This is a genomic window from Citrobacter sp. Cb031 (assembly GCF_030336725.1).
GTDB lineage: Bacteria > Pseudomonadota > Gammaproteobacteria > Enterobacterales > Enterobacteriaceae > Citrobacter > Citrobacter braakii.
Genome location: NZ_JAOWDA010000033.1, coordinates 41208 through 156550, shown reverse-complemented (window position 1 = coordinate 156550; position 115343 = coordinate 41208). Strand labels below are relative to the sequence as shown.

The 115343-nt window shown below is 53.0% G+C and carries 100 protein-coding genes and 2 pseudogenes (1 of these 102 only partly in view); 59 read left to right on the top strand and 43 right to left on the bottom strand.

Going from position 1 to position 115343, the window contains the following annotated elements; translation table 11 throughout:
• The 5 genes from ftsZ to mutT form a co-directional block, all read left to right on the top strand.
• Positions 1-1051, top strand: the 3' portion of a protein-coding gene (ftsZ, locus tag OGV93_RS14450) for a cell division protein FtsZ (RefSeq protein WP_003018753.1). It extends 101 nt beyond the left edge of the window; 1051 of the gene's 1152 nt are visible here — the last part of the coding sequence; its start codon lies beyond the left edge, outside the window; it ends in the stop codon at positions 1049-1051.
• Positions 1052-1151: 100 nt separating this feature from the next.
• Complete coding sequence (lpxC, locus tag OGV93_RS14445; RefSeq protein WP_006686706.1) at positions 1152-2069, top strand: UDP-3-O-acyl-N-acetylglucosamine deacetylase; 918 nt, start codon at positions 1152-1154, stop codon at positions 2067-2069.
• 285 nt (positions 2070-2354) lie between these two features.
• Positions 2355-2861, top strand: a complete 507-nt coding sequence (gene secM, locus OGV93_RS14440; RefSeq protein ID WP_029139762.1) for a secA translation cis-regulator SecM — start codon at positions 2355-2357, stop codon at positions 2859-2861.
• A gap of 60 nt (positions 2862-2921) precedes the next feature.
• Positions 2922-5627 (top strand): preprotein translocase subunit SecA, encoded by a 2706-nt coding sequence (secA, locus tag OGV93_RS14435; RefSeq protein WP_016151702.1) that lies wholly within the window; start codon positions 2922-2924, stop codon positions 5625-5627.
• 56 nt (positions 5628-5683) lie between these two features.
• The gene (gene mutT, locus OGV93_RS14430; RefSeq protein ID WP_046275370.1) at positions 5684-6073 is read left to right on the top strand and encodes an 8-oxo-dGTP diphosphatase MutT; all 390 of its coding nucleotides are present in this window, start codon (positions 5684-5686) and stop codon (positions 6071-6073) included.
• A gap of 88 nt (positions 6074-6161) precedes the next feature.
• Here mutT and yacG read toward each other — a convergent pair whose 3' ends face one another.
• From yacG to coaE, 3 genes are read right to left on the bottom strand one after another with little or no spacing between them, the layout of a single operon-like run.
• Positions 6162-6356, bottom strand: coding sequence for a DNA gyrase inhibitor YacG (yacG, locus tag OGV93_RS14425; protein ID WP_016151704.1), 195 nt, complete (start codon positions 6354-6356; stop codon positions 6162-6164).
• A gap of 9 nt (positions 6357-6365) precedes the next feature.
• A complete protein-coding gene (gene zapD / locus OGV93_RS14420; RefSeq protein WP_016151705.1) occupies positions 6366-7109 on the bottom strand; it encodes a cell division protein ZapD in 744 nt (247 codons plus the stop codon).
• Positions 7109-7729: a dephospho-CoA kinase gene (gene coaE, locus OGV93_RS14415; RefSeq protein ID WP_269519367.1), complete on the bottom strand. Its 621-nt coding sequence runs from the start codon at positions 7727-7729 to the stop codon at positions 7109-7111. The genes zapD and coaE overlap by 1 nt, the downstream gene beginning before the upstream one ends.
• 225 nt (positions 7730-7954) lie before the next feature.
• Between coaE and OGV93_RS14410 the strand changes: the two genes are divergently transcribed.
• Positions 7955-8998 carry a GMP reductase gene (locus tag OGV93_RS14410; RefSeq protein WP_019078378.1) on the top strand — a complete coding sequence of 348 codons (1044 nt, stop codon included), beginning with the start codon at positions 7955-7957 and terminating at the stop codon, positions 8996-8998.
• A gap of 55 nt (positions 8999-9053) precedes the next feature.
• Here OGV93_RS14410 and hofC read toward each other — a convergent pair whose 3' ends face one another.
• From hofC to nadC, 4 genes are all read right to left on the bottom strand, one after another.
• Entirely contained in the window at positions 9054-10256 is a 1203-nt protein-coding gene (gene hofC / locus OGV93_RS14405) for a protein transport protein HofC (RefSeq protein WP_287109633.1), read from the bottom strand.
• Entirely contained in the window at positions 10246-11631 is a 1386-nt protein-coding gene (gene gspE, locus OGV93_RS14400) for a type II secretion system protein GspE (protein WP_047358328.1), read from the bottom strand. Before gspE ends, hofC begins: the two co-directional genes overlap by 11 nt.
• Before the next feature lie 9 nt (positions 11632-11640).
• Positions 11641-12078: a prepilin peptidase-dependent pilin gene (gene ppdD / locus OGV93_RS14395; RefSeq protein WP_016151710.1), complete on the bottom strand. Its 438-nt coding sequence runs from the start codon at positions 12076-12078 to the stop codon at positions 11641-11643.
• Between the two features lie 242 nt (positions 12079-12320).
• Positions 12321-13214 carry a carboxylating nicotinate-nucleotide diphosphorylase gene (nadC, locus tag OGV93_RS14390; RefSeq protein WP_103928925.1) on the bottom strand — a complete coding sequence of 298 codons (894 nt, stop codon included), beginning with the start codon at positions 13212-13214 and terminating at the stop codon, positions 12321-12323.
• A gap of 87 nt (positions 13215-13301) precedes the next feature.
• On the opposite strand from nadC, the gene ampD reads away from it, so the two are divergent.
• Together ampD and ampE are read left to right on the top strand one after the other, a co-directional pair.
• Entirely contained in the window at positions 13302-13865 is a 564-nt protein-coding gene (ampD, locus tag OGV93_RS14385) for a 1,6-anhydro-N-acetylmuramyl-L-alanine amidase AmpD (protein ID WP_016151712.1), read from the top strand.
• On the top strand, positions 13862-14716 hold the full coding sequence (ampE, locus tag OGV93_RS14380; protein WP_016155697.1) for a beta-lactamase regulator AmpE: 855 nt from the start codon (positions 13862-13864) through the stop codon (positions 14714-14716). Before ampD ends, ampE begins: the two co-directional genes overlap by 4 nt.
• A gap of 81 nt (positions 14717-14797) precedes the next feature.
• Here ampE and OGV93_RS14375 read toward each other — a convergent pair whose 3' ends face one another.
• The 3 genes from OGV93_RS14375 to aroP form a co-directional block, all read right to left on the bottom strand.
• Positions 14798-15748: a glycoside hydrolase family 43 protein gene (locus tag OGV93_RS14375; RefSeq protein WP_287109632.1), complete on the bottom strand. Its 951-nt coding sequence runs from the start codon at positions 15746-15748 to the stop codon at positions 14798-14800.
• The gene (locus OGV93_RS14370; protein ID WP_016151715.1) at positions 15748-17154 is read right to left on the bottom strand and encodes a glycoside-pentoside-hexuronide (GPH):cation symporter; all 1407 of its coding nucleotides are present in this window, start codon (positions 17152-17154) and stop codon (positions 15748-15750) included. Before OGV93_RS14370 ends, OGV93_RS14375 begins: the two co-directional genes overlap by 1 nt.
• A 157-nt stretch (positions 17155-17311) precedes the next feature.
• Positions 17312-18685 (bottom strand): aromatic amino acid transporter AroP, encoded by a 1374-nt coding sequence (gene aroP / locus OGV93_RS14365; RefSeq protein WP_085951098.1) that lies wholly within the window; start codon positions 18683-18685, stop codon positions 17312-17314.
• A gap of 564 nt (positions 18686-19249) precedes the next feature.
• Here aroP and pdhR point away from each other — a divergent pair.
• From pdhR to traT, 5 genes and pseudogenes are all read left to right on the top strand, one after another.
• Positions 19250-20014 (top strand): pyruvate dehydrogenase complex transcriptional repressor PdhR, encoded by a 765-nt coding sequence (gene pdhR / locus OGV93_RS14360; RefSeq protein WP_003018699.1) that lies wholly within the window; start codon positions 19250-19252, stop codon positions 20012-20014.
• A 162-nt stretch (positions 20015-20176) separates the two neighbouring features.
• Positions 20177-22840, top strand: coding sequence for a pyruvate dehydrogenase (acetyl-transferring), homodimeric type (gene aceE, locus OGV93_RS14355; protein WP_016151717.1), 2664 nt, complete (start codon positions 20177-20179; stop codon positions 22838-22840).
• A 14-nt stretch (positions 22841-22854) separates the two neighbouring features.
• Positions 22855-24747 (top strand): pyruvate dehydrogenase complex dihydrolipoyllysine-residue acetyltransferase, encoded by a 1893-nt coding sequence (gene aceF, locus OGV93_RS14350; protein ID WP_287109631.1) that lies wholly within the window; start codon positions 22855-22857, stop codon positions 24745-24747.
• A 175-nt stretch (positions 24748-24922) separates the two neighbouring features.
• Positions 24923-26347 carry a dihydrolipoyl dehydrogenase gene (gene lpdA, locus OGV93_RS14345; RefSeq protein ID WP_016155701.1) on the top strand — a complete coding sequence of 475 codons (1425 nt, stop codon included), beginning with the start codon at positions 24923-24925 and terminating at the stop codon, positions 26345-26347.
• A gap of 67 nt (positions 26348-26414) precedes the next feature.
• Positions 26415-26597, top strand: a pseudogene (gene traT, locus OGV93_RS14340) (complement resistance protein TraT); the annotation flags it as partial.
• A gap of 61 nt (positions 26598-26658) precedes the next feature.
• On the opposite strand, the gene OGV93_RS14335 reads toward traT, so the two are convergent.
• Positions 26659-27453 carry a DUF2950 family protein gene (locus OGV93_RS14335; RefSeq protein WP_287109630.1) on the bottom strand — a complete coding sequence of 265 codons (795 nt, stop codon included), beginning with the start codon at positions 27451-27453 and terminating at the stop codon, positions 26659-26661.
• A gap of 10 nt (positions 27454-27463) precedes the next feature.
• Complete coding sequence (locus OGV93_RS14330; protein ID WP_287109629.1) at positions 27464-29065, bottom strand: DUF3300 domain-containing protein; 1602 nt, start codon at positions 29063-29065, stop codon at positions 27464-27466.
• Positions 29066-29512: 447 nt separating this feature from the next.
• On the opposite strand from OGV93_RS14330, the gene acnB reads away from it, so the two are divergent.
• Positions 29513-32110, top strand: coding sequence for a bifunctional aconitate hydratase 2/2-methylisocitrate dehydratase (gene acnB, locus OGV93_RS14325; protein WP_287109628.1), 2598 nt, complete (start codon positions 29513-29515; stop codon positions 32108-32110).
• Between the two features lie 174 nt (positions 32111-32284).
• Entirely contained in the window at positions 32285-32647 is a 363-nt protein-coding gene (gene yacL / locus OGV93_RS14320) for a protein YacL (RefSeq protein WP_075847966.1), read from the top strand.
• Between the two features lie 83 nt (positions 32648-32730).
• Here yacL and OGV93_RS14315 read toward each other — a convergent pair whose 3' ends face one another.
• Entirely contained in the window at positions 32731-34794 is a 2064-nt protein-coding gene (locus OGV93_RS14315; RefSeq protein WP_287109627.1) for a glycoside hydrolase family 36 protein, read from the bottom strand.
• Between the two features lie 17 nt (positions 34795-34811).
• A complete protein-coding gene (locus tag OGV93_RS14310; protein ID WP_181546585.1) occupies positions 34812-36215 on the bottom strand; it encodes a sugar porter family MFS transporter in 1404 nt (467 codons plus the stop codon).
• Positions 36216-36453: 238 nt separating this feature from the next.
• Here OGV93_RS14310 and OGV93_RS14305 point away from each other — a divergent pair, with 238 nt between their 5' ends.
• Entirely contained in the window at positions 36454-37449 is a 996-nt protein-coding gene (locus OGV93_RS14305; protein ID WP_131380640.1) for a LacI family DNA-binding transcriptional regulator, read from the top strand.
• 27 nt (positions 37450-37476) lie between these two features.
• Here OGV93_RS14305 and OGV93_RS14300 read toward each other — a convergent pair whose 3' ends face one another.
• Positions 37477-37824: a YacC family pilotin-like protein gene (locus OGV93_RS14300; RefSeq protein WP_131380642.1), complete on the bottom strand. Its 348-nt coding sequence runs from the start codon at positions 37822-37824 to the stop codon at positions 37477-37479.
• A gap of 153 nt (positions 37825-37977) precedes the next feature.
• Between OGV93_RS14300 and cueO the strand changes: the two genes are divergently transcribed.
• Positions 37978-39531 carry a multicopper oxidase CueO gene (gene cueO / locus OGV93_RS14295; protein ID WP_287109626.1) on the top strand — a complete coding sequence of 518 codons (1554 nt, stop codon included), beginning with the start codon at positions 37978-37980 and terminating at the stop codon, positions 39529-39531.
• A 121-nt stretch (positions 39532-39652) separates the two neighbouring features.
• A complete protein-coding gene (locus OGV93_RS14290) occupies positions 39653-40174 on the top strand; it encodes a hypothetical protein (RefSeq protein ID WP_016155709.1) in 522 nt (173 codons plus the stop codon).
• 34 nt (positions 40175-40208) lie between these two features.
• On the opposite strand, the gene OGV93_RS14285 is transcribed toward OGV93_RS14290, so the two are convergent.
• Positions 40209-42599: a glucose/quinate/shikimate family membrane-bound PQQ-dependent dehydrogenase gene (locus OGV93_RS14285; protein WP_149381305.1), complete on the bottom strand. Its 2391-nt coding sequence runs from the start codon at positions 42597-42599 to the stop codon at positions 40209-40211.
• A 203-nt stretch (positions 42600-42802) separates the two neighbouring features.
• Here OGV93_RS14285 and hpt point away from each other — a divergent pair, with 203 nt between their 5' ends.
• A complete protein-coding gene (hpt, locus tag OGV93_RS14280) occupies positions 42803-43339 on the top strand; it encodes a hypoxanthine phosphoribosyltransferase (RefSeq protein WP_016151732.1) in 537 nt (178 codons plus the stop codon).
• Between the two features lie 70 nt (positions 43340-43409).
• On the opposite strand, the gene can is transcribed toward hpt, so the two are convergent.
• Entirely contained in the window at positions 43410-44099 is a 690-nt protein-coding gene (can, locus tag OGV93_RS14275) for a carbonate dehydratase (RefSeq protein ID WP_016151733.1), read from the bottom strand.
• A gap of 101 nt (positions 44100-44200) precedes the next feature.
• Here can and OGV93_RS14270 point away from each other — a divergent pair, with 101 nt between their 5' ends.
• The 4 genes from OGV93_RS14270 to OGV93_RS14255 all read left to right on the top strand — a co-directional run bounded on the left by OGV93_RS14270 (position 44201) and on the right by OGV93_RS14255 (position 47729).
• Positions 44201-45127, top strand: coding sequence for an ABC transporter ATP-binding protein (locus OGV93_RS14270; protein ID WP_046275357.1), 927 nt, complete (start codon positions 44201-44203; stop codon positions 45125-45127).
• On the top strand, positions 45124-45894 hold the full coding sequence (locus OGV93_RS14265) for an ABC transporter permease (protein ID WP_003829467.1): 771 nt from the start codon (positions 45124-45126) through the stop codon (positions 45892-45894). Before OGV93_RS14270 ends, OGV93_RS14265 begins: the two co-directional genes overlap by 4 nt.
• A gap of 103 nt (positions 45895-45997) precedes the next feature.
• Positions 45998-46438 carry a PTS sugar transporter subunit IIA gene (locus tag OGV93_RS14260; RefSeq protein ID WP_016151735.1) on the top strand — a complete coding sequence of 147 codons (441 nt, stop codon included), beginning with the start codon at positions 45998-46000 and terminating at the stop codon, positions 46436-46438.
• A gap of 61 nt (positions 46439-46499) precedes the next feature.
• Positions 46500-47729, top strand: coding sequence for a polysaccharide deacetylase family protein (locus OGV93_RS14255; protein WP_016151736.1), 1230 nt, complete (start codon positions 46500-46502; stop codon positions 47727-47729).
• A 6-nt stretch (positions 47730-47735) separates the two neighbouring features.
• Here OGV93_RS14255 and panD read toward each other — a convergent pair whose 3' ends face one another.
• From panD to thpR, 9 genes are all read right to left on the bottom strand, one after another.
• Complete coding sequence (gene panD, locus OGV93_RS14250) at positions 47736-48116, bottom strand: aspartate 1-decarboxylase (RefSeq protein ID WP_000621526.1); 381 nt, start codon at positions 48114-48116, stop codon at positions 47736-47738.
• 95 nt (positions 48117-48211) lie between these two features.
• Positions 48212-49066, bottom strand: a complete 855-nt coding sequence (gene panC / locus OGV93_RS14245) for a pantoate--beta-alanine ligase (RefSeq protein ID WP_016151737.1) — start codon at positions 49064-49066, stop codon at positions 48212-48214.
• A gap of 125 nt (positions 49067-49191) precedes the next feature.
• Positions 49192-49983, bottom strand: coding sequence for a 3-methyl-2-oxobutanoate hydroxymethyltransferase (gene panB, locus OGV93_RS14240; RefSeq protein ID WP_003829230.1), 792 nt, complete (start codon positions 49981-49983; stop codon positions 49192-49194).
• Positions 49984-50103: 120 nt separating this feature from the next.
• Positions 50104-50583: a 2-amino-4-hydroxy-6-hydroxymethyldihydropteridine diphosphokinase gene (gene folK, locus OGV93_RS14235; protein ID WP_016151739.1), complete on the bottom strand. Its 480-nt coding sequence runs from the start codon at positions 50581-50583 to the stop codon at positions 50104-50106.
• Entirely contained in the window at positions 50580-51974 is a 1395-nt protein-coding gene (pcnB, locus tag OGV93_RS14230; protein ID WP_203457720.1) for a polynucleotide adenylyltransferase PcnB, read from the bottom strand. Before pcnB ends, folK begins: the two co-directional genes overlap by 4 nt.
• 71 nt (positions 51975-52045) lie before the next feature.
• Positions 52046-52942, bottom strand: coding sequence for a tRNA glutamyl-Q(34) synthetase GluQRS (gluQRS, locus tag OGV93_RS14225; RefSeq protein WP_016155714.1), 897 nt, complete (start codon positions 52940-52942; stop codon positions 52046-52048).
• Positions 52943-53012: 70 nt separating this feature from the next.
• Positions 53013-53468: an RNA polymerase-binding protein DksA gene (dksA, locus tag OGV93_RS14220; protein WP_003018625.1), complete on the bottom strand. Its 456-nt coding sequence runs from the start codon at positions 53466-53468 to the stop codon at positions 53013-53015.
• Between the two features lie 177 nt (positions 53469-53645).
• Positions 53646-54350: a DNA/RNA nuclease SfsA gene (gene sfsA / locus OGV93_RS14215; protein WP_287109625.1), complete on the bottom strand. Its 705-nt coding sequence runs from the start codon at positions 54348-54350 to the stop codon at positions 53646-53648.
• Positions 54351-54365: 15 nt separating this feature from the next.
• Positions 54366-54896 (bottom strand): RNA 2',3'-cyclic phosphodiesterase, encoded by a 531-nt coding sequence (gene thpR / locus OGV93_RS14210; protein ID WP_287109624.1) that lies wholly within the window; start codon positions 54894-54896, stop codon positions 54366-54368.
• Between the two features lie 73 nt (positions 54897-54969).
• On the opposite strand from thpR, the gene hrpB reads away from it, so the two are divergent.
• From hrpB to fhuB, 6 genes are all read left to right on the top strand, one after another.
• The gene (gene hrpB / locus OGV93_RS14205; protein ID WP_168188451.1) at positions 54970-57399 is read left to right on the top strand and encodes an ATP-dependent helicase HrpB; all 2430 of its coding nucleotides are present in this window, start codon (positions 54970-54972) and stop codon (positions 57397-57399) included.
• 135 nt (positions 57400-57534) lie between these two features.
• Positions 57535-60075 carry a bifunctional glycosyl transferase/transpeptidase gene (gene mrcB, locus OGV93_RS14200; RefSeq protein WP_016151745.1) on the top strand — a complete coding sequence of 847 codons (2541 nt, stop codon included), beginning with the start codon at positions 57535-57537 and terminating at the stop codon, positions 60073-60075.
• 232 nt (positions 60076-60307) lie between these two features.
• Complete coding sequence (gene fhuA, locus OGV93_RS14195) at positions 60308-62557, top strand: ferrichrome porin FhuA (protein WP_049269202.1); 2250 nt, start codon at positions 60308-60310, stop codon at positions 62555-62557.
• A gap of 47 nt (positions 62558-62604) precedes the next feature.
• Positions 62605-63402, top strand: coding sequence for a Fe3+-hydroxamate ABC transporter ATP-binding protein FhuC (gene fhuC, locus OGV93_RS14190; RefSeq protein ID WP_101700737.1), 798 nt, complete (start codon positions 62605-62607; stop codon positions 63400-63402).
• Entirely contained in the window at positions 63402-64292 is an 891-nt protein-coding gene (gene fhuD, locus OGV93_RS14185) for a Fe(3+)-hydroxamate ABC transporter substrate-binding protein FhuD (RefSeq protein ID WP_101700736.1), read from the top strand. Before fhuC ends, fhuD begins: the two co-directional genes overlap by 1 nt.
• Positions 64289-66271 (top strand): Fe(3+)-hydroxamate ABC transporter permease FhuB, encoded by a 1983-nt coding sequence (gene fhuB, locus OGV93_RS14180; protein ID WP_019078398.1) that lies wholly within the window; start codon positions 64289-64291, stop codon positions 66269-66271. The genes fhuD and fhuB overlap by 4 nt, the downstream gene beginning before the upstream one ends.
• A gap of 100 nt (positions 66272-66371) precedes the next feature.
• On the opposite strand, the gene hemL is transcribed toward fhuB, so the two are convergent.
• A complete protein-coding gene (gene hemL, locus OGV93_RS14175; RefSeq protein WP_016155721.1) occupies positions 66372-67652 on the bottom strand; it encodes a glutamate-1-semialdehyde 2,1-aminomutase in 1281 nt (426 codons plus the stop codon).
• 168 nt (positions 67653-67820) lie between these two features.
• Between hemL and clcA the strand changes: the two genes are divergently transcribed.
• From clcA to erpA, 3 genes and pseudogenes are all read left to right on the top strand, one after another.
• Entirely contained in the window at positions 67821-69242 is a 1422-nt protein-coding gene (clcA, locus tag OGV93_RS14170) for a H(+)/Cl(-) exchange transporter ClcA (RefSeq protein WP_019078400.1), read from the top strand.
• A 23-nt stretch (positions 69243-69265) separates the two neighbouring features.
• Positions 69266-69331, top strand: a pseudogene (gene yadW / locus OGV93_RS14165) (small protein YadW).
• Positions 69324-69668, top strand: coding sequence for an iron-sulfur cluster insertion protein ErpA (erpA, locus tag OGV93_RS14160; RefSeq protein ID WP_003018581.1), 345 nt, complete (start codon positions 69324-69326; stop codon positions 69666-69668). The pseudogene yadW and the gene erpA overlap by 8 nt, the downstream one beginning before the upstream one ends.
• A gap of 119 nt (positions 69669-69787) precedes the next feature.
• Here erpA and OGV93_RS14155 read toward each other — a convergent pair whose 3' ends face one another.
• The 3 genes from OGV93_RS14155 to mtnN are packed head-to-tail and all read right to left on the bottom strand — an operon-like array spanning position 69788 to position 71940.
• Complete coding sequence (locus OGV93_RS14155; RefSeq protein ID WP_006686772.1) at positions 69788-70411, bottom strand: TRIC cation channel family protein; 624 nt, start codon at positions 70409-70411, stop codon at positions 69788-69790.
• A gap of 37 nt (positions 70412-70448) precedes the next feature.
• Complete coding sequence (gene btuF / locus OGV93_RS14150) at positions 70449-71249, bottom strand: vitamin B12 ABC transporter substrate-binding protein BtuF (protein WP_016155723.1); 801 nt, start codon at positions 71247-71249, stop codon at positions 70449-70451.
• Positions 71242-71940, bottom strand: a complete 699-nt coding sequence (gene mtnN, locus OGV93_RS14145) for a 5'-methylthioadenosine/S-adenosylhomocysteine nucleosidase (protein ID WP_016151752.1) — start codon at positions 71938-71940, stop codon at positions 71242-71244. Before mtnN ends, btuF begins: the two co-directional genes overlap by 8 nt.
• 83 nt (positions 71941-72023) lie before the next feature.
• Here mtnN and dgt point away from each other — a divergent pair, with 83 nt between their 5' ends.
• From dgt to cdaR, 3 genes are all read left to right on the top strand, one after another.
• Positions 72024-73541, top strand: a complete 1518-nt coding sequence (gene dgt, locus OGV93_RS14140; RefSeq protein ID WP_065554765.1) for a dGTPase — start codon at positions 72024-72026, stop codon at positions 73539-73541.
• 129 nt (positions 73542-73670) lie between these two features.
• Entirely contained in the window at positions 73671-75104 is a 1434-nt protein-coding gene (gene degP, locus OGV93_RS14135; RefSeq protein ID WP_016151754.1) for a serine endoprotease DegP, read from the top strand.
• Between the two features lie 148 nt (positions 75105-75252).
• Positions 75253-76410, top strand: a complete 1158-nt coding sequence (gene cdaR, locus OGV93_RS14130; RefSeq protein ID WP_016151755.1) for a DNA-binding transcriptional regulator CdaR — start codon at positions 75253-75255, stop codon at positions 76408-76410.
• Positions 76411-76452: 42 nt separating this feature from the next.
• Here cdaR and OGV93_RS14125 read toward each other — a convergent pair whose 3' ends face one another.
• From OGV93_RS14125 to map, 4 genes are all read right to left on the bottom strand, one after another.
• The gene (locus tag OGV93_RS14125) at positions 76453-76839 is read right to left on the bottom strand and encodes a DUF3461 family protein (RefSeq protein ID WP_003018562.1); all 387 of its coding nucleotides are present in this window, start codon (positions 76837-76839) and stop codon (positions 76453-76455) included.
• A gap of 109 nt (positions 76840-76948) precedes the next feature.
• Entirely contained in the window at positions 76949-77773 is an 825-nt protein-coding gene (gene dapD / locus OGV93_RS14120) for a 2,3,4,5-tetrahydropyridine-2,6-dicarboxylate N-succinyltransferase (RefSeq protein ID WP_003829186.1), read from the bottom strand.
• Between the two features lie 31 nt (positions 77774-77804).
• Positions 77805-80477, bottom strand: a complete 2673-nt coding sequence (gene glnD / locus OGV93_RS14115; protein WP_016151756.1) for a bifunctional uridylyltransferase/uridylyl-removing protein GlnD — start codon at positions 80475-80477, stop codon at positions 77805-77807.
• Between the two features lie 114 nt (positions 80478-80591).
• A complete protein-coding gene (map, locus tag OGV93_RS14110; protein ID WP_016151757.1) occupies positions 80592-81386 on the bottom strand; it encodes a type I methionyl aminopeptidase in 795 nt (264 codons plus the stop codon).
• A gap of 449 nt (positions 81387-81835) precedes the next feature.
• Between map and rpsB the strand changes: the two genes are divergently transcribed.
• From rpsB to tilS, 20 genes are all read left to right on the top strand, one after another.
• Positions 81836-82561 carry a 30S ribosomal protein S2 gene (gene rpsB / locus OGV93_RS14105; protein ID WP_016151758.1) on the top strand — a complete coding sequence of 242 codons (726 nt, stop codon included), beginning with the start codon at positions 81836-81838 and terminating at the stop codon, positions 82559-82561.
• Positions 82562-82695: 134 nt separating this feature from the next.
• Entirely contained in the window at positions 82696-83547 is an 852-nt protein-coding gene (gene tsf, locus OGV93_RS14100; protein WP_016151759.1) for a translation elongation factor Ts, read from the top strand.
• A 145-nt stretch (positions 83548-83692) separates the two neighbouring features.
• Positions 83693-84418: a UMP kinase gene (gene pyrH, locus OGV93_RS14095; protein WP_005132114.1), complete on the top strand. Its 726-nt coding sequence runs from the start codon at positions 83693-83695 to the stop codon at positions 84416-84418.
• Positions 84419-84557: 139 nt separating this feature from the next.
• Positions 84558-85115, top strand: a complete 558-nt coding sequence (frr, locus tag OGV93_RS14090) for a ribosome recycling factor (protein ID WP_016151760.1) — start codon at positions 84558-84560, stop codon at positions 85113-85115.
• 219 nt (positions 85116-85334) lie between these two features.
• Positions 85335-86531: a 1-deoxy-D-xylulose-5-phosphate reductoisomerase gene (gene ispC, locus OGV93_RS14085; RefSeq protein ID WP_046275346.1), complete on the top strand. Its 1197-nt coding sequence runs from the start codon at positions 85335-85337 to the stop codon at positions 86529-86531.
• Between the two features lie 312 nt (positions 86532-86843).
• Positions 86844-87602, top strand: coding sequence for a (2E,6E)-farnesyl-diphosphate-specific ditrans,polycis-undecaprenyl-diphosphate synthase (gene ispU, locus OGV93_RS14080; protein WP_003018543.1), 759 nt, complete (start codon positions 86844-86846; stop codon positions 87600-87602).
• Between the two features lie 12 nt (positions 87603-87614).
• A complete protein-coding gene (cdsA, locus tag OGV93_RS14075) occupies positions 87615-88472 on the top strand; it encodes a phosphatidate cytidylyltransferase (protein ID WP_016151762.1) in 858 nt (285 codons plus the stop codon).
• Positions 88473-88483: 11 nt separating this feature from the next.
• Entirely contained in the window at positions 88484-89836 is a 1353-nt protein-coding gene (rseP, locus tag OGV93_RS14070; RefSeq protein ID WP_016151763.1) for a sigma E protease regulator RseP, read from the top strand.
• A 29-nt stretch (positions 89837-89865) separates the two neighbouring features.
• Positions 89866-92280 (top strand): outer membrane protein assembly factor BamA, encoded by a 2415-nt coding sequence (gene bamA / locus OGV93_RS14065; protein ID WP_016151764.1) that lies wholly within the window; start codon positions 89866-89868, stop codon positions 92278-92280.
• A gap of 122 nt (positions 92281-92402) precedes the next feature.
• The gene (gene skp / locus OGV93_RS14060) at positions 92403-92888 is read left to right on the top strand and encodes a molecular chaperone Skp (RefSeq protein ID WP_016151765.1); all 486 of its coding nucleotides are present in this window, start codon (positions 92403-92405) and stop codon (positions 92886-92888) included.
• Positions 92889-92891: 3 nt separating this feature from the next.
• The gene (lpxD, locus tag OGV93_RS14055; RefSeq protein ID WP_003018531.1) at positions 92892-93917 is read left to right on the top strand and encodes a UDP-3-O-(3-hydroxymyristoyl)glucosamine N-acyltransferase; all 1026 of its coding nucleotides are present in this window, start codon (positions 92892-92894) and stop codon (positions 93915-93917) included.
• 103 nt (positions 93918-94020) lie between these two features.
• The gene (fabZ, locus tag OGV93_RS14050) at positions 94021-94476 is read left to right on the top strand and encodes a 3-hydroxyacyl-ACP dehydratase FabZ (protein WP_003018528.1); all 456 of its coding nucleotides are present in this window, start codon (positions 94021-94023) and stop codon (positions 94474-94476) included.
• Between the two features lie 3 nt (positions 94477-94479).
• Positions 94480-95268, top strand: a complete 789-nt coding sequence (gene lpxA / locus OGV93_RS14045) for an acyl-ACP--UDP-N-acetylglucosamine O-acyltransferase (RefSeq protein ID WP_003018525.1) — start codon at positions 94480-94482, stop codon at positions 95266-95268.
• Positions 95268-96416, top strand: a complete 1149-nt coding sequence (lpxB, locus tag OGV93_RS14040; protein WP_003829168.1) for a lipid-A-disaccharide synthase — start codon at positions 95268-95270, stop codon at positions 96414-96416. The genes lpxA and lpxB overlap by 1 nt, the downstream gene beginning before the upstream one ends.
• The gene (gene rnhB, locus OGV93_RS14035) at positions 96413-97009 is read left to right on the top strand and encodes a ribonuclease HII (RefSeq protein WP_019078405.1); all 597 of its coding nucleotides are present in this window, start codon (positions 96413-96415) and stop codon (positions 97007-97009) included. Before lpxB ends, rnhB begins: the two co-directional genes overlap by 4 nt.
• 24 nt (positions 97010-97033) lie before the next feature.
• Positions 97034-100516: a DNA polymerase III subunit alpha gene (gene dnaE, locus OGV93_RS14030; protein WP_016151769.1), complete on the top strand. Its 3483-nt coding sequence runs from the start codon at positions 97034-97036 to the stop codon at positions 100514-100516.
• Positions 100517-100528: 12 nt separating this feature from the next.
• Positions 100529-101488 (top strand): acetyl-CoA carboxylase carboxyl transferase subunit alpha, encoded by a 960-nt coding sequence (gene accA / locus OGV93_RS14025; protein ID WP_003018513.1) that lies wholly within the window; start codon positions 100529-100531, stop codon positions 101486-101488.
• Positions 101489-101587: 99 nt separating this feature from the next.
• Positions 101588-103726 (top strand): lysine decarboxylase LdcC, encoded by a 2139-nt coding sequence (gene ldcC, locus OGV93_RS14020; protein WP_016151770.1) that lies wholly within the window; start codon positions 101588-101590, stop codon positions 103724-103726.
• A 66-nt stretch (positions 103727-103792) separates the two neighbouring features.
• Positions 103793-104182 carry a VOC family protein gene (locus OGV93_RS14015; RefSeq protein WP_016151771.1) on the top strand — a complete coding sequence of 130 codons (390 nt, stop codon included), beginning with the start codon at positions 103793-103795 and terminating at the stop codon, positions 104180-104182.
• Between the two features lie 61 nt (positions 104183-104243).
• Positions 104244-105536, top strand: a complete 1293-nt coding sequence (gene tilS, locus OGV93_RS14010; protein WP_287109623.1) for a tRNA lysidine(34) synthetase TilS — start codon at positions 104244-104246, stop codon at positions 105534-105536.
• Positions 105537-105590: 54 nt separating this feature from the next.
• Here tilS and rof read toward each other — a convergent pair whose 3' ends face one another.
• Positions 105591-105851 (bottom strand): Rho-binding antiterminator, encoded by a 261-nt coding sequence (rof, locus tag OGV93_RS14005; RefSeq protein WP_016151773.1) that lies wholly within the window; start codon positions 105849-105851, stop codon positions 105591-105593.
• Positions 105838-106038, bottom strand: a complete 201-nt coding sequence (locus OGV93_RS14000) for a YaeP family protein (RefSeq protein WP_003018499.1) — start codon at positions 106036-106038, stop codon at positions 105838-105840. Before OGV93_RS14000 ends, rof begins: the two co-directional genes overlap by 14 nt.
• Positions 106039-106226: 188 nt before the next feature.
• On the opposite strand from OGV93_RS14000, the gene OGV93_RS13995 reads away from it, so the two are divergent.
• Genes OGV93_RS13995 through nlpE form a run of 3 tightly spaced genes read left to right on the top strand, consistent with a single transcriptional unit; the run spans position 106227 to position 107923 of the window.
• Positions 106227-106769: a YaeQ family protein gene (locus OGV93_RS13995; RefSeq protein ID WP_161623123.1), complete on the top strand. Its 543-nt coding sequence runs from the start codon at positions 106227-106229 to the stop codon at positions 106767-106769.
• Positions 106769-107191, top strand: coding sequence for an alternative ribosome rescue aminoacyl-tRNA hydrolase ArfB (arfB, locus tag OGV93_RS13990; RefSeq protein ID WP_287109622.1), 423 nt, complete (start codon positions 106769-106771; stop codon positions 107189-107191). Before OGV93_RS13995 ends, arfB begins: the two co-directional genes overlap by 1 nt.
• A gap of 30 nt (positions 107192-107221) precedes the next feature.
• A complete protein-coding gene (gene nlpE, locus OGV93_RS13985; protein ID WP_087121852.1) occupies positions 107222-107923 on the top strand; it encodes an envelope stress response activation lipoprotein NlpE in 702 nt (233 codons plus the stop codon).
• A gap of 47 nt (positions 107924-107970) precedes the next feature.
• On the opposite strand, the gene OGV93_RS13980 is transcribed toward nlpE, so the two are convergent.
• From OGV93_RS13980 to metN, 7 genes are all read right to left on the bottom strand, one after another.
• Entirely contained in the window at positions 107971-108795 is an 825-nt protein-coding gene (locus OGV93_RS13980; RefSeq protein ID WP_047358506.1) for a YaeF family permuted papain-like enzyme, read from the bottom strand.
• A gap of 52 nt (positions 108796-108847) precedes the next feature.
• A complete protein-coding gene (gene proS, locus OGV93_RS13975) occupies positions 108848-110566 on the bottom strand; it encodes a proline--tRNA ligase (RefSeq protein ID WP_016151778.1) in 1719 nt (572 codons plus the stop codon).
• Between the two features lie 113 nt (positions 110567-110679).
• Positions 110680-111387 (bottom strand): tRNA (N6-threonylcarbamoyladenosine(37)-N6)-methyltransferase TrmO, encoded by a 708-nt coding sequence (gene tsaA / locus OGV93_RS13970; protein ID WP_016155737.1) that lies wholly within the window; start codon positions 111385-111387, stop codon positions 110680-110682.
• Entirely contained in the window at positions 111384-111788 is a 405-nt protein-coding gene (rcsF, locus tag OGV93_RS13965) for an envelope stress sensor lipoprotein RcsF (protein WP_016151780.1), read from the bottom strand. The genes tsaA and rcsF overlap by 4 nt, the downstream gene beginning before the upstream one ends.
• Before the next feature lie 116 nt (positions 111789-111904).
• Positions 111905-112720 carry a methionine ABC transporter substrate-binding lipoprotein MetQ gene (metQ, locus tag OGV93_RS13960; RefSeq protein ID WP_006686809.1) on the bottom strand — a complete coding sequence of 272 codons (816 nt, stop codon included), beginning with the start codon at positions 112718-112720 and terminating at the stop codon, positions 111905-111907.
• A 44-nt stretch (positions 112721-112764) separates the two neighbouring features.
• Positions 112765-113418 carry a methionine ABC transporter permease MetI gene (locus OGV93_RS13955; protein WP_016151781.1) on the bottom strand — a complete coding sequence of 218 codons (654 nt, stop codon included), beginning with the start codon at positions 113416-113418 and terminating at the stop codon, positions 112765-112767.
• A complete protein-coding gene (gene metN / locus OGV93_RS13950) occupies positions 113411-114442 on the bottom strand; it encodes a methionine ABC transporter ATP-binding protein MetN (protein WP_016151782.1) in 1032 nt (343 codons plus the stop codon). The genes OGV93_RS13955 and metN overlap by 8 nt, the downstream gene beginning before the upstream one ends.
• 189 nt (positions 114443-114631) lie before the next feature.
• Between metN and gmhB the strand changes: the two genes are divergently transcribed.
• A complete protein-coding gene (gmhB, locus tag OGV93_RS13945) occupies positions 114632-115198 on the top strand; it encodes a D-glycero-beta-D-manno-heptose 1,7-bisphosphate 7-phosphatase (protein WP_016151783.1) in 567 nt (188 codons plus the stop codon).
• Positions 115199-115343 lie beyond the last annotated feature (145 nt).

The window sequence follows — 115343 nt, the reverse complement described above, 5'->3', positions numbered from 1 at the left end:
CGAAGGTGTTGAATTCTTCGCGGTGAATACCGACGCTCAGGCGTTGCGTAAAACGGCGGTTGGACAGACCATTCAGATTGGTAGCGGCATCACCAAAGGTCTGGGCGCGGGTGCAAACCCGGAAGTCGGTCGTAATGCGGCAGACGAAGATCGCGAAGCTCTGCGCGCAGCGCTTGACGGTGCAGACATGGTGTTTATCGCAGCTGGCATGGGCGGCGGTACCGGTACCGGTGCAGCGCCAGTGGTAGCTGAAGTCGCAAAAGATTTAGGTATTCTGACCGTTGCTGTCGTGACTAAGCCTTTCAACTTTGAAGGCAAGAAGCGTATGGCATTCGCGGAGCAGGGTATCACCGAGCTGTCCAAACACGTGGACTCTCTGATCACTATCCCTAACGACAAGCTGCTGAAAGTACTGGGCCGTGGTATCTCCCTGCTGGATGCATTTGGCGCAGCGAACGACGTGCTGAAAGGCGCAGTCCAGGGTATCGCTGAACTGATTACTCGTCCAGGCCTGATGAACGTCGACTTTGCAGACGTGCGCACCGTGATGTCCGAAATGGGCTACGCGATGATGGGGTCTGGCGTGGCGAGCGGTGAAGACCGTGCAGAAGAAGCGGCTGAAATGGCTATCTCTTCTCCGCTGCTGGAAGATATCGATCTGTCCGGCGCACGCGGCGTGCTGGTTAACATTACTGCGGGCTTCGACCTGCGTCTGGATGAGTTCGAAACCGTGGGTAACACGATTCGTGCCTTTGCATCGGATAACGCAACTGTGGTTATCGGTACCTCTCTGGACCCGGATATGAACGACGAACTGCGCGTGACCGTTGTTGCGACTGGAATTGGTATGGACAAGCGTCCTGAAATCACTCTGGTGACCAACAAACAGGTACAGCAGCCGGTAATGGATCGTTACCAGCAGCACGGTATGGCGCCGTTGACGCAAGAGCAGAAACCGGTAGCGAAAGTGGTTAACGACAATACGCCGCAAACCACGAAAGAGCCGGATTATCTGGATATCCCTGCATTCCTGCGTAAGCAAGCTGATTAAGAATTAGCTGGAATTTGGGAATTGTGGCTCTTTGTGCTAAACTGGCCCACCGAATGTATAGTACACTTCGGTTGGATAGGTAATTTGGCGAGATTATACGATGATCAAACAAAGGACTCTTAAACGTATCGTTCAGGCGACTGGCGTCGGTTTGCATACCGGCAAAAAAGTCACCCTGACATTACGCCCTGCGCCGGCCAACACCGGGGTCATCTATCGTCGCACCGACTTGAATCCTCCGGTAGATTTCCCGGCCGATGCCAAATCTGTGCGTGATACCATGCTCTGTACGTGTCTGGTCAATGAGCATGATGTGCGGATTTCAACCGTAGAGCACCTTAATGCTGCTCTGGCGGGCTTAGGTATCGATAACATCGTTATTGAAGTTAATGCCCCGGAAATCCCGATTATGGATGGCAGTGCCGCTCCGTTCGTTTACCTGCTGCTTGATGCAGGTATTGAAGAACTGAGCAGCGCCAAAAAATTTGTTCGCATCAAAGAGACCGTTCGTGTCGAAGATGGCGATAAGTGGGCTGAGTTTAAGCCGTATAATGGTTTTACGTTGGATTTCACTATCGACTTTAACCATCCGGCGATCGACTCCAGCACGCAGCGCTACGCGATGAACTTCTCTGCGGATGCGTTCATGCGCCAGATCAGCCGCGCGCGTACTTTCGGCTTCATGCGTGATATCGAATATCTGCAGTCCCGCGGCCTGTGCCTGGGCGGCAGCTTCGATTGTGCCATCGTTGTTGACGATTATCGCGTATTGAACGAAGACGGCCTGCGTTTTGAAGACGAATTCGTTCGTCACAAAATGCTCGACGCGATTGGTGACTTGTTCATGTGTGGTCACAACATTATTGGTGCATTCACCGCGTATAAATCCGGTCATGCTCTGAATAACAAACTATTGCAGGCAGTCCTGGCAAAACAGGAAGCCTGGGAATATGTGACCTTCCAGGACGATGCAGAACTGCCGTTGGCGTTCAAAGCACCTTCGACTGTACTGGCATAACGACATACGCTGTCGCATAAATTCGACTGGTAAATCTGGCACTCTCTCCGGCCAGGTGAGCCAGTCGTTTTTTTATCTTTCGATTGCAAAACCACCTTATCTGAAGCGACTTTTTCCCCACCAACAGATTAAAACACCGTTCGATCGCTGCTTTCTTAAGCATATTTACCCGCGACTTGCTGTCATTACTGCTGTGGAGCGTACGCTTTAATGGTAATATTTATGCGCAAAAAAATGGTTTTGCATTTGTAACCCCAAACGCAGGGTATATCAGGTGGCAATAACGTGAGTGGAATACTGACGCGCTGGCGACAGTTAGGCAGACGGTACTTCTGGCCGCATCTCCTGTTGGGGATGGTCGCGGCTAGTTTTGGCCTGCCTGCGCTCGGTAATGCTGCTGAACCTAATACTCCCGCGAAGGCGACCGCCAGCAATCACGATCAATCTGCCAAAGTTAACTTTAGCCAGCTTGCTTTGCTGGAGGCGACCAATCGCCGCCCGAATTTTACCGTTGACTACTGGCATCAGCATGCCATTCGTACGGTCATTCGCCATCTTTCTTTTGCTATGGCTCCTCAGGCGCTGCCTGTTGCCGAAGAGCCGTTGCCAATCCAGGCGCACCATCTTGCGTTACTGAATACGCTCAGCGCGATGCTGACGCAAGAAGGCAGACCGCCCGCGACCGTGAGTCGCGTGACATATGCCCATTTTACCTCTCAGGCCGCATTTAGCGTTCCGGTCTGGATCAGCCAGTTGCAGGGTATCCGCGCTGGCCCTCAACGCCTCAGCTAAAAAAGAACCTTCCAACTTATAATTTTTGACTCCGCACCGCGGGGCGTTTGAGATTTTATTATGCTAATCAAATTATTAACAAAAGTATTCGGTAGCCGTAACGAGCGTACGCTGCGTCGTATGCGTAAAGTGGTCAATGTCATCAATGCAATGGAACCGGAGATGGAAAAACTCTCCGATGATGAACTGAAAGCGAAGACCGCTGAATTCCGCGCCCGTCTGGAAAAAGGCGCCAGCGTTGAAAGCCTGATCCCGGAAGCGTTCGCGGTGGTCCGCGAAGCGAGTAAGCGTGTGTTCGGCATGCGTCATTTCGACGTACAGCTGCTGGGTGGTATGGTGCTTAACGATCGCTGCATCGCGGAAATGCGTACCGGTGAAGGTAAAACCCTGACCGCAACGCTGCCAGCCTACCTGAACGCCTTAAGCGGGAAGGGTGTACACGTGGTTACCGTGAACGACTACCTGGCTCAGCGTGACGCCGAAAATAACCGCCCGCTGTTTGAATTCCTCGGCATGACCGTGGGTATCAACATGTCTGGCCTGCCTGCGCCAGCCAAGCGTGAAGCCTACAATGCCGATATTACTTACGGTACCAACAACGAATACGGCTTTGACTACCTGCGCGACAACATGGCGTTTAGCCCGGAAGAGCGCGTTCAGCGTAAACTGCACTATGCGCTGGTCGATGAAGTCGACTCCATCCTGATCGATGAAGCGCGTACGCCGCTGATCATTTCCGGTCCGGCTGAAGACAGCTCGGAAATGTATAAAAAAGTGAACAAAATCATCCCGCACCTGATTCGTCAGGAGAAGGACGATTCCGACACGTTCCAGGGGGAAGGCCACTTCTCTGTTGATGAGAAAGCGCGCCAGGTCAACCTGACCGAACGTGGTCTGGTACTGATTGAAGAGCTGTTGGTTAACGAAGGCATCATGGATGAGGGCGAATCGCTGTACTCTCCGGGCAACATTATGCTGATGCACCACGTGACTGCTGCACTGCGCGCGCACGTGTTGTTTACCCGCGACGTTGACTATATCGTGAAAGACGGCGAAGTTATCATCGTCGACGAACACACCGGTCGTACTATGCAGGGCCGCCGCTGGTCCGATGGTCTGCACCAGGCTGTTGAAGCCAAAGAAGGCGTAGATATCCAAAACGAGAACCAGACGCTGGCATCCATTACCTTCCAGAACTACTTCCGTTTGTACGAAAAACTGGCCGGTATGACCGGTACAGCAGACACTGAAGCCTTTGAATTCAGCTCCATCTACAAACTGGATACCGTGGTTGTGCCGACCAACCGCCCGATGATCCGTAAGGATTTACCGGATCTGGTGTACATGACTGAAGCGGAAAAAATTCAGGCGATCATTGAAGATATTAAAGAGCGTACCGCAAATGGCCAGCCGGTGCTGGTTGGTACTATCTCTATTGAAAAATCGGAAGTGGTTTCTAACGAGCTGAACAAGGCGGGTATCAAACACAACGTTCTGAACGCCAAGTTCCACGCCAACGAAGCCGCAATCGTCGCCCAGGCGGGTTATCCGTCCGCAGTGACTATCGCGACAAACATGGCAGGTCGTGGTACCGATATCGTGCTGGGTGGTAGCTGGCAGGCGGAAATTGCCGAGCTGGAGGACCCGACTCCAGAACAAATCGCGCAGATCAAAGCCGAGTGGCAGGTTCGCCATGATGCGGTATTAGCAGCAGGTGGTTTACATATTATCGGTACCGAGCGTCACGAATCTCGTCGTATAGATAACCAGCTGCGTGGTCGTTCTGGTCGTCAGGGGGATGCGGGGTCTTCTCGTTTCTATCTGTCGATGGAAGATGCGCTGATGCGTATTTTTGCTTCTGACCGCGTGTCCGGCATGATGCGTAAACTGGGCATGAAGCCTGGTGAAGCGATTGAACACCCGTGGGTGACTAAAGCGATTGCAAACGCGCAGCGTAAAGTAGAAAGCCGCAACTTCGATATTCGTAAGCAATTGCTGGAATATGATGACGTTGCCAATGACCAGCGTCGCGCAATCTACACCCAGCGTAACGAACTGCTGGACGTAACTGACGTTAGCGAAACCATTAATAGCATCCGTGAGGATGTCTTCAAAGCGACAATTGATGCCTATATTCCGCCGCAGTCTCTGGAAGAAATGTGGGATATCCCGGGTCTGCAGGAACGTCTGAAAAACGACTTCGATCTGGAAATGCCTATTTCAGAGTGGCTGGATAAAGAGCCTGAGCTGCATGAGGAAACGCTGCGCGAACGTATTCTGGCAAACGCCATCGAAGTTTATCAGCGTAAAGAAGAAGTTGTGGGCGCGGAGATGATGCGTCACTTCGAAAAAGGCGTGATGCTGCAAACTCTCGATTCTCTGTGGAAAGAGCACCTTGCGGCGATGGATTACCTGCGTCAGGGTATCCACCTGCGTGGTTATGCGCAAAAAGATCCGAAGCAGGAATACAAGCGTGAATCCTTCTCTATGTTTGCATCAATGCTGGAATCACTGAAGTACGAAGTGATCAGCACCCTGAGCAAAGTTCAGGTACGTATGCCTGAAGAAGTAGAAGCGATGGAGCAGCAACGTCGTGAAGACGCTGAACGTTTAGCGCAGATGCAGCAGTTGAGCCATAAAGGTGACGATTCTGCCGCGGCAGAAGAGCTGGCAGCACAAACTGGCGATCGTAAAGTGGGCCGTAACGATCCGTGTCCTTGCGGTTCCGGGAAAAAGTACAAACAGTGCCATGGCCGTCTGAGCTAAGAAAATAACTTACTGAAAAGGCGCAGAATTCTGCGCCTTTTTTATGGACTATAAAGATGAAAATACTGCAGATCGCCGTCGGGATTATTCGCAACCAGCACCATGAAATTTTTATAACCCAGCGTGCGGCTGATGCCCACATGGCAAATAAGCTGGAGTTCCCCGGCGGGAAAATTGAAGCAGGCGAAACGCCGGAGCAGGCGCTGATTCGCGAGTTACAGGAAGAAGTAGGCATTACGCCGACTCAAAGCTCACTGTTCGAAAAGCTGGAGTACCAGTTTCCGGACCGGCATATCACTCTGTGGTTCTGGCTGGTTGAAAGCTGGGAAGGCGAACCGTGGGGGAAAGAGGGGCAACCGGCGCAGTGGATTGCGCAAGATGCTCTGAATGCAGAAGATTTTCCGCCTGCGAATGCGCCGGTAATTGAAAAGCTGATTGCTGGATAAAGGTGTTCGTAGGCCGGATTAGGCAACCCCACCATCCGGCAAATTAGGGCGGGGTCGCTACGCTTGCCCGCCCTACGTTTTAGCTGAATTACTTCTGCTCTTCACTCCAGTCGTCGTTTTCCGACAGATCACCAGAGCTTGGGATACGTTTCTCTTCTGCGGCCCACTCACCCAGATCGATTAACTGGCAGCGCTTGCTGCAGAATGGGCGAAACGGGCTGACTTCACCCCACACTACGGGTTTGCCGCAGGTTGGGCAGTTGACGATGGTTTGTTCAGACATGTTGACTCCTTAACAGCACGCCAGATCAAAATCGAGACGCTCAGGCACCTGGCCATTCTCGCTATCCAGCGGCATAAAGCGAATAGCAAAGCGGCTCTTATGACCAGAAATTTGCGGATAAAGCTGCGAATCAAGCGGCAGCTGCAAGCGAAGCAGATCGGCATCTTCGCCGTTGTCCTGATAAAAACCATTCAAGCTGGTTTGCTTACGGAATGGCGCAGAGTTGCGAATTAAATCCAGCACCAGCGACAGTGCCTGATTGAGCGGATTCAGACTTGCAAGCCATGTTTCAACCTGCGCGTCGCGATGCGACTGCGGTAGATGTAACCAAATATGCAGGGTCGGCAGATCGAAGCTGCAGCATCCGCCAGGAATGCTTAAACGCTGACGTACAAGGCCAATCAGACGATCTTCGCGCAGCGTCTGTCCAATACGCGGAGCTGAAATCAGAATGCTGCCCGCGCTTTTTAACTGCTGGCGCAATGCGTCGATCCTGTTTTGATCGACGCCGGGAACTTCAACCCAGGCCTGGAGTTTACGCTGTTGTCTTTCCAGCTCTTTGAGGAGTTCGGTACGGACTTCGCCGCGTTCAAATACATCCAGTAAGTCCCCGATGTTGCGGAAAAAATGCAGTGCGCCTGCATGGTCCGCTATGGGTACATTAACGGAGAGCTGTTGGATTAAAAACTCAATGCGCAGCCATGTACGCATCTTCTCATTGAGAGGGTGTTCAAAAAGGACCTGGGTGTGCATTACGGTTTTTCCTGTGAGACAAACTGCAACGCGCATTGCAGATAGAGCGCGTGCAGGTGGGCGACATCCGAGGCGATGGCCTCCGGTGCGCCATTATTATCAATAACATCGTCTGCCACGGCCAGACGCGCTTCGCGCGTTGCTTGGGCAGCAAGAATTTGTTCAACATGCTCACGCGTGACGTCATCGCGCTGCATAGTGCGTCTGAGCTGTGTCTCGGGGGTAACATCCACCACGAGTACGCGGTTGGCTTTTTTATACAGCGAATTTTCCACCAGCAAAGGTACAACCCACAACAGATAAGGGGAGGTTGCTTGCTGAAACTGGCGCTGCGTTTCCTGCTGAATAAGCGGATGGAGCAGGGCATTCAGCCAGCTTTTCTCCTCAGGACTGGAAAAAATGCGTTCGCGTAAAATGCGTCGCTGCAACGATCCGTCGGTAGCTATAACTTCGGTACCAAAATGTTCTTCGATCGCCTTAAGGGCTGGGGTACCGGGTTCAACCACCTGGCGCGCAATAATATCTGCATCAATGACGTTTATTCCGAGGTCTGCGAACGCATTTGCAACGGTACTTTTACCACTGCCAATGCCACCGGTTAAGGCTACCGTATACCTCATAGATGCAGATCCTGGAGTTTAAGTTTGATTATCAAACAGTTAAAAGTTAAGCGTGCGACGGCGAGGTTGCTGCAGGATTAACCTACTATTCGCCAGGTAAATTTATGGGATTGTAGCGTAAAAAAAGAGAATTTCGCAGTCTTGCGCGGCATTGATTAGTGCGTATGATAGCGTCACTGGAGTTGTGAGTTTCGATTTTTCGCCATTAACCCCAGGAATCCGCACATGCGTATCGAAGAAGATCTGAAGTTAGGTTTCAAAGACGTTCTTATCCGCCCTAAGCGTTCTACTCTCAAAAGCCGTTCCGATGTTGAGCTGGAACGTCAATTTACCTTTAAGCACTCAGGTCAGACCTGGTCCGGCGTACCGATTATTGCCGCGAACATGGACACTGTCGGGACGTTTGCCATGGCAACGGCGCTGGCATCCTTCGACATCCTGACTGCGGTGCACAAACACTATTCTGTTGAAGACTGGACTGCTTTCATCGCAGAGAGCTCTGCTGATGTGCTCAAACACGTAATGGTTTCAACCGGCACCTCTGATGCAGATTTCGAAAAAACCAAACAGATTCTGGCGCTCAACCCGGCGCTGAACTTTATCTGCATTGATGTGGCAAATGGCTACTCAGAGCATTTTGTTCAGTTTGTGTCGAAAGCGCGTGAAGCATGGCCGACAAAAACAATTTGTGCGGGCAATGTGGTTACTGGAGAAATGTGTGAAGAGCTGGTACTTTCCGGCGCGGACATTGTTAAAGTCGGCATTGGCCCGGGTTCTGTATGTACCACACGTGTAAAAACCGGCGTTGGCTACCCACAGCTTTCTGCGGTTATTGAATGTGCCGATGCCGCTCACGGTCTGGGCGGCATGATTGTCAGTGACGGCGGCTGCACAATGCCGGGTGACGTGGCAAAAGCGTTCGGCGGTGGCGCGGACTTCGTTATGCTCGGCGGTATGTTGGCCGGTCATGAAGAAAGCGGCGGCAAAATTGTTGAAGAGAACGGTGAGAAATTCATGCTGTTCTACGGCATGAGCTCTGAATCAGCCATGACGCGTCACGTCGGTGGTGTTGCACAATACCGCGCTGCGGAAGGTAAAACAGTTAAGTTGCCTCTGCGTGGCCCGGTTGATAATACTGCACGCGATATCCTTGGCGGCCTGCGTTCTGCCTGTACCTATGTCGGTGCATCTCGCCTGAAAGAACTGACCAAACGTACAACGTTTATTCGTGTACAGGAACAAGAAAACCGCGTTTTCAATAGCCTGTAAGAACAGGTAGTACTATGACATGCCGGATAAGCTGTGCGCCATCCGGCATTTGAATTTATCCCACCCCGCTCATCGCATCTCCTAAATGAAAAATCGGCAAATACATCGCAACGACCAGCGTACCGATTATCAGCCCCGTAATGACCAGTAACGCAGGCTCGAGTAGCGCAGCCAGATTCTCTGCCTGAGACAATGTTTTCTCGCCGTGGTGATGGGCGAGATTACGCAGCATTGTATCCAGCGAGCCGGAAGCCTCACCTGTTCTGACCAACTGTATGCACAATGGGCTGAATTCACCGCAATTTTTTAGCGCTAACCAGACCGGTTGTCCGGCGCTGATGTCGTAATGTACCTGCGCTAAGCGTTGCGACCAGAAAGGGTTGGCCAACGTTTCAGTGACGCTCTCAAGGCCTTGCAGAAAAGGAATACCTGCATTTTGCGTTAACGCCAGAACAGTGAAGATCTGCGTGAGTTTTTGCCCTCTCACCATCGGCCCTATGACCGGGAAGCCGAGCAGCAATTTCTGGCGCAGAGTGAGCCAGTATGGCTGCTGCTTCATCAGGTGATATGCCGCACCCGCTACCAGGCTGAATGCTCCCGCCAGCCATCCCCATTGGCTGCTAAAATGCGCGATGGCAATAATCCACTGAGTGAGTGCCGGTAGCGGGGTGTTAAACGACTGGTAAATGGCGGCAAACTCAGGGAGTACAAACTGCAGCATCGCGAACACCACCATCACCGCCATCGTGATAATGAAAATCGGATAGCGTAGAGCTTTTTTAACTTTATCCGCCAGTTGCTGTTGATTCTTCTGCTGGCGGGCGAGTTCAAAGCAGCAGTCGTCCAGCTTACCCGTAAGCTCTCCGGTACGGATCATTGCCTGATAAAGAGGCGGAAAAACGTGTTGCCACTGAGATAGCGAGGTGGAGAGAGAAATACCCTGTTCCATATCGTGAGCCAGCGTACGCAGTAGCGCTTGCCATTGGCTGCTGGGATGCTGTTCAGCCAGCAAAGCTAAACTTGCCGAGAGTGTTAGCCCTGCTTTCAGCAACGTCGCCAGTTGATGTATGGTTTCAGCGCTTTTTTCATGGCTCCAGTGTGAGGCTTTGACACGCATACGATTAATGCGCAGCGGCGTGATATGCCGTTGCTCGAGAGCAAGCATCAATGAGGGGCGGGTATCGGCCCAAAGTACGCCTTCCAGTGGATTACCTTCGTTGCTAATACCTTGCCAGCGCCAAAGCAGTTTAGCTGACATGGGGTATGCCCAGTACGCGTACCAACTCTTCAAATGTTGTTAACCCTTGTTCGACGGCCTTGCAACCATTTTCGAAAAGCGTGCTCATCCCCAGTTGCTGAGCATTCGATTCCACTCCGTCTACGGACGTACCGTTGGCGATGCTCTGGCGCAATGCAGGTGTAACGGGGAGAACTTCAAACAATGCCGTACGGCCATAAAATCCGTGATAGCAATGTTGGCAGCCCGGAGCCTGCCAACGAGGCAGTGGCGTAGGCCAGATCGCTTCCGGGAGCATGATCGGCGTTTCCAGACGTTGTCGGCAATGGGGACACAATTTTCTCACCAACCGCTGCGCAATGACGAGCGTCAGCGCGGAGGCGATCATCCAGCGTGCAACCCCCATTTGCTGCAAGCGTATTAGTGTTTCTGTGGTGGAATTGGTATGCAGTGTTGATAGAACCAGATGACCGGTTTGTGCGGCTTTAAGGGCTATTTCAGCCGTTTCGCCATCACGGATTTCACCCACCATGATAATGTCGGGATCCTGACGCAGCAGCGCGCGCAATACTCCCTGAAAAGTGAGGCCGGCACGTGGATGAATTTGTGTTTGGTTAAGACCTGCGATCGGGATCTCGACTGGATCTTCCACGCTACAGAGGTTAACGTCCTGAGTGTTTCGGGTCTGCAGCGCACTGTACAGCGTGACCGTTTTACCGCTTCCGGTCGGTCCGGTGACCAGAATCAGCCCCTGAGGCTGCTGCAACGCTTGTGAAAATGCTGCCAGCTGCGCGTCCTGCATTCCCAGCGCGGTGATTTCCAGCGCTTGATCGACCTGATGCAGTAGCCGTAGCACCACTTTTTCGCCAAAGCGACAGGGCAGGGTGGCGATGCGAAACGAGACCGGCTCTCCTGAAATTTCAACGGTAAATTGGCCGTCTTGCGCAAGTCGGTGCTCGGCAATATCCAGACTGCCTAAAACTTTTAGTCTGGCAGTGATGGCGATACCCATCTCGGTCGTGACGTCCGGTAAAGCATGCAGTACGCCATCCACACGTAATCTGATTCGATAGTGATTTTCCGCTGGTTCAAAATGAATATCAGAAGCCCGTTGCACCAGCGCGGATTGAAACGTCTGATTCAGCAAATCTGCTGCGCTGGCGCTGCTTTTCGTGACCACTGCCGGGAGCATTTTCTGTGGCGTATGCGTGTGGCCTTCCATTTGTTGACGCGTCCAGCAGACGATGTCGATACGTCGGGTGGTGGCAAAATGCAGTGCGTCCAGCAATTCGTGGGATGGAGCGTCCACGACGGCGATGTGCACCACTTCATTGTCTGCATCCAGTAATATTCCCTGATGACGTTGGCACAGCGCCGTAAGTTGGGTGGTATTCATCTCTTTTCCTTAATTAATATCGAAACGGAAAACGTCTTCACAGGCCTGTTGCAATGCGCTGTCATTCTGGATAACGCAGTTACGGCTCCAGCCGGTAATACCGTTGGCATTGTCCCAACCCGGCGTCATGGTGATGCTTAACCCGTTCAGGCTTTCTTGTCCGCTGAGGCTGACCACTCCTTTTTCAACGCTCATGGCGGAGACATAACGGGTGGTGGCTGGAGAAGGGATGCCATTCGTTCCGGCATCACAGGTTGTTGTTCCGCCATGCTCCAGCGCACAGAGCTCAACCGCCGTGCGATAGGGAACAAAGGTTTGCAGCATGTCTGTTAACGCGGCTTTGCGCAGATAGTTTTGATAAGCCGGAATACCGATGGCGCTAAGGATGGCAATAATGCCAATGACCACCATGAGTTCGATAAGTGTGAAGCCTCGTTGCTTGTCCATCGTTCGCTCCTTGAGTTAGCTGGCGCTACTTTGGCAAACGCTCGGGTTTACGGCGAGAGGCAAAAAACAGAACGGGAAGGCGGGTTCCGAGGATTTTTATGAAATTACAGAGTCAGACAACGTATTTGCGAAGAGGCTCGAAGAAACAGCCGTATGGCGGCGTAAACGCTTATCCGGCCGATAGAAAAACCGGCGTGATGGGCCCGATAAGTGAAAGTACTATCGGGCTAAACCATCAGTAATTAGCGAAAACGCATAGAGAGATCGAGCGCGCGAACATGCTTGGTCAGCGCGCCAACAGAGATGAAATCCACGCCAGTTTCGGCAAATTCGCGCAGAGTTTCATGAGTGACGTTACCCGACACTTCCAGACGCGCCTGGCCGTTGGTGCGTTTTACCGCTTCCCGCATTTGGTCAGTTTCGAAGTTATCGAGCATGATGATGTCGGCCCCTGCTTTCAGCGCGTCATCCAGTTCATCCAGGCTTTCTACTTCGACTTCAACCGGCACATCCGGGTGCAGCCAGAAGGCTTTTTCAACGGCCTGACGTACCGAACCAGAAGCAATAATGTGGTTTTCTTTAATCAGGAAAGCGTCAGAAAGGCCCAGACGATGATTCGCGCCGCCGCCGCATAATACGGCGTATTTCAGCGCGGTACGTAGCCCCGGCAGAGTTTTACGTGTATCCAGCAGTTGAGTTTTTGTTCCCGCCAGCAGGTCGACATATTTACGCACCTCGCTCGCCACACCTGAAAGCGTCTGTACAAAATTAAGAGCGGTACGTTCGCCGGTTAGCAGCACGCGGGAAGGGCCGTCCAGTTCAAATAGCGGCTGATTGGCCTTAATGCTGTCGCCATCTTCGACATGCCAGGCGATGTTGACATCATCGCCAGCCAGTTGAATAAAGACCTCTTCCACCCAACGTTTTCCACAAAAAACGCCATCTTCACGGGTGATCACGGTGGCGTGGGAGCGCATCTCCGCGGGTAAAAGCTGTGCGGTGATATCGTTATTGGCATCAACTTCTCCGCCTAAATCTTCACGCAGCGCCTGAGCTACAGCGGCAGGGATATCCAGATTTATGCGTTCCAACAGCGCGTCACGTCGGTAGTCAGGGTTATAGCGGCGAGGCGGCATGATAAAACTCCAAATTGCTAACGAATCATAAGGTGGAAACATGCTACCCTGAACCTGATATGAGCACCACCAATAAGGAGATTCTGCATGTTGTTAGACGAGGGCTGGCTGGCAGAGGCGCGACGCGTTCCCTCTCCTCATTACGATTGCCGCCCAGATGACGAAAACCCTTCTCTGCTGGTGGTGCATAATATCAGCCTGCCGCCCGGTGAGTTTGGCGGCCCGTGGATCGATGCGCTGTTTACGGGCACGATTGATCCCAATGCCCATCCTTATTTTGCCGGGATCGCCCATTTGCGCGTTTCGGCACATTGTTTAATTCGCCGTGACGGTGAAATCGTGCAGTATGTCCCCTTTGATAAACGCGCCTGGCATGCTGGCGTGTCGAACTATCAAGGCCGCGAACGCTGTAATGATTTCTCAATTGGTATTGAGCTGGAAGGGACGGATACGCTGGCTTATACCGATGCGCAGTATCAGCAACTGGCAGCCGTGACGAATGCCCTGATTACGCGTTATCCGGCCATTGCCAACAACATGACAGGACATTGCAATATTGCGCCCGAGCGTAAGACCGATCCCGGGCCCTCTTTTGACTGGGCAAGGTTTCGCGCCCTGGTCACCCCCTCGTCGCACAAGGAGATGACATGACGCTGTTTACAACATTACTGGTGTTGATTGTTGAACGCCTGTTTAAGCTGGGTGAGCACTGGCAGCTTGATCACCGGGTTGAAGCTTTTTTCCGCCGGGTGAAGCATTTTTCGATGATGCGTACGGTAGGCATGGCCCTTATTGCGATGGGGGTGACGTTCCTGCTGCTGCGCGCACTTCAAGGCCTGTTGTTTAACGTGCCTTTGCTGGTGGCGTGGATCTTAATTGGTTTGCTGTGCATCGGCGCTGGCAAGACGCGTCTTCATTATCATGCATATCTGAACGCGGCTGCTCGCGATGACGCTCACGCCCGTGAAGCGATGGCCAGCGAGCTGACCCTGATTCATGGGATTCCGCCTGAGTGCGATGAGCGTGAGTTCTTGCGCGAACTGCAGAACGCGCTGTTATGGAACAACTTTCGCTTTTATCTGGCGCCGTTATTCTGGCTGATTGTCGGTGGCCCGTGGGGACCGGTGACGCTGGTGGGTTATGCCTTTCTACGTGCCTGGCAGTCCTGGCTGGCGCGCTATCAGACGCCGCACCAGCGTTTACAATCAGGTATTGATGCGATCCTGCATGTGCTGGACTGGATCCCGGTGCGCCTGGCGGGTGTCGTCTATGCGCTGCTGGGGCACGGCGAGAAGGCGTTGCCTGCCTGGTTTGCGTCGCTGGCGGATCTGCATACTTCGCAATATCAGGTGCTTACTCGCCTTGCGCAGTTTTCTTTAGCGCGTGAACCACATACCGATAAAGTCGCAACGCCAAAAGCCGCGGTTTCGATGGCGAAGAAGACCTCGTTTGTGGTGGTGGTGGTCATTGCCGTGCTGACCATTTATGGAACATTAATTTAAGCCATTATTAGTGGATGGCGCTACGCTTATCCGTCGAGGAAAAAAATTGGCCCGGTCGCTTTGTGCTTGCGGGCCAATCTTTCAAAGCGTATCAGCAGGTGGGATGCCAAAATCTGGCATCCCGTTTTCGTTCCAGCGTACCAGCTTCAGACGAGTGTGGCGGTTTGGGTCGTATAGCGGATCGCCCTCGATTTCAGTGTAATTTCTCGCGTGGTACACCAGCACATCTTCTCCTTCCGGCGTTTGCGTAAAGCTGTTGTGTCCCGGCCCGTATTGGCGGTTTTCGTAGCTGGTGGTAAAGACCGGGCGCGGCGATTTGTGCCAGTTCTGCGGGTTGAGCGGATCGGCATTGAGATCAATCCACAATAATCCCATACAGTAGTTCTCATCGGTGGCGCTGGCGGAATAGCTGATAAACAGCTTGTCGCCGTGAACCATGACGGCCGGGCCTTCGTTGACCCAAAAACCCCGGCATTCCCAGTCATACTCTGGATGACTGAGCATTACCGGCTCGCCTTTAATCGTCCATGGATTTTCCAGTTCGGCGAGATAGATATTGGAGTTTCCGGCGATATCGGGGGATTTCTGCGCCCACAGATACCACTGTTTTCCCTGATGGTTAAAGGTGGTGGCATCGAGCGCGAAGGTATCAAACTGCGTTTTAATCTGCCCTTTCTCTGTCCATTGGCCGGTCAGCGGATCGGCGTCTGCACATTCGAGCGCAAACATACGGTGCTGGAACATCCCCAGCTTGTCGAGCGCCTGTGTGTGGGCGGCGGCAAAATAGATGTACCACTTGCCTGCCAGATGATGGATCTCAGGTGCCCAGATCAACTGGCTCATGGGGCCGTTTTCTGGTTTGCGCCAGACGACAACCGGGACGGCAGTGCGTAACCCTTCCAGCGAGTCCGCCCGGCGGATCTCCAGACGATCGTATTCGGGCACTGAAGCAATGAAATAGTAGTGGCTACCGTCACGTAACATAAACGGGTCGGCACGCTGTTCAATAAAGGGGTTTGGCCACTGATTCATTAGGCTTTCCTTACGTTTTCAGTCGTTTTTATATCGTGGTACTCATTCAGTTCACGGTAGTTGGCGCGGCGCTTTTCTAAATCTGTCTGGATTTGTTGCATAAACTCGCGGTCAACTTTCAGCAGACGAACTACGCCTGCGGTAATCAGGTAGCCTACACCCGGTATGATGGTAAACAGCAGCATAATACCGTTAATGGCGGAGTCGCTTTGCGCTTTCGCCCCTGCGTCGTAGCCGTACCAGGAGAGCAGGAAACCAACCATCGCTCCGGCAATCGCCAGGCCCAGTTTCAGGAAGAACAGGTTGCCGGAGAAGCTGATTCCGGTGATACGTTTACCGGTTTTCCACTCGCCGTAGTCATCGACATCTGCCATCAGCGACCAGTGCAGTGGGGATGGGATCTGATGCAGAATGTTGAGCAGGAAGTAAAGCACCATAATCATCATGGTGGCTTTAGGATCGAAGAAGTAAAACGCGCCGGAGAAAATCGCCAGGATGATATTGGTCCAGAAGAAGACTTTCAGTTTGCACCAGCGATCGGTTAACACCTTCGCCAGCATGCTGCCGATCATCATGCCCACAACGCCAAGGCTGATAAACAGCGTTGCGAACTGCGTGCTTTGCTGCATAACCCAGGTTACGTAGTACATGGTGGCGGCCATGCGAATAAAGCCCGGACAGACGTTGCACAGGGTTAACAGCAGGATTTTTACCCACTGATCGTTCTTCCATACGTCTTTCAGGTCGGCTTTTAAATCGTCGTTAGTCGGGACGGCAGGACGTACGCGCTCACGGACGGTTGCAAAGCAAAACAGGAACATACACATGCCGATGAAGGCCAGCACTGCCATCGCCATCTGATAGCCTTTAGCTTTATCTTCCCCGCCAAACCAGTCCGCCATTGGCAGCAAGGTGAGGGAGAGCAGCAGGGTTGCAATTCCTACCAACACAAAGCGATATGACTGGCAGGCGACACGTTCCTTTGGATCGTTAGTGATGACGCTGCCGAGCGAGCAGTAAGGGATGTTGATCGCCGTATAGGTGATAGAGAGCAGGAAGTAGGTGACGAACGCATAGATTACTTTGCTGTTATATGTCCACTCAGGGGTGGTAAACATGAGTACGCTAAATAATGCGTATGGGAAAGCCATCCACAAAAGCCATGGACGAAATCGACCATATTTGCTGCGGGTGCGGTCGGCCATCGCGCCCATAATAGGGTCGGTAACGGCATCTATAACGCGTACTGAGAGCAGTAACACGCCGACCAGGGCCGGTGCCAGGCCAAAAATATCTGTGTAAAAATAGTTAACAAACAACATGATGGCGCCAAAGATGATGTTGCATCCGGCGTCGCCCATTCCATAGCCGATCTTTTCTTTCACCGTGAGCTTACTGGTTTCCATCAACTGCACTCCATTAATAAGATATGGAGATAATTATTGTCTGGCAGAGGTGTTTTTGCGTTGCAGGATAACGCCAGTGATATGGACGAAACAGTCGTGAGTGGGAAAGTGTGAGGCAGGTAACAACCCCCACCTGATGCAGGTGGGGGAGGGAGAATTAATGTGCTTTAGCTACTTTGGCGGTTTTCTGTTTGCACAAATAGCCGATGCCAAGAATGGCAATCCATACCGGGATTAAGTACACCGAAATCGCCATGCCCGGCGTCATCAGCATAATCACCAGCACTGCAGCCATGAAAATCAGACATACCCAGTTACCAAGCGGATAGAGCAGCGCCGGGAAACGGGTGGTAACGCCTTGCTGCTGTTTGGCTTTGCGGAACTTCATGTGCGCCAGGCTAATCATTGCCCAGTTGATCACCAGTGCGGAAACCACTAGCGCCATCAGCAGGCCAAAGGCGGATTCCGGTGCCAGATAGTTGATCAGTACACACAGAGCCGTAACCAGCGCGGAGACCAGAATGGTGTTCACCGGTACGCCGCGTTTGTCGACGTTCATTAGCGCTTTTGGCGCGTTACCCTGCTGTGCCAGACCGAACAGCATACGGCTGTTGCAGTATACGCAGCTGTTATACACAGAAAGGGCAGCGGTCAGCACTACGATGTTCAGAGCATTGGCAACAAAGGTGTCGCCCAGCTCGTGGAAAATAAGGACAAACGGGCTGGTATCTGCCGTGACGCGCGTCCACGGCATCAGGGAAAGCAGAACAGCCAGCGAACCTACATAGAAAATCAGGATACGGTAGATAACCTGGTTGGTTGCTTTGGGAATGCTTTGCTCCGGGTTATCGGCTTCTGCTGCGGTGATCCCGACCAGCTCCAGCCCACCGAAAGAGAACATAATAATAGCCATCATCATCACCAGACCGGTGAAGCCGTGCGGCAGGAAGCCCCCCTGGCTCCACAGGTTACTGACGCTGGCCTGCGGGCCGCCGTTGCCGCTAAACAGCAACCAGCCGCCGAACAGAATCATCGCAACCACGGCAATGACTTTGATAATGGCGAACCAGAACTCCATTTCCCCAAACACTTTCACGTTGGTCAGGTTGATGGCGTTGATCAGCACGAAGAAGGCTGCAGCTGAAACCCAGGTGGGGATATCCGGATACCAGAACTGGATGTATTTACCTACGGCAGTCAGTTCAGCCATGGCAACCAGGACGTACAGTACCCAATAGTTCCAGCCAGAAGAGAAGCCCGCAAAACCGCCCCAGTATTTATAAGCAAAGTGGCTAAAGGAGCCTGCAACCGGCTCTTCAACCACCATTTCACCTAACTGACGCATAATCAAAAAGGCGATAAAGCCGGCAATTGCGTAACCCAGAATAATCCCCGGTCCTGCAGACTGGATAACGGATGCGCTACCGAGGAATAACCCGGTACCAATCGCGCCACCCAGCGCGATTAGCTGTATATGGCGGTTCTTAAGACCGCGCTTGAGCTGATCGCCATGCTGTTGACTTTCCATCATTAAACCTCGTGTGTGGTTTTACTCTTCATATTTCGAGTACTTATTTTTTGAACTACGCAGCAATGCGTGTGTAAGTTTGCAATTCCGTTTGTTGTATTTATTTGTTTACAGATGCTTTATATAAAATGTTGCCTCAATGCTTTTGTCTTGATCAGAATAATGATATGCGAGCGCGAATGCACCTGCTTTATGCGGGCAAGATGACGAGTTGAATAAAAAGAAACCATTTGTAAATGCGAGTTTATCTACCACAAAATTTCCATTTTGAATTTTTATTCACTAATTGTGGCTAATGTGTCGATAAATAATCAGGTGAATCGGTTCAGATGAGATATTTTTTCGTTTCAATTCCGTTAAAACTACCCCGTGGTGGGTAAATTTAACATTTGTGCATAGTTACATGTTTGAAACGTTATTTCTGTAATGTTGTTAAAATATGCCCCCTTTACTGATTTCAATCAAAACCTGTATGGACAGAAGGTGAATACTTTGTTACTTTAGCGTCAAGAACATGAAATTGGTAAGACCAATTGACTCCGGGCAAATGGCTTAAGACAGGAAATCATGGCCTACAGCAAAATCCGCCAACCAAAACTCTCCGATGTGATTGAGCAGCAGCTGGAGTTTTTAATTCTTGAGGGGACACTTCGCCCCGGAGAAAAACTCCCACCGGAACGCGAGCTGGCAAAACAGTTCGACGTCTCCCGCCCCTCCTTACGCGAGGCGATCCAACGCCTTGAAGCGAAGGGGTTACTGCTTCGTCGTCAGGGCGGTGGCACTTTTGTTCAGAGCAGCCTGTGGCAGAGCTTTAGCGACCCACTGGTAGAGCTGCTCTCCGACCATCCTGAATCCCAGTTTGACCTGCTTGAGACGCGCCATGCGCTGGAAGGTATTGCAGCCTATTACGCTGCACTGCGCAGCACGGATGAAGACAAAACGCGTATCCGTGAACTCCACCATGCGATCGAGCTTGCTCAACAGTCCGGCGATCTTGACGGCGAATCTGACGCGGTACTCCAGTATCAAATTGCTGTCACCGAAGCGGCACATAATGTGGTGCTGCTCCATTTGCTAAGGTGTATGGAGCCGATGCTGGCCCAGAACGTTCGGCAAAACTTCGAATTGCTGTATGCGCGTCGCGAGATGCTGCCGCTGGTGAGCAGTCACCGTACCCGCATCTTTGAAGCAATTATCGCCGGGAAGCCTGAAGAAGCGCGTGAAGCGTCTCACCGTCACCTGGCGTTTATCGAAGAGATTCTGCTGGACAGGAGCCGTGAGGAAAGCCGTCGTGAACGCGCCTTACGCCGTCTGGAGCAACGAAAGAATTAGTGATTTTTCTGGCAGAACGTTAACCAGAAGATGTTGTAAATCAAGCGCTATCGAAAGGCGCGGCAACTAAACGCAGAACCTGTCTTATTACGCTCTCTGGTGAGAACGTAATGGGACAGGTTCCAGATAACTCAACGTATTAGATAGATAAGGAATACCCCCATGTCAGAACGTTTCCCAAATGACGTGGATCCGATCGAAACTCGCGACTGGCTACAGGCGATCGAATCGGTCATCCGTGAAGAAGGTGTTGAGCGTGCTCAGTATCTGATCGACCAACTGCTTTCAGAAGCTCGCAAAGGCGGCGTGAAAGTAGCGGCAGGTGCTGGGGCCAGCAATTATGTAAACACTATTGCCGTTGAAGATGAACCGGAATACCCGGGCAATCTGGAGCTGGAACGTCGTATTCGTTCTGCTATCCGCTGGAACGCCATCATGACCGTACTGCGCGCGTCTAAAAAGGACCTCGAGCTGGGTGGCCACATGGCATCCTTCCAGTCCTCCGCAACGGTGTATGATGTTTGCTTCAACCACTTCTTCCGTGCACGCAACGAGCAGGATGGCGGCGATCTGGTTTACTTCCAGGGCCACATCTCTCCGGGCATCTACGCTCGCGCATTCCTGGAAGGCCGTCTGACTGAAGAGCAGATGAACAACTTCCGTCAGGAAGTACATGGCAAAGGCCTGTCTTCCTACCCGCACCCGAAACTGATGCCGGAATTCTGGCAGTTCCCGACCGTATCTATGGGTCTGGGCCCAATCGGTGCAATCTACCAGGCTAAATTCCTGAAATATCTGGAACACCGTGGCCTGAAAGATACCTCTAAACAAACCGTTTACGCCTTCCTGGGCGACGGCGAAATGGATGAGCCAGAATCTAAGGGTGCTATCACCATCGCGACCCGTGAGAAACTGGACAACCTGGTCTTTGTTATCAACTGTAACCTGCAGCGTCTTGACGGTCCGGTCACCGGTAACGGCAAGATTGTTAACGAACTGGAAGGCATCTTCGCGGGCGCTGGCTGGAACGTTATCAAAGTCATGTGGGGCGGTCGTTGGGATGAACTGCTGCGTAAAGATACCAGCGGTAAACTGATCCAACTGATGAACGAAACCGTTGACGGCGACTACCAGACCTTTAAATCCAAAGATGGCGCATACGTACGTGAGCACTTCTTCGGTAAATACCCGGAAACCGCAGCCCTGGTTGCTGACTGGACTGACGAGCAGATTTGGGCTCTGAACCGTGGTGGTCACGATCCGAAGAAAGTCTACGCTGCACTGAAGAAAGCGCAGGAAACCAAAGGCAAAGCAACTGTAATCCTGGCCCATACCATCAAAGGTTACGGCATGGGTGACACCGCCGAAGGTAAAAACATCGCTCACCAGGTTAAGAAAATGAACATGGACGGCGTGCGTTATATCCGCGACCGTTTCAACGTTCCTGTGACCGATGAGCAGGTTGAAAACCTGTCTTACATCACCTTCCCGGAAGGTTCTGAAGAGCACACTTATCTGCACGCTCAGCGTCAGAAACTGCACGGCTATCTGCCTGCTCGTCAGCCGAACTTCACCGAGAAGCTGGAACTGCCTGCTCTGGAAGACTTCGGTGCGCTGCTGGAAGAGCAGAACAAAGAAATCTCCACCACTATCGCTTTCGTTCGTGCCCTGAACGTAATGCTGAAGAACAAGTCGATTAAAGATCGTCTGGTTCCGATCATCGCTGACGAAGCGCGTACTTTCGGTATGGAAGGTCTGTTCCGTCAGATCGGTATCTACAGCCCGAACGGCCAGCAGTACACCCCGCAGGACCGTGAGCAGGTTGCTTACTATAAAGAAGACGAGAAAGGTCAGATCCTGCAGGAAGGCATCAACGAACTGGGTGCTGGCGCATCCTGGCTGGCTGCTGCGACCTCCTACAGCACCAACGATCTGCCGATGATTCCGTTCTACATCTACTACTCCATGTTCGGGTTCCAGCGTATCGGTGACCTGTGCTGGCAGGCAGGCGACCAACAGGCTCGCGGCTTCCTGGTAGGGGGAACTTCTGGTCGTACGACGCTGAACGGCGAAGGTCTGCAGCACGAAGATGGTCACAGCCATATTCAGTCTCTGACTATCCCGAACTGTATCTCTTACGATCCGTCTTACGCGTACGAAGTAGCGGTCATCATGCACGATGGTCTGGAGCGTATGTACGGTGAGAAACAAGAGAACGTTTATTACTACATCACCACGCTGAACGAAAACTACCACATGCCGGCAATGCCAGCAGGTGCCGAGGAAGGTATCCGTAAAGGTATCTACAAACTCGAAACCCTCGAAGGTAAGAAAGGTAAAGTTCAGCTGCTGGGCTCCGGTTCTATCCTGCGTCACGTGCGTGAAGCAGCACAGATCCTGGCGAACGACTACGGTGTTGGTTCTGACGTTTACAGCGTAACCTCCTTCACTGAACTGGCGCGTGATGGCCAGGATTGTGAACGCTGGAACATGCTGCACCCGATGGAAACTCCGCGCGTTCCGTACATCGCTCAGGTGATGAACGACGCTCCGGCAGTGGCATCTACTGACTATATGAAACTGTTTGCCGAACAGGTTCGTACTTATGTACCGGCTGATGATTATCGCGTACTGGGTACTGACGGCTTCGGTCGCTCTGACAGCCGTGAAAACCTGCGTCACCACTTCGAAGTTGATGCTTCTTATGTGGTTGTAGCGGCCCTGGGCGAACTGGCTAAACGTGGCGAAATCGATAAGAAAGTGGTTGCTGACGCAATCATCAAATTCAACATCGATGCAGATAAAGTTAACCCGCGTCTGGCGTAAGAGGTAAAAGAATAATGGCTATCGAAATCAATGTACCGGACATCGGGGCTGATGAAGTTGAAATCACCGAGATCCTGGTCAAAGTAGGCGACAAAGTTGAAGCTGAACAGTCGCTGATCACCGTAGAAGGCGACAAAGCCTCTATGGAAGTTCCGTCTCCTCAGGCAGGTATCGTTAAAGAGATCAAAGTCTCTGTTGGCGACAAAACTGAGACCGGCAAACTGATCATGATTTTCGATTCCGCCGATGGTGCAGCAGCCGCTGCACCTGCTCCGGCAGAAGAGAAGAAAGAAGCCGCTCCGGCAGCAGCACCTGCTGCGGCAGCGGAGAAAGAAGTACACGTACCGGACATCGGCGGTGACGAAGTCGAAGTTACCGAGGTTATGGTTAAAGTGGGCGACACCGTTGCGGCTGAACAGTCTCTGATCACCGTTGAAGGCGATAAAGCGTCGATGGAAGTTCCGGCGCCGTTCGCGGGCACCGTTAAAGAGATCAAAATCAACACGGGCGACAAAGTGTCTACCGGTTCTCTGATTATGGTCTTCGAAGTTGCAGGCGCAGCGCCTGCTGCAGCACCGGCTCAGGCGGCAGCTCCAGCAGCAGCGGCGGCTCCGGCAGCTTCTGGCTCGAAAGAGGTTAACGTTCCGGATATCGGCGGTGACGAAGTTGAAGTCACTGAAGTGATGGTTAAAGTGGGCGATAAAATTGCCGCTGAGCAGTCACTGATTACCGTTGAAGGCGATAAAGCGTCGATGGAAGTTCCGGCACCGTTCGCGGGTACCGTGAAAGAAATCAAAATCAGCACCGGCGACAAAGTCAAAACCGGTTCTCTGATTATGATCTTCGAAGTTGAAGGCGCAGCACCTGCTGCCGCTCCAGCTGCCGCGGCTGCTCCAGCCTCTGCAACTGCACCGGCTCAGGCTGCTAAACCAGCCGCAGCTCCGGCCGCGAAAGCGGAAGGTAAATCTGAGTTCGCTGAGAACGACGCTTACGTTCATGCAACACCGCTGATTCGTCGCCTGGCGCGCGAGTTCGGTGTAAACCTGGCGAAAGTGAAAGGTTCTGGCCGTAAAGGTCGTATCCTGCGTGAAGACGTTCAGGCTTACGTTAAAGACGCTATCAAGCGTGCTGAAGCTGCTCCGGCAGCAGCAGGCGGCGGTATTCCGGGCATGCTGCCTTGGCCGAAAGTGGACTTCAGCAAGTTTGGTGAAATCGAAGAAGTGGAACTGGGCCGTATCCAGAAAATCTCTGGTGCTAACCTGAGCCGTAACTGGGTGATGATCCCGCACGTTACTCACTTCGACAAGACCGATATCACCGATCTGGAAGCGTTCCGTAAACAGCAGAACGCCGAAGCTGAAAAACGTAAACTGGATGTGAAATTCACGCCAGTGGTCTTCATCATGAAAGCCGTTGCCGCCGCTCTGGAACAGATGCCACGCTTCAACAGCTCTCTGTCTGAAGACGGTCAGCGTCTGACCCTGAAAAAATACATCAACATCGGTGTTGCGGTAGATACGCCGAATGGTCTGGTTGTTCCGGTCTTCAAAGACGTGAACAAGAAGAGCATTACCGAGCTGTCTCGTGAACTGACCACCATCTCCAAGAAAGCGCGTGATGGCAAGCTGACCGCTGGCGAAATGCAGGGCGGTTGCTTCACCATCTCCAGCATCGGTGGCCTGGGCACGACCCACTTCGCGCCGATTGTGAACGCGCCGGAAGTGGCTATCCTCGGTGTCTCCAAGTCCTCTATGGAGCCAGTGTGGAACGGTAAAGAGTTTATGCCGCGTCTGATGATGCCGATTTCGCTCTCCTTCGACCACCGCGTAATCGACGGTGCTGATGGTGCGCGCTTTATCACCATCATCAACAACATGCTGTCTGACATTCGCCGCCTGGTGATGTAAGCGAAAAAGCCGGCCCGACGGCCGGCTTTTTTCTGGTAATCTCATGAAGTCAGTGAGGTTATTGTGCGAAAGACAAATCGGTTGCCGTTTGTTGTTTCAAAATTGTTAACAATTTTGTAAAATACGGGCGGATAGAACGACCCGGTGGACGACGGGTATAAATTAAGAGGTCATGATGAGCACTGAAATCAAAACTCAGGTCGTGGTACTTGGGGCAGGCCCTGCAGGTTACTCTGCTGCCTTCCGTTGCGCAGATTTAGGTCTGGAGACCGTCATCGTAGAACGTTACAGCACCCTCGGTGGTGTTTGTCTGAACGTCGGCTGTATCCCTTCTAAAGCGCTGCTGCACGTAGCAAAAGTTATCGAAGAAGCCAAAGCGCTGGCTGAACACGGTATCGTTTTTGGCGAGCCGAAAACCGATATCGACAAGATTCGTACCTGGAAAGAAAAAGTTATCACTCAACTGACCGGCGGTCTGGCGGGTATGGCCAAAGGCCGTAAAGTGAAAGTGGTTAACGGTCTGGGTAAATTTACCGGGGCGAACACCCTGGAAGTTGAAGGTGAAAACGGCAAAACCGTGATCAACTTTGACAACGCGATCATCGCGGCGGGTTCCCGTCCGATCGAACTGCCATTCATTCCGCATGAAGATCCGCGCGTGTGGGATTCCACCGATGCACTGGAACTGAAAACTGTTCCTAAGCGCCTGCTAGTAATGGGCGGCGGTATCATCGGTCTGGAAATGGGTACCGTGTACCATGCGCTGGGTTCAGAGATCGACGTGGTTGAAATGTTCGACCAGGTTATCCCGGCTGCCGATAAAGACGTGGTTAAAGTCTTTACCAAACGCATCAGCAAGAAATTCAACCTGATGCTGGAAACCAAAGTAACTGCCGTTGAAGCGAAAGAAGACGGTATCTACGTTTCCATGGAAGGCAAAAAAGCGCCTGCTGAAGCTCAGCGTTACGATGCAGTGCTGGTGGCTATCGGTCGTGTACCGAACGGCAAAAACCTCGACGCGGGCAAAGCTGGCGTGGAAGTTGATGACCGTGGCTTCATCCGCGTTGACAAACAGCTGCGTACCAACGTGCCGCACATCTTTGCTATCGGCGATATCGTCGGTCAGCCGATGCTGGCGCACAAAGGTGTTCACGAAGGTCACGTTGCCGCTGAAGTTATCGCCGGTAAGAAACACTACTTCGATCCGAAAGTTATTCCATCCATCGCATACACTGAACCAGAAGTTGCATGGGTTGGCCTGACTGAGAAAGAAGCGAAAGAGAAAGGCATCAGCTTTGAGACCGCCACCTTCCCGTGGGCTGCTTCTGGTCGTGCTATCGCTTCCGACTGCGCAGACGGTATGACTAAACTGATTTTCGACAAAGAATCTCACCGTGTTATCGGTGGTGCGATTGTCGGTACCAACGGCGGCGAGCTGCTGGGTGAAATCGGTCTGGCGATCGAAATGGGTTGTGATGCTGAAGACATCGCGCTGACCATCCACGCGCACCCGACTCTGCACGAGTCTGTGGGCCTGGCGGCAGAAGTGTTCGAAGGTAGCATCACCGACCTGCCAAACCCGAAAGCGAAGAAAAAGTAATCTTCCCGCTTTTGTGAAAACGCCTCTTCGGAGGCGTTTTTTTTGCCTGAAAGCTACCAGTTTTGGTAACGTTGCCGCACTGCGCCAGGGCACGTCCGGTATCAAGCTGCAAACCAGCAGCGTGCAGGGCGATCGCGCAAAATACCAGACCCGCGTCGTGTCTAATGCCAACAAAGTGAACCTGAAGTTCGAAGAAGCGAAACCGGTTCTGGAAGCGCAGCTGGCGAAATCCGTCGCTAACATCCTGTAATCTCTCGTGAGTTGGCCGGAGGGGCTTCGCTTCCCCGGTCAACTCACTATTTGACTGGCATTCAGGGCACTACGGGCTGCCAGTTTTTATCCAGATGATATGCGGTTAACGCCTGGGCTTTCTGTTGTGAATCAACGCCGAGATCGGCCTGGTAGACTTTATCATCACCGTTAATCATAAAACTCATAACACCAGTGTGATCGTAGCTGACGGGCCAGGCAACCATCGCAAAGCCGCTGGTTTTATCGGGAAGGATACGGAAACGATAGCCGTGATAGCCCGTGCCAGGCTCCTGCGGACTAAAGGCCGGGCCAAGCGGGCTTGGCGCTTCGCCGGGCGAAACAGGCCAGTACAGACCATCTTTTTTCCCTTCAGAACTGACAATCTTTTGCGCGTATTTTTGGTTCATCGCAAAGTAGCTTTGCTGAGCATCAACATAGGCGTGTAATGCTTCAATAGCGGCAAGTTCGTTGCGCCCAATCTCACGGGTCAGGATCTCTTCGGCCGCTTCCTTGATATCAAATTGCCAGCCGGAAGCGGTTTTAACAACCGGGATCGGCAGTTGCCAGTCGCTGTCCCCGACCACCAGGTGCGCGCTATTGCCGTCGATGACAGTATTATGGCGGACCTTCCAGTCGCGCAGGAAGCGATCAACCGCATCAGGATCGACGCCTTCCGGTGGCAGAAACTCGCGCCAGTTTTCCCCGAGCAGGTTGTTCATCGCGCTTTCATTCTGCTCGCTTATCGCGGTTGCCAGGGCATCGGTCGCCTGGTCTGGTGTGCTGAAGGATTGCTGTGCCATCGCGGTGGTCGAAACCATGAATAACACCATTCCACTGAGTAGTTTATTTTTCATGTCGCTTCCCTTAACGATGACGGAATTCACGGTGTTCAGCACGGTCGCCGGATAGCTGGCGAGATGGCTGGTTGCGGGCGACCTGCCTGCTTTGAGCCCCTCGCTGCTGCTGCGCCTGCCAACTGGCGGAGCGACTGTCGTTGCCGCTCAGCGCATTGGCCCGCGGCTGGCTGGTACGCTGTTGAAGATTGCGCTGCTGCACGTTGCGTTGCTGCGCTGGTTGCGTGACCCGTTTCTCTTGTCGCTGAGTGGCGGCCTGGCGATGTTCATGTTGCTGAGCGTTTGCCCGTTTTGCCGTTTGCGGTTTGCTATCGTAACCACGGTAGTTATTACGCTGGGAAATTTGCTTTAGCTGTTGGCTGGATGCCTGACGCTGGGCGTCTTTCGTTCCCGTACGCGCCGTCTGGGGGAAGGTTTTCCCCGTTGATTTTTCCATCTGGCTCAACGCTGCCTGACGCTGGCTATCACGGTTGACCGGTCTTTGCTGGGTTGAGCTTAGGCCCGTAGCCGTGTTAGTGGAGTGGAAGCGGTTATTGAGCTGGCTATTAGGGTACGGAACCCCTTCGCGATAGGCCGGGTTGTGCTGCCAGGTACGGTTGGCATCCGTCAGACGCTGTCCACTGATTTTATTGAAGTTATCTACGTTGATATTGATGTTGTTATCACCGTTGCGGTTATAGCCGCCATGGTTATCCCAGTCATCGTTATGATGGTGATCCCAGTCATCGTCGTCATCCCAGTCAATATTGCTGAAGATGGCATAAGTTGTGGCGACGCCGAGGCTGAAGCCTAAACCGTTAACGAAGCTGTTGCCAAACTGCTCGCCGGGCGTTGGCGGTAGATAGGTTGGCGGATAGGCGGTGTTCGGCCAGGTACCGTAAACCGTATTTGGGTTATAGGTGGGAACGTAAACTACCTGCGGGTCGGCGGATTCAATTTTGATTACCGTTGGGCTTGCTGAGGCGGCGGTCGTGGCTGTTGTGGTCGTTGACTCGCTGGTAACGGTTTTAGCCGGAGCTGCTTTGGCCACGGTGGTAACAGTCTGCTGCGGTGTTGATTGCAATGCTCCGGTCTGTTGCGCCAGCGCACGCAGGCGTTGAACGGAATCCATAACCTCTTTCGGCTGCGCAAGGAATGCATCGCCCAGGCTCTGTACCCACGGCGGATTTTCACCCATCAGCGACATCAGCTGTGGAAACGCCACCAGCGATTTCACGCTGGGATCCCAGGGTTGGCTGGCAACGGCCTGAATGGCGGCATCACCCTGCATTTTGGGATTGTCTTTTGACCACTGCGCGGCCTGGATGACGTTGGCCGGGTAGGTTGAGGCCATCAAAATTTGCGACAGCAGTGAATCCGGATAGAGCGCGATAGGCGCAACCCACTGATCGATTTGTGCCGATGTGTACGTAGGGGCTGCGGTGGGCGCTGGTTGATCGGCCGGGGCAGGGGCCGCTACGGGAGCTGGAGCCGGTGCGGACGGTTGCTGTGCGACGGGGGCTGGAGCTGCTGGCTCCGTTGCGCGACTTTTAACGAACATCACGCCAGAGGCGGCAAACAGCCCTGCACTGCACAGAAGGACAAGCAGATGTGGCTTAAAGGGCAACTTCATAAAATGACTCCAACGAGACAAGCGCTGTGCCGTGAGGCGTTCTGTTGCCGCGAGTATTATTCACCCGTGTTAGATAGTTTTGACTTTTATTGGGGATTCACCCGGCAGGTCCGGAAAAAGAGTGTGAAGATTTATTACACAATTATATCTCATGGCTGAAAAATCGCTGGAATATTCAGCATGTCGCGCTTGAAAATCAACCGTTTCACATCGTTTTTAGGGAGCCTAAATTACGCCCCGCCTTGTCGCTACACCATTCTTAACGATTCAGCCAATTTTTTATGTTGCTTTTTTGTAAACGGATTAACACTTAATGAAAATCCTGTTATTGTGCCTTACGCGGTACCGGGCATTTACCCTACTAACTACTGTCTCACAGGAGCGTGAAGAGAATCGCCCATCTACAAAAGCGCCGCATTATGACAATGAGAGCGAGGAGATATCGTCGTGCTAGAAGAATACCGTAAGCACGTAGCTGAGCGTGCTGCCCAGGGGATTGTGCCAAAACCGTTAGACGCAACCCAAATGGCCGCACTTGTCGAGCTGCTGAAGACCCCGCCTGTGGGCGAAGAAGAATTCCTGTTAGACCTGTTGATCAACCGCGTTCCTCCTGGCGTAGATGAAGCCGCTTATGTTAAAGCAGGTTTTCTCGCTGCCGTCGCGAAAGGCGACACCACCTCCCCGCTGGTGACTCCAGAAAAAGCCATTGAACTGCTGGGCACCATGCAGGGTGGTTACAACATTCATCCGCTGATCGACGCGCTTGACGACGCAAAACTGGCGCCGATTGCCGCCAAAGCGCTCTCTTCAACGCTGCTGATGTTCGATAACTTCTACGATGTAGAAGAAAAAGCCAAAGCGGGCAACGAATATGCGAAGCAGGTAATGCAGTCCTGGGCCGATGCCGAATGGTTCCTGAACCGTCCAGCTCTGGCTGAAAAAATCACCGTTACCGTGTTTAAAGTGACGGGTGAAACTAACACCGATGACCTCTCTCCGGCACCGGACGCATGGTCTCGCCCGGATATCCCTCTGCACGCGCTGGCGATGCTGAAAAACGCCCGTGAAGGTATCGAACCGGACCAGCCGGGCGCGGTAGGCCCGATCAAACAGATTGAAGAATTGCAGAAAAAAGGCTACCCGCTGGCTTATGTGGGTGACGTTGTTGGTACCGGCTCTTCGCGTAAATCTGCAACCAACTCCGTACTGTGGTTCATGGGCGATGATATCCCTCATGTACCGAACAAGCGCAGCGGCGGTCTGTGTCTCGGCGGCAAAATTGCACCGATCTTCTTCAATACCATGGAAGATGCGGGCGCACTGCCAATCGAAGTGGACGTCTCGAACATGAACATGGGCGACGTGATTGACGTTTACCCGTTCAAAGGAGAAGTGCGTAACCACGAAACCGGCGAATTGCTGGCAAGCTTTGAGCTGAAAACTGATGTGCTGATCGACGAAGTGCGCGCTGGTGGCCGTATTCCGCTGATCATCGGTCGTGGCCTGACTACCAAAGCGCGCGAAGCGCTGGGACTGCCGCACAGCGACGTATTCCGTCAGGCGAAAGACGTGGCGGAAAGCAGCCGCGGCTTCTCTCTGGCGCAGAAAATGGTGGGCCGCGCCTGCGGCGTGAAAGGTATCCGTCCGGGCGCGTACTGCGAACCGAAGATGACCTCCGTGGGTTCTCAGGATACCACCGGCCCGATGACCCGTGATGAACTGAAAGACCTGGCGTGCCTGGGCTTCTCTGCTGACCTGGTGATGCAGTCCTTCTGTCACACTGCCGCGTATCCGAAGCCGGTTGACGTGACCACGCACCACACTCTGCCGGACTTCATCATGAACCGTGGCGGCGTGTCGCTGCGTCCGGGGGATGGCGTAATCCACTCCTGGCTGAACCGCATGCTGTTGCCGGATACCGTCGGCACCGGCGGTGACTCCCATACTCGTTTCCCGATTGGCATCTCCTTCCCGGCGGGTTCTGGCCTGGTGGCGTTTGCTGCTGCGACCGGCGTGATGCCGCTGGATATGCCGGAATCCGTTCTGGTGCGTTTCAAAGGCAAAATGCAGCCGGGGATTACCCTGCGCGATCTGGTACACGCCATTCCGCTGTACGCGATCAAACAGGGTCTGCTGACCGTTGAGAAGAAAGGTAAGAAAAACATCTTCTCTGGCCGCATCCTCGAAATCGAAGGTCTGCCGGATCTGAAAGTGGAGCAGGCGTTCGAACTGACCGATGCCTCCGCTGAACGTTCCGCTGCCGGTTGTACCATCAAACTGAACAAAGAGCCGATCGTTGAGTATCTGAACTCTAACATCGTTCTGCTGAAGTGGATGATCGCTGAAGGTTACGGCGATCGCCGTACGCTGGAGCGTCGTGTGCAGGGGATGGAAAAATGGCTGGCGGATCCGCAATTGCTGGAAGCCGACGCTGACGCAGAATACGCGGCGGTGATCGACATCGATCTGGCGGATATCAAAGAGCCAATCCTGTGTGCACCGAACGATCCGGACGACGCGCGTCTGCTGTCTGACGTGCAGGGCGAGAAGATCGATGAAGTCTTCATTGGCTCCTGCATGACTAACATCGGCCACTTCCGTGCGGCGGGTAAACTGCTGGATGCGCACAAAGGCCAGTTGCCGACGCGTCTGTGGGTGGCTCCGCCAACCCGTATGGATGCGGCGCAGCTGACCGAAGAAGGCTACTACAGCGTGTTTGGTAAGAGCGGTGCGCGTATTGAGATCCCTGGCTGTTCGCTGTGCATGGGTAACCAGGCGCGTGTGGCTGACGGCGCAACGGTGGTCTCGACCTCTACCCGTAACTTCCCGAACCGTTTAGGTACCGGGGCGAACGTCTACCTGGCTTCTGCGGAGCTGGCGGCGGTTGCGGCGCTGATTGGCAAACTGCCGACGGCGGAAGAATATCAGACCTATGTGGCGCAGGTTGATAAGACGGCGGTGGATACTTACCGTTATCTGAACTTCGACCAGTTGTCTCAGTATACTGAGAAAGCCGATGGTGTGATTTTCCAGACCGCGGTGTAATACGCTAACGCGATTTGTGTAAAAACGCATCAATGCCCGGAGAAGTCTGCTTCTCCGGGCATTTTTATTTCTGTTCCTTATACCCGCTACGCTTTTTTTCTGCCGCGCTGCTGCGATAATTACAGCAAGGTGCAATGCGGTATTGGCGTATTGCCGGGAGCAGAGGAAGACATTATGGATTACGAATTTCTGCGCGATATTACCGGAGTGGTAAAAGTGCGTATGTCCATGGGCCACGAGGTGGTGGGGCACTGGTTTAACGAAGAAGTGAAAGAGAACCTGGCCTTACTTGATGAAGTGGAACAGGCGGCGCATGCGGTGAAGGGCAGTGAGCGCTCCTGGCAGCGAGCAGGGCATGAATACACGCTCTGGCTGGATGGTGAAGAGGTGATGGTGCGCGCCAATCAGCTGGAATTCTCCGGAGATGAAATGGAAGAGGGGATGAGCTACTACGACGAAGAGAGCTTTTCACTTTGCGGCGTAGAGGACTTTCTTCAGGTCGTGGCGGCGTACCGCGAGTTTGTACAACAACGCTAATCAACGCGGAGCCACTCGGCTCCGCATTACTATCGGGTGAGCGCTGTGCGCACCCGATAGCCGAGCACTTTTTCGCAGGCCCGTTATCGGGTGTATTCACTGGTAAAAGTAAGGTGAAATAACCTTGCGGTCATCTTTTGGTTCAGAAAAACGCAGGCACCTGACGACTGGAGTATAGGCTGGCAGCGCGACTGTTCGGCCTGGGGATACACGCAGGTGATAGTGGCGAGTTGCGCGAGAGGGACGGTCATCGCTCCTTGTTCGCTGTCCATACGCCATACCGCGAGCCACGCCTCATGCTCGTTACGCAGGCCAAAGGCCAACCACGGTGAGGATAATGTGGGCATACCCAACGGCCAGAAAGGCTGTAGATGCGGAATTTTCTCGCGAAACGTTTTATACAGCGCAATCCCTTCCTGAACCAGCGCAAAACGTTCTTCACTCAACTCCGCCAGATGACCACTCTGATGCACCCGCAGCAGCATGCTGTTAACCATATTCATCACCACTTCTTCCCGATCCCCCTCACGCAGGGGATAAGACCAGATAGCAGCTTGCTCAGGAGTGACTGCTGACGCTGCGGCAGCAGCGATAGCCGCCATGAGCCGATAGTCGGTTTGATCGGTAACGGATTGAATACTGTGCTGTTGCAGCATCGCGTAATCCATCCGTAAACCACCGCTGCCGCAGTTCTCGATCACCAGTTGTGGGTAGCATTGCATTGTTTTCTGCAGCCAGGCTAGATAGGCACGGTTATGCTGCAACAGGCCGTCGCCGCTGCTGTCGGCCTGGTAGTCAGTACCGCTGCCTGCATTGATGTTGTAATCCATTTTGATATAGCTAACACCATAATCCTCGACCAGACGCGTGATGATCCGTTCGGCATGTTCTTGTACCAATGGGTGGCGGAAATCGAGCTGATAGCGCTGGTGGTCGATAACCCGTTTGCCATGACGCTGGAAAAAACACTCATCGGGCAGCTTTTGCGCCAGCGGACAAGCTATGCCCATGACCTCAAGCTCTAACCACAGACCTGATTTCATCCCTTTGGCGGCAATATACTCAAGCGGTTCGTGGATCCCGCCAGGGAAACGCGCGGATGAAGGCAGCCATTCACCAACGCCATCCCACCATTCACCGTCCGAGTACCAACCGCAATCAATACAGAAATATTCGCAGCCAGCCTTTGCGGCTGCATCAATCAACGGCAGCAACTTTTCAGTTGTAGGGTCACCTGAGAGGCAGTTCATATAATCATTGAAGATCACTGGTAGCTGCACATTATCCTGTGAAGGGCGCATTATTCGTCGACGATAGCGCGTTATCTCTTGTAGCGCCTCTTGCAGCCCGCCGTGTACCTGGCTTACGGCAACAGGCACGGAGGTAAAGGTTTCACCGGGTAGTAGTTGTTTCCACCAGTGATTTTCGTTTTCCGTTGGCCCGCTAGCCTGCAAATAGAGACGATTACGGAAATCACCGATCTCCCATTGCCACGAACCGTTATGCTCAATTTGCCAGAGCAGTGTTGTGCCTGCCGCCGTGTCTTCAAATGCCGCCATAGGAAGATAGCCAATACTGGACCAGGTTCCTGTGTTTTCGATAGCGATACGATTAAGGGAGAAGACATTCACCTTATCCAGCCCAAGCTCAGGTGGTGTGGCGCTTTTCCACTGTGCTTCGCCGTACCAGTTATTATGCGGTAGATGCAGGACGCTATTTTTTTGCCAGGGCAGGCTGTCGATGGCGAACAACGTCAGCGAACTGACATACTCCAGGCCGATAGTATCGGCGCTGGCGTTACGGATATCACACCAGACGCGGGCCGCCTGTAGCCCACGAAAATGCTGTAGATGCCAGCGGGCGTGAACCGCTGGGCTATGTAGATCTATCTCCAGTTTTTTCCCCTGCGCATTTTCGCTTTCCCGATGGGCGTGATAGCGCAGAGAGGAGCCTGGTTCGCTACCGGTATGCTTACGGGCGTGGTGATCGTTTTGATTATGGCCACTGACATGCACCTGAATAAGAGGGAATGCACCCTGTACATCACTCTTTCCGACAAGTAAAAACTGGCTGATATAAATTTGTTGTTCTTCATTTAACTCGAAGGAAATATGAAAGTTATCTTCTTTAAAGTCTATAAAGCTCATCTTGTCGCACCCTTGTATTATTGTCCGATATTTCGCAGTTTTTTTCCTGCCATCAGGTTTTGCTCAATGCGCTCCAGTGAAATATTTTTTGTTTCAGGCACAAAAAGATAGATGATCACGAGGGCGACAATATTCAGTAGCGCATATAAATAAAATGTATGGGCGCTACCTAAACTATTTAGCAATGACAGGAAGGTTGCACTGACAATCATCCCGGCGATGTGACAGGTAAAAGTAGAGCAGGTGATACCAAATTCTCGGCCTTTCAGCGGTTGAATCTCAGAGCACAATAACCAGATAAGCGGCCCGGCAGACATGGAGAAGCCGACGATAAACAGCAACAGCATGGTAACCGTGATACCTTTCTCCAGCGCTGATAACGCATCACCACCCAGCAACGTCCCTACGATGCTCATAGCGAAACCCATCGTGATAAAACCAGCGTACAGCATTGGTTTTCGTCCCCAGCGATCGACGAAGCCGACGGCAATAAAGGTGGCGAGCGTCATCACGAAGCCCACAATAACCGTGCCCCACATCTGCTCGGCTGTTGAAGTGAAGCCAATTTCATGGAATATACGCGGCGCGTAATACATCATCACATTTACGCCAGAGAACTGCTGCATGATTTGCAAAATAATTCCCAGGCTAACACTGCGACGAAAATTCCTGTTTTCTTTGAATAAATTCCAGCCTTGTTGCTTAACGTTGAGCTGTTCTTTAATTTCGCTAAGTTCATTCTCCACCTCTTCACGGCTATTACGCAGGCGGATTAACACTATCCGAGCCTCCTCTTCACGGCCATGCATCATGAGCCAGCGCGGGCTGCGCGGCAGGAATAGCGCCCCGAACAGAAAGACCAGTGAAGGGATGGCGACAACCAGCAGCATACCGCGCCAGTTGCCGCTGTAGCTAAAGGCGGTATTGGTCAGAAAAACCAGCAAGATGCCTAGCGCAATCATCAATTGATAGGCTGATATCATTGCACCGCGAATGTTTTTTGGCGTTATTTCAGAAAGATAGAGTGGTGTCGCATAAGATGCGACACCCAGACCGACGCCGAGGATCAGCCGTCCGACGATGAGCATCCCTGGGCCAACTGCGCAGGTACAAATAATCGCTCCTAAGCAAAAGGAGGCCGCGGCGATTAATAAAGCGTATTTACGGCCCAGGCGATAGGCCAGAAAACCGCTACACAGAGTTGCGACGGCGGCGCCGACCATCATTGAACTGACCACCCACTCCTGCTGGCTATCCAGCAGTTGATACTCTTTAGCGATCAGCGGGAGTGCGCCGGAAATGACGCCGATATCCAGGCCAAATAACAGCCCTGCGAGCGCAGCCAACAGGCAAATCCAGATGACTTGGGGGCGCGTTTTATGTTTTTTGGCCGCAGCTGGAAGCGTACTATCTAATGTCATGATATAAGTACCTTTGTTTGTATGATTATTTTCAGGGCTTTTTGTTTTAATGCTTAATCGATTTCGTATTGTTTTATGCTAGATCTGAAAAATAATGATTTCAATGGTTGTAACTGCATAATTGTGATCGTTGCTACACAATAAAGTCGTGTCGAAATGTTTTTTATTGTCACGTAAAAACTAATCAGTTAAATTGGCAGGAATATCCTTGTTCAGAGCTATTTAGTCCATAATAAATATGAATATAAAAGAGCTGGCGGCGTATCTTAATCTTTCGACAGCGACGGTTTCGAAAGCGCTAAATAATAAAAGTGATATCAGTAACCACACCCGTAAAAAGGTACTGGAAGCGGCGGATAAACTGGGTTACCGGCCAAATGCATCAGCCCGCTATTTGCGTAGTGGTAAAACAGGGGTCGTGGCTCTGCTGCTGCCTGCAGCGGATGATGGCAATATCCATACCGCCTCGTTCTTTATGGCTATCGCCAGGGGGCTACAGGCTAGTTTAAAAGAGAGTGCCATCGATCCGGTCATCCATATTTCTACCGATCGCGAAAGTGAGCTACAACTGCTGCATAAAATTGTTGAGCAGAACCGTGCTGACGCGATTATCCTGACAGACACTCGTATTGATGATGAACGGATCCTTCTGCTTGATGAACTAAAGTTTCCCTTTGTGACGATGGGGCAAAGCCGCTCGCTGGGCGGGAACTTCAATTGGGTCGATTTTCATCACGAGGAGATGGGGAAACAATGCGTGCGTGCGGCACTGCGTCGCGGAGCGCAACGTATTGCCATTGCGACGCTTGGCCCGGACAGTATGCATGGCCGTCAGTTCTTGACCGGCTGTTTGCAGGCGTTGGCGGTGCAAGGGATTCATTACCATGACGGGTTGGTTTTCTTTGGCAGCGTAGCTGAATCTTCCGGTGAAGAGGCCGCGCGGCAATTTCTACAGCAGCCAGAGCGGCCTGATTTCATTATTTTCATCAACGACTTTTTACTGATGGGGGCGAGTCACTATCTGGCCTCGTTACCCGAGTGCGGACTCAATGAAAAAAACATGCTGTGTGCCACGGCAAGCAGCGATTTTTCTGTGCGAGTGGTGTCGTCGAGTTGTCTCTTTACCGTCGATCACGAAGAGGTTGGGCGGCAACTGGGGCTGGCGATATTGAGAGTCACTAAAGGGGAAAACCAGGCAAAATCAGTGTTGCTGACGTTGCCGGTAAAAGAGTAAGCGAAGCTTGCTGGCTCCGCAGCGCGGCTATTTAACGTAAGCCAACAGGTTCAGGGAGTCACGTGCCAGCGCTTTGCATTTCTTGGCCGTTGGGATGCCTATACCGCTGAGGTCGCGGTAGCTGTCTTCACCCAACGCTTTCATATTGAAGGTGTCGTAATTACTTAGGTCCCACTGGTTTTGCTGGGCAAAAAAGACCAGTGCGCGACGAATCTGCCCATTTGGCAAATTCTGGTATCCACAGTCATTTTTCAGAAAAACAAAAACTGCCGTTAAATCGGCCATATCTTCGGCTTCGGACTCACTAAGCGCGTAGCTGTTTGCGCATACGGCCATCAGGCTGCCGAACAAAACGGTTCTGAAAAACGTCTTCATTGCTTCTACCACTGCATCACGGAATTTAAACGTTAGCACACTGCGAGCGAAGCGACGACCTTTATTATTAGCCGTTTACTTGACCTTCCCGTAAGGGGAAGGGTTATGCTTAAAAGATAGCCTGCTTAAGCTGCTGAATATAAGGAAGTGATTATGCAACGTCGTGACTTTTTAAAGTACTCCGTGGCGCTGGGCGTCGCGTCAGCGTTACCTCTGTGGAGCCGGAGCGTATTTGCTGCAGACCGTCCCGCATTACCCATTCCAGACCTGTTAACCGCAGATGCCTCTAACCGTATGCAGCTGATCGTGCAAGCCGGACAGTCGAGTTTTGCCGGTAAAACAGCCACGACCTGGGGATATAACGGCAGTTTGCTCGGGCCGGCGGTCAAGCTGAGCAAAGGGCAATCGGTGACGGTGGATATCCATAACCAGCTTGCCGAAGAGACGACGTTGCACTGGCACGGGCTGGAAATCCCCGGTGAAGTCGACGGTGGCCCGCAAGGTATTATTCCGGCGGGTGGGAAACGTTCAGTGACCTTCACACCGGATCAGCGCGCGGCAACCTGCTGGTTCCACCCGCATCAGCATGGGAAGACCGGTCATCAGGTGGCGATGGGCCTTGCCGGACTGGTGCTGATTGAAGATGAAGATATTCGCAAGCTGCTGCTGCCTAAGCAGTGGGGCATTGATGATGTGCCGGTGATTATTCAGGATAAACAGTTCTCTGCTGATGGTCAGGTTAACTATCAACTGGACATCATGACCGCTGCCGTCGGTTGGTTTGGCGATACGCTGCTGACCAATGGGGCGATTTATCCTCAGCATGCTGCACCGCGCGGTTGGTTGCGCCTGCGTCTGCTAAATGGTTGTAACGCACGCTCACTGAATATCGCGGCCAGCGACAATCGTCCTTTGTACGTTATTGCCAGCGACGGCGGACTGTTGGCGGAGCCAGTAAAAGTAACCGAACTTCCTATGCTGATGGGCGAACGCTTTGAAGTGCTGGTGGACGTGAGCGACGGTAAAGCGTTTGATCTGGTCACTCTGCCTGTGGGTCAGATGGGCATGGCGATTGCGCCATTTGATAAGCCGCATCCGGTGATGCGCGTTCAGCCGCTGCTGATTACCGCTTCCGGCACGTTGCCGGATGCGCTGACATCCATGCCGGCGCTGCCATCGCTTGAGGGGCTGATGGTGCGCAAACTGCAATTATCGATGGACCCAATGCTCGACATGATGGGCATGCAAATGTTGATGAAGAAGTACGGCGCTCAGGCTATGGCGGGTATGGATCATGGCAAGATGATGGGCCATATGAATAATGACAATATGGGCCACGGGAACATGAAGCATGGAACATTCGATTTCCATAATGCCAACCGGATTAATGGTCAGGCGTTTGATATGAATAAACCGATGTTTGCCGCGGCGAAAGGTCAACACGAACGCTGGGTAATTTCCGGTCAGGGCGACATGATGCTGCATCCGTTCCACATTCACGGCACGCAGTTCCGTATTCTGTCTGAAAATGGCAAAGCACCTGCTGCGCACCGCGTGGGATGGAAAGATACGGTGCGGGTTGAGGGCGGCGTGAGCGAGGTGCTGGTGAAATTTGACCACGACGCGCCAAAGGAACATGCCTATATGGCGCACTGCCATTTGTTAGAGCATGAGGATACCGGGATGATGCTCGGTTTTACCGTATAAACAGCGGCGGATAGCGGTGGCGCTATCCGCTAAATGTTTATTCCAAAAACGGATTATTACTCTATCGTCGAGTAAAGGCATTCATATACTGATGAGGTTAATCACTCATCACGAGGTATTCATGACCCTTTTGCGTAAAGTACTGACGGCATCTTTTATTATGCTTCTGGCGGTTTCGGCACAGGCTGCGATGAAGATGGAACGCCAACAGATTTCAAAACTGAATTTAAGTCTCGAAATTCCGCAGACGCTCACGCCGATGCCGGACGAAATGGCAAAAATCAAATACCCCTCTGAAAACCGTCCACAGGTGATTTACGGTGACGAACGCGGTAAAGCGTCTCTAGGTATTACCGCCGGGCGCAACGCGTTGCCTGCCGCTCAGTTGGATATGGCAAAGGATGCGACACTGAAGATGCTGACCAACTTCAAGCCGCAGGCGGAACCTGTCACGGTTGATGGACATAAAGCGTGGCTGATTACTTTCCGTTCTCAAGCGCCGGATACTGAAATTCTCAATATGCTGCTGATTACCTCGCAAAACGAGAAAGCGGTGCAGGTCTCCTTCAATATGACCAAAGATCTGGTGGCTCAGTATCAGGAAGCCGCAAAAGCGTCGTTACTGTCACTGAAGTTTGAATAAAAAAACGCCCGCTGATTAGCGGGCGTTTTCCATTTTACTTCGCGTCGTCCGGCAACGCGTATGCCACGATATAATCGCCCATCTTAGTGCCAAATGAGCCGTGGCCCCCGGCTGATATCACCACATACTGCTTACCGTTAACTTCATACGTCATCGGCGTTGCCTGGCCGCCTGCCGGAAGCCGACCCTGCCACAGTTTTTCACCGTTGCTCATGTTGTATGCGCGCAGATAGTTATCGGCAGTCGCGGCTATAAACAGCACGTTACCCGCGGTGGAGATAGGTCCACCCAGCATCGGCATCCCCATATTGAACGGCACCGGAACCGGCATTGGGAATGGCATGCTGTCCTGTGGCGTGCCAATGCGTTTTTTCCACACCACTTGATTAGTTTTCAGATCTACGGCGGAAATGTAGCCCCATGCTGGCTGTTTACACGGCAGACCAAATGGTGAAAGGAACGGATTGAGCGTTACGCCGAACGGTACGCCGTACTGCGGCTGAATACCGGACTCCGTGCCAGTACCTTTGGCATCTTTCGGCGGCTCCATCGGATTGCCGGGACCGCGTGGGATCAGCTTAGAAACGAACGGCAGCGCCATCGGGTTGGCAATGGCAACCTGACGGTTGGGATCAACGGAAATACCGCCCCATTCGAACATGCCGAGGTTACCCGGGAACACCAGAGTGCCTTGCTCTGAAGGCGGGGTAAAAATGCCTTCATAGCGTAGCTGGTGGAACATTACGCGGCACACCAACTGGTCAAACATGGTTGCGCCCCACATATCCGCACCACTGAGATCTTTTTGCGGACGGAAACTGAGATCGGAGAACGGCTGGGTTTTGCTGACATAATCACCTTTGGCTGCACCTTGCGGCACCGGTTTTTCCGGGGCAGGCACCACCAGTTCACCATTACGGCGGTCGAGCACAAAGATATTACCGGTTTTTGCCGGGGCATAAATGACCGGAATTTTCTCTCCATTGACGTTGATATCCGCCAGGGTTGGCTGTGCCGGTAAATCCATATCCCACAGATCGTGGTGAACGGTCTGATAGCTCCAGGCCAATTTCCCGGTCGTGGCATTTAACGCCAGAATGGCGCTGGCGTAACGTTCCTGTTCCGGTGTGCGGTTACCGCCCCAGATATCCGGCGTGGTAACGCCCATGGGTAGATACACCAGATCCAGCTTCGCGTCGTAGGCCGCAGGCGCCCAGGAGTTGGGTGAGTTAAAGGTGAAGGTATGTTCATCTGACGGGATGAAATTAGGATCCTTGGCACCGGGATCAAATGCCCACAGAAGCTTGCCGTTATTGACGTCAAAACCACGTATCACCCCGGATGTTTCGCGGGTTGAGTAGTTATCGGTTACCGACCCGGCAATAACGATAGTTTTATCGGTGATTATCGGGGGAGACGTCGGTTCGTACAGGCCCGGTGAGGTATCCGGCATATTGGTCTGCAGATTTAAAATACCTTTATTGGCGAAGGTTTCGCACAGCTTGCCGGTCTCGGCATTCAAGGCAAACAGTCGACCATCATTGACCGGCAAAAGGATGCGGCGCGGACAGTCGGCCATCACCTCTGCAGAAGCCGTATCCGGTTTGGCTTCATGATAAGAAACGCCGCGACAGGTTACGTGCTGGAAGCTGGTATTGGTATTGAGTTGGGGATCGAAATGCCACTTCTCTTTACCGCTGGCCGCATCCAGGGCGAACAGCCGCTGGTGGGCGGTACACAGATAAAGAGTATCCCCTACTTTTATTGGCGTGACTTCATTGGTGATTTCACCGGGATCGTTGGGTTGTTTTAAATCCCCGGTACGAAATACCCAGGCTTCTTTCAACTGATGAACGTTGTCAGCGTTAATTTGTTTTAACGGTGAGTAGCGTTGACCTTCCTGATTGCGACCGTAAGCCGGCCAATCCTCGTCGGCAACCGCTGAGATTGCATCGGCCTGAGAGGTATCTGCACTCAGCGTGCCGTGAACCTCTTGTGGATCGTTGAAGCCAGCCCAGGTCAGGATACCGCCGCTAATCAGCAGGGCCACCACCAGCGCCGCTACTGCGCCACTGGAAGGGATAATCAGGCGATGCCAGACGAAAGGCAGGATAAGCCAGATACCAAAGAAGACCAGGATGTCGCTACGCGGCGTCAGCGCCCAGAAATCAAAGCCGACTTCCCAGACGCCCCAAATCATGGTGGCGAGAAGCAGGGCGGCATACAGCCAAAGGGCGGATCGGTTACTGCGCCACAACAGGAGAGCCACACCGAGCATGGCAAGGCCCGCGATCGGGTAATACCAGGAGCCACCGATGGCGACCAGCCAGCCTCCACCAATCAGGAGATATAGTCCACAAAGTGCCGCAAACAGGGCGCTCAGGGTCACGATAAGCTGTTGAGAACGTACGTTGTTATTTGCCATAAAAAATACCATCACAGGTGTTATTTCTTTAATAGCAGTTAATTATAGGAGCTAAAACGCGTGATAAACGTCACATTATGAACTTTATCAACAGATGCCGCGTATGAATGCTTTTGCTGGTATACTGCGTGCCTTGCGCTTAGATGCTGGCTTATTAAAAGTTAGCATTGAGTGATTTGTTTTTAAATCATATGGTTAGAGATATGAAACATACTGTTGAAGTCATGATCCCGGAAGCGGAGATCAAAGCGCGTATTGCTGAACTGGGACGTCAGATTAACGAACGTTACAAGGACAGCGGCAGCGATATGGTGCTGGTTGGTCTGTTACGCGGCTCATTTATGTTTATGGCCGACCTGTGCCGTGAAGTGCATGTCTCCCACGAAGTCGATTTCATGACTGCTTCCAGCTATGGCAGCGGAATGTCCACCACGCGCGATGTTAAAATCCTGAAAGACCTGGATGAAGACATTCGTGGCAAGGACGTGCTGATTGTCGAAGACATCATCGACTCCGGTAACACGTTGTCCAAAGTGCGTGAGATTCTGAGCCTGCGCGAGCCGAAATCCCTGGCTATTTGTACGCTGCTGGACAAACCTACCCGTCGCGAAGTGGATGTTCCGGTTGAGTTTATCGGATTCTCTATCCCAGATGAGTTTGTTGTCGGCTATGGCATTGACTATGCCCAGCGTTATCGCCATTTGCCGTACGTTGGCAAAGTGGTGCTGCTGGACGAGTAATGTCGGGAGCGCCTGATGGCGCTTTGCTTATTCGGCCTGCACGATACTTCCCCGCAGGCCGAAAAGCGACTTAAGCGTCGCTGCCGCTTGTTGGTATCTGCTTGTGATTGGTATGTTTCTGGCTGAGGTTAGACAGCCCCTGGCGATAGCGCTGCTCCAGCGTCTCGCGACTGGTGGCGGTGACGTCCAGATCGCGCAGCAGGCCATCATGAATACCGTAAGCCCAGCCGTGAATGGTAACTTTCTGACCGCGCTTCCAGGCTGAACGCATGATGGTTGAGTGGCCCAAGTTGTAGACCTGCTCCATTACATTCAGTTCGCACAGGGTGTCAATGCGACGTTCCTGCGGCATTTCACCCAGCAGTGAACTGTGTTTAAACCAGATATCGCGAATATGCAGTAACCAGTTATCAATCAGCCCCTGTTCTTTATTTTCAATAGCCGCCTGTACGCCACCACATCCATAGTGGCCGCAAATAATAATATGTTCCACTTCCAGCACATCCACCGCATACTGAACCACTGAGAGACAGTTCAGGTCGGTGTGAATAACCAGATTGGCAACATTACGGTGAACAAATAATTCACCCGGCTCAAGACCGGTTAAACGTTCTGCGGGAACGCGACTGTCGGAACATCCAATCCATAAAAAGCGCGGATTTTGTGCGTGAGTCAGCGTTTCAAAAAATCCGGGATCCTCTTCTACCAGCATCTTTGACCATAGCGCGTTGTTGCTGATGAGTGTATCTATGTCTTTCATGGAGGCTGTAACCAATTGAATTGCGTTGCGCTAATATAGGTTAACTCCTGATTTATTAAAACCAAATATCAAGCATTAGAATGTAAGGTAAGTAAAAAACCATGACCATTGCTCTGGAACTTCAACAACTTAAAAAAACCTATCCCGGTGGCGTTCAGGCGTTACGCGGAATAGATTTGCAAGTCGAAGCGGGGGATTTTTATGCGCTTTTGGGACCGAATGGCGCAGGCAAGTCCACCACCATCGGGATAATCAGCTCGCTGGTGAATAAAACCTCTGGGCGGGTGAGCGTCTTCGGATACGATCTTGAAAAAGATACCGTTAATGCGAAACGCCAGCTTGGTCTGGTACCGCAGGAGTTTAACTTTAACCCGTTTGAAACCGTGCAGCAGATCGTAGTCAACCAGGCGGGTTATTACGGCGTTGAGTATAAAGAGGCGGTCAAACGCAGCGAACTATATTTAAAGCAGCTCGATTTATGGGAAAAACGTAACGAGCGCGCGCGCATGCTCTCCGGCGGGATGAAACGCCGTCTGATGATTGCCCGCGCACTAATGCACGAGCCTAAATTACTCATCCTTGATGAACCGACGGCGGGGGTCGACATTGAGCTGCGTCGTTCAATGTGGGGTTTTTTAAAGGATTTAAACGACAAAGGCACCACGATTATTCTGACCACTCACTATCTCGAAGAAGCGGAAATGCTGTGTCGCAACATCGGCATTATTCAGCATGGCGAGCTGGTGGAAAACACCTCGATGAAGAGCCTGCTCTCTAAGCTGAAATCCGAGACCTTTATTCTCGATCTGGCGCCGAAAAGCCCGCTGCCAAAACTGGAGGGCTATCAATACCGGCTGGTGGATACCTCCACGCTGGAAGTTGAAGTACTGCGTGAACAGGGGGTCAACAGCGTGTTCTCACAGCTGAGCGCCCAGGGCATTCAGGTATTGAGTATGCGAAACAAAGCGAACCGACTGGAAGAACTGTTTGTTTCTCTGGTGCATGAAAAACAAGGAGATCGCGCATGATGCAGCTTTATTGGGTTGCGCTGAAAAGCATCTGGGCGAAAGAGATCCACCGCTTTATGCGTATCTGGGTCCAGACTCTGGTTCCTCCCGTCATTACTATGACGCTCTATTTTATTATCTTTGGTAACCTGATCGGCTCGCGTATCGGCGAAATGCATGGTTTTAGCTACATGCAGTTTATCGTGCCAGGGCTGATTATGATGGCGGTAATTACCAACTCGTACGCTAACGTGGCATCGTCATTCTTCAGCGCCAAGTTTCAACGCAACATTGAAGAGTTACTGGTCGCTCCGGTACCGACGCACGTGATCATCGCCGGCTTTGTTGGCGGCGGCGTGGCGCGTGGCCTGTGCGTAGGGATCCTGGTAACAGCGATTTCGCTGTTCTTTGTGCCGTTCCAGGTGCATTCCTGGGTCTTTGTGGCGCTTACGCTGGTGTTAACAGCGGTGCTGTTTTCGCTGGCCGGTCTGTTGAACGCGGTTTTCGCTAAAACCTTTGACGATATCAGCCTGATCCCAACCTTCGTGCTGACTCCGCTGACCTATCTGGGCGGCGTTTTCTATTCGTTAACGTTGCTGCCGCCGTTCTGGCAGGGACTGTCGCATCTGAACCCGATTGTCTACATGATTAGCGGTTTCCGTTACGGCTTCCTGGGGATCCACGATGTTCCGCTGGTCACCACCTTTGGCGTGCTGGTGGTGTTTATCGCGGCGTTTTATTTGCTGTGCTGGTACCTGATTCAGCGCGGACGCGGCCTGCGCAGCTAAGTCTTTCTTCCTCTCCTTGCCCGGGAGAGGAAGACTTTTGATGCTTATCACCATTACGGATTTATCACCCTGATAAACTACTTGCCTGCTAAGGAGGTAGGCAATGCTAGGTTGGGTAATTACCTGTCATGATGATAAGGCACAGGATATGCTGCATCGTCTGGAGAAAAAGTACGGCCCGTTGGTTCAATGCCAGGCGGTGAGTTTTTGGCGTGGGCTTAGCTCGAATATGCTAAGTCGCATGATGTGCCATGCCCTGCATGCTACAGACTCTGGCGAGGGTGTGATATTCCTGACGGATATGGCCGGGGCCGCGCCTTACCGCGTGGCTTCGTTAATGAGCCATAAACATCCCCAGTGTGAAGTGATTTCAGGTATCAGTTATCCATTGCTTGAGCGAATGCTTTCGTCGCGGGAATCGATGAGCAGTTCTGCGTTTCGTGATAGCATCGTTGCGCTTGGCGGGCCCGAAGTCTCTAGCCTCTGGCATCAACAACAGAAAAATCCCCCCTTCGTGTTGAAGCATGATTTGTATGAGTATTAATCATTGGTATTGATGGCGCTTTTGCTACAATAGCCGGGGTTTCTCGCCTCGGTTATCTCATATGGTGATGCGCGTTCTGCTTGTTTTATTGCTCCTGTTTTCTGGCAGCATAGCTGCGGCTTTGCCTGCTCGCTACATGCAAACCACCGAAGCGGCCGCCGTGTGGGCGCAGATTGGCAACAAGATGGTGACGGTAGGAAATATTCGCGCCGGGCAGATCCTCGCCGTTGAGCCAATTGCGGCAGACTATTACGAATTTACCTTTGGTTTTGGTACCGGGTTTATTGATAAAGGGCATCTGGAGCCTGTGCAGGGGCGGCAGAAAGTCGACGATGGTCTGGGCGATCTCAATAAACCCCTCAGCAACCAAAGCCTGATCACCTGGAAAGATACGCCGGTTTATAACGCTCCGGATGTTGGTAGCGCCCCGTTTGGCGTGCTGGCGGATAATCTGCGTTATCCGGTTATCAGCAAGCTTAAAGACCGTCTCAACCAAACCTGGTACCAGATCCGTATTGGCGGCAGACTGGCCTATATCAGCGCTCTGGATGCGCAGGAAGACAACGGTATCCCGGTGTTAACCTATCACCATATTCTGCGCGATGAAGAGAATACCCGTTTTCGTCACACCTCCACGACAACCTCCGTACGCGCCTTCAGCAACCAGATGGCCTGGCTACAGGACCGCGGCTACACCACGTTGACGATGTACCAACTGGAAGGCTATGTTCGCAACAATATGAATCTCCCGGCGCGGGCGGTGGTGCTGACTTTTGATGATGGTCTGAAGTCGGTGAGTCGTTATGCTTACCCGATTCTGAAGCAGCACGGCATGAAGGCAACGGCGTTTATTATCTCCTCACGTATCAAGCGCCACCCGCAGAAGTGGGATCCGAAATCACTGCAGTTTATGAGCATCGCGGAACTGAATGAGATCAGGGACGTGTTCGACTTCCAGTCGCATACCCATTTTTTACATCGGGTTGATGCGAATCACCGGCCAATCCTGCTGAGTCGCAGCTATCACAATATTCTGTTTGATTTTGCCCGTTCGCGTCGGGCGTTGTCTCAGTTTAACCCTCACGTTCTTTATCTTTCTTACCCGTTTGGCGGCTATAACGCCACCGCAGTAAAAGCGGCAGGCGACGCGGGATTCCACATGGCGGTCACCACGGTGAGAGGGAAGGTTAAACCGGGGGATAATCCGTTCTTATTGAAAAGACTTTATATTTTAAGAACGGATTCGCTGGAGACGATGTCGCGGCTGATAAGTAATCAGCCGCAGGGGTAAGGGCTGTCAGGCAACCTGTACCGGAATGGCTTTCGCGGTGCGCTTCATTTCGTTGTCGCCTTCAAAGTAGGCCACTTTCGGACGCCAGGTGCGGGCTTCTTCATCAGACATGGTGACGAAGCTGGCGATAATCACAATGTCGCCGACTTCAGCACAGTGTGCCGCTGCGCCGTTCACCGAGATGATTCTGGAGCCGCGTTCAGCCGCAATCGCATAGGTTGAGAAACGTTTACCGTTGGTCACGTTCCAGATATCAATAGCTTCGTTTTCCAGAATACCAGAGGCATCGAGGAAATCCTGGTCGATGGCGCAGGAGCCTTCGTAGTGCAGGTCCGCCTGCGTGACTTTTACGCGGTGGAGCTTGCCTTGCAGCATGGTGCGAATCATAACTTCTATACCCTGTCGTTTACCTTGGCTAAGCAGGCACTACTGGCCTGCTTTGAGAAATTCTCAGGCAGTATTGCCTGATTTTTAACCCCTGTCTACTGGGCTAATGTAACGCTTTGATTATCGATCAGACGTGCCTGACCCAGCCAGGCGGCGGCCAGAATCACCGCGCGTTTACTGGTTTCCGTCAGCTCCAGCAGCGTGTCGGCATCACGAATCTGAATATCGTCGGCACGGAAGCCTTTTTCATTCAGTTCCTGCTCGGCAATGGCAATAATCTCTTCCTGGTCACGATGGCCGGCAAGCAGCTTTTCAGCGATGCCGTTCATCACTTTGTGCAGACCCGGCGCAATTTTTCGCTGCTCTGCGGTCAGATAACCGTTACGTGAGCTAAGCGCCAGACCGTCTTTGGCGCGAATAATCGGCACGCCAACGATCTCAATGTCATAACCCAGATCCGCCACCATTTTGCGGATCAGTGCGAGCTGCTGGAAATCTTTCTCGCCAAAGCAGGCGATATCAGGCTGGATCAGGTTAAACAGCTTGCTGACGATAGTGGAAACGCCACGGAAATGGCCTGGACGGCTGGCGCCTTCCAGCATGGTGGAGAGACCGGGAACTTCAACGAACGTCTGGCCTTCCAGCCCCTGCGGGTAGATTTCCTCAACGGCAGGCGCAAAAACGTAATCGACTTTACGCTTGTTCAGCTTTTCACAATCTTCCTGCAGCGTGCGCGGATAGCGCACCAGATCGTCCGGTCGGTCAAACTGCATCGGGTTGACGAAAATGCTGACGATTACCACATCAGCCCGCGCTTTTGCCTCATCGACCAGCTTCATATGGCCGTCGTGCAGGTTGCCCATGGTGGGAACCAGAGCGACGCGTTTGCCTTCCTGACGCAGACGACGAATATGCTGGCGCAGCAGCGGCAGGGTTTCAATGATTAACACGACAAGACTCCTTGAGTTGCCTGAGGAACCGTAGGCCGGATAAGGCGTTTACGCCGCCATCCGGCAACATGCAGCGAACCGCCTGATGGCGCTACGCTTTTCAGGCCGATATATGGCCTGAAAAATTAGTGGAAACTGTGTTCTTCGCCCGGATAAACGCCGGACTCCACTTCAGCCATATACTGCCGCACTGCGGCGCGCATGTCGCCTGCTTCATTGAGGAAATTCTTCGCAAATTTCGGGATGTGGCCACCGGTAATGCCAAAGGCATCGTGCATGACGAGGATTTGTCCATCGGTGACGTTACCAGCGCCGATACCGATAACCGGAATCGACAGCGCTTCGGTGACGCGCTTCGCCAGCTCAACCGGCACGCACTCCAGCACCAGCAACTGAGCGCCAGCGGCTTCTAAGGCCAGCGCGTCATCCAGCAATACCTGCCCGGCGTCGCCGCGGCCCTGAATTTTATAGCCGCCGAAAATATTCACCGACTGCGGTGTTAATCCCAGATGACCGCAAACCGGTACGGCGCGTTCGGTGAGCATTTTTACCGTATCCACCAGCCAGGCGCCGCCTTCAATTTTGACCATATTGGCGCCCGCCCGCATCACCACCGCGGCGTTTTCAAATGCTTGTTCCGGCGTGGCGTAAGCCATAAATGGCAGGTCGGAGAGCAGCAGACAGTTGGGGGCGCCACGACGTACGGCACGAGTGTGGTAAGCAATATCTTCAACGGTGACCGGTAGCGTGGAGTCATGCCCCTGAATCGTCATGCCCAGCGAGTCGCCAACCAGCATCACATTAATGCCTTCGTCGGCAAATAACTTAGCGAAGCTGTAGTCGTAGGCGGTAATGGTTGCGAAGCGTTTTTTCTCTTGCTTGCATTTCTGCAGCAGTGAAATGGTGGTGGGTTTCATAACATTTCCTGATGATGAAAGTCATATTTATCGGCATTCTAACAGTCACATTCAGGGGGGCAATTGTTTTAAGCAACCGTTTGGCACTAAAGTAGTAAACGCTGAAGGGGAGGGGATACTTTACCAGTGTGCAGGTTTTGCGGCACCAAGATGGGTGAGGTGCTGATGCAGGCTGATACCCTCCGGGAAGATAAGCTCAGGTGCGATTTCAGCGAGCGGCCACAGCATAAAACCACGGTTTTTCATGTCGTAGTGCGGCACGGTCAGACGTTCGGTGTTAATCACTTCATCGCCAAACAGCATAATATCGAGGTCCAGAGTGCGCGGCCCCCAGCGTTCGGCTTTACGTACGCGTCCCTGTTGCAGCTCAATGCGTTGGGTATGATTAAGCAATTCTTCGGGAGCGAGAGTGGTTTCCAGCGCCACGGCAGCGTTCAGGTAATCTGGCTGATCCTGTGGGCCTAATGGCGGTGTGCGGTAAAAGGAGGAAACAGCGACGATACGGCTGTCGGGAATGTCGCCAATCGCTTTTACGGCAGCATTAACCTGCTCCAGAGGAGAGGCCAGATTACTGCCGAGAGCGATATAGGCGATGGTCACGCGGAACCTTCACGGCGCGGGGCGCGTTTACGCGGGCGACGATGACGACGGCGTTCTGGTTCTTCGTCGAGTTCGTTGAGCATGCCTTTTTGTTCCGGCGGTGCTGAAACCTGGAATTCTCCCCACCACTGCGCCAGACGCTGCAGCTCAGCGTTGTTTTCCACTTCGGCACGCAGGGCCAGCAGATCGTAAGCGGCGCGGAACTTCGGATGCTCCATCAGCTTCCAGGCGCGTTTGCCCTGGCGACGAGACATGCGTAGCTGCAACTGCCAGATATCACGGGTCAGCGAGGTCAGACGTTTCGGGATCGCCAGCGAGCGGCAGGCTTCATCCAATACGTCGTTCATCGCCAGTGCGAAGGCATCGTAGTAAGCCAGACCGCTTTCCTGGGCAATTTTCTGCGCAGCTTCCAGTAACGGATACCAGAACATGGCGGCGAACAAGAACGCCGGGTTAACGCGCATATCATTGTGGATGCGGTTATCGGTATTCTTCAGCACCTGAGCGATGATGCGTTCCATTGGGCTGTCACCGTCTTCGGTGAAATAGCGCGTAATGGTTGGGAACAGCGGCTGGAACAGGCTGTACTCACGCAGTTTTTTATACGTTTCATACCCATAGCCCGCCTGTAACAGTTTGAGTGCTTCTTCAAACAGGCGTGCGGGGGGAATATCGTTAAGCAGTGTTGCCAGACGCGGGATTGGCTCAGCGGTTTCCGGGCTGATACGCATGTCGAGCTTGGCGGCAAAGCGCACGGCCCGCAGCATACGTACAGGGTCTTCGCGGTAGCGCGTTTCCGGATTACCGATCAGGCGAACGATGCCCTCTTCGAGATCCTGCATGCCACCAACGTAATCACGCACGGTGAAATCGGCCACGCTGTAATACAGGCTGTTAATCGTGAAGTCGCGACGCTGGGCATCTTCTTCGATGGAGCCGAAGATGTTGTCGCGCAGCAGCATACCGTTTTGTCCGCGCTGTGAGGTTGTGCGATCGGACTCGCTGCCTTCATGATGACCACGGAAAGTTGCCACTTCGATAATTTCCGGGCCAAACATGACATGGGCCAGACGGAAACGGCGACCAACCAGACGACAGTTACGAAACAGTTTTCGCACCTGATCTGGCGTGGCGTTAGTCGTGACATCAAAATCTTTCGGCTTTTTGCCCAGCAAAAGATCGCGTACGCCTCCGCCAACCAGCCATGCCTCGTATCCGGCCTTATTGAGCCTGTACATTACCTTCAGGGCATTTTCACTGATATCTTTGCGGGAGATAGAGTGCTGCTCACGCGGGATTACCGTCATATGTGGACGGGCAACGGCGAGCTCGGCCTCGCGCTCCTCGCGGCTTAGCACCTTGCGGCAAAAATTAGCGACTCGGGTAAAAATAGTGCACCTCGGTAGTGTCAAACTTCAATCAGAACAAGTGTTGCTGTGTAAAAATAGCGGCTAATCATAGCTCAGCATGATGCATTTGAGAATGGCGGATTTACGATCGCCGATTCTGGCACCGCTGTCAGACTCCAGTTTTCAATGGCAAACGTGAGAATCTGATCCACGCGCATCTCCTGCCACGGGATATCGGAGTGCTGGCCGAGAAAGCGCAGCGCAGCAACAATCACCGGGCGTGGATCGCCTTGCGGCAGTGCAGGTGCATGATTTTGTTTTGAAAGTTTAGCGCCTTGTTCGTTGAGCGCCAGCGGCAGATGAATATAGTCCGGCGCTTGCCAGCCGAACTGTTGATACAACGAAATTTGCCGTACCGTCGGTTCGATAAGATCGGCACCGCGCACAATTTCCGTCACGCCCTGGAAGTGGTCGTCTACCACCACCGCGAGGTTATAGGCAAACAGCCCGTCGCGACGGTGAATAATAAAATCTTCCTTTGCAAGCCGCGGATCAGCCTGAATCACACCGCGCAGTTGGTCCGTAAACTGCATCACCGGATGGCGTTGCTTAATGCGGACCGCCGCCTGTTCAGGCCCGTGGCGTAGTTCACGGCAATGACCGTCGTAAATACCGCCGACGCTTTGAATACGCGCGCGTGTACAGGTGCAGTAATAGCTCAGATCCTGCTGATGCAGCCAGGCCAGCGCCTCGCGGTAGGCGTCATGACGCTGGGATTGCCATAAAATATCGCCATCCCAGTGCAGCCCGTAATGTTCCAACTGACGCAGAATCGTGTCTGCAGCACCGGGAACTTCACGAGGGGGGTCAATATCTTCAATGCGTACCCGCCAGATTCCGCGACGAGCACGGGCCTGCAGGTAACTCCCGAGGGCGGCAATCAGTGAACCAAAATGGAGTTCGCCAGAGGGGGAAGGGGCGAAGCGGCCAATATAATGTGAATCGCTCATTTTGCGGGCTAACAAATAATAAGGCGGGAGAAGCTCCCGCCTGTAGTAAACGTGGTAAAAATGACCGGAATTAACCTGCCATTTGTTTTTCGCGGATTTCTGCCAGCGTTTTACAGTCGATGCACAGATCGGCTGTCGGACGCGCTTCCAGACGGCGAATACCAATTTCTACGCCGCATGATTCGCAGTAGCCGAAATCTTCGTCTTCTACTTTCTTCAGCGTCTTCTCGATCTTTTTGATCAGTTTGCGCTCACGATCACGGTTACGCAGCTCAAGGCTGAATTCTTCTTCCTGTGCGGCGCGGTCCACCGGATCAGGGAAGTTAGCCGCTTCGTCTTGCATATGAGATACGGTGCGATCAACTTCATCCCTAAGTTGATTACGCCATGCCTCAAGAATACGCCTGAAGTGCGACAGCTGGGCTTCGTTCATATACTCTTCGCCCGGTTTCTCCTGGTACGGCTCCACCCCAGCGATGGCGAGAATACTCAGGGACGATGTTTTACGGTTTTGCCCTTCTTGCATGTTGCTTCTCCTTAACACGCACTATCGATCCCCATGTTCGGGGGAAAAATCAGGTCGCTATAAATAGCAGATGCTTTTCCGGATAGCAATTATCTAAACGTAACACTTGACAACCCTGTGAGGAAAAGCGTATTTGCCCACGCGCCCAGAATACTAATTAACCGAATATTTACACCATTACAAGGTAATGGGCAACGGCTCTTTAAGAGTCATACCATGGGCAGAAAGTTCCGCTTTATAAACCAGAATTTCTACCCCCTTAAGCTGTGCTTCAACTAATAATTGCGCATATTTTGCATCGATATGGCGCGCGGGTGAAAACCGTGTAATGGCTGAATGCAACACCGCGAAAAATATCACCGCGCGCTTGCCTTCGGCCGCTACGCTCATCAATTCCCGAAGATGTTTCTGACCTCGTTCAGTGATGGCATCGGGAAAATAACCCTGATCTTTTTCCGCCAACGTGACTGATTTCACTTCAATATAGCAGTCAGGTCGGGAATCCGCCTGTAACAAAAAGTCGATGCGGCTCCCTTCGGCGCCGTATTTTACTTCACTTTTCAAGATGCTGTAGTCTGAAACTTCCGAAATTAACGAACGCTGAATAGCCTCTTTCGTTAATCTATTGGCCCACAGCGTGTTAACACAAATAAGTGCACCGGATTGGGTTTGCGTTAATTCCCAGGTATGTGGATATTTTCGTTTGGTATTTTCTGATGTCGAATACCAGACAGTATCTCCCGGCGTTGCGCAGCCGGTCATGGCTCCCGTATTGGGGCAGTGTAGCGTTAACGTTGTGCCATCCGGTGTGATCACATCCGCTAAAAAACGCTTATAGCGCTGAATGAGCGTTGCAGGTTGTAAAGGTGGAGAAAATTGCATGAACAGTTCCTTTGATTATTCAGTCAGCGTCCAGCGTTGCAACTGCGTGTAACGCGTGCGTCCTCGCATGAATGAGGAGGAGTAAAGCCCAAACTCCGTTACCGGAAACGACCAGCCAAACCCTGGCGGAGGGATAGATACCGCGTGTCCGGCGTCACGCAGCAGCGTGATATGCGGGTGAAACGGCTGCGGGCTCTGGTGGCAGCCACTGCGTGCGGCTTGTGCCCGCAACATGTTCGCCAACTGCAGCAGCCCGCGCGGCGGCTGACGCATTCCCAACCACACGACTCGCGAGCGCAGCCATTGCCCGGCATCGTCGAGTTTGAGCGTAAAACCCGGCTGGCGAATATGCCCTGCAAGCTGCGTTAACGCATACTGCTTCTCAGCGCTGACGTCGCCCAAAAAGGCGAGCGTCAGATGCAGATTATCGGCGGCGACGGGACGACCCGCTTCAGGGGGGAACTGCGCGGCCCGCCAGTGGATTAACTGCTCCCGAACCTCGCCAGGCAATTCAATCGCAAAGAACAGCCTTTTTGGCTCAGACATGATGGATACTCGGTTATGAATTAACGCGATGCTACAATGCAGCGCGAAGAATGTTAACCCTCTGGAGTCATTTGTGACGTCGTTGCCCGTTGCCGCCGTAGTGCCTGAACTACTTACCGCCCTTGATGCCTCGTCGCAGGTTCTGCTGACGGCGCCGACCGGTGCCGGGAAATCAACCTGGCTGCCGTTGCGACTCCTTGAACATCGCGGTATCAAGGGACGGATTATTTTGCTGGAGCCGCGGCGTCTGGCAGCACGCAATGTGGCGCAGCGGTTGGCGGAATTGCTGAATGAAAAGCCTGGCGAGACCGTGGGGTATCGCATGCGTGCGCAAAGCTGCGTAGGGCCGCTGACCCGCCTTGAGGTGGTGACGGAGGGGGTTCTGACACGCATGATCCAGCGCGACCCCGAATTGACGGGCGTTGGGCTGGTCATCCTCGACGAATTTCACGAGCGGAGTTTGCAGGCCGACCTGGCGCTGGCGCTGTTGCTGGATGTGCAGCAAGGGCTGCGTGACGATCTGAAACTGTTGATCATGTCCGCCACTTTGGACAACGGACGTTTGCAGCAGATGTTGCCCGATGCGCCGACGATCGTTTCTGAAGGCCGCGCTTTTCCCGTTGATCGACGATATCAGCCGTTGGCGGCGCATCTGCGTTTTGCTGAAGCGGTAGCGGTAGCGACGGCAGAACTCCTGCGCCATGAAAGCGGGTCGCTGCTGCTGTTTTTACCGGGTGTAGGGGAAATCCAGCGCGTGCAGGAGCAACTGGCAACACGTGTGGGCAGCGATGTGTTGTTGTGCCCACTGTACGGCGCGCTGACGCTTGCCGAGCAGCGTCAGGCGATTTTGCCCGCGCCGCAAGGCAAGCGCAAAGTGGTGCTGGCGACCAATATTGCCGAAACCAGCTTAACTATTGAAGGCATCCGGCTGGTGGTGGACAGCGCCCAGGAGCGCGTGGCGCGCTATGACGCGCGTACCGGTTTGACGCGACTGATTACCCAACGCATAAGCCAGGCCTCGATGACCCAGCGAGCGGGACGCGCGGGCCGTCTGGAACCTGGTATCTGCCTACATTTGCTTGCCAAAGAGCAGGCGGAAAGAGCGGCGGCGCAGGGAGAACCGGAGATTTTACAGAGCGACCTGTCCGGACTGCTGATGGAGTTGCTGCAATGGGGATGCACCGACCCTGAGCAACTGAACTGGCTGGATACACCGCCCGCCATCAACCTGCAGGCGGCAAAGCGGCTGCTGCAGATGCTGGGGGCGCTTGAGGGTGACAGGCTCAGCGCCAGGGGGCAGAAAATGGCGACGTTGGGTAACGACCCCCGTTTAGCGGCTATGCTGGTTAGCGCCAACAATGACAATGAAGTGGCAACGGCGGCAAAACTGGCTGCGATTCTGGAAGAGCCGCCGCGCGGTGGCAGTACCGATCTGGCTGTAGCGTTTTCACGAAATCAGCCCGCCTGGCAGCAGCGCAGCCAACAATTGCTGAAACGGCTTAACGTTCGCAGCGGACAGCCGGACAGCGCGCTGCTCCCCTCATTACTGGCGCAGGCGTTTGCCGATCGGATCGCGCGTCGGCGCGGGCAGGAAGGGCGCTATCAACTGGCGAATGGCATGGGGGCAATGCTGGATGCCGATGACGCCTCCGGACGCCATGAATGGCTGATTGCGCCGCTGTTACTGCAGGGCAGCGCTTCGCCGGATGCGCGTATTCTGCTGGCTCTGCCGCTGGATATTGAGGTGCTGATACAGGCATGCCCTGAACTGCTACAACAATCTGACACCATCGAATGGGATGAAACTCAGGGAACGTTAAAAGCATTGCGTCGGTCGCGCATTGGCCAGCTAACGGTAAAAGTACAGGCGCTGGCCAAACCCTCGGAAGAGGAGTTGCACCTGGCGATGTTGAACGGCATTCGCGATAAAGGGCTAAGTGTGCTCAACTGGACGCCGGAAGCCGAGCAGTTTCGCCTGCGTCTGCAATGTGCGGCAAACTGGTTGTCAGAGTATAACTGGCCCGCGGTAGATGAGGATTCTCTGCTGGCGACGCTGGAGAGCTGGCTGCTGCCGCACATGAGCGGTGTGCACTCGTTACGCGCGTTAAAAGCGCTAAATGTGGGTCAGGCGTTGCGCGGTTTGCTGGATTGGTCAATGCTGCAACGTCTGGATAGTGAACTGCCAGCGCATTACACTGTGCCGACGGGAAGCCGGATTGCCATTCGCTATCATGAGGATAACCCTCCGGTATTGGCGGTTCGGATGCAGGAAATGTTTGGTGAAGCGAAGACCCCAACCATCGCCGAGGGGCGCGTGCCGCTGGTGCTGGAACTGCTGTCTCCGGCCCAACGACCGCTGCAGGTAACGAGTGATTTGAGCGCGTTCTGGCAGGGATCGTACCGTGAGGTGCAAAAAGAGATGAAAGGGCGCTATCCCAAACATGTCTGGCCGGACGATCCGGCGAATACCGCGCCAACGCGGCGAACAAAGAAGTATTCGTAATGAAACTGTAGGCCGGATAAAGCGAAGCCGTCATCCGATATAAACACGGCAGTAAATTGAGAGATTTCTTCTTCTGTTAACTGACGGAAGAACAGAGAATCGGGCCCTTGCGCCTGAATGTTGCGGAGAAAAAGCATGGCGGGGAATGACCGCGAGCCAATTGGACGTAAAGGGAAACCCTCGCGTCCGGTGAAACAAAAGGTGAGCCGTCGTCAACTCAGAGATGAAGAGTATGACGACGATTATGATGATGATGACTATGAGGATGAAGAACCGATGCCGCGTAAGGGTAAAGGCAAAGGGCGTAAGCCTCGTGGTAAACGCGGCTGGTTCTGGCTGCTGGTAAAACTGTCGATTGTTTTTTTGGTGCTGATCGCCATTTACGGCGTTTATCTGGACCAAAAAATTCGCAGCCGTATAGATGGTAAAGTCTGGCAGCTTCCTGCGGCAGTATATGGCCGTATGGTTAACCTTGAGCCAGAAATGCCGATCGGCAAGAACGAGATGGTGAAACTGCTGGAGGCTACGCAGTATCGTCAGGTGACGAAAATGACGCGCCCTGGCGAATTCACCGTGCAGGCGAAAAGCATCGAGATGATCCGTCGTCCGTTTGATTTTCCGGACAGTAAAGAAGGTCAGGTGCGCGCGCGTCTGACCTTTGATGGCGACCATCTGGATACCATCGAGAATATGGATAACAACCGCCAGTTCGGTTTCTTCCGTCTCGATCCGCGACTGATTACCATGCTCTCTTCGCCTAACGGTGAGCAGCGCCTGTTTGTCCCGCGCAGTGGATTCCCGGATCTGCTGGTGGACACGCTGCTGGCGACCGAAGATCGTCACTTCTATGAGCATGATGGTATCAGCCTCTATTCCATTGGCCGCGCGGTGCTGGCGAACCTGACGGCGGGGCGCACGGTACAAGGGGCCAGTACGCTGACCCAGCAACTGGTGAAAAACCTGTTCCTGTCCAGCGAACGTTCCTATTGGCGTAAAGCCAACGAAGCCTATATGGCGCTGATCATGGATGCGCGTTACAGCAAAGACCGCATTCTTGAGCTGTACATGAACGAAGTCTATCTCGGTCAAAGCGGTGACAATGAGATCCGCGGCTTCCCGCTGGCGAGCCTTTACTACTTTGGCCGTCCGGTGGAAGAGCTGAGCCTCGACCAGCAGGCGCTGCTGGTAGGGATGGTTAAAGGGGCGTCAATCTATAACCCGTGGCGTAACCCGAAGCTGGCACTGGAGCGTCGTAACCTGGTGCTGCGTTTGCTACAACAGCAGCAGATTATCGACCAGGATCTGTATGACATGCTGAGCGCGCGTCCGTTAGGCGTACAGCCGCGTGGTGGGGTGATCTCACCGCAGCCCGCCTTTATGCAGATGGTGCGCCAGGAGCTACAGGCGAAGCTGGGCGATAAAGTTAAAGACCTCTCCGGCGTGAAGATTTTCACCACCTTTGATTCCGTGGCGCAGGATGCTGCAGAAAAAGCGGCGGTGGAAGGTATTCCGGTGCTGAAGAAACAACGTAAGCTGAGCGATCTGGAGACCGCGATTGTGGTGGTCGACCGCTTCAGCGGCGAAGTGCGTGCCATGGTCGGGGGGGCAGAACCGCAGTTCGCTGGTTATAACCGTGCGATGCAGGCGCGTCGTTCGATTGGTTCTTTGGCTAAACCAGCGACCTATCTGACCGCGCTCAGCCAGCCGAAGCTGTATCGTCTGAATACCTGGATTGCCGATGCCCCGATTGCGCTGCGTCAGCCTAACGGCCAGGTGTGGTCGCCGCAGAACGATGACCGTCGCTATAGCGAAAGCGGAAAAGTGATGCTGGTGGATGCGTTAACGCGCTCAATGAACGTGCCAACGGTAAATCTGGGGATGGCGCTGGGCCTGCCTGCCGTCACCGATACCTGGCTGAAGCTGGGCGCGCCGAAAGATCAGCTTAATCCGGTTCCAGCCATGCTGTTGGGGGCGTTGAACCTGACGCCGATCGAAGTGGCGCAGGCGTTCCAGACTATCGCCAGCGGCGGGAACCGCGCGCCGCTGTCGGCGCTGCGTTCGGTGATTGCCGAAGATGGGACGGTGCTGTATCAGAGCTTCCCGCAGGCCGAGCGTGCCGTTCCGGCGCAGGCGGCGTATATGACGCTGTGGACCATGCAACAGGTGGTTCAGCGTGGTACGGGTCGCCAGCTTGGCGCGAAATATCCTGGGCTTCATCTGGCAGGGAAAACCGGGACCACTAACAACAACGTGGATACCTGGTTTGCCGGGATCGACGGCAGCCAGGTAACCATCACCTGGGTGGGCCGTGATAACAACCAGCCAACCAAGCTGTACGGTGCCAGCGGTGCGATGTCGATTTATCAGCGTTATCTTGCCAACCAGACGCCAACACCGCTGGTGCTGACGCCGCCGGAAGATGTGGTGGATATGGGCGTGGACTACGACGGTAACTTCGTTTGTAGCGGGGGGATGCGTACGCTTCCGGTATGGACTACCGATCCTGATTCACTGTGTCAGCAGGGTGAAATGATGCAACAGCCGACTGGGAATCCGTTCGATCAGTCAACGCCGCAGCAGCAGCCTCAACAGCAGCAGCAACAACCGGCGCAGCAGGAAAAGAAAGATAGCGACGGTGTCGCTGGCTGGATAAAGGATATGTTCGGCAGTAACTGATATTGCTCAAAACCCGCTTCGGCGGGTTTTTCTTCTTTGGTCCATTCTCAGGGCCGAATAACATTCCAGCCTAATTTATTAACCCTTTCTTTTCATCTGGTTATTTCTTAACCCCTCAGTTTTAGTAGGGACGCGTATTGCTTGCTATCTCGCCAGAGTTTCGAATATTATGCTGCCGTTATAATAATAATTCTCGTTTACGTTATCATTCACTTTCATCAGAGAAATACCAATGGCGCGTCTTAAAACTGCTCAGCCAAGTTCATCGCTGCGTAAAATCGCAGTAGTGGTAGCCACAGCGGTTAGCGGCATGTCTGTCTATGCACAGGCGGCGGTTGACCCGAAAGAAGAAACCATCACCGTAACTGCTGCTCCTGCCGCACAAGAAAGCGCATGGGGGCCAGCGGCAACCATCGCCGCACGACAGTCTGCTACGGCGACCAAAACTGACACCCCGATTCAAAAAGTTCCTCAGTCTATTTCAGTGGTCACCGCCGAAGAGATGGCGTTGCATCAGCCGAAATCAGTTAAAGAGGCGCTCAGCTACACGCCAGGCGTAGCCGTAGGCACCCGCGGCGCGTCTAACACCTATGACTACCTGATTATTCGCGGATTTGCCGCCGACGGCCAAAGTCAGAATAACTATCTGAATGGCCTGAAGATGCAGGGTAACTTCTACAACGATGCGGTAATCGACCCGTATATGCTGGAACGCGCTGAAGTGATGCGCGGTCCGGTTTCCGTTCTTTACGGAAAGAGTAACCCTGGTGGCTTGTTGAACATGGTCAGCAAACGCCCGACCACAGAGCCGTTAAAAGAAATTCAGTTCAAGATGGGCACTGACAGCCTGTTCCAGACCGGTTTTGACTTCAGCGATGCGCTGGATGACGATGGTGTGTACTCATACCGCCTGACCGGCCTGGCGCGTTCCGCGAATGCGCAGCAGCAGGGCGCGGAAGAACAACGCTACGCCATCGCGCCATCTTTCACATGGCGTCCGGATGATAAAACGAACTTCACCTTCCTCTCCTACTTCCAGAACGAGCCGGAAACTGGCTATTACGGCTGGTTGCCGAAAGAGGGGACGGTGACTGAGCTGCCGAACGGCAAGCGTCTGCCTACCGATTTCAACGAAGGTGCGAACAACAATACCTACTCTCGTAACGAGAAGATGGTGGGCTACAGCTTCGACCACGAATTTAACGACACCTTTACCGTGCGTCAGAACCTGCGTTACGCGCAAAACAAGGTTTCGCAGAACAGCGTGTATGGCTACGGTATGTGCTCTGATCCGCTCTATACAAAGGATCCGGCTAACAGTCCTTGCGCCAGCGTTCCTCAGTCCGAGTGGGCTCACACGCTGACTCGTCAGTATGTTGACGATAATGAAAAATTGCAGAACTTCGCTGTTGATACCCAGTTGCAGAGCAAATTCGCTACCGGTTCCGTGGATCACACATTGCTGACCGGCGTTGACTATATGCGGATGCGTAACGATATCAACTCCTGGTTTGGTTGGGCTGGTTCGGTAGCGCCTTCAGATATTTATAACCTTGATCGCAGCGACTTTGATTTTGGGGCACATACTGGACCGGGCGCTCCCTACCGTGTTCTGAATAAACAGGAACAAACGGGCCTGTACGCTCAGGATCAGATGCAGTGGGATAAGGTGCTGGTCACTCTGGGCGGTCGTTACGACTGGGCTAAGCAGGACTCACTGAACCGTGTTTCTGGCGTGCTGGATTCCCGTGATGACAGACAGTTCACCTGGCGTGGCGGTGTTAACTACCTGTTCGACAACGGTGTGACTCCGTATTTCAGCTACAGCGAATCGTTTGAACCTAGTTCTCAGGTCGGGGAAAGCGGTAATATCTTTACTCCATCTAAAGGTAAGCAGTACGAAGCGGGCGTGAAGTATGTGCCGAGCGATCGTCCGATCGTGATCACCGGTGCTGTTTACCAGTTGACCAAAACCAACAACCTGATGGCCGACCCGAACGGATCATTCTGGTCAGTTGAAGGCGGTGAAATTCGCTCACGTGGTGTGGAAATTGAAGCGAAAGCGGCGCTGTCAGCCAGCGTTAACGTGGTCGGTTCTTATACCTATACCGATGCGGAGTACACCACCGACACCAACTACAAAGGCAACACGCCTGCTCAGGTGCCAAAACATATGGCATCACTGTGGGGAGATTACACCCTTTATGACGGCGCGCTTTCCGGGCTGACGTTGGGTACGGGGGTTCGTTATACTGGCTCCAGCTATGGCGATCCGGCAAACTCCTTCAAAGTGGGAAGCTATACGCTGGTGGATGCGTTAGTACGTTACGATCTGGCGCGCGTCGGCATGGCGGGTTCCAACGTGGCGCTGCATGTGAACAACCTGTTTGACCGTGAGTACGTCGCCAGCTGCTTCAATACCTATGGCTGCTTCTGGGGCGCAGAACGTCAGGTCGTTGCAACCGCAACCTTCCGTTTCTAATTTCTTTTTGGGCACGCTTTGCGTGCCCGTTTTACAAGTTGGCTGCTATGCAGGAAAACAGATCCCATCCCGACACCACTTTCGCGTTGCGTAATGTCTCCTTTCGTGTGCCTGGCCGCACGCTGTTGCATCCTCTCTCATTAACTTTTCCGGTGGGGAAAGTAACCGGCCTTATCGGCCACAACGGGTCCGGAAAATCGACGTTATTGAAAATGCTGGGACGTCATCAGCCGCCGTCGGAAGGTGAAATCCTGCTCGACGAACAGCCGCTGGAGAACTGGAGCAGTAAAGCGTTTGCCCGCAAGGTCGCCTATCTGCCGCAGCAGTTGCCGCAGGCCGAAGGGATGACGGTGCGTGAACTGGTGGCGATTGGCCGCTATCCGTGGCACGGGGCGCTGGGACGTTTTGGCGTTGCCGACAGAGAGAAAGTAGAAGAAGCTATTTCGTTGGTCGGCTTAAAACCGCTGGCGCACCGCCTGGTGGATAGCCTGTCCGGCGGAGAACGCCAACGTGCGTGGATTGCCATGCTGGTGGCGCAGGACAGCCGCTGTCTGCTGCTTGATGAGCCGACTTCCGCGCTGGATATCGCTCATCAGGTTGACGTGCTGGCGCTGGTGCATCGCTTAAGCCAGCAGCGTGGGCTAACGGTGATTGCGGTGCTGCATGATATCAACATGGCGGCCCGCTACTGCGATTACTTAGTTGCGCTGCGCGGTGGTGAAATGATTGCGCAAGGAACGTCTGCTGAACTGATGCGCAGTGAAACTCTGGAACAGATTTACGGTATCCCGATGGGCATTTTGCCGCATCCGGCCGGTGCCGCACCCGTGAGTTTTGTCTATTAATGATTGAATTACATCATATTACCCGTCGGCGTCTGCTTACGGCGATGGCGCTCTCGCCGCTGCTGTGGCGGATGAATACGGCGTCCGCCGCGGCGATTGATCCGCAGCGTATTGTGGCGCTGGAATGGCTGCCGGTAGAGCTGTTGCTGGCGCTGGGTATTACGCCGTATGGCATTGCGGATATCCCTAACTACAAGCTGTGGGTCAGTGAGCCACCTCTACCGGACTCGGTGATTGATGTCGGGCTACGCACGGAACCCAATCTCGAACTGCTGACCGAAATGAAACCCTCGTTTCTGCTCTGGTCGGCAGGCTATGGTCCTTCCCCGGAAAAGCTGGCGCGTATTGCACCTGGTCGGGGATTTAACTTCAGCGACGGTAAAAAACCTCTGGTCGTTGCGCGACAATCGCTGCAGGAAATGGCGCAATTGTTCAATCTGCAGGACTCTGCTGAACGCCATCTGACTGAGTATGATCGTTTTATTGCCAGCCTGAAGCCGCGCTTCATTCAACGCGGTGCGCGCCCTGTGCTTCTCACCTCTCTGCTTGATTCGCGGCATATGCTGGTGTTTGGCCCAAACAGCCTGTTTCAGGACGTGCTGGATGAATATGGGATCCCCAACGCCTGGCAGGGAGAGACAAACTTTTGGGGCAGCACTGCCGTGAGTATTGACCGTCTGGCTGCTTTTCAGGATGTCGATGTATTGTGCTTTGATCACGGCAACGATAAAGAGATGGCTACACTGATGTCTACGCCGTTGTGGCAGGCGATGCCCTTTGTTCGCAGCGGACGTTTTCAGCGTGTGCCGGCCGTCTGGTTCTATGGCGCAACGCTATCGGCCATGCATTTTGCCCGCATTCTGGATAATGCGCTGGGAGGCAAAGCGTGAGTAAACGTATCGCGCTGTTCCCCATTCTCCTGCTGACGGTTCTGTTTGTTGCCGCCTGTTGGCTCACATGGGTTAACTTCTCCGTTGCGCTACCGCGCAACCAGTGGCAACAGGCTATCTGGTCACCGGATATCGATGCCATTAAACAGATGGTTTTCCACTACAGCCTGCTGCCGAGGCTGGCGATTTCGCTGTTGGTCGGTGCCGGGCTGGGACTGGTCGGCGTATTGTTTCAGCAGGTGCTGCGTAACCCACTGGCGGAGCCAACCACGCTAGGCGTTGCGACCGGTGCGCAGTTGGGCATTACCGTCACGACGCTGTGGGCTATTCCCGGAGCGCTCACCACGCAATTTGCTGCGCTGGCAGGTGCTTGTGTCGTTGGGGCGCTGGTGTTTGGCGTCGCCTGGGGCAAACGTCTTTCTCCGGTGACGTTAATCCTTGCCGGACTGGTGGTCAGCCTGTACTGCGGGGCGATTAACCAGTTGATGGTTATCTTCCATCACGATCAACTGCAAAGCATGTTTTTATGGAGTAGTGGCACGCTAACCCAAACCGACTGGAGCGGCGTACAGCGACTGTGGCCGCAACTGCTGGGCGGCGTGATGCTGACTCTGCTGCTGTTGCGTCCAATGACGCTGATGGGACTGGATGACGGCGTGGCGCGTAACCTCGGTCTGGCGTTGTCGCTGGCGCGCCTGGCGGCCTTATCGCTGGCGATTGTCATCAGCGCCTTGCTGGTTAACGCGGTTGGGATTATCGGCTTTATTGGCCTCTTTGCACCGCTGCTGGCGAAAATGCTCGGCGCGCGGCGTCTGTTGGCGCGTCTGATGCTGGCCCCGCTGATTGGTGCGTTGATCCTCTGGCTCTCTGACCAAATCATTCTGTGGCTGACCCGCGTATGGATGGAGGTCTCCACCGGTTCGGTGACGGCGCTGATTGGCGCGCCATTGCTGCTGTGGCTGCTGCCGCGCCTAAGAAGTATGAGCGCACCGGATATGAATGCCAGCAACCGTATCGCCGCGGAGCGTCAGAATGTACTGATGTTTGCGCTGGCGGGCGGGGTGGTTTTGCTGCTGACTCTGGTGGTGGCGCTGTCGTTTGGCCGCGATGCGCACGGCTGGACATGGGCCAGCGGCGCGATGCTGGATGAACTGATGCCCTGGCGCTGGCCACGTATTCTGGCGGCGTTGATTGCCGGGGTTATGCTGGCGGTAGCAGGCTGTATTATTCAGCGTCTGACCGGAAACCCAATGGCTAGCCCGGAAGTTCTGGGCATTAGCTCCGGCGCGGCATTTGGCGTGGTGTTAATGCTGTTTCTGGTCCCCGGAAATGCCTTTGGCTGGCTTCTGCCCGCAGGGAGCCTCGGGGCTGCGGTCACCTTGCTTATCATTATGATTGCCGCCGGGCGCGGTGGTTTTTCGCCGCACCGTATGCTGTTGGCAGGGATGGCGCTCAGTACGGCGTTTACTATGTTGTTGATGATGCTGCAGGCCAGCGGCGATCCGCGTATGGCGGGCGTGCTGACTTGGATCTCCGGCTCAACCTATAACGCGACGGGCGAACAGGTTCTGCGCACCGGGATTGTGATGGTTATCCTGCTGGCACTGACACCGCTGTGTCGTCGTTGGCTGACGATTTTACCGCTCGGCGGCGATACGGCGCGTGCGGTGGGTATGGCGATCACGCCGTCACGCGTAGGGTTACTGCTGTTGGCTGCGGGGCTAACGGCGACAGCAACCATGACCATTGGACCGTTGAGTTTTGTCGGGCTGATGGCTCCGCATATTGCCCGAATGATGGGTTTTCGTCGCGCGATGCCGCATATGCTGATTTCGGCGCTGGCGGGAGGTGTGCTGCTGGTCTTTGCTGACTGGTGCGGCAGGATGGTGCTGTTTCCGTATCAGATCCCGGCAGGATTACTGTCGACGTTTATTGGCGCGCCGTACTTTATCTATCTGCTACGTAAGCAGAGTCGCTGAGGTTAATCTCTTCCATTTAGGCTGCGTCGCCATCCGGCAATAAAAAAGCCGGGTGGCGGCTTCGCCTTACCCGGCCTACGTTATTTCTGGACGTTCTCTTTTACAATTTCGCAAACACCCGGCGCGCGGCGTCGATGGTGTTATTGATATCGTCTTCACTGTGCGCGACGGACATAAAGCCCGCTTCGAAGGCGGACGGCGCCAGGTAAATCCCTTCATCCAGCATCATGTGGAAGAAACGCTTGAAGCGTTCAACGTCGCATGCCATCACATCCTGATAGCAGGTCACGGTTTCTGCATCGGTGAAGAAAATCCCGAACATCCCGCCCACATGGTTAACCACCAGCGGAATATTCGTCTCTTCGGCGGCTTCCAGCAGACCTTCCGCCAGACGCGTCGTCAGTTCGTTCAGCGTTTCATGAATACCCGGCTGGGCCACTTCGTTCAGACAAGCAAAACCTGCCGCCATCGCAATCGGGTTACCTGAAAGCGTACCCGCCTGATACACCGGACCGGTCGGCGCCAGCGCGTCCATCACATCACGGCGACCGCCGAATGCGCCAACGGGCATCCCGCCACCGATGATTTTGCCAAGGCAGGTCAGATCCGGAACGACGCCGTAATAATCCTGCGCACCGGCTAGCGCCACGCGGAAACCGGTCATGACTTCATCGATGATCAACAGCGCGCCAAACTCATCACACAGGGCACGCAGGCCCGGCAGGAATTCTGGCAGCGGCGGGATGCAGTTCATGTTGCCTGCGACCGGCTCAACGATAATGCAGGCGATCTCCTGCGGATACTGTTCAAATGCCGCACGAACTGAAGAGAGATCGTTGTAGGTGCAGGTCAGGGTGTGTTTCGCAAAATCGGCTGGAACGCCCGGGGAGTTTGGCTGACCCAGCGTTAACGCGCCGGAACCAGCTTTAACCAGCAGGCAGTCGGCATGACCGTGATAGCAACCTTCAAATTTGATGATCTTATCGCGACCGGTGAAACCGCGCGCCAGACGGATTGCGCTCATCGTCGCTTCCGTACCGGAGTTCACCATACGCACCATATCCATGGTCGGCACAAGTTCAGTGACCAGCTCCGCCATTTTCACTTCCATCTCGGTCGGCGCACCGAAGCTTAAACCGCGCTCTGCGGCTTCAATCACCGCATTGCGAATTGCCGGGTGGTTATGGCCCAGTACCATCGGTCCCCAGGAACCGACGTAATCGACATAGGCTTTACCATCGACATCGTACAGATACGCGCCGTCCGCTTTTTCGATAAACAGCGGAGTACCACCCACGCCAGTAAAGGCGCGAACGGGGGAGTTAACGCCGCCAGGGATAAGTTCGCGTGCTGCGCTGTAGAGATTTTCAGACTTACTCATGGATGGGGTCCTGGTTCGTAGAAAAAGTAAATGCCCGCTATTCTAGTTATTCAGAGAAGGTTATGAAAGTTTTACGCATTTGAAACAATGCGATTTGCAGGGGATTTTCGTGAAATGTGCGAGTAGAATGCCGATTCCGTATTTGTATTACCAATTAATGATCATCTGATGAAGACTGACTCTCCCTCTTTTGAAGCACAACAAATTGTGCGTTTACGCCGCAGGGATCAAATCCGTCGACTCCTGGAACGCGACAAAACGCCGCTGGCGATCCTGTTGATGGCCGCCGTTGTCGGTACCGTGACGGGGCTTGTTGGCGTGGCATTTGAGAAAGCGGTGACCTGGGTGCAAAATCAGCGCATTGGCGCCCTGGCCCAGGTTGCGGACCATGCCATTCTGCTGTGGCCGCTGGCGTTTATTCTCTCTGCATTGCTGGCGATGGTCGGCTATTTTCTGGTTCGTAAATTTGCGCCGGAAGCGGGAGGCTCGGGGATCCCTGAGATTGAAGGCGCGCTGGAAGAGCTACGACCTGTGCGCTGGTGGCGCGTTCTGCCGGTGAAATTTATTGGCGGCATGGGCACGCTGGGAGCCGGTATGGTGCTCGGGCGAGAAGGGCCGACCGTACAGATAGGCGGGAACATTGGGCGCATGGTGCTGGATATTTTCCGCATGCGCAGCGCTGAAGCGCGACATACCCTGCTGGCCACCGGTGCGGCTGCGGGTTTGTCGGCGGCGTTTAATGCGCCTCTGGCGGGGATCCTGTTCATTATTGAAGAGATGCGTCCGCAGTTTCGCTATAACCTCGTCTCGATCAAAGCCGTGTTTACCGGCGTTATTATGTCGAGCATCGTGTTTCGTGTGTTCAACGGTGAAGCACCGATTATTGAAGTCGGGAAGCTGTCTAATGCACCGGTAAATACGCTGTGGCTGTATCTTGTACTCGGGCTTATTTTTGGCTGTGTCGGGCCGTTGTTCAACACGATGGTGTTGCGTACCCAGGATATGTTCCAGCGCTTCCACGGCGGTGAAATTAAAAAATGGGTGCTGATGGGTGGCGCGATTGGTGGCCTGTGCGGGATCCTGGGATTAATTAAACCGGAAGCGGCAGGCGGCGGGTTTAACCTGATTCCTATCGCCGCGGCGGGTAATTTTAGCGTCGGTTTACTGCTGTTTATATTTATTACCCGGGTGATCACCACGCTGTTGTGCTTCTCGTCCGGCGCGCCCGGTGGGATTTTTGCCCCGATGCTGGCGTTGGGCACATTACTTGGCACCGCGTTCGGTATGGCCGCGGCGGCCTCTTTTCCACAGTATCATCTGGAGGCCGGAACCTTTGCCATTGCCGGAATGGGAGCTTTGCTGGCGGCTTCGGTACGTGCACCGCTAACCGGTATTGTACTGGTGCTGGAGATGACCGATAACTATCAGCTCATTTTGCCAATGATTATTACCTGTCTTGGCGCAACACTATTAGCCCAATTTATGGGTGGAAAGCCGCTATACTCGACTATCCTTGCCCGCACGCTGGCAAAACAGGAAGCGGAGCAGGCGGCAAAAAGCCAGAGTACTGCCGCTGGCGAGAATACTTGAACGAAATACCAGGGTATTAGATAATGGCCTTAACCATTGGGTTATAATTTGCCCAATTGCCAATGTCGTTTGGAGCAAAATATGAGTGATGACGTAGCGCTGCCACTGCAATTTACTGAAGCAGCAGCCAATAAAGTAAAAAGCCTGATCGCTGACGAAGATAACCCGAATCTGAAATTACGCGTGTATATCACCGGCGGTGGTTGCAGCGGTTTCCAGTACGGTTTCACCTTTGATGATCAGGTGAACGATGGTGATATGACCATTGAGAAACAAGGTGTGGGTCTGGTGGTTGATCCGATGAGCCTGCAATATCTGGTGGGCGGCGCGGTTGACTATACCGAAGGTCTGGAAGGTTCCCGCTTCGTTGTGACTAACCCCAATGCGAAAAGCACCTGCGGGTGTGGTTCTTCTTTCAGCATCTGATTGCTGCCTGTAATACCGATGGTCTGATGGTGTAGGCCCGGTAAGCGTAGCGCCACCGGGCAATGTGCCGGTTGGCGACGTAAACGCCTTATCCGGCCTACATGTTCTGCATCATCACATCAACGCCCGTTATCATCCAGAGCAAACGTCGGCAATTTCAAATGCCAGCGAATGGCGGCAAGCCTAATCAGCAGGGTGACGATCATCCCCATCATACTGGCGTTTTCCAGCGATACATTAAAAGTATAAAACGCTGTCGCATGCACGATCCCGCCGATAATACATGCCGTGGCGTAGATTTCGGTGCGCAGAATCATCGGGACTTCACGAGCTAACACATCGCGAATGATCCCGCCGCCGACGCCAGTAATCACCCCCATACAAATCGCCACCAGGGGGCCCGTCCCGGCGAGAAATGCTTTATTGACGCCAATCCCCACGAACACCGCCAGGCCAACGGCATCCAGCACCGGAAGGATCCACTTCGGTAAACGTCGTGGCTGACGTACCAGCAGGATTGTCAGCATGCTGGTGATCATTGCCACCACCAGATCGGTGGGATCCTTAACCCAAAATACCGGCCCATGATCCAGCGCCATATCGCGGATCGTACCGCCGCCAACGGCGGTAACCACCCCGAGTACCAGGACGCCAAACGGGTCCATTCGCAATTTTCCGGCCAGTAAGACGCCAGAGATAGCAAATACCGCGGTACCGACAATATCCAGCCAATAGACGAGCATTTTTAAATCCTCACAACAGACCTGGTGGGGGCAGGCGCTAATTTATCTGTGAAAGCGCATTACAGAGTTGTTTTGCGGCGAGGATAATACGCGGGCTCGCGCGTTCGAACCAGTCACTATTAAGTGTAATAATGGGTATTTTTAGCTGGTTTCCCCAGTATTGTTCAATTTTCAGAGTTTCGCCTGGTCCTCCGGTTGCAACAATAGCCTGGGGCGCTCGTGCCAGGACCTGCTCACGGCTAACCTGTGGCCAGGGAACCCGACTGCCGGCAAAGATGTTTTCTCCACCGCATACCTCAAGAACTTCGTGCTGAATGGAGCCTTTTCCACTGGTAAACAGAGGATTTGCGCCAAACTGGAGAAACACGCGTTTTTTCGGTTTGTTGGCATACCGAGATTTTAGTAAAGCATAGTCATCAAGCATGGTTTGCGCCGCCTGTTTAGCCTGCTCAGGCTTTGGGCTCCACGCTGCCAGCTGGCGGAGCGCATCGGCGACCTGCTCGATGGTAACGGCGTCCACCCAGATGACCTTAATTCCCAGGGCGGTCAGTTGATTCACCTGCCGCTCAGCATTTCCCCCGCGCCAGGCGACGACTAAATCCGGTTTAAGCGCCACAATGCGTTCAAGGTTCATACCTTGCCAGGTGGAAACCTCCTCGATATTTTTGGCCGCTGGCGGGTAGTTTGAGTAGCTACTGACGCCTACGGGTGTAATGCCGGCGGCAAAGGCGAGTTCGGTATTGGCAGGAGAAAGCGTCACAACACGCGGTGCGGCGTACAGGAACGCCGGAAGAGTGAAAAGCAGGGCGACCAGCGCCCTGGAGAGTAATTTAGCCATGCGCCAGTTTCTGTACCAGCGTTTCAACCATCAGGCTTGACTGTTTCGCGGCAACAACCAGGAACTCGTCAAAGCTGAGATGGGACTGCTGATCGGCGACGTCAGAGATGGCGCGAACCACGACAAACGGCACATTGAAGTTATGGCAAACGTGCGCAATCGCGGTCGCTTCCATCTCAACGGCAATGGCCTGCGGGAAGTTATGCTTAATTTTAGCCAGACCCACGGAGCCATTAATGAAGGCATCGCCGCTGACGATAAGTCCGCGAACGGCGTTCAGATTGAGTTGTGCAATGCAGGATTCTGCTGCAGCAATCAGCGCAGGATCGGCTTTAAAACCAGCCGGGCAGCCCGGTAACTGACCAAATTCATAGCCAAAGGCGGTGACGTCGGCATCGTGATAGCGCGCTTCGTCAGAAACCACAATATCGCCGACTTTCAGCGTAGAGGCCAGGCCGCCCGCGGAACCGGTGTTAATGATGGCATCCGGCTTGCAGCGTTCAAGCAGCAGCGTAGCGCCCAGCGCCGCCGCCACTTTACCGATACCTGATTTCAGTAGCGCAACCTCTGTACCGTTCAGTTGGCCGGTGTAAATTTCACAACCGCCGAGAGAGAGGGTCTGACGGTTTTCGATTTTGTCACGCAGCAGCGTAACTTCTTCTTCCATTGCACCAATGATGCCGATTTTCATAGATTTACTCGCGATAAGCCAGATTTGAGGGCATAGTCTATCATGCGCTTAAGGGGTAGCGCATTTCTCAGGCGGGAGAGGATATGGTACAGATCGATTTCCGAAAAAAAATAAACTGGCATCGTCGTTACCGTTCGCCGCAGGGCGTGAAGACGGAGCATGAGATCCTGCGTATTTTCGAAAGCGATCGTGGACGTATTATCAATTCTCCGGCTATTCGCCGACTGCAACAAAAAACCCAGGTCTTTCCGCTGGAACGTAACGCGGCGGTGCGCACGCGCCTGACGCACTCGATGGAAGTTCAGCAAGTTGGGCGCTATATCGCTAAAGAGATCCTCAGCCGACTGAAAGAACTAAAACTGCTGGAGCAGTATGGTCTGGATGAACTGACGGGACCGTTTGAGAGTATTGTCGAAATGTCGTGCCTGATGCATGACATCGGCAATCCGCCGTTTGGTCATTTTGGTGAAGCGGCGATTAATGACTGGTTCCGCCAGCGGCTGTATCCCGCCGACGCGGAAAGTCAGCCCCTCAGCGATGACCGCTGCCTGGTGGCGGCGTTACGTTTGCGCGAAGGCGAAGAGTCGCTGAATGATATTCGCCGTAAGGTGCGCCAGGACCTGTGCCATTTTGAAGGTAATGCCCAGGGTATTCGTCTGGTGCATACTTTGATGCGTATGAATCTTACCTGGGCTCAGGTTGGTGGTATTTTAAAATATACCCGTCCGGCGTGGTGGCGTGGAAGTACGCCTACGACGCATGACTATTTAATGAAGAAACCGGGCTATTACCTTTCTGAAGAACCGTATATTGAACGGTTACGTAAAGAATTATCATTAGCGCCCTACAGTCGCTTTCCATTAACCTGGATAATGGAAGCTGCCGATGATATCTCTTATTGCGTGGCCGACCTGGAAGATGCCGTTGAGAAAAGAATCTTTAGCGTCGAGCAACTTTATCACCATCTGCATGAGGCGTGGGGGCATCACGAAAAAGGTTCCCTGTTTAGCCTGGTTGTTGAGAATGCCTGGGAGAAATCACGTTCAAATACATTAAGCCGGAGCACGGAAGATCAGTTCTTTATGTATTTACGCGTCAATACGCTGAATAAACTGGTGCCGTATGCAGCCCAGCGGTTTATTGATAATTTACCGCAGGTTTTTGACGGCAGCTTTAATCACGCCCTGTTAGAAGATGCCAGTAGCTTTAGTCAGTTGCTGGGTGTCTATAAAAATGTGGCGGTAAAACACGTATTTAGTCATCCGGACGTTGAGCAGTTGGAATTGCAGGGGTATCGGGTGATCAGCGGGTTGCTGGAGATCTATCAGCCTTTATTAAAAATGTCCCAGTCAGATTTTACTGAGCTGGTCGACAATGAAAGAGTTAAACGTTTTCCTATCGAATCACGATTATTTCAGAAGTTGTCTACTCGCCATCGCCTTGCTTATGTCGAGGCGGTTAGTAAAATATCAACGGGTTGCGCTGAGTTTTCGGTAATGGAATATTATTATCGCTGCCGGCTGATTCAGGATTATATCAGCGGGATGACCGATCTGTATGCCTGGGATGAATATCGTCGCTTGATGGCCGTAGAACAATAAATACTCATTTGTAAAGACGGCCAATAAAATTTTACTTTTTCCTTAAACTCAATTCTGGAACTTAGCGCTATAAAACGACTCTGACGTATACAGCAATTTTGCGTTACCTGTTAATCGAGAACGAAACACATGAAAAAAACCACATTAGCAATGAGTGCACTGGCTCTGAGTTTAGGTTTGGCGTTGTCCCCCCTGTCTGCCACAGCGGCTGAGACGTCGTCTTCAGCAATGACCGCCCAACAGATGCCAAGCCTGGCCCCGATGCTCGAAAAAGTGATGCCATCGGTGGTAAGTATTAACGTCGAGGGGAGCACGACGGTAAATACGCCGCGTATGCCGCGTAATTTCCAGCAGTTCTTCGGTGATAATTCACCATTCTGCCAGGACGGTTCACCGTTCCAGAGTTCACCGTTCTGCCAGGGCGGCGCGCCGGGCGCTGACAACGGCGGCGGCCAGCAGCAGAAATTTATGGCGCTGGGTTCCGGCGTAATTATTGATGCCGCGAAAGGGTATGTCGTGACCAACAACCACGTGGTGGATAACGCCACGGTGATTAAGGTTCAGTTGAGCGATGGCCGTAAATTTGATGCGAAGATCGTGGGTAAAGATCCGCGCTCCGATATCGCGCTGATCCAAATTCAGGATCCGAAAAACCTGACGGCGATTAAGCTGGCTGATTCCGACGCGCTGCGTGTGGGTGATTACACCGTAGCAATTGGTAACCCGTTTGGCCTCGGTGAGACCGTGACCTCCGGTATTGTTTCTGCACTGGGCCGTAGCGGCCTGAACGCGGAAAACTACGAAAACTTTATTCAGACGGATGCCGCGATCAACCGAGGTAACTCCGGTGGCGCACTGGTCAACCTGAACGGTGAGCTGATCGGTATTAACACCGCGATCCTTGCGCCGGACGGCGGCAACATCGGTATCGGCTTTGCAATCCCGAGCAACATGGTGAAAAACCTGACGTCACAGATGGTTGAGTTTGGTCAGGTTAAACGCGGTGAGCTGGGTATTATGGGTACCGAGCTGAGCTCTGAGCTGGCGAAAGCGATGAAAGTTGATGCTCAGCGTGGCGCATTTGTCAGCCAGGTGATGCCGAACTCTTCCGCAGCGAAAGCAGGTATTAAAGCCGGGGATGTGATTACCTCCCTGAACGGTAAACCGATCAGCAGCTTCGCCGCCCTGCGTGCGCAGGTGGGTACGATGCCGGTAGGCAGCAAAATTAACCTTGGCCTGTTGCGTGACGGTAAGCCGGTCACTGTGAATCTGGAACTGCAGCAGAGCAGCCAGACTCAGGTTGATTCCAGCTCTATCTTCAAAGGCATTGAAGGGGCTGATATGAGCAACAAAGGCCAGGACAAAGGGGTCGTGGTCAGCGAGGTGAAAGCGAATTCTCCGGCTGCACGGATTGGCCTGAAGAAAGGGGATGTGATTATCGGTGCGAACCAGCAGCCGGTGAAAAATATCGCCGAACTGCGCAAAATCCTCGACAGCAAACCGGCTGTACTGGCGCTGAACATTCAGCGTGGTGACAGCTCCATCTATCTGTTGATGCAGTAATGTCCCTAAACCCCTTCCTGCACAGGAAGGGGTTTCTTTTTGTGATATTTCCCACAACTCCATACTTCTCCCTCTCGCTTTGTGCAGTTGCACAATGCCGCCGCTTATTATCTTCCCTATGCTTGAGCTCTGCTCACAGGAGGGGTTTATGGCTGGCTGGCATCTTGATACCAAAATGGCGCAGGATATCGTAGCGCGAACCATGCGCATCATTGATACCAATATCAACGTAATGGATGCCCGCGGGCGGATCATTGGCAGCGGCGATCGCGAACGAATTGGTGAATTGCACGAAGGCGCGCTGCTGGTGCTTTCACAAGGTCGGGTGGTCGATATTGACGATGCGGTAGCCCGGCATTTACACGGCGTGCGTCAGGGGATAAACCTGCCGCTGCGTCTGGAAGGCGAAATCGTTGGCGTTATCGGTCTTACTGGCGAGCCGGAACATCTGCGCAAGTATGGCGAACTGGTGTGCATGACCGCCGAAATGATGCTGGAACAGTCGCGTCTGATGCATCTGTTAGCGCAGGATAGCCGTCTGCGTGAAGAGCTGGTGATGAACCTGATTCAGGCCGAAGAGAATACCCCGGCGCTGATGGAATGGGCACAGCGATTGGGCATTGATTTGAACCAGCCGCGCGTGGTGGCGGTAGTGGAGGTCGACAGCGGTCAGCTTGGCGTTGATAGTGCGATGGCGGAGCTACAGCAATTGCAGAACGCGTTGACTACACCCGAACGTAATAATCTGATTGCGATTGTTTCTCTGACCGAGATGGTGGTGCTGAAACCAGCGCTCAATCAGTTTGGCCGCTGGGACGCTGAAGATCATCGCAAGCGCGTTGAGCAACTGATTGCCCGCATGAAAGAGAATGGACAACTGCGTTTTCGCGTGTCGCTGGGCAACTATTTTACCGGGCCCGGCAGCATTGCCCGTTCGTATCGTACGGCGCGCACCACCATGATGGTCGGCAAGCAGCGGATGCCGGAAAGCCGGAGCTATTTCTATCAGGACTTGATGCTGCCGGTGCTGCTGGACAGCCTGCGCGGCGGCTGGCAGGCCAATGAGCTGGCGCGCCCGCTGGTAAGGCTGAAAGCGATGGATAACAACGGTTTGCTGCGTCGAACATTATCGGCATGGTTTCGACATAACGTTCAGCCGCTGGCGACCTCAAAAGCATTGTTTATTCACCGCAATACGCTGGAGTATCGCCTGAACCGTATTTCAGAGCTGACCGGGCTGGATCTGGGGAATTTTGACGATCGACTGCTGCTGTATGTGGCGTTGCAGCTGGATGAGCAGCATTGATTAATTGCCTGATAAGCGTAGCGCTATCAGGCAACAATCGACTTATTTGCGCGTCAGTTTTTCTAGATCGGCTTCAATCTCGCTGATCTTGTTGGTCACGACGCTTTCCAGGTGACGTAAATCATCGAGGATCTTGCGTTTAAGATCGACTTCGCTGCGATCTCTCTGGCAGATCTGATCCAGTTCGTCGATCACGTAGCGCAGGTTGGGACTGATCTCCTGCACTTCTTTGTAACCCTGACCGACGCCATCGGCGACAACCGTTTTACGCTGACGGGGATATTTGAACTTCACGCTCTTGGCAAAAAACTCGCCTTTATCCTTCTGGAAATAGATTTTCAGGATATCGTTGTTGGCTTCTTGCCGCAGGCTGTAACGATCGATCTCTTCAGGATTAGTAATGCCCAGACTTTTCAGATTGTCATACATAGCGGTACCCTTAAGCTCACTATAACCATTGAATAATTAACGAAAAGCCTTGTTTATGCCACTCGCAGATGTAAAAAAAGCGGGCTAAGCCCGCTTTTTCAAATCGCTGTTAGTCGATGGTGCGTAACAGTTCGTTGATTCCCACTTTGCCACGCGTTTTGGCATCGACTTTCTTCACAATCACCGCACAGTACAGGCTGTATTTGCCATCTTTCGACGGCAGGTTGCCGGAGACGACCACGGAGCCCGCTGGAACGCGGCCGTAATGCACTTCGCCGGTTTCGCGATCGTAAATACGGGTGCTCTGGCCGATATACACACCCATAGAGATGACGGAGCCTTCTTCGACGATCACGCCTTCAACCACTTCAGAGCGCGCGCCGATGAAGCAGTTGTCTTCGATGATGGTCGGGTTAGCCTGCAACGGTTCCAGTACGCCGCCGATACCAACGCCACCGGACAGGTGTACGTTCTTACCGATTTGCGCACAGGAACCCACGGTCGCCCAGGTATCAACCATCGTACCTTCATCAACATAAGCGCCGATGTTCACGTAAGACGGCATCAGCACGGTGTTACGGGCGATAAACGCGCCCTGACGCACTGCCGCAGGCGGAACCACGCGGAAACCTTCTTTCTGGAAGCGCGCTTCGTCGTAGTTGGCGAATTTCATCGGCACTTTATCGAAGTAACGGCTTTCCGCACCCTCGATAACCTGATTATCGTTAATACGGAAAGAGAGCAGGACCGCCTTTTTCAGCCACTGATGCGTGACCCACTGACCCTCAATCTTTTCTGCGACGCGCAGTGCACCGGAATCCAGTAAAGAAATAACCTGATTCACCGCTTCGCGGGTTACGGTATCTACATTTGCCGGAGTAATGTCGGCACGGCGCTCGAAAGCGGACTCAATAACGTTCTGTAACTGCTGCATTGTTAAACTCTTTCCATAATAAATAAAAACATTACCCTTTATCGTTTGGATTGAGGGCCTCTGTCAACCGTTGATGCACTTCCTGCTGCAGCTCATTATTAAGGGCGCGCCGGTCGGCGGTGGCGATTATGAATAAATCTTCTACTCGCTCGCCAATAGTTGTAATTCGGGCGCCATGCAGCGAAATTCCCAGATCGGCAAAAATCTGCCCGACCCGCGCCAGCAGCCCTGGCTGGTCGAGAGCGATAAGCTCAAGAAATGATTTTCGGTCGGTATGGGTCGGCAGAAAAGTGACCTCGGTATCGACGGTAAAGTGACGTAATTTTGCCGGCTGGCGACGCGGTTGCGGCGGCTGCCAGCTACGCTGGGTGATCGCCTGTTCAAGCCCAAAACGGATCGCTTCGTGTCGGTCTGACGACAGCGGGCTACCGTCTGGTTCCAGCACAATGAACGTATCCATCGCCATCCCATCGCGGGTGGTGAAAATCTGCGCATCGTGGACGCTAAGGTTGCGCCTGTCCAGTTCGGCGCAGACGGCAGCAAACAGGTAAGGGCGGTCAGGGCTCCAGATGAAAATTTCCGTCCCGCCTCGCGTAGCCTGCGGGCTGAGCAGGATCAGCGGCTTGCTGAGATCGTGTTGCAGCAGATGACGCGCATGCCAGGCCAGCTGATTTGGGCTGTGACGTACAAAATAGTTGGCGCGACAGCGCGACCAGATATGGTGTAGCGCTTCTTCATCAATGTTGTCCATGCGCAGTAGCGCCAGCGCCTGAAGCTGATGATGACGTACGCGCTCACGCATATCCGGCGTGTTTTGCATCCCGCGCCGTAACTGTTTTTCCGTCGCGAAGTACAGCTCGCGCAGCAAGCTTTGTTTCCAGCTATTCCACAACGTTTCGTTGGTGGCGCAAATATCTGCGACGGTCAGGCACACCAAAAAGCGCAGACGATGTTCCGTTTGCACCTCTTCGGCGAATTGCTTAATGACTTCGGGATCCTGAATATCGCGGCGCTGAGCGGTAACCGACATTAGCAAATGCTGGCGCACCAGCCACACGATCAGTTGCGTTTCGCGGGAGTTCAGACCGTGCAGTTCGGCGAATTTGAGCACATCCTGGGCGCCGAGAACCGAGTGATCGCCGCCGCGACCTTTGGCGATATCGTGGAACAGCGCGGCAATCAGAATCAGCTCCGGCTGTCGCAGACGCGGCCACAGATCCACGCACAGCGGATGGCGCTGACGGGTCTCTTCGTTAGCAAAACTTTCCAGCTTAAGCATTACGCGAATAGTGTGTTCATCCACCGTATATGCATGAAACAGGTCAAACTGCATTTGGCCGACAATATGCGACCATTGCGGCATATAGGCCCACAACACGCTGTGGCGATGCATAGGCAGCAGGCCGCGACTCACCGCGCCCGGATGGCGCAACATACTGAGAAACAGCGAACGCGCTTCCGGGATGTAGCACAGCGGCTGCGTTAAATGACGGCGGGCATGACGTAAATGGCGCAGCGTAGTGGAGTAAATTCCGCTGATCGCGCTATTACGCACCATGATGTAAAACATCCGCAATATTGCTTCGGGTTTGCGAATAAACAGGTCGTCGTCGCGCAGATCAATCAACGTGCCGCGCAGTTGAAAGTCGTCATCAATCGGACGTGGTTTTTCATCGGCGGGCAGGGCGAGGATCGCCTCGTCGAACAGTTGCAACAGCATGTGGTTCAGTTCGCTGACCCGTCGTGTGACGCGGAAATAGTCTTTCATCATCCGCTCGATAGGCTCGTTGCCTTCACCGCCGTAGTTCAGGCGTTGCGCCACGCTGAGCTGACGATCAAACAGCAGACGGTTGTCGTAACGACTAACGACCAGATGCAGGGCAAAGCGAATGCGCCACAGGATATGCAAACATTCATTCAGCTCGGCACGTTCTGCCTGCGTCAAAAAGCCGAAACCGACCATTTCATCCAGTGAGGTGGCGCCAAAATGACGGCGGGCCACCCATTGCAGGGTATGAATATCGCGCAGGCCGCCGGGACTACTTTTGATATCCGGCTCCAGGTTGTAGCTGGTGCCGTGATAGCGCTGGTGGCGCTGATTCTGCTCTTCAACTTTGGCAGCGTAAAACTTATCGGACGGCCAGAAACCTTCGCTAAAAATATGCTTTTGTAGCTCAAGAAACAGCGCCACATCACCAATCAGCAGGCGTGTTTCAATCAGGTTGGTAGCGACGGTTAAATCTGACAATCCTTCCAGCAGACACTCTTCCAGCGTGCGCACGCTGTGCCCAACCTCGAGCCTCACGTCCCATAGCAGCGTTAACAGTTCGCCAACTTTTTCGGCCTGCGCGTCTGGTAGCTTTTTACGACTCAGGATCAGCAGGTCAATATCGGAAAGCGGATGCAGTTCGCCGCGCCCGTAACCGCCAACGGCAACCAGCGCCAGGTCGGCAATTTGACCGAAACCGGCTTCAATCCACAGACGTTGCAGTAACTGGTCAATAAACTCGGTGCGGGCCTCAATCAGCTGTTCTGCGGAAATCCCGCTGTCAAACGCGTCACCTAACCAGTGCTGGAAAGTGTCGATATGCGCTTTAATGCCGGGGCAATTGAGATCGTGCTGCGGCCAGGTTCCGGGGTTCTGCGGTTGGCCTGGCAGGGTGGGGAGGGCAGTATTTGCGTGTTGTTCAGGAAGAGTATTCATTATGCGCCACCCATTAAAAAAGCCGGATGACGGCGTGAACGCCTTACCCGGCCTACGAAGTAGTACAATTTGTAGGCCTGATAAGATGCGGGTGCATCGCCATCAGGCAAAACATTATTCGTCGTGTGTGATGATCGCCGGGATGGTGTCATCCTTGCGTAATGTCAGAATTTCACAGCCTTTTTCCGTCACCACAATAGTATGCTCGTACTGAGCAGACAAGCTCCGATCTTTAGTTTTCACCGTCCATCCGTCTTTCATGGTGCGGATGCGGTAATCACCGGCATTCAGCATGGGCTCTACGGTGAAGGTCATGCCCGGCTGCAGTACCACACCGCCGTCGTCTGCATCGTAGTGCAGAACCTGCGGCTCTTCATGGAAGCCGCGACCGATGCCGTGACCGCAATATTCACGGACCACAGAGAAGCCTTCGCCTTCCGCGTATTTCTGAATCGCAGCGCCCAGCGTGCGCAGGCGAATACCTGGTTTTACCATCCGCAGCGCCAGATACAGGCTTTCCTGCGTGACGCGGCACAAACGCTCGCCCAGAATGGTTGGTTTGCCGACGATGAACATTTTCGAGGTATCACCGTGGAACTCGTCTTTAATCACGGTTACGTCGATGTTGACGATATCGCCGTCTTTCAGGAGCTTGGCGTCGTCCGGGATCCCATGGCACACCACTTCATTAATAGAGATGCACACGGACTTCGGATAACCGTGATAGCCCAGGCAGGCGGAAATGGCCTGCTGCTCATTCACGATGTAGTCATTACAGATGCGATCCAGTTCGCCGGTGCTGACGCCTGGCTTAACAAACGGTTCGATCATTTCCAGTACATCGGCGGCCAGACGGCCAGCAACGCGCATTTTTTCGATTTCTTCAGGGGTCTTGATTGAGATAGCCATGAATTCTGTCCATCAGTGCCGATGATATCGGCAATAATTGTTTAAGTGGTGCCAATGGTATCAGTCCGGCATACATGCTGCCAAATTGAGAATCATTCTGAACTTCGCCTTTCGTGCCACAGGTGTGTTGGCTGAAATTTTTCACTCCAGTCGCTTACTGCATGTAGGCTCCCGGAGATGCAAAAATTGGCTGCCTCCCTGTAACACGAAATTCATCGTTCATTCAGCACGCACCGCCAACAATTATTGGTGTCGGTAGCGTATTTGTGGTATAAAGCGCGCCGGACTTCCGATCCATTTGAAGACTACACACGATGGACGGGAGCGACAAATCTCACTTTGTGTAACAACACACACGTATCGGCACATATTCCGGGGTGCCCTTTGGGGTCGGTAATATGGGATGCGTGGAGGCTTAACCCCAACTTTTATATATAGAGGTTTTAATCATGGCAACTGTTTCCATGCGCGACATGCTCAAGGCTGGTGTTCACTTCGGTCACCAGACCCGTTACTGGAACCCGAAAATGAAGCCGTTCATCTTCGGTGCGCGTAACAAAGTTCACATCATCAACCTTGAGAAAACTGTACCGATGTTCAACGAAGCTCTGGCTGAACTGAACAAGATCTCTGCTCGTAAAGGTAAAATCCTTTTCGTTGGTACTAAACGCGCTGCAAGCGAAGCGGTGAAAGAAGCTGCTAACAACTGCGACCAGTTCTTCGTGAACCATCGCTGGTTGGGCGGCATGCTGACTAACTGGAAAACCGTTCGTCAGTCCATCAAACGTCTGAAAGATCTGGAAACTCAGTCTCAGGACGGTACTTTCGAAAAGCTGACCAAGAAAGAAGCGCTGATGCGTACTCGTGAGCTTGAGAAACTGGAAAACAGCCTGGGCGGTATCAAAGACATGGGCGGTCTGCCGGACGCTCTGTTCGTAATCGATGCTGACCACGAGCACATTGCTATCAAAGAAGCAAACAACCTGGGTATCCCAGTATTTGCTATTGTTGATACCAACTCTGATCCGGACGGTGTTGACTTCGTTATCCCGGGTAACGACGACGCAATCCGTGCTGTGACCCTGTACCTGGGCGCTGTAGCTACTACCGTTCGTGAAGGCCGTTCTCAGGATCTGGCTTCCCAGGCGGAAGAAAGCTTCGTAGAAGCTGAATAATAAGGCACGCTCGTTCGAGCCCCCTTATAAACCAGGTAGTATCACGTTTGGTTAGGGGCCCTTTAGGCCCCTTTTTCACTTTTAAATCTGTGCGGTTTCACGCCGGGCAGATCAAATCTTCCGAGGATTTTAGAATGGCTGAAATTACCGCATCCCTGGTAAAAGAGCTGCGTGAGCGTACTGGCGCAGGCATGATGGATTGCAAAAAAGCACTGACTGAAGCTAATGGCGACATCGAGCTGGCAATCGAAAACATGCGTAAGTCCGGCGCAATCAAAGCGGCGAAAAAAGCAGGCAACGTTGCTGCTGACGGCGTAATCAAAACCAAAATCGACGGCAACATCGCTTTCATTCTGGAAGTTAACTGCCAGACTGACTTCGTTGCTAAAGATGCTGGTTTCCAGGCATTTGCTGACAAAGTACTGGACGCTGCCGTTGCTGGCAAAATCACTGACGTTGAAGTTCTGAAAGCGCAGTTCGAAGAAGAACGCGTTGCTCTGGTTGCTAAAATCGGTGAGAACATCAACATCCGTCGCGTTGCTTCCCTGGAAGGCGAAGTTCTGGGTAACTACCAGCACGGTGCTCGTATCGGTGTTCTGGTTGCTGCAACTGGCGCTGACGAAGAGCTGGTTAAACAGCTGGCAATGCACGTTGCTGCAAGCAAACCAGAATTCGTTAAGCCGGAAGACGTTTCTGCTGAAGTGGTAGAGAAAGAATACCAGGTTCAGCTGGACATCGCGATGCAGTCTGGTAAGCCGAAAGAAATCGCAGAGAAAATGGTTGAAGGCCGCATGAAGAAATTCACCGGCGAAGTTTCTCTGACTGGTCAGCCTTTCGTTATGGATCCGAGCAAATCTGTTGGTCAGTTGCTGAAAGAGCACAACGCTGATGTAACAGGCTTCATCCGCTTTGAAGTGGGTGAAGGTATCGAGAAAGTTGAGACTGACTTTGCAGCAGAAGTTGCTGCGATGTCCAAGCAGTCTTAATTTTTAAAGGAGCCGCCTGAGGGCGGCTTCTTTTTGTGTCTGGCTTGTAAATTCAGCGAACCGCTATAGTGGTCATGCTGAAAAGCGACATACAATGTCGCCGGTATTAATTCATCTCATTCGTTGACAGTCTCAGGAAAGAAACATGGCTACCAATGCAAAACCCGTCTACAAACGTATTCTGCTTAAGTTAAGTGGCGAAGCTCTGCAAGGTTCAGAAGGCTTCGGTATTGATGCAAGCATCCTTGACCGTATGGCTCAGGAAATCAAAGAGCTGGTTGAGCTGGGTATCCAGGTTGGCGTAGTGATTGGTGGTGGTAACCTGTTCCGTGGCGCTGGTCTGGCGAAAGCAGGGATGAACCGCGTTGTGGGCGACCACATGGGCATGTTAGCCACCGTCATGAACGGTCTGGCGATGCGCGATGCGCTTCACCGCGCCTATGTGAACGCTCGCTTGATGTCCGCAATTCCTCTGAATGGCGTGTGTGATAACTACAGCTGGGCGGAAGCAATCAGCCTGCTGCGTAACAACCGCGTTGTTATTTTGTCTGCGGGTACTGGCAATCCGTTCTTCACTACCGACTCTGCGGCTTGCCTGCGTGGTATTGAAATTGAAGCGGATGTGGTACTGAAAGCCACCAAAGTCGATGGCGTATTTACTGCTGACCCGGCTAAAGATCCAACGGCGACTATGTACGAACAGTTGACCTATGCTGAAGTACTGGATAAAGAGCTGAAAGTGATGGATCTTGCGGCGTTTACACTGGCTCGTGACCACAAATTACCGATTCGTGTCTTTAACATGAACAAACCGGGTGCGCTGCGCCGTGTTGTTATGGGTGAAAAAGAAGGCACGTTAATCACGGAATAATTCCCGTTGCGGCTAAATGCAGGTAATATTCCGCTTTAATGTCGCGGGATACGTCCCTCAAAATTAATCAAGACTATACTTGTCACATCTTGCGTGGTGGGTATGGTCTGACTGAAACAAGCTTTCAAGGATTCGTAACGTGATCAACGATATCAGAAAAGATGCTGAAGTACGCATGGACAAATGCGTCGAAGCGTTCAAAAACCAAATCAGCAAAATTCGCACGGGCCGTGCTTCTCCTAGCCTGCTGGATGGTATTGTCGTGGAATATTACGGCACACCGACCCCGCTGCGCCAGCTGGCAAGCGTAACGGTTGAAGATTCCCGTACCCTGAAAATCAACGTGTTCGACCGTTCTATGGGGCCAGCCGTTGAGAAAGCAATTATGGCTTCCGACCTCGGTCTGAATCCAAGCTCTGCGGGTTCCGACATCCGCGTTCCGCTGCCGCCGCTGACTGAAGAACGTCGTAAAGATCTGACCAAGATCGTGCGTGGCGAAGCTGAAGGCGCGCGCGTTGCCGTACGTAACGTACGCCGTGATGCCAACGACAAAGTGAAAGCGTTGTTGAAAGAAAAAGAGATCAGCGAAGATGACGATCGCCGTTCTCAGGACGACGTACAGAAACTGACTGACGCAGCTATCAAGAAAGTTGATGCGGCGCTGGCAGAGAAAGAAACGGAACTGATGCAGTTCTGATTCGCCTGTACGCTAAAAACGCCGCTTAGAAGGCCTGAGAAGGCTGGATGGCGGCGTTTTGCTTTTTTCTGTCTATATACTCTAAATAATTCGAGTTGCAGGAAGGCGGCGACGCAGGGCATCCCCGGGAGCGTACACCCGTGCGTGACAGGGGTGAACGAGGAGAGCCAACGTACATGCAACTTGAAGTATGACGAGTAAAATTCTTCTGGATGTCTGATGAAGCAATTAACCATCCTGGGATCAACCGGTTCCATTGGTTGCAGTACGCTGGATGTAGTACGCCATAACCCGGAAAAATTTCGCGTTGCTGCGTTGGTGGCGGGTAAAAATGTCGTCCGTATGGTTGAGCAATGTCTGGAATTTTCTCCTCGCTATGCGGTAATGGACGATGAAAAAAGCGCTGCGTTGGTAAAAGCAGCTCTGCTGGAGCAGGGCAGTCGTACTGAGGTTATGAGCGGGCAGCAGGCTGCCTGTGATATGGCTGCGCTGGATGATGTTGATCAGGTTATGGCGGCGATTGTCGGCGCGGCGGGCTTGCTACCGACGCTGGCGGCAATCCGCGCGGGCAAAAGCATTTTGCTGGCGAATAAAGAGTCTCTGGTGACCTGCGGGCGTCTGTTTATGGACGACGTGCAACGCCACAAAGCACAGCTTTTGCCGGTAGATAGCGAACATAACGCGATTTTTCAGAGTTTACCGCAACCTATCCAACACAATCTGGGATACGCTGACCTTGAGCAAAATGGCGTCATTTCAGTTTTGCTTACCGGGTCTGGTGGCCCTTTCCGTGAAACGCCATTGCGCGATCTGGTTTCTATGACCCCCGATCAGGCATGTCGTCATCCGAATTGGTCGATGGGACGAAAAATCTCTGTCGATTCAGCCACCATGATGAATAAAGGTCTGGAATACATTGAAGCGCGTTGGTTATTTAATGCCAATGCAAGCCAGATGGAAGTGCTGATTCACCCGCAGTCGGTTATTCATTCGATGGTGCGTTATCAGGATGGTAGCGTTCTGGCGCAGTTGGGGGAACCTGATATGCGTACACCTATTGCTCATACGATGGCATGGCCAGAACGAGTGACGTCCGGCGTTAAGCCTGTCGACTTTTGCAAGCTCAGTGCGTTGACGTTTTCCGCACCTGATTACCAGCGTTATCCATGCCTGAAACTGGCGATGGACGCGTTTGAGCAAGGGCAGGCGGCGACGACCGCTTTGAACGCAGCGAATGAAATTACCGTTGCCGCATTCCTGGCGCAGCAGATCCGATTTACCGATATTGCTGACCTGAATTTATCCGTACTGGATAAGATGGATTTGCAGGAGCCACAGAGCGTTGATGACGTGCTGAAGGTTGATGCTATCGCGCGGGAAGTCGCCAGAAAAGAAGTGATGCGACGCTCAAGCTGATGATAATCCCTCCTCGGAGAATCGCGCTATTTGTTAGCGTTGGGCTTCAGTGATATAGTCTGCGCCACTCGATCGCGGGTATTTGTTTTTTTTCGGTCGGGTAAGCCGTGGTTTGACACGGCTTTTTTGTGGATGCACAAAATCATTCAGGTTGCATCAAGGTGGCAAGTGGATGAGTCCCCTGGAGCATACAAAGAGTATGTGACTTGGGCGAAAATCACAGCCGACGAAGGAGCAGCCTGAAGGATGAAGCGCAAAAGGCTTCAGTATTCCTGAGTACCGTATAATCCTTTCAGGGACTAAAAACGCGTTATGTTGTCTGCAACTAAACCATTAAGCGAAAATTTGCCAGCACATGGTTGTCGCCATGTAGCAATTATCATGGATGGCAATGGCCGCTGGGCGAAAAAGCAAGGGAAGATTCGCGCCTTTGGACATAAGGCCGGAGCAAAGTCCGTCCGCCGGGCTGTCTCTTTTGCTGCCAATAACGGTATTGATGCGTTAACGCTGTATGCCTTTAGCAGTGAGAACTGGAACCGACCTGCGCAGGAAGTGAGCGCGTTAATGGAGCTGTTTGTGTGGGCGCTTGATAGCGAAGTGAAAAACCTGCACCGCCATAACGTACGTCTGCGTATTATCGGGGATATCAGTCGATTTAACTCACGTTTGCAAGAACGGATTCGCAAATCAGAAGCGATTACCGCCCAGAATACCGGGTTGACGCTAAATATTGCAGCGAATTACGGTGGACGGTGGGATATAGTCCAGGGAGTCAGACAACTGGCACAACAGGTGCAGGATGGTCTGCTGCGTCCAGAGCAAATCGATGAAGAGATGCTGGGGCAGCAAATTTGTATGCATGAACTGGCTCCTGTGGATTTAGTGATAAGGACTGGGGGAGAGCATCGAATTAGTAATTTTCTGTTGTGGCAAATTGCCTATGCCGAACTTTACTTTACGGATGTTCTCTGGCCCGATTTCGATGAACAAGACTTTGAAGGTGCGCTGCATGCCTTTGCTAATCGTGAGCGTCGTTTCGGCGGCACCGAGCCCGGTGATGAAAAAGCCTGATGGGGGTCGCTTTTGCTGAAGTATCGCCTGATTTCTGCTTTTGTTTTAATACCCGTTGTCATCGCGGCGCTGTTTTTGCTGCCGCCGGTGGGGTTCGCCATTGTTACGCTGGCCGTCTGTATGCTGGCCGCCTGGGAATGGGGACAGTTAAGCGGTTTTACCACGCGTACGCAGCGAGTCTGGCTGGCTGTTTTGTGCGGGCTATTGCTGGCACTGATGCTATTTTTGTTGCCGGAATACCATCGCAATATTCATCAGCCGCTGGTTGAAGTATCGCTGTGGGCGTCGCTGGGCTGGTGGGTCGTGGCGCTGTTACTGGTGCTGTTTTATCCCGGCTCTGCGTCGGTCTGGCGTAATTCCAAAACATTACGCATAATTTTCGGCGTGTTAACCATAGTCCCTTTCTTTTGGGGAATGCTGGCGCTACGTGCATGGCACTATGATGAGAATCATTATAGTGGCGCGCTATGGCTGCTGTATGTCATGATCCTCGTCTGGGGAGCGGACTCGGGTGCCTATATGTTTGGTAAGCTGTTTGGCAAACATAAGCTGGCGCCGAAGGTTTCTCCTGGTAAAACCTGGCAGGGTTTTATTGGCGGACTCGCTACTGCTGCCGTGATCTCATGGGGTTATGGCATGTGGGCGAATCTTGAGGTTGCGCCTGTCACCTTGCTTATTTGCTCCATCGTTGCAGCCCTGGCCTCCGTGCTGGGTGATCTGACCGAGAGTATGTTTAAGCGTGAAGCAGGTATTAAGGACAGTGGTCACTTAATACCAGGACATGGCGGTATTTTGGATCGTATTGATAGCCTGACGGCTGCGGTACCGGTCTTTGCCTGCCTGTTGTTACTGGTATTCAGGACGCTCTAACGGATGGTCTTATGCTGAGTATTCTCTGGAATCTGGCTGCATTCATCGTTGCACTTGGTGTGCTTATCACCGTGCATGAATTTGGTCATTTCTGGGTTGCACGGCGCTGCGGAGTCCGCGTCGAACGCTTTTCCATTGGCTTTGGAAAAGCGCTTTGGCGGCGTACCGATAAATCAGGTACGGAATACGTCATCGCCCTGATTCCCCTCGGCGGTTACGTCAAAATGCTGGATGAGCGCGCTGAACCGGTCGCACCGGAGCTGCGCCATTACGCTTTCAACAATAAAACGGTTGGACAACGCGCAGCCATCATCGCCGCAGGTCCGATTGCCAACTTCCTTTTTGCTATTTTCGCGTATTGGCTGGTGTTTATCATCGGTGTCCCTGGCGTTCGTCCGGTTGTTGGTGAAATAACACCCAACTCGATTGCCGCACAGGCGCAAATTCAGCCGGGTACGGAACTAAAAGCGGTTGATGGTATCGAAACCCCTGATTGGGATGCCGTGCGATTACAACTGGTATCCAAAATTGGCGATGAACATACGACTCTCAGCGTGGCGCAGTTTGGCAGCAACCAGCGGCAGGACAAAACGCTGGATTTACGCCATTGGGCATTTGAGCCAGACAAAGAGGATCCTGTTTCCAGTTTAGGGATTCGCCCACGCGGTCCGCAGATTGAATCGGTGCTGTCAGAAGTGCAGGTAAACTCCGCTGCAAGTAAGGCGGGTTTGCAAGCTGGCGACAGGATCGTTAAAGTCAATGGTCAGCCGCTGACGCAATGGATGACGTTCGTGACGCTGGTGCGCGATAATCCGGATAAGCCGTTAGCGCTAGATATTGAAAGACAAGGAAGTTCCTTGTCTTTAACGTTAACCCCAGATTCAAAACAGGTTAACGGGAAGGCAGAGGGTTTTGCGGGCGTGGTGCCTAAAGTTATTCCTCTGCCTGATGAGTATAAGACTGTACGCCAGTATGGGCCATTCAGCGCCATCCTCGAAGCCTCGGATAAAACGTGGCAGTTGATGAAGCTGACGGTCAGTATGCTGGGAAAATTGATTACCGGTGATGTAAAACTGAACAACCTCAGTGGGCCGATTTCTATCGCCCAGGGGGCTGGGATGTCAGCGGAATTCGGGGTTATTTATTACCTGATGTTCCTTGCGCTTATCAGCGTGAACTTAGGGATAATCAACCTGTTTCCGTTGCCCGTTCTTGACGGGGGGCATCTGCTGTTCCTGGCGATTGAAAAGCTGAAGGGCGGTCCGGTATCCGAGCGGGTTCAAGACTTTAGTTATCGCATTGGCTCTATCTTGCTGGTGTTGTTAATGGGGCTTGCACTTTTCAATGATTTCTCTCGGTTGTAAGAGAGTGTTAGGAAGAACGCATAATAACGATGGCGATGAAAAAGTTGCTCATAGCGTCGCTGCTGTTTAGCAGCGCCACCGTATACGGTGCTGAAGGGTTCGTAGTGAAGGACATTCATTTCGAAGGCCTACAGCGAGTCGCCGTTGGTGCGGCTCTCCTCAGTATGCCGGTGCGCACAGGCGACACGGTTAATGATGAAGACATCAGTAATACCATTCGTGCTCTGTTCGCCACCGGTAACTTTGAGGATGTCCGCGTCCTGCGCGATGGTGATACCCTTCTGGTTCAGGTAAAAGAACGTCCGACGATTGCCAGCATTACTTTCTCCGGTAACAAATCGGTGAAAGATGACATGCTCAAGCAAAACCTCGAGGCTTCTGGTGTGCGTGTTGGCGAGTCTCTGGATCGCACCACGCTAGCCGATATCGAAAAAGGGCTGGAAGATTTCTACTATAGCGTCGGTAAGTACAGCGCCAGTGTGAAAGCGGTGGTAACGCCGTTGCCGCGTAACCGCGTTGACCTCAAGCTGGTCTTCCAGGAAGGCGTTTCGGCGAAGATCCAACAGATCAATATCGTCGGCAACCATGCTTTCTCGACCGACGAACTGATCTCTCACTTCCAACTGCGTGATGAAGTGCCGTGGTGGAACGTGGTGGGCGATCGTAAATACCAGAAACAGAAACTGGCAGGCGATCTTGAAACCTTGCGCAGTTACTATCTGGATCGCGGTTATGCTCGCTTCAATATCGATTCCACCCAGGTTAGCCTGACGCCGGATAAAAAAGGTATCTACATTACCGTTAACATCACTGAAGGCGATCAATACAAGCTTTCAGGGGTACAGGTGAGCGGTAACCTGGCTGGGCACTCCGCCGAAATTGAGACCCTGACCAAAATCGAGCCAGGCGAACTCTATAACGGCACCAAAGTGACCAAAATGGAAGATGATATCAAGAAGCTTCTGGGTCGCTATGGCTATGCCTATCCGCGCGTACAGTCGCAACCTGAAATCAACGACGCCGACAAAACCGTTAAATTACGCGTAAACGTGGATGCAGGTAACCGTTTCTACGTGCGTAAGATTCGTTTTGAAGGTAACGACACCTCTAAAGATTCCGTTCTGCGTCGCGAAATGCGCCAGATGGAAGGTGCCTGGTTGGGTAGCGATCTGGTCGATCAGGGTAAAGAGCGTCTGAATCGTCTGGGTTACTTTGAAACTGTCGATACCGATACTCAGCGTGTACCGGGTAGCCCGGATCAGGTTGATGTGGTCTATAAGGTTAAAGAGCGTAACACCGGTAGCTTTAACTTCGGCGTTGGTTACGGTACTGAAAGCGGCGTGAGCTTCCAGGCTGGCGTTCAGCAAGATAACTGGTTAGGTACCGGTTATTCAGTCGGGATCAACGGCACCAAAAACGACTATCAGACCTATACTGAGTTGTCTGTCACCAACCCATATTTCACCGTTGATGGGGTGAGCCTTGGTGGTCGCGTTTTCTACAATGACTTTAAAGCGGATGATGCAGACCTGTCCGACTATACCAACAAAAGTTATGGTACTGACGCAACGCTCGGCTTCCCGATCAACGAATACAACACCTTGCGTGCGGGTGTGGGTTATGTGCATAACTCCTTGTCTAACATGGATCCACAGGTTGCAATGCAACGTTATCTGGTTTCAATGGGTAAGGATCCTGACGCTGATAGCTTTAAATCAGACGATTTCACCTTCAACTATGGGTGGACATATAACAAGCTGGACCGTGGGTACTTCCCAACGGAAGGTACGCGTGTCAACCTGAACGGTAAAGTAACCATTCCGGGTTCTGACAACGAATACTACAAAGCGACGTTGGATACCGCGACCTATGTGCCGATCGATGACGATCACAAATGGGTTGTTCTGGGTCGCACGAAGTGGGGCTATGGTGACGGCATCGGCAGCAAAGAGATGCCGTTCTACGAGAACTTCTATGCCGGTGGTTCCAGCACCGTGCGTGGTTTCCAGTCCAACACCATCGGTCCAAAGGCTGTCTATTTACCGGCTAATCGTTATAACAACGATAGCGATTACGATAACGAATGTGACGCCACCAATACTTCACCGTGTAAATCGGATGATGCGGTAGGCGGTAACGCCATGGCTGTCGCCAGCCTGGAATTTATTACCCCGACGCCGTTTATCAGCGACAAGTATGCCAACTCGGTCCGTACCTCATTCTTCTGGGATATGGGTACCGTTTGGGATACGAACTGGGATTCAGCTAAGTACTCTGGTTATCCGGACTACAGCGATCCGAACAATATCCGTATGTCAGCGGGTATCGCTTTACAATGGATGTCCCCATTGGGGCCGTTGGTTTTCTCCTACGCCCAGCCGTTCAAAAAGTACGATGGAGACAAAGCGGAACAGTTCCAGTTTAACATTGGTAAAACTTGGTAATTGTTCTTCGCAAAGGAATGTAGTGGTAGTGTAGCGATGACTTTAGGCGATCTTGCATGGGATCGCCTGGCCACGCAAAGAACTGTACCTTCGGGTGCAAATGGGATGGTAAGGAGTTAATTGTGAAAAAGTGGTTATTAGCTGCAGGTCTCGGTTTAGCGATGGCAACGTCCGCACAGGCTGCTGACAAAATTGCAATCGTCAACATGGGTAGCTTGTTCCAACAGGTTGCACAGAAGACGGGCGTTTCTGCTACGCTGGAAAACGAGTTCAAAGGCCGTGCCAGCGAACTGCAGCGTATGGAATCTGATCTGCAATCTAAAATGCAGCGTCTGCAATCCATGAAAGCGGGTAGCGATCGTACCAAGCTGGAAAAAGACGTCATGGCTCAGCGTCAGACTTTCTCTCAGAAAGCTCAGGCTTTTGAGCAGGATCGTGCGCGTCGTTCCAACGAAGAACGTGGCAAACTGGTTACTCGTATCCAGACAGCTGTGAAATCTGTTGCTAACAGTCAGAGCATCGATCTGGTTGTTGACGCAAACACCGTTGCATACAACAGCAGCGATGTAAAAGACATCACCGCTGACGTACTGAAACAGGTTAAATAAGTAATGCCTTCAATTCGACTGGCTGATTTAGCAGAGCAGTTGGATGCAGAATTACACGGTGATGGCGATATCGTCATCACCGGCGTAGCGTCCATGCAATCTGCGCAAACTGGCAATATCACGTTCATGGTAAATCCTAAGTACCGTGAACATTTAGGCGTATGCCAGGCCTCTGCCGTTGTGATGACGCAGGACGATCTTCCTTTTGCTAAGAGTGCTGCGCTGGTAGTGAAGAATCCCTACCTGACCTATGCACGTATGGCGCAAATCTTAGATACCACGCCGCAGCCCGCACAAAACATTGCACCGAGTGCAGTGATCGATGCGACGGCGAAGCTGGGTAATAATGTTTCTGTGGGCGCAAATGCGGTCATTGAGTCTGGCGTAGAACTGGGCGATAACGTCGTTATCGGCGCAGGCTGCTTCGTCGGAAAAAATACTAAAATCGGCGCAGGTTCACGCTTGTGGGCGAATGTGACGATTTACCACGACATTCAGATCGGTGAGAATTGCCTGATCCAGTCCAGCACTGTCGTCGGATCTGATGGATTTGGTTACGCGAACGATCGCGGTAACTGGGTGAAGATCCCGCAGCTTGGTCGCGTGATTATCGGCGATCGCGTCGAGATAGGCGCTTGTACCACCATTGACCGTGGTGCGCTGGACGATACTGTGATCGGTAATGGTGTTATCATTGATAACCAGTGCCAGATTGCGCATAACGTTGTGATTGGCGACAATACGGCGGTAGCCGGTGGCGTCATTATGGCGGGTAGCCTGAAGATTGGCCGTTACTGCATGATTGGCGGCGCCAGCGTGATCAATGGGCATATGGAAATATGCGATAAAGTCACGGTTACTGGCATGGGTATGGTGATGCGTCCTATCACCGAACCTGGCGTCTATTCCTCAGGCATTCCGCTACAGCCCAATAAGGTATGGCGTAAAACAGCTGCACTGGTGATGAATATTGATGATATGAGCAAGCGTCTCAAAGCGATTGAGCGCAAGGTTAATCAACAAGACTAAAGCACCGTTTTTGCATGTCTGACTTTTCGGCCTGTCCCATTCATACGATTGCGACAGGCCGTGTTATTATTGCCTTTTAGTATATTTTGACAGGAAGAGTATTTTGACTACTAACACTCATACTCTGCATATTGAAGAGATTTTAGAACTTCTGCCGCACCGTTTTCCGTTTCTGCTGGTTGACCGCGTGCTGGATTTTGAAGAAGGTCGCTTTCTGCGCGCAGTGAAAAATGTATCTGTTAACGAGCCTTTCTTCCAGGGCCACTTCCCGGGTAAACCTATTTTCCCAGGCGTACTGATTCTGGAAGCAATGGCGCAGGCCACCGGTATCCTCGCGTTTAAAAGCGTAGGGAAACTGGAACCAGGTGAACTGTACTATTTTGCGGGTATTGACGAAGCGCGCTTTAAGCGTCCTGTCGTGCCAGGCGATCAGATGATCATGGAAGTGACTTTCGAGAAAACGCGCCGCGGCCTGACCCGTTTTAAAGGGGTTGCGCTGGTCGACGGTAAAGTTGTGTGCGAAGCAACGATGATGTGTGCCCGTAGCCGGGAGGCCTGATACGTGATTGATAAATCCGCCTTTATTCACCCAACTGCCATTGTGGAAGAAGGCGCCAGCATTGGCGCTAACGCTCACATTGGCCCATTTTGTATTGTTGGACCCCATGTTGAAATTGGTGAGGGTACCGTACTGAAGTCTCACGTTGTCGTGAATGGCCATACAAAAATTGGTCGCGATAACGAGATCTATCAGTTTGCCTCCATCGGTGAAGTTAACCAGGATCTGAAATATGCTGGCGAACCGACCCGCGTGGAAATTGGCGATCGCAACCGCATCCGCGAAAGCGTCACCATTCATCGTGGCACAGTGCAGGGCGGTGGAGTGACGAAGGTGGGCAGCGATAACTTACTGATGATTAATGCGCACGTCGCGCATGATTGTACGGTAGGCAACCGCTGTATTCTGGCGAATAACGCCACGCTTGCCGGGCATGTATCGCTGGATGATTTTGTTATCATCGGCGGCATGACTGCGGTGCATCAGTTCTGCATCATCGGCGCGCATGTGATGGTTGGCGGCTGTTCTGGCGTTGCTCAGGACGTGCCTCCATACGTTATCGCCCAGGGCAACCACGCAACGCCATTTGGCGTCAATATCGAAGGTCTGAAGCGTCGTGGGTTCACCCGCGAAGCGATTACCGCGATTCGTAATGCCTACAAAGCGTTGTACCGTAGTGGTAAAACGCTGGAAGAAGTGAAACCGGAAATCGCGGAACTGGCGAAACAATACCCTGAAGTTCAGGCTTTCAGCGACTTCTTTGAGCGCTCAACGCGTGGTCTGATTCGTTAATGACTGAGCAGCGTCCTTTAACGATTGCCCTCGTCGCCGGAGAAACCTCCGGCGATATTCTTGGTGCAGGGTTAATCCGTGCACTCAAGGCTCGCGTTCCCAATGCGCGTTTTGTTGGCGTGGCGGGTCCGCTGATGCAGGCCGAAGGCTGTGAAGCCTGGTACGAAATGGAAGAGCTGGCGGTAATGGGCATTGTTGAAGTGCTCGGACGCCTGCGCCGGTTACTGCATATTCGCGCCGATCTCACTCGCCGATTTACCGACTTAAAGCCGGATGTTTTCGTCGGTATTGATGCGCCTGATTTCAATATTACCCTCGAAGGGAATTTGAAAAAGCAGGGCATTAAAACCATTCATTACGTCAGCCCCTCTGTGTGGGCCTGGCGACAGAAACGCGTTTTCAAAATAGGCAGATCCACCAATATGGTGCTGGCCTTTCTGCCTTTCGAAAAAGCGTTTTATGACAAATTTAACGTCCCGTGCCGCTTTATCGGTCATACCATGGCAGATGCCATGCCGTTGGACCCGGATAAAAACGCGGCTCGCGATGTTCTGGGTATTCCCCATGACGCTCACTGCCTGGCGCTATTGCCAGGAAGCCGTGGCGCAGAAGTGGAGATGCTCAGCGCCGATTTTCTGAAAACGGCGCAGTTGTTACGCCAGCATTATCCAGATCTCGAAGTGGTAGTGCCGTTGGTGAATGCCAAACGTCGCGAGCAGTTTGAGCGCATTAAAGCTGAAGTTGCACCGGAGCTTTCCGTACATCTGCTTAATGGGATGGGACGTGAAGCGATGGTTGCCAGCGATGCCGCACTGCTGGCTTCCGGCACCGCTGCGCTGGAATGTATGCTGGCAAAATGCCCGATGGTGGTTGGCTATCGTATGAAACCTTTCACCTTCTGGCTGGCGAAGCGTCTGGTGAAGACCGATTACGTTTCGCTACCTAACCTGCTGGCGGGAAGAGAACTGGTTAAAGAGCTGTTGCAGGAAGAGTGCGAACCGCAGGCGCTGTCGCAAGCGCTGTTGCCGTTGCTGGCGAATGGCAAAACCAGTCATGCGATGCACGACACATTCCGTGAACTGCATCAGCAGATCCGTTGCAACGCTGATGAGCAGGCGGCGGATGCGGTCCTGGAGTTAGCGCAATGATTGAATTTGTATATCCGCATACGCATTTAGTGGCGGGTGTAGATGAAGTTGGACGTGGTCCTTTGGTCGGCGCGGTCGTCACTGCCGCCGTCATTCTGGATCCGGCTCGCCCTATTATCGGTCTTAACGACTCAAAAAAACTGTCGGAAAAACGTCGCCTGGCGCTATTCGATGAGATTAAAGAAAAAGCGTTAAGCTGGAGCCTGGGGCGTGCGGAACCACATGAAATCGACGAGTTGAATATTTTACATGCCACTATGCTGGCCATGCAGCGTGCGGTTGCGGGTCTGCATATAGCGCCGGAATACGTACTGATCGACGGCAATCGTTGCCCGGCATTACCGGTGCCATCGCTGGCGGTGGTAAAAGGTGATAGCCGTGTGGCGGAGATTAGCGCGGCGTCGATACTGGCAAAAGTTACACGTGATGCTGAAATGGCGGCCCTGGATACGGTGTTCCCGCAGTATGGCTTTGCACAGCACAAAGGCTATCCAACCGCTTTTCATCTGGAAAAGTTGGCAATGCATGGCGCAACAGAGCACCATCGCCGTAGTTTTGGCCCCGTCAAACGCGCACTGGGACTCACGTCCTGATTCTTGTGTCGAAGGAATCTGAAGATGTCTGAACCTCGTTTCGTCCACCTGCGGGTGCACAGCGACTACTCCATGATCGATGGGCTGGCGAAAACCGGGCCGCTGGTGAAAAAGGCGGCCGCGTTAGGCATGCCTGCGCTGGCGATCACCGATTTTACCAACCTGTGTGGTCTGGTGAAGTTTTACGGAGCGGGTCACGGTGCGGGTATCAAGCCGATAGTTGGCGCAGATTTTCATGTCCGTAGCGAACTGCTGGGCGATGAACTCACGCAGCTCACCGTGCTGGCCGCAAACAATACCGGCTATCAGAATCTGACGTTGTTGATATCGAAAGCCTATCAGCGTGGTTATGGCGCAGAAGGGCCGGTCATCGACCGGGATTGGCTGGCCGAGTTAAAAGAAGGTTTGATTTTGCTCTCCGGCGGCCGCATGGGCGACGTTGGGCGCAGCCTGCTGCGCGGTAATAGCGCACTGGTTGATGAGTGCGTAGCGTTTTACGAAGAACATTTTCCAAATTGCTACTTCCTCGAGCTTATCCGTACCGGTAGGCAAGATGAAGAAAATTATCTGCATGCAGCGGTAGAACTGGCGGAAAGGCGTGGTCTTCCGGTGGTGGCGACCAACGATGTTCGTTTCCTTGAAACCGGTGATTTTGACGCGCATGAAATCCGCGTGGCAATCCATGACGGGTTCACCCTTGACGACCCGAAACGCCCGCGTAATTATTCGCCGCAGCAGTACATGCGTAGCGAAGATGAGATGTGCGAGCTGTTTTCCGATATTCCGGAAGCGCTGCAAAACACCGTTGAGATAGCTAAGCGCTGTAACGTGACGGTACGTCTGGGTGAGTATTTCCTGCCACAATTCCCGACCGGTGATATGACCACCGAGGATTTCCTCGTGGCGAAATCGCGCGAAGGTCTGGAAGAGCGTCTGGCGTTTTTGTTCCCGGACCCTGAAGTTCGCGCGCAGAAGCGCCCGCCTTATGACGAACGTCTGGAAGTTGAACTGAAAGTTATCAACCAGATGGGATTCCCTGGCTACTTCCTGATCGTGATGGAATTTATCCAGTGGTCGAAAGATAACGGCGTACCGGTAGGCCCTGGACGTGGTTCCGGTGCCGGCTCGCTTGTCGCCTATGCGCTGAAAATTACCGACCTGGATCCGCTGGAATTTGACCTGCTGTTCGAACGTTTCCTGAACCCGGAACGTGTCTCAATGCCCGACTTCGACGTTGACTTCTGTATGGAGAAACGCGACCGGGTAATTGAACACGTGGCGGAAATGTACGGTCGTGATGCGGTTTCGCAGATTATTACCTTCGGTACGATGGCGGCCAAAGCGGTTATCCGCGACGTGGGGCGCGTGCTGGGACACCCGTACGGCTTCGTTGACCGTATTTCGAAACTGGTGCCGCCCGATCCGGGCATGACGCTGGCAAAAGCCTTTGAAGCCGAACCCCAACTGCCGGAAATCTATGAGGCAGATGAAGAGGTTAAAGCGCTGATCGATATGGCGCGTAAGCTGGAAGGCGTCACGCGTAACGCCGGTAAACACGCCGGTGGTGTAGTTATCGCGCCGACCAAAATTACCGATTTTGCGCCGCTGTACTGCGATGAACAGGGGCTGCACCCGGTTACTCAGTTTGATAAGAACGACGTGGAATATGCCGGCCTTGTGAAGTTCGACTTCCTCGGCCTGCGTACGCTCACCATCATCAACTGGGCGCTGGAAATGATTAACGCGCGCCGTGAAAAGAACGGCGAGCCGCCGCTGGATATCGCCGCTATCCCGCTGGATGACAAGAAAAGCTTCGACATGCTGCAACGCTCGGAGACCACGGCGGTCTTCCAGCTTGAATCCCGCGGCATGAAAGATCTTATCAAACGTCTGCAGCCTGACTGCTTCGAAGATATGATCGCCCTGGTGGCCCTGTTCCGTCCTGGTCCGCTACAGTCGGGGATGGTAGATAACTTTATCGACCGTAAGCATGGTCGCGAAGAGATTTCCTACCCGGACGTACAATGGCAGCATGAGTGTCTGAAACCGGTACTGGAGCCGACCTACGGCATTATCCTGTATCAGGAACAGGTTATGCAGATTGCCCAGGAGCTGTCCGGATATACCCTTGGCGGTGCGGACATGTTGCGTCGTGCGATGGGTAAGAAAAAGCCGGAAGAGATGGCTAAGCAGCGCGGCACCTTTGAAGAAGGGGCGAAAAAGCGCGGCGTCGACGGCGAACTGGCGATGAAAATCTTTGACCTGGTGGAGAAATTCGCCGGTTACGGATTTAACAAATCGCACTCCGCTGCCTATGCGCTGGTCTCTTACCAGACGCTATGGCTGAAGGCGCATTACCCCGCCGAGTTTATGGCGGCGGTAATGACCGCCGATATGGATAACACCGAGAAAGTGGTCGGGCTGGTGGATGAATGCTGGCGTATGGGGCTCAAAATCCTGCCGCCGGACATCAACTCCGGGCTTTATCATTTTCACGTGAATGATGATGGCGAAATTGTCTATGGCATCGGCGCGATAAAAGGCGTGGGTGAAGGGCCAATTGAAGCTATTATTGAGGCGCGCAACGAAGGCGGTTACTTCCGCGAGCTGTTTGATCTCTGTGCGCGCACGGACATCAAAAAACTCAACCGCCGGGTGCTGGAAAAGTTAATCATGTCCGGGGCGTTTGACCGCCTTGGCCCACATCGCGCGGCGTTGATGAATTCGCTCAACGATGCGCTAAAAGCCGCCGATCAGCATGCGAAAGCTGAGGCAACGGGTCAGGCGGACATGTTTGGCGTGCTGGCTGAAGAGCCTGAACAAATTGAACAGTCTTATGCTAACTGTACACCGTGGCCGGAGCAGGTGGTATTAGAGGGGGAACGTGAAACGTTAGGGCTTTACCTGACGGGACACCCCATCAACCAGTATTTAAAAGAAATTGAGCGCTATGTTGGAGGCCACAGGCTGAAAGACATGCATCCGACAGAACGTGGTAAAGTCACCACGGCTGCGGGGCTCGTCATTGCTGCGCGGGTAATGGTCACCAAGCGCGGCAATCGTATCGGCATCTGTACCCTGGATGACCGTTCCGGGCGTCTGGAAGTTATGTTGTTTACCGATGCTCTGGATAAATACCAGCAATTGCTGGAAAAAGACCGCATACTTATCGTCAGCGGACAGGTCAGCTTTGATGACTTCAGCGGCGGGCTTAAAATGATGGCCCGTGAAGTCATGGATATTGACGAAGCCCGGGAAAAATATGCTCGCGGGCTTGCTATCTCGCTGACGGACAGGCAAATTGATGACCAGCTTTTAAACCGACTCCGTCAGTCTCTGGAACCCCACCGCTCGGGGACAATTCCAGTACATCTCTACTATCAGAGGGCGGATGCACGTGCGCGATTGCGTTTTGGCGCAACGTGGCGTGTCTCTCCGAGCGATCGTTTGCTAAACGATCTCCGTGGCCTTATTGGTTCGGAGCAGGTGGAACTGGAGTTTGACTAATACAGGAATACTATGAGTCTGAATTTCCTTGATTTTGAACAGCCGATTGCAGAGCTGGAAGCAAAAATCGATTCTCTGACTGCGGTTAGCCGTCAGGATGAGAAACTGGATATTAACATCGATGAAGAAGTGCATCGTCTGCGTGAAAAAAGCGTAGAGCTGACGCGTAAAATCTTCGCCGATCTTGGCGCATGGCAGGTAGCCCAACTGGCGCGCCATCCACAGCGTCCGTACACCCTGGATTATGTCCGCCTGGCATTTGATGAATTTGATGAGCTGGCGGGCGATCGTGCCTATGCGGATGATAAAGCTATTGTCGGCGGCATCGCGCGTCTGGATGGCCGTCCGGTGATGATCATTGGTCATCAGAAAGGCCGTGAGACCAAAGAAAAAATTCGTCGTAATTTCGGCATGCCGGCACCGGAAGGCTATCGCAAAGCGCTGCGTCTGATGGAAATGGCCGAGCGTTTCAATATGCCGATCATTACTTTCATCGACACCCCAGGGGCTTATCCGGGCGTGGGCGCGGAAGAACGTGGTCAGTCTGAAGCGATTGCGCGCAACCTGCGTGAAATGTCGCGTCTGAGCGTACCGGTAATCTGCACCGTTATTGGTGAAGGTGGTTCCGGCGGCGCGCTGGCGATCGGCGTAGGCGATAAAGTGAATATGCTGCAATACAGCACCTATTCCGTTATCTCCCCGGAAGGCTGTGCCTCCATTCTGTGGAAAAGCGCCGACAAAGCGCCGCTGGCCGCAGAAGCAATGGGGATTATCGCGCCGCGTCTGAAAGAGCTGAAGCTTATCGACTCTATCATCCCGGAACCGCTGGGCGGCGCGCACCGCAACCCGGAAGTGATGGCTGCGTCCCTGAAAGCACAGCTGCTGGCCGATCTCGCCGACCTCGACGTGTTAAGCAAAGATGATTTGAAAAACCGTCGTTACCAGCGTCTGATGAGCTACGGTTACGCGTAAACTGCATTAATTCTGAAAAGGGCCACAACGCTGTGGCCCTTTTTTTTACCTGTGGTTTCACCAGGCTATGATTAACTAAGGTTTTTCCAGGAGGAACGCATGAATATCATTGCCATCATGGGACCGCATGGCGTCTTTTATAAAGATGAGCCCATCAAGGAACTTGAGCGTGCGCTGCAACAGCAGGGGTTTCAGATTATCTGGCCGCAGAATAGCGTCGACCTGCTTAAGTTTATCGAACATAACCCACGAATTTGCGGTGTCATTTTTGACTGGGATGAATACAGCCTGGATCTGTGCAGTGACATCAACCAGCTCAACGAGTACCTCCCGCTCTACGCCTTTATTAATACTCATTCGACGATGGATGTCAGCGCGCACGACCTGCGCATGGCACTGTGGTTTTTTGAGTATGCGCTGGGCCAGTCTGAAGATATTGCAACCCGCATCCGTCAGTACACCAGCGAATACCTCGATAACATCACGCCTCCTTTCACCAAGGCGCTGTTTACCTATGTGAAGGAAGGAAAGTACACCTTCTGCACGCCCGGACATATGGCGGGAACGGCGTATCAGAAAAGCCCGGTAGGCTGCCTGTTCTATGATTTCTTTGGCGGCAATACGCTGAAGGCCGACGTGTCTATTTCCGTGACTGAACTGGGTTCGCTGCTGGATCATACCGGCCCGCATCTGGAAGCGGAGGAGTATATCGCGCGCACCTTTGGCGCCGAGCAGAGCTATATGGTGACCAACGGCACCTCGACGTCGAACAAGATTGTCGGCATGTATGCCGCGCCTTCAGGCAGTACGCTACTGATTGATCGCAACTGCCATAAGTCGCTGGCGCATTTGCTAATGATGAGCGATGTGGTGCCAATCTGGCTGAAGCCTACGCGCAATGCGCTGGGGATCCTCGGCGGTATACCTCGTCGGGAATTCACCCGCGCAAGCATTGAACGCAAGGTAGAAGAGACCCCTCAGGCACTATGGCCGGTACACGCGGTGATCACCAACTCCACCTATGACGGCCTGTTGTATAACACCAACTGGATCAAGCAAACCCTGGATGTGCCCTCCATTCATTTTGATTCTGCCTGGGTGCCGTATACCCATTTTCACCCGATCTATCAGGGGAAAAGTGGGATGAGCGGCGAACGGGTGCCAGGGAAAGTGATTTTTGAAACCCAGTCAACCCACAAGATGCTGGCGGCACTATCACAGGCTTCTCTGATCCACATTAAGGGCGACTACGACGAAGAGACGTTCAACGAAGCCTTTATGATGCACACTTCCACTTCCCCGAGCTACCCGATTGTCGCGTCGATAGAAACGGCGGCGGCAATGCTGCGTGGCAATTCAGGCAAGCGGTTAATCAATCGTTCGGTGGAGCGGGCGCTGCATTTCCGTAAAGAAGTGCAGCGGCTACGCGAAGAGTCGGACGGCTGGTTCTTTGATATCTGGCAGCCGGAAAGGGTAGATGAAGCGGAGTGCTGGCCGGTAGCGCCTGGTGAAGACTGGCACGGATTTGTTGATGCTGACGCCGACCATATGTTCCTCGACCCGGTGAAGGTCACCATTCTTACGCCGGGAATGGATGAACAGGGAAATATGAGTGAAGAGGGGATCCCTGCGGCGCTGGTGGCGAAATTCCTTGATGAGCGCGGCGTCGTTGTCGAGAAAACGGGACCGTATAATCTGTTGTTCCTGTTCAGTATTGGCATTGATAAAACCCGGGCGATGGGGCTACTGCGCGGCCTGACGGAATTTAAACGCTCGTACGATCTGAATTTACGCGTGAAAAATATGCTGCCGGATCTGTATGCCGAGGATCCCGATTTCTATCGTAATATGCGTATTCAGGATCTGGCGCAGGGGATCCATAAGCTGATCCGCCAGCACGATCTCTCCGGGCTGATGCTGCGGGCATTTGATACCTTACCGGAAATGAAAATGACCCCGCACCAGGCCTGGCAGCGGCAGATCAAAGGTGAGGTCGAAACGGTGGCGCTCGATCAACTGGTGGGGCGCATTTCTGCCAATATGATTCTGCCTTATCCTCCCGGTGTGCCGCTCTTGATGCCCGGGGAAATGATCACGGCCAAAAGTCGGGCTGTACTCGATTTTCTGCTGATGTTGTGTTCAGTGGGCCATCACTATCCTGGATTTGAAACCGATATCCATGGCGCTAAACTGGGTGAAGATGGCGTGTATCGCGTGCGAGTCCTAAAAATGGCATGACGACTTGCGTGAACCCATTACGCACGAGTAACGTGCTGGCAGAAAAACGAAAGAGGCGATGACGCTATGCTGGGATTAAAACAGGTTCACCATATTGCCATTATTGCGACGGACTACGCGGCGAGTAAGGCATTTTACTGTGATGTGCTGGGCTTTACGCTAATCAGCGAAGCCTACAGGGAAGAACGTGACTCGTGGAAGGGTGATCTGGCATTGAACGGTCAGTATGTGATTGAGCTTTTTTCTTTTCCATTTCCGCCTTGCCGTCCGAGCCGACCGGAAGCCTGCGGTTTACGCCATCTGGCGTTCAGCGTAGATGACGTGGAAAAAGCGATCGCGCATCTGGAAGCTCACCACGTGAAGTGCGAATCCGTGCGTATCGATCCGTTTACCGGCAAACGCTTTACGTTTTTTAACGATCCGGACGGATTACCGCTCGAACTGTACGAGCTGTAAGTCTTATCATTGTGGCATTAGCCTGGCAATGTGCCGGGCAATGCCCTTGTAAGTAACCATCATGACGACACTCACGCTGAACACTTCACTGCTGAATTCTCAATCGATTCTGGTCGCCTTTAGCGGCGGGCTGGACTCCACCGTGCTGCTGCATCAGCTGGTACTGTGGCGAGCGCAAAATCCTGAGGTTGCCTTGCGCGCAATCCATATTCATCACGGATTAAGCCCGCAGGCAGACAGTTGGGTGCAACACTGTGAGTCGGTATGCGCACAGTGGCAGGTGCCGCTGGTGGTTGAACGGGTCCATCTTGAGGATGATGGTTTGGGCATCGAAGCTCAGGCGCGACGCGCGCGCTATCAGGCATTTGCGCAGATCTTACTACCGGGTGAAGTGCTGATGACCGCCCAGCATCTCGACGACCAGTGTGAAACCTTTCTACTGGCGCTTAAACGCGGCAGTGGTCCTGCCGGGCTCTCCGCCATGGGCGAAAGCTCACCATTTGCCGGAACCCAACTGATTCGACCGCTGCTGGCGCAAACGCGAGAGGCGCTTGAAGCATGGGCGCGACAGCATGAATTATGCTGGATCGAAGATGAAAGTAATCAGGATGATGCCTACGATCGCAATTTTCTCAGATTGCGCGTTACCCCCTTGCTCCAACAGCGATGGCCGCACTTCGCGCAAGCCGCAGCCCGTAGCGCCGCGCTGTGCGCCGAGCAGGAGAGTTTACTGGATGAACTGCTGGCCAACGATTTAGCCGACTGCGTGACTGCCCAAGGCACACTGTTACTGGCACCGTTAATGATGATGAGTAGTGTGCGGCGTGCCGCTCTGCTTCGTCGCTGGCTGGCGGGGTTAAATGCGCCGATGCCTTCCCGTGACGGGCTGGAACGTATCTGGCAGGAAGTGGCGTTGGCGCGAGAAGATGCTTCCCCCTGTTTTCGTCTAGGAGAATATGAGGTCCGTCGCTATCAGTCACAGCTATGGTGGGTTAAATCGGTCGACGGGCAAAGCGAAACAGTCATCCCGTGGTCATGCCGGGAAACGCCGTTGACGCTGCCAGCTGGGTTAGGCTCGGTGCAGCTAATCTCTGCTGGCGAATTGCGCATGCCGCAAGCAGGTGAAGCCGTCAGTATTCGTTTTAAAGCGCCAGGCGTATTGCATATTGTCGGGCGTAACGGTGGACGTAAATTAAAGAAAATCTGGCAGGAGCAGGGGATCCCGCCCTGGCGACGAGATACCACGCCGTTGTTGTTTTACGGTGAAACGTTGATTGCGGCTGCGGGTGTTTTTGTGACGCGTGAGGGTGCGGCGGTAGATGAAGAAGGTATGAGTCTGATTTGGCATGCCTGATGGCGGTGCGATTATCAGGCCTGGTCATTTAGGCCTGATAAGGTGCAAGAAAAGTTAAGATTCGCTGACGACCACGGTACCGATTTGCGGGTGGCTGAAGCTGGCAATTTTATCGAGACGAAGCTCCCGGATTTCACCTGCGACATCTGCGACCAGATACTCCACGTTTTTGCGTGAAACCAGGTCATTCGCTTTCGCCTGCAAAACTTCGCCATCTTTTAGCGCCAGCGTCAGTAACAAATGGTTCTGGCAGGCGAGTTCAAGATTGTCGTAATCATCACAATTGATGGGTTGATACGTTTCATTCATTGACATAATCGCTCACCAGTAAGTTGGCGGCAGCATAGGCCGCTTTTTCCCTGACCGACTCTGGAAGGGCGCTGTCTGCCGCCACTTCATTAAGCACCTTCAATACGCAACCCAGCGCATCCGGGATATACCCTAAGTCTCCGCTGGCGATTTCCGCGTACCGCTTGCGTATTAACTCACAATATTTTTCCACATGCCCTCCTGTCAGCACTCTGACTTAACCGTGGATGCAAGTCTAAGCCTACGAAGATAAACTCTGTTTAGCAAGGTGACTATACCATACTCATTCAAGCAATATCAGCGCCTTGATTGAGGAGCTGTTAGCAGCCTTTTGCGGCAGTTTTCGCTACAATGAGCGCCTGATTCGAAAGGAGTTCTCTCATGGCGCTTAAAGCGACAATTTATAAAGCCGTCGTCAACGTAGCGGATCTCGACCGCAACCAGTTCCTTGACGCGGCCTTGACGCTGGCGCGTCATCCCTCTGAAACCCAGGAGCGCATGATGCTGCGCCTGCTGGCCTGGATTAAATATGCCGATGAACGGCTGCAGTTCACGCGTGGCCTGAGTGCTGAAGACGAGCCTGAAGCATGGCTGCGTAACGACCATCTGGGCATCGATCTCTGGATTGAACTGGGTCTGCCGGATGAGCGTCGTATTAAAAAAGCCTGTACCCAGTCTGGTGAGGTTGCCCTGTTTACTTACAACAGCCGTGCGGCCCAGATCTGGTGGCAGCAAAACCAGAGCAAGTGTGCGCAGTTTAAAAATCTCACCGTGTGGTATCTGGATGATGAACAGTTGGCGCAACTGAGTGATTTTGCTGGTCGTACAATGGCGCTGCAGGCAACTATCCAGGATGGCGCTATCTGGCTGTCTGATTCTCAGAACAATCTGGAAATTCATCTGACCGCGTGGCAGCCGCGTTGATGATTGTTATCTCCCGAAACGTCTCTATCCCTGACAGTGAGCTGGAAATCACGGCGATTCGGGCACAGGGCGCGGGCGGTCAGCGCGTTAACAAGACCTCCACGGCTATCCATTTGCGCTTTGACATTCGGGCCTCAGGCCTGCCAGAGTATTACAAGGAACGTCTGCTGGCCGCCAGCCATCATCTGATTAGCAGCGATGGCGTTATTATCATAAAGGCGCAGGAATACCGTAGCCAGGAGCTAAATCGGGAAGCGGCAATCTCCCGACTGGTGGCGGTGATAAAAGAATTAACCGCGGTGCAAAAAAGCCGACAGGCAACACGTCCTACGCGCGCCTCGAAAGAGCGCAGGTTGTCATCGAAGGCGCAAAAATCCACAGTGAAAGCACTGCGTGGGAGAGTTCGTCGAACGCAAGACTGACGAGCGGGAATAAAAAATTATAAGGAATTCATAGTGAAAACAGCAATATTGTCCGTGGTCGCTGCATGCACGCTTTTTTCCTTGATCGGCTGTAACAACCGTACTGAAGTCGATGTACTACAGCCGACGCGGGCGGCAGAATTAAAACCGATGCAGCAAAGCTGGCGTGGCATTTTGCCTTGCGCGGACTGCGAAGGAATTGAAACCTCTCTGTTCCTGGAAAAAGACGGCACATGGGTGATGAATGAACGCTATCAGGGCGTGCGAGATGAACCGTCCTCCTTTGCTTCTTATGGTACATGGGCGCGCACTGCCGATAAGCTGGTGCTGACTGACAGCAAAGGTGAGAAGTCGTACTACCGGGCAAAAGGTGAAGCGCTGGAGATGCTGGATCGTGAAGGTAACCCGATTGAGTCACAGTTCAACTACACGCTTGAGCCAGTTTCCGCCAGCTTACCGGTGACGCCAATGCCGATGCGGGGGATGTACTTCTATATGGCTGACGCGGCAACTTTCACTGATTGTGCGACGGGTAAAAGAGTCTCTGTCGCGAACAATGCACAACTGGAGCGAGATTATCTGACTGCGCGTGGTGCAACGGATAAGGCAGTTCTGCTTACTGTGGAAGGGCACTTCACGATGGAAGAAAATCCTGATACGGGCACACCAGTGAAAACCTTAAGAGCGGATAAAGAAATTAAGTTTATCCCTGGCCAGAGTTGCGATGATTAATCTGCAGCTTATAAAAACTGTCCGGGCGATCGCCGGACAGTTTTTCCTTATCGGATCAATCCAACAAAACGGCTGGTTTTGATATAAATCCCTAACTTCAGGTGGCCGATATACTGTAGCTGCGTTTCAGACTTAAACGCGGAAATGTCACCTTCGCGCATATGCATCAGGTCGGAAGGGCTAATCCAACCCGGCTGCGCCATTGTTAGCGGATGCCCGGCTGTGGCAAACGCATCGGTTACAAATTCGGAGCAAAACCACGCCTTCTTTTCTCCTTCACTGGTATTGTTCAACTGTGCTTTTGCCAGCCCGCTGACGCATTGCTGGCGAAAATCCTCTGAGAAAGGATTCAATGAACATATTTGCCGGGTCACCATAAACGGAATAAATTCGACGATGCCGCGGTAGTTATAGCCGCTATCTTTGATTTTATAAGCGAATGTTTTGATTTCTTCGGCCTGCTGCGGTGTGAGGTTGGGGACCCGCAGAGCAAAAAGCTTATCGCTGTGATTTTCAGCCTTTTTGAGCGAAATGATTTGTACTCCCGCCCCAGTCGCTTCGGCAACTTCATTATCGCCAAGGTAAACGGCGACATGGCTGACAGAAGAGGTGCTGAACGCGCGAATACCAAATGAGGTCACCCCAAGACTGGAGGAGAACAGCAGGTCGCCCGGCCTGAGGTCGGTATCCGTAATTTCATGCAGCGCTTGATCGGTAAATGAGCTTTGATGCTGGAGTTTTACCTCCCATTTCTTTGCCTGGGCATCAACAGCCGTTGCTGATGAATTTTGCTGACTGACGTCAATCGTGCAGGCTGAAAGCAGAAGACCGAAGGGGAGGAGCAGGCGGTAATACGCCGTTGATTTAGCCATTTTATACAATCCATGTAAAAAAGGCCCTGATCCTCAGGGCCTTATGCTGGTATTAGCCTTTAATAGCTTTGACCAGGTAGTCGACGATGTCGCCGGTTTTAATCAGCTCTTTCTCGCCGTTACGACGGTATTTGTATTCGATATCGTCGTTGTCGAGGTTACGATCGCCCAGCACGATGGTATGCGGAATACCGATGAGCTCCATATCAGCAAACATCACGCCTGGACGCTCTTTACGATCGTCCATCAGCACTTCAATACCCTGCGCGCGCAGCTCCGCGTACAGCTTCTCAGCCAGCTCCTGCACACGGTAGGATTTGTGCATGTTCATCGGCAGAATAGCAACCTGGAACGGGGCAATGGCATCTGGCCATACAATGCCGCGATCGTCGTAGTTCTGTTCAATCGCGGCAGCCACAACGCGAGTGACCCCGATACCGTAGCAGCCCATGGTCAGCGTCTGGTTACGACCATCTTCTCCCTGAACGGCGGCTTTCATCGCTTCAGAGTACTTGGTACCCAACTGGAAGATATGGCCCACTTCGATACCGCGTTTGATCATCAGCGTACCTTTGCCATCCGGGCTTGGATCGCCGGCGACCACGTTACGAATGTCAGCCACTTCCGGGGTGGCCACGTCACGATCCCAGTTGATACCGAAATAGTGTTTACCGTCGATGTTGGCACCGGCAGCAAAATCGCTCATTACCGCAACGGTACGGTCGATAACCACCGGAATCGGCATGTTCACCGGACCCAGAGATCCTGGACCTGCTTTAACCAGCGCACGAATTTCTTCTTCGGTGGCGAAGGTCAGCGGGCTGGCAACCTGCGGCAGTTTTTCCGCCTTGACTTCGTTCAGCTCGTGATCGCCACGAACCAGCAGCGCAACCAGCGGGTAGCTGCTGCCTTCAACCGCTTTCACCAGCAGGGTTTTCACGGTTTTCTCGATAGGCAGGTTGAATTGTTCAACCAGCTCGGCGATGGTCTTAGCGTTCGGCGTATCAACCAGCGTCATTTCCTGTGTTGCAGCGGCGCGCGGTTCTTTCGGTGCAACAGCTTCGGCAAACTCGATGTTTGCCGCATAGTCGGAAGAGTCAGAGAAGATCACATCGTCTTCACCGCTCTGCGCCAGCACCTGGAATTCGTGAGAGGCGCTGCCGCCGATAGAACCGGTATCCGCTTGTACCGCACGGAAATCCAGCCCCATACGGCTGAAGATTTTGCTGTACGCAGCGTACATCGCGTCGTAGGTTTCCTGCAGAGATTCCTGAGAGGTGTGGAAAGAGTAGGCATCTTTCATCAGGAATTCGCGGGAACGCATCACGCCGAAGCGCGGACGCACTTCGTCACGGAATTTGGTCTGGATCTGATAGAAGTTCAGCGGCAGCTGTTTGTAGGAGCTCAGCTCATTACGGATCAGGTCGGTGATCACTTCTTCATGCGTTGGGCCGAGTACGAACGAACGATCGCCACGGTCAGCAATACGCAGCAGTTCCGGGCCGTATTGTTCCCAACGGCCGCTCTCTTCCCACAGTTCAGAAGGCTGAACGACCGGCATCAACACCTCGATCGCACCGGCGTTGTTCATCTCTTCACGCACGATGTTTTCGACTTTTTTCAGGACGCGCACGCCGGTCGGCAGCCAGGTATATAACCCGGAGGCCAGCTTGCGGATCATCCCGGCGCGCAGCATCAGCTGGTGGCTGATGACCTCGGCGTCGGCAGGTGTCTCCTTCAGAGTGGAGAGCAGATATTGGCTAGTACGCATGTTGTTACGGTTCCAGTTGAACGATCGAACAGGCTCAAAATGAGCCTGGCACAAAACAAAAGTGGTTTAGTTTACCAGCGAGAAGGGGATGTCAAAAGAGTACGCGATGCAAATTAGCGGGCTTCCAGAGCAAAGACCTCAAATCCTGACGGCGTCACGCGCCAGCGGACGTTAAAGTCCAGCAACCAGACGGCATAGGTTTTGCCTTCTTCCTCGTTTTTACGGTAGGCAGGACGCGGATCCTGCGCCAGCACTTCGGCAATAAACTGACGAAGATGCGGGTAACGCTGTTCGAGCTTTGGTAGTTGCTCAGCGAGCTCTTCACTGAACGTCACGTCTACACTGGCCTGCGGCGCGTCCTGAGCATAGCTGGCGCGAGCATCAGGCAGCGATTCGGCAAACGGCAAATACGGTTTTATATCCACTACCGGCGTGCCATCAACAAGATCCAGCCCGCCGAGCTCAAGGATTACGTGCTCTTTATGGCAACGGATGCCCCGCAGCTCAACCAACGACATGCCAACAGGGTTCGGACGAAACGTTGAACGCGTGGCAAAGACGCCCATTCTGGCATTGCCGCCAAGACGGGGAGGGCGCACGGTTGGACGCCATCCACCTTCCATTGTCTGGTGAAAAACAAAAATCACCCACAAATGGCTGAAGGCTTCCAGGCCGCGAACGGCATCGGCCTGGTTATAAGGTGCGAGCAAATGCAGTTCACCGTTGGCACTTTTCACCAGACCCGGCTGGCGTGGAACGGCGAACTTTTCTTTATAAGGTGAGCGGATAACGCCTATTTGCTCGAACTGAAAATGGCTCATTTCGCCGAAATGTTCAGTGCAGAACCGATGCAAACCGCCTGGCGATAGCAACCCGGCGTTCCGCTGGTTACTTCGCAACTGTGCAGCAATACCGCATTTGCTTTCATTTTAGATGCGTTAATCTGCATGCGTTTGCGTGCGGTTGGAATGCTCGGTGGAGAATCCTGGTTGGATGCCTGGCAGGATTCGCCGCTGACTTCGCCGAGATCGCGGAACGGTTTGCCAACTAAATCTTCAGCGTTAGTAATGATTCTTACCGGCGCCGCGCGCGGTGCTTTGGGTTTTTCCGGCTCCGCTTTAGGCGGGGTAGCGGTGCTTTGAACGGGTTCAACAGGGGATCTGCTTAACATAGAACAGCCGCTCAGCATGAGTGCTACTAAACAGATCGGTAAAGCACGCATAATATTTCCTCAATGAATGATCTAAACGTCAGATATTGAATCAGGTGCTTGCATAAATGACAAGACGGGCAAGCGCCCGTCCTGATGATATTACAGATTCTGGAAACAGCCTAAAATTACCAGCCCTTAACAGCACCGCCGTTGAAGACTTTGTTTGCTGCTTCGTACACTTCGTCAGACTGGTATGCCTGAACGAATTTCTTCACATTCTCAGCATCTTTATTGTCTTCACGAGTCACGATCAGGTTTACGTACGGAGAATCTTTATCTTCAACAAAGATACCGTCTTTAGCCGGGGTCAGGCCGATCTGGCTGGCGTAGGTCGTGTTGATGACCGCCAGTGCGATTTGCGCATCGTCCAGGGAACGCGGCAGCTGCGGCGCTTCCAGTTCAACCAGCTTCAGGTTTTTCGGGTTTTCAATCACGTCCAGCGCGGTCGGCAGCAGACCAACACCGTCTTTCAGTTTGATTAAGCCCACTTTTTGCAGCAGCAGCAGGGAGCGGCCAAGGTTAGTCGGATCGTTTGGAATCGCGACCTGAGAGCCTTCCTGCAACTCATCCAGTGATTTGATTTTTTTAGAGTAGCCCGCAATCGGGTAAACAAAAGTATTACCTGCGGCAACCAGTTTGTAGCCGCGATCTTTGATCTGTTGATCCAGGTACGGTTTGTGCTGGAAGGCGTTAGCATCAATATCGCCTTTGCTCAGTGCTTCGTTAGGCAGGACGTAATCGTTAAACGTGACCAGCTCAACGTCCAGACCGTATTTTTCTTTAGCCACTTTCTGCGCGACTTCTGCGACCTGCTGTTCTGCGCCAACAATAACGCCCACTTTGATGTGGTTAGGATCTTTTTCATCCTGACCGCAACCCACAAGTGCCAGAGAACCGATCAGGGCTCCAACTGCCGCAAAGGTTTTGAATTTGAACGCCATGCTTATTTCCTTTTCTTAATGAGTTTTTAGTGTTGTGTGCAACGTTATTTGTGCGTGACAGCCCGGACGATGCGATCACCGGATAACTGAATTAAATAAACCAGAATGACGAGCAATACCAGCACTGTATTCATGACGGTAGCGTTGTAGCCAATATAACCGTACTGATAACCAATCTGGCCAAGGCCACCGGCACCGACGGCACCGCCCATCGCGGAATACCCCACCAGCGTGATAAGGGTGATGGTGGCCGCATTGACCAGTCCAGGCAGTGCTTCTGGAAGTAATACCTTACGTACAATTTGCAGCGGCGTGGCGCCCATTGCACGGGAGGCTTCAATCAGCCCGGTCGGGATTTCGAGCAGCGCGTTTTCCACCATACGGGCGATAAACGGCGCGGCGCCGACGGTCAGCGGGACGATAGCGGCCTGCAGCCCAATAGAGGTGCCAACGATCATGCGGGTGAACGGAATCATCCACACCAGCAAGATAATGAACGGGATGGAACGGAAAATATTCACCAGTGCAGAGAGCGTGCGGTAGAGCTTCGCGTTCTCAATGATTTGCCCCGGCCGCGTTACGTACAGCAACACGCCAACCGGCAGGCCAATCACAAAACCAAAAAAACCGGACACAAAGGTCATTGCCAGCGTTTCCCATACGCCGCGAACCAGTAGCCACATCATCGGCTCAGACATAACCCAGTACCTCTACTTTTACATGGTGTTCCTGCAACCAGTTAATGGCTGCTTGCGTATCTTCCTGTGTGCCGTGCATTTCAGTCAGCATGATGCCGAACTTCACGCCGCCGGCGTAATCCATCTGCGCGCTAATAATGTTGTTATTCACGTTAAAGCGACGGGCCGTCTCAGAAAGTAATGGCGCATCAACCGAATGACCGGTGAATTCCATGCGCAGCATTGGCACGCTGTCGGCTTCTGGCTTTGCTTTTAAACGTTCCAGATAATCTTCCGGGATATCCAGGTGTAGCGTGGACTGGATAAATTTCTGTGCCAGCGGCGTTTTCGGGTGGGAGAACACTTCGCTGACGGTGTCCTGCTCAATCAGCTCACCATTACTGATGACCGCTACGCAGTCACAAATGCGTTTTACAACGTCCATCTCATGGGTGATCAGCAGAATGGTGAGTCCCAAACGACGGTTAATGTCTTTCAATAATTCCAGAATCGAGCGGGTTGTTGCCGGATCAAGTGCGCTGGTGGCTTCATCACACAGCAACACTTTTGGATTGCTGGCCAGCGCACGCGCAATCGCCACTCGCTGTTTTTGTCCGCCGGAAAGGTTGGCCGGGTAGCTGTCGTGCTTGTCGCCAAGGCCGACTAAATCCAGCAGTTCTGTTACACGGCGTTTGATCTCTTCCTTTGGCGTGTTATCCAGTTCCAGCGGCAGCGCGACGTTGCCAAACACGGTACGGGAAGAGAGCAGGTTAAAGTGTTGGAAAATCATGCCGATTTGACGGCGAGCTTTGGTCAGCTCGGATTCAGAAAGCGTCGTCAGCTCCTGACCGCCAACCTGAACACTGCCTTCGGTTGGGCGTTCAAGTAAGTTAACGCAGCGAATGAGCGTACTTTTACCGGCACCGGAGGCGCCAATGACGCCATAAATCTGCCCGGCAGGAACGTGCAGGCTGACTTTATTTAGCGCCTGAATGGTGCGAGTCCCCTGCTGGAACACTTTGGTGATATTCGAAAGTTTAATCATTGGTTATTTATTATCGTAATTAAGTTAGCCGTGGCATTTTCGTCTGTCTGGGACGGTCGAAGCCGTCAACAAGATGGATGTTAAGGCATCCAGACGTCTAAATCAATCTAGCTTTGCACGATGAGCACTTTCTTGCCCGCCGAAACATGCGATACTAGAGCCACATGCCTTATTCAGGAGCTATAAAAGGTGGCAAAATCTGTACCCGCAATTTTTCTCGACCGCGACGGCACCATTAATGTGGACCACGGTTACGTACATGAGATTGACGAGTTCGAGTTTATCGACGGCGTTATTGATGCCATGCGTGAACTTAAAAATATGGGTTACGCGCTCATTATCGTGACAAACCAGTCTGGTATCGCTCGTGGCAAATTTACTGAGGCACAGTTTGAAACGTTGACCGAATGGATGGACTGGTCGCTGGCCGATCGCGACGTTGATTTGGATGGTATCTACTATTGCCCGCATCATCCGCAGGGCACAGTAGAAGAGTATCGTCAGGTCTGCGACTGTCGTAAACCGCATCCTGGAATGTTGATCTCCGCCCGAGACTTCCTGCATATCGATATGGCCGCTTCCTATATGGTAGGCGACAAGATAGAAGATATGCAGGCAGCAGCAGCGGCGAATGTTGGAACGAAGGTTCTGGTGCGCACGGGTAAACCTGTTACGCCGGAAGCAGAAAATGCGGCAGATTTGGTCATAAACAGTCTGGCAGACCTGCCAATGGCGATAAAAAAGCAGCAAAAGTAAGCGCAATGGATAAAAGGTGAGCGGTTGAAACAAAAATGCATTTTTCCGCTTGTCTTCCTGAGTCGACTCCCTATAATGCGCCTCCATCGACACGGCGGATGTGAATCACTTCACACAAACAGCCGGTTCGGTTGAAGAGAAAAAC

Excerpts from the sequence above, each read along its gene's own strand:
- accA (WP_003018513.1), top strand. The coding sequence starts at position 100,529 with ATGAGTCTGAATTTCCTTGATTTTGAACAGCCGATTGCAGAGCTGGAA.
- lpxD (WP_003018531.1), top strand. The coding sequence starts at position 92,892 with ATGCCTTCAATTCGACTGGCTGATTTAGCAGAGCAGTTGGATGCAGAA.
- clcA (WP_019078400.1), top strand. The coding sequence starts at position 67,821 with ATGAAGACTGACTCTCCCTCTTTTGAAGCACAACAAATTGTGCGTTTA.
- aceF (WP_287109631.1), top strand. The coding sequence starts at position 22,855 with ATGGCTATCGAAATCAATGTACCGGACATCGGGGCTGATGAAGTTGAA.
- degP (WP_016151754.1), top strand. The coding sequence starts at position 73,671 with ATGAAAAAAACCACATTAGCAATGAGTGCACTGGCTCTGAGTTTAGGT.
- OGV93_RS14265 (WP_003829467.1), top strand. The coding sequence starts at position 45,124 with ATGATGCAGCTTTATTGGGTTGCGCTGAAAAGCATCTGGGCGAAAGAG.
- rseP (WP_016151763.1), top strand. The coding sequence starts at position 88,484 with ATGCTGAGTATTCTCTGGAATCTGGCTGCATTCATCGTTGCACTTGGT.
- OGV93_RS14370 (WP_016151715.1), bottom strand. The coding sequence starts at position 17,154 with ATGGAAACCAGTAAGCTCACGGTGAAAGAAAAGATCGGCTATGGAATG.
- OGV93_RS14310 (WP_181546585.1), bottom strand. The coding sequence starts at position 36,215 with ATGACATTAGATAGTACGCTTCCAGCTGCGGCCAAAAAACATAAAACG.
- ampE (WP_016155697.1), top strand. The coding sequence starts at position 13,862 with ATGACGCTGTTTACAACATTACTGGTGTTGATTGTTGAACGCCTGTTT.
- OGV93_RS14155 (WP_006686772.1), bottom strand. The coding sequence starts at position 70,411 with ATGCTCGTCTATTGGCTGGATATTGTCGGTACCGCGGTATTTGCTATC.
- hofC (WP_287109633.1), bottom strand. The coding sequence starts at position 10,256 with ATGTCAGCTAAACTGCTTTGGCGCTGGCAAGGTATTAGCAACGAAGGT.
- lpxB (WP_003829168.1), top strand. The coding sequence starts at position 95,268 with ATGACTGAGCAGCGTCCTTTAACGATTGCCCTCGTCGCCGGAGAAACC.
- mrcB (WP_016151745.1), top strand. The coding sequence starts at position 57,535 with ATGGCGGGGAATGACCGCGAGCCAATTGGACGTAAAGGGAAACCCTCG.
- fhuD (WP_101700736.1), top strand. The coding sequence starts at position 63,402 with ATGATTGAATTACATCATATTACCCGTCGGCGTCTGCTTACGGCGATG.
- hemL (WP_016155721.1), bottom strand. The coding sequence starts at position 67,652 with ATGAGTAAGTCTGAAAATCTCTACAGCGCAGCACGCGAACTTATCCCT.
- sfsA (WP_287109625.1), bottom strand. The coding sequence starts at position 54,350 with ATGCAATTTTCTCCACCTTTACAACCTGCAACGCTCATTCAGCGCTAT.
- dksA (WP_003018625.1), bottom strand. The coding sequence starts at position 53,468 with ATGCAAGAAGGGCAAAACCGTAAAACATCGTCCCTGAGTATTCTCGCC.
- lpdA (WP_016155701.1), top strand. The coding sequence starts at position 24,923 with ATGAGCACTGAAATCAAAACTCAGGTCGTGGTACTTGGGGCAGGCCCT.
- metN (WP_016151782.1), bottom strand. The coding sequence starts at position 114,442 with ATGATTAAACTTTCGAATATCACCAAAGTGTTCCAGCAGGGGACTCGC.
- OGV93_RS14270 (WP_046275357.1), top strand. The coding sequence starts at position 44,201 with ATGACCATTGCTCTGGAACTTCAACAACTTAAAAAAACCTATCCCGGT.
- tsf (WP_016151759.1), top strand. The coding sequence starts at position 82,696 with ATGGCTGAAATTACCGCATCCCTGGTAAAAGAGCTGCGTGAGCGTACT.
- OGV93_RS14305 (WP_131380640.1), top strand. The coding sequence starts at position 36,454 with ATGAATATAAAAGAGCTGGCGGCGTATCTTAATCTTTCGACAGCGACG.
- OGV93_RS14255 (WP_016151736.1), top strand. The coding sequence starts at position 46,500 with ATGGTGATGCGCGTTCTGCTTGTTTTATTGCTCCTGTTTTCTGGCAGC.
- panD (WP_000621526.1), bottom strand. The coding sequence starts at position 48,116 with ATGATTCGCACCATGCTGCAAGGCAAGCTCCACCGCGTAAAAGTCACG.
- ldcC (WP_016151770.1), top strand. The coding sequence starts at position 101,588 with ATGAATATCATTGCCATCATGGGACCGCATGGCGTCTTTTATAAAGAT.
- OGV93_RS14285 (WP_149381305.1), bottom strand. The coding sequence starts at position 42,599 with ATGGCAAATAACAACGTACGTTCTCAACAGCTTATCGTGACCCTGAGC.
- OGV93_RS13955 (WP_016151781.1), bottom strand. The coding sequence starts at position 113,418 with ATGTCTGAGCCGATGATGTGGCTACTGGTTCGCGGCGTATGGGAAACG.
- OGV93_RS14315 (WP_287109627.1), bottom strand. The coding sequence starts at position 34,794 with ATGAGCTTTATAGACTTTAAAGAAGATAACTTTCATATTTCCTTCGAG.
- metQ (WP_006686809.1), bottom strand. The coding sequence starts at position 112,720 with ATGGCGTTCAAATTCAAAACCTTTGCGGCAGTTGGAGCCCTGATCGGT.
- panB (WP_003829230.1), bottom strand. The coding sequence starts at position 49,983 with ATGAAACCCACCACCATTTCACTGCTGCAGAAATGCAAGCAAGAGAAA.
- nadC (WP_103928925.1), bottom strand. The coding sequence starts at position 13,214 with ATGCCGCCTCGCCGCTATAACCCTGACTACCGACGTGACGCGCTGTTG.
- mtnN (WP_016151752.1), bottom strand. The coding sequence starts at position 71,940 with ATGAAAATCGGCATCATTGGTGCAATGGAAGAAGAAGTTACGCTGCTG.
- secA (WP_016151702.1), top strand. The coding sequence starts at position 2,922 with ATGCTAATCAAATTATTAACAAAAGTATTCGGTAGCCGTAACGAGCGT.
- OGV93_RS14330 (WP_287109629.1), bottom strand. The coding sequence starts at position 29,065 with ATGAAGTTGCCCTTTAAGCCACATCTGCTTGTCCTTCTGTGCAGTGCA.
- OGV93_RS14125 (WP_003018562.1), bottom strand. The coding sequence starts at position 76,839 with ATGTATGACAATCTGAAAAGTCTGGGCATTACTAATCCTGAAGAGATC.
- OGV93_RS13995 (WP_161623123.1), top strand. The coding sequence starts at position 106,227 with ATGGCGCTTAAAGCGACAATTTATAAAGCCGTCGTCAACGTAGCGGAT.
- cueO (WP_287109626.1), top strand. The coding sequence starts at position 37,978 with ATGCAACGTCGTGACTTTTTAAAGTACTCCGTGGCGCTGGGCGTCGCG.
- cdaR (WP_016151755.1), top strand. The coding sequence starts at position 75,253 with ATGGCTGGCTGGCATCTTGATACCAAAATGGCGCAGGATATCGTAGCG.
- thpR (WP_287109624.1), bottom strand. The coding sequence starts at position 54,896 with ATGTCTGAGCCAAAAAGGCTGTTCTTTGCGATTGAATTGCCTGGCGAG.
- btuF (WP_016155723.1), bottom strand. The coding sequence starts at position 71,249 with ATGGCTAAATTACTCTCCAGGGCGCTGGTCGCCCTGCTTTTCACTCTT.
- proS (WP_016151778.1), bottom strand. The coding sequence starts at position 110,566 with ATGCGTACTAGCCAATATCTGCTCTCCACTCTGAAGGAGACACCTGCC.
- tsaA (WP_016155737.1), bottom strand. The coding sequence starts at position 111,387 with ATGAGCCATTTTCAGTTCGAGCAAATAGGCGTTATCCGCTCACCTTAT.
- ppdD (WP_016151710.1), bottom strand. The coding sequence starts at position 12,078 with ATGGACAAGCAACGAGGCTTCACACTTATCGAACTCATGGTGGTCATT.
- dapD (WP_003829186.1), bottom strand. The coding sequence starts at position 77,773 with ATGCAGCAGTTACAGAACGTTATTGAGTCCGCTTTCGAGCGCCGTGCC.
- map (WP_016151757.1), bottom strand. The coding sequence starts at position 81,386 with ATGGCTATCTCAATCAAGACCCCTGAAGAAATCGAAAAAATGCGCGTT.
- rnhB (WP_019078405.1), top strand. The coding sequence starts at position 96,413 with ATGATTGAATTTGTATATCCGCATACGCATTTAGTGGCGGGTGTAGAT.
- dnaE (WP_016151769.1), top strand. The coding sequence starts at position 97,034 with ATGTCTGAACCTCGTTTCGTCCACCTGCGGGTGCACAGCGACTACTCC.
- hpt (WP_016151732.1), top strand. The coding sequence starts at position 42,803 with ATGAAACATACTGTTGAAGTCATGATCCCGGAAGCGGAGATCAAAGCG.
- arfB (WP_287109622.1), top strand. The coding sequence starts at position 106,769 with ATGATTGTTATCTCCCGAAACGTCTCTATCCCTGACAGTGAGCTGGAA.
- OGV93_RS14015 (WP_016151771.1), top strand. The coding sequence starts at position 103,793 with ATGCTGGGATTAAAACAGGTTCACCATATTGCCATTATTGCGACGGAC.
- OGV93_RS14335 (WP_287109630.1), bottom strand. The coding sequence starts at position 27,453 with ATGAAAAATAAACTACTCAGTGGAATGGTGTTATTCATGGTTTCGACC.
- yacG (WP_016151704.1), bottom strand. The coding sequence starts at position 6,356 with ATGTCTGAACAAACCATCGTCAACTGCCCAACCTGCGGCAAACCCGTA.
- coaE (WP_269519367.1), bottom strand. The coding sequence starts at position 7,729 with ATGAGGTATACGGTAGCCTTAACCGGTGGCATTGGCAGTGGTAAAAGT.
- lpxC (WP_006686706.1), top strand. The coding sequence starts at position 1,152 with ATGATCAAACAAAGGACTCTTAAACGTATCGTTCAGGCGACTGGCGTC.
- fhuA (WP_049269202.1), top strand. The coding sequence starts at position 60,308 with ATGGCGCGTCTTAAAACTGCTCAGCCAAGTTCATCGCTGCGTAAAATC.
- pyrH (WP_005132114.1), top strand. The coding sequence starts at position 83,693 with ATGGCTACCAATGCAAAACCCGTCTACAAACGTATTCTGCTTAAGTTA.
- ampD (WP_016151712.1), top strand. The coding sequence starts at position 13,302 with ATGTTGTTAGACGAGGGCTGGCTGGCAGAGGCGCGACGCGTTCCCTCT.
- mutT (WP_046275370.1), top strand. The coding sequence starts at position 5,684 with ATGAAAATACTGCAGATCGCCGTCGGGATTATTCGCAACCAGCACCAT.
- can (WP_016151733.1), bottom strand. The coding sequence starts at position 44,099 with ATGAAAGACATAGATACACTCATCAGCAACAACGCGCTATGGTCAAAG.
- OGV93_RS14375 (WP_287109632.1), bottom strand. The coding sequence starts at position 15,748 with ATGAATCAGTGGCCAAACCCCTTTATTGAACAGCGTGCCGACCCGTTT.
- rpsB (WP_016151758.1), top strand. The coding sequence starts at position 81,836 with ATGGCAACTGTTTCCATGCGCGACATGCTCAAGGCTGGTGTTCACTTC.
- ispC (WP_046275346.1), top strand. The coding sequence starts at position 85,335 with ATGAAGCAATTAACCATCCTGGGATCAACCGGTTCCATTGGTTGCAGT.
- yacL (WP_075847966.1), top strand. The coding sequence starts at position 32,285 with ATGGATTACGAATTTCTGCGCGATATTACCGGAGTGGTAAAAGTGCGT.
- gspE (WP_047358328.1), bottom strand. The coding sequence starts at position 11,631 with ATGAATACCACCCAACTTACGGCGCTGTGCCAACGTCATCAGGGAATA.
- gluQRS (WP_016155714.1), bottom strand. The coding sequence starts at position 52,942 with ATGAGCGATTCACATTATATTGGCCGCTTCGCCCCTTCCCCCTCTGGC.
- OGV93_RS14260 (WP_016151735.1), top strand. The coding sequence starts at position 45,998 with ATGCTAGGTTGGGTAATTACCTGTCATGATGATAAGGCACAGGATATG.
- OGV93_RS13980 (WP_047358506.1), bottom strand. The coding sequence starts at position 108,795 with ATGGCTAAATCAACGGCGTATTACCGCCTGCTCCTCCCCTTCGGTCTT.
- glnD (WP_016151756.1), bottom strand. The coding sequence starts at position 80,477 with ATGAATACTCTTCCTGAACAACACGCAAATACTGCCCTCCCCACCCTG.
- bamA (WP_016151764.1), top strand. The coding sequence starts at position 89,866 with ATGGCGATGAAAAAGTTGCTCATAGCGTCGCTGCTGTTTAGCAGCGCC.
- rof (WP_016151773.1), bottom strand. The coding sequence starts at position 105,851 with ATGTCAATGAATGAAACGTATCAACCCATCAATTGTGATGATTACGAC.
- zapD (WP_016151705.1), bottom strand. The coding sequence starts at position 7,109 with ATGCACACCCAGGTCCTTTTTGAACACCCTCTCAATGAGAAGATGCGT.
- OGV93_RS14300 (WP_131380642.1), bottom strand. The coding sequence starts at position 37,824 with ATGAAGACGTTTTTCAGAACCGTTTTGTTCGGCAGCCTGATGGCCGTA.
- fhuC (WP_101700737.1), top strand. The coding sequence starts at position 62,605 with ATGCAGGAAAACAGATCCCATCCCGACACCACTTTCGCGTTGCGTAAT.
- aceE (WP_016151717.1), top strand. The coding sequence starts at position 20,177 with ATGTCAGAACGTTTCCCAAATGACGTGGATCCGATCGAAACTCGCGAC.
- OGV93_RS14290 (WP_016155709.1), top strand. The coding sequence starts at position 39,653 with ATGACCCTTTTGCGTAAAGTACTGACGGCATCTTTTATTATGCTTCTG.
- tilS (WP_287109623.1), top strand. The coding sequence starts at position 104,244 with ATGACGACACTCACGCTGAACACTTCACTGCTGAATTCTCAATCGATT.
- ispU (WP_003018543.1), top strand. The coding sequence starts at position 86,844 with ATGTTGTCTGCAACTAAACCATTAAGCGAAAATTTGCCAGCACATGGT.
- erpA (WP_003018581.1), top strand. The coding sequence starts at position 69,324 with ATGAGTGATGACGTAGCGCTGCCACTGCAATTTACTGAAGCAGCAGCC.
- rcsF (WP_016151780.1), bottom strand. The coding sequence starts at position 111,788 with ATGCGTGCTTTACCGATCTGTTTAGTAGCACTCATGCTGAGCGGCTGT.
- OGV93_RS14410 (WP_019078378.1), top strand. The coding sequence starts at position 7,955 with ATGCGTATCGAAGAAGATCTGAAGTTAGGTTTCAAAGACGTTCTTATC.
- aroP (WP_085951098.1), bottom strand. The coding sequence starts at position 18,685 with ATGATGGAAAGTCAACAGCATGGCGATCAGCTCAAGCGCGGTCTTAAG.
- pdhR (WP_003018699.1), top strand. The coding sequence starts at position 19,250 with ATGGCCTACAGCAAAATCCGCCAACCAAAACTCTCCGATGTGATTGAG.
- dgt (WP_065554765.1), top strand. The coding sequence starts at position 72,024 with ATGGTACAGATCGATTTCCGAAAAAAAATAAACTGGCATCGTCGTTAC.